95 protein-coding genes, 9 tRNA genes, 1 rRNA gene and 1 other RNA gene are annotated in these 106,887 nt (G+C 47.6%); 82 read left to right on the top strand and 24 right to left on the bottom strand.

The window, feature by feature from the left end:
* From AC58UX_RS25375 to AC58UX_RS25335, 9 genes are all read left to right on the top strand, one after another.
* Nucleotides 1-101: ribosomal RNA gene (locus AC58UX_RS25375) — 23S ribosomal RNA — on the top strand; the annotation flags it as partial.
* 78 nt (nucleotides 102-179) lie between these two features.
* Nucleotides 180-271 (top strand) — tRNA-Ser (locus AC58UX_RS25370).
* A 27-nt stretch (nucleotides 272-298) separates the two neighbouring features.
* Nucleotides 299-375 (top strand) — tRNA-Met (locus AC58UX_RS25365).
* A gap of 19 nt (nucleotides 376-394) precedes the next feature.
* Nucleotides 395-470 (top strand) — tRNA-Val (locus AC58UX_RS25360).
* 7 nt (nucleotides 471-477) lie between these two features.
* Nucleotides 478-553, top strand: a tRNA-Thr gene (locus tag AC58UX_RS25355).
* Nucleotides 554-581: 28 nt separating this feature from the next.
* Nucleotides 582-658 (top strand) — tRNA-Asp (locus AC58UX_RS25350).
* A gap of 43 nt (nucleotides 659-701) precedes the next feature.
* A tRNA-Phe gene (locus AC58UX_RS25345) sits at nucleotides 702-774 on the top strand.
* Nucleotides 775-818: 44 nt separating this feature from the next.
* Nucleotides 819-900, top strand: a tRNA-Tyr gene (locus AC58UX_RS25340).
* A gap of 10 nt (nucleotides 901-910) precedes the next feature.
* A tRNA-Lys gene (locus AC58UX_RS25335) sits at nucleotides 911-983 on the top strand.
* Between the two features lie 91 nt (nucleotides 984-1,074).
* Here the strand turns inward: AC58UX_RS25335 and AC58UX_RS25330 are convergent.
* From AC58UX_RS25330 to AC58UX_RS25320, 3 genes are read right to left on the bottom strand one after another with little or no spacing between them, the layout of a single operon-like run.
* A complete protein-coding gene (locus AC58UX_RS25330; protein ID WP_497257886.1) occupies nucleotides 1,075-1,374 on the bottom strand; it encodes an MTH1187 family thiamine-binding protein in 300 nt (99 codons plus the stop codon).
* 48 nt (nucleotides 1,375-1,422) lie between these two features.
* The gene (locus AC58UX_RS25325) at nucleotides 1,423-2,985 is read right to left on the bottom strand and encodes a GMC family oxidoreductase (protein ID WP_497257884.1); all 1,563 of its coding nucleotides are present in this window, start codon (nucleotides 2,983-2,985) and stop codon (nucleotides 1,423-1,425) included.
* Nucleotides 2,982-3,578, bottom strand: a complete 597-nt coding sequence (locus AC58UX_RS25320) for a gluconate 2-dehydrogenase subunit 3 family protein (RefSeq protein ID WP_497257882.1) — start codon at nucleotides 3,576-3,578, stop codon at nucleotides 2,982-2,984. Before AC58UX_RS25320 ends, AC58UX_RS25325 begins: the two co-directional genes overlap by 4 nt.
* Before the next feature lie 223 nt (nucleotides 3,579-3,801).
* On the opposite strand from AC58UX_RS25320, the gene AC58UX_RS25315 reads away from it, so the two are divergent.
* The 25 genes from AC58UX_RS25315 to AC58UX_RS25195 all read left to right on the top strand — a co-directional run bounded on the left by AC58UX_RS25315 (nucleotide 3,802) and on the right by AC58UX_RS25195 (nucleotide 28,874).
* The gene (locus tag AC58UX_RS25315; protein WP_497257880.1) at nucleotides 3,802-4,653 is read left to right on the top strand and encodes a C40 family peptidase; all 852 of its coding nucleotides are present in this window, start codon (nucleotides 3,802-3,804) and stop codon (nucleotides 4,651-4,653) included.
* Between the two features lie 133 nt (nucleotides 4,654-4,786).
* Entirely contained in the window at nucleotides 4,787-5,902 is a 1,116-nt protein-coding gene (locus AC58UX_RS25310) for a PucR family transcriptional regulator (protein WP_497257878.1), read from the top strand.
* Between the two features lie 113 nt (nucleotides 5,903-6,015).
* On the top strand, nucleotides 6,016-7,146 hold the full coding sequence (locus AC58UX_RS25305) for an ABC transporter ATP-binding protein (protein ID WP_497257876.1): 1,131 nt from the start codon (nucleotides 6,016-6,018) through the stop codon (nucleotides 7,144-7,146).
* A gap of 160 nt (nucleotides 7,147-7,306) precedes the next feature.
* Nucleotides 7,307-8,248, top strand: coding sequence for an HPr(Ser) kinase/phosphatase (hprK, locus tag AC58UX_RS25300; RefSeq protein WP_477593196.1), 942 nt, complete (start codon nucleotides 7,307-7,309; stop codon nucleotides 8,246-8,248).
* A gap of 43 nt (nucleotides 8,249-8,291) precedes the next feature.
* Nucleotides 8,292-9,266, top strand: a complete 975-nt coding sequence (lgt, locus tag AC58UX_RS25295; RefSeq protein ID WP_497257874.1) for a prolipoprotein diacylglyceryl transferase — start codon at nucleotides 8,292-8,294, stop codon at nucleotides 9,264-9,266.
* Complete coding sequence (gene ppaX / locus AC58UX_RS25290) at nucleotides 9,244-9,903, top strand: pyrophosphatase PpaX (protein ID WP_497257872.1); 660 nt, start codon at nucleotides 9,244-9,246, stop codon at nucleotides 9,901-9,903. Before lgt ends, ppaX begins: the two co-directional genes overlap by 23 nt.
* On the top strand, nucleotides 9,900-10,388 hold the full coding sequence (locus AC58UX_RS25285) for an acyltransferase (protein ID WP_497257870.1): 489 nt from the start codon (nucleotides 9,900-9,902) through the stop codon (nucleotides 10,386-10,388). The genes ppaX and AC58UX_RS25285 overlap by 4 nt, the downstream gene beginning before the upstream one ends.
* Before the next feature lie 162 nt (nucleotides 10,389-10,550).
* Nucleotides 10,551-11,528, top strand: a complete 978-nt coding sequence (locus AC58UX_RS25280; protein WP_497257869.1) for a peptidoglycan-binding domain-containing protein — start codon at nucleotides 10,551-10,553, stop codon at nucleotides 11,526-11,528.
* 254 nt (nucleotides 11,529-11,782) lie between these two features.
* Complete coding sequence (locus AC58UX_RS25275) at nucleotides 11,783-12,967, top strand: ATP phosphoribosyltransferase regulatory subunit (protein WP_497257867.1); 1,185 nt, start codon at nucleotides 11,783-11,785, stop codon at nucleotides 12,965-12,967.
* Between the two features lie 41 nt (nucleotides 12,968-13,008).
* A complete protein-coding gene (hisG, locus tag AC58UX_RS25270) occupies nucleotides 13,009-13,644 on the top strand; it encodes an ATP phosphoribosyltransferase (RefSeq protein WP_497257865.1) in 636 nt (211 codons plus the stop codon).
* A gap of 38 nt (nucleotides 13,645-13,682) precedes the next feature.
* Nucleotides 13,683-14,969, top strand: coding sequence for a histidinol dehydrogenase (gene hisD, locus AC58UX_RS25265; RefSeq protein WP_497257908.1), 1,287 nt, complete (start codon nucleotides 13,683-13,685; stop codon nucleotides 14,967-14,969).
* A complete protein-coding gene (gene hisB / locus AC58UX_RS25260) occupies nucleotides 14,970-15,578 on the top strand; it encodes an imidazoleglycerol-phosphate dehydratase HisB (RefSeq protein ID WP_236292860.1) in 609 nt (202 codons plus the stop codon).
* Nucleotides 15,579-15,580: 2 nt separating this feature from the next.
* Nucleotides 15,581-16,186 carry an imidazole glycerol phosphate synthase subunit HisH gene (gene hisH / locus AC58UX_RS25255; RefSeq protein ID WP_497257862.1) on the top strand — a complete coding sequence of 202 codons (606 nt, stop codon included), beginning with the start codon at nucleotides 15,581-15,583 and terminating at the stop codon, nucleotides 16,184-16,186.
* 30 nt (nucleotides 16,187-16,216) lie between these two features.
* Nucleotides 16,217-16,975, top strand: a complete 759-nt coding sequence (gene hisF / locus AC58UX_RS25250; protein ID WP_497257860.1) for an imidazole glycerol phosphate synthase subunit HisF — start codon at nucleotides 16,217-16,219, stop codon at nucleotides 16,973-16,975.
* The gene (gene hisIE / locus AC58UX_RS25245; RefSeq protein WP_497257858.1) at nucleotides 16,972-17,628 is read left to right on the top strand and encodes a bifunctional phosphoribosyl-AMP cyclohydrolase/phosphoribosyl-ATP diphosphatase HisIE; all 657 of its coding nucleotides are present in this window, start codon (nucleotides 16,972-16,974) and stop codon (nucleotides 17,626-17,628) included. The genes hisF and hisIE overlap by 4 nt, the downstream gene beginning before the upstream one ends.
* A 26-nt stretch (nucleotides 17,629-17,654) precedes the next feature.
* A complete protein-coding gene (gene hisJ / locus AC58UX_RS25240) occupies nucleotides 17,655-18,461 on the top strand; it encodes a histidinol-phosphatase HisJ (RefSeq protein WP_497257856.1) in 807 nt (268 codons plus the stop codon).
* Between the two features lie 74 nt (nucleotides 18,462-18,535).
* Nucleotides 18,536-19,486: a ribose-phosphate diphosphokinase gene (locus tag AC58UX_RS25235; protein WP_497257854.1), complete on the top strand. Its 951-nt coding sequence runs from the start codon at nucleotides 18,536-18,538 to the stop codon at nucleotides 19,484-19,486.
* Between the two features lie 112 nt (nucleotides 19,487-19,598).
* On the top strand, nucleotides 19,599-21,335 hold the full coding sequence (locus AC58UX_RS25230) for a tetratricopeptide repeat protein (RefSeq protein ID WP_497257852.1): 1,737 nt from the start codon (nucleotides 19,599-19,601) through the stop codon (nucleotides 21,333-21,335).
* Between the two features lie 98 nt (nucleotides 21,336-21,433).
* Nucleotides 21,434-22,381 (top strand): thioredoxin-disulfide reductase, encoded by a 948-nt coding sequence (gene trxB, locus AC58UX_RS25225; RefSeq protein WP_497257850.1) that lies wholly within the window; start codon nucleotides 21,434-21,436, stop codon nucleotides 22,379-22,381.
* A 226-nt stretch (nucleotides 22,382-22,607) separates the two neighbouring features.
* Nucleotides 22,608-23,555 (top strand): ROK family glucokinase, encoded by a 948-nt coding sequence (locus tag AC58UX_RS25220; protein ID WP_497257848.1) that lies wholly within the window; start codon nucleotides 22,608-22,610, stop codon nucleotides 23,553-23,555.
* An 87-nt stretch (nucleotides 23,556-23,642) separates the two neighbouring features.
* Nucleotides 23,643-24,530, top strand: a complete 888-nt coding sequence (rapZ, locus tag AC58UX_RS25215; protein ID WP_497257846.1) for an RNase adapter RapZ — start codon at nucleotides 23,643-23,645, stop codon at nucleotides 24,528-24,530.
* A 31-nt stretch (nucleotides 24,531-24,561) separates the two neighbouring features.
* Complete coding sequence (locus AC58UX_RS25210) at nucleotides 24,562-25,545, top strand: gluconeogenesis factor YvcK family protein (RefSeq protein WP_497257844.1); 984 nt, start codon at nucleotides 24,562-24,564, stop codon at nucleotides 25,543-25,545.
* A 5-nt stretch (nucleotides 25,546-25,550) separates the two neighbouring features.
* Nucleotides 25,551-26,483, top strand: coding sequence for a DNA-binding protein WhiA (gene whiA, locus AC58UX_RS25205; RefSeq protein WP_497257842.1), 933 nt, complete (start codon nucleotides 25,551-25,553; stop codon nucleotides 26,481-26,483).
* A 147-nt stretch (nucleotides 26,484-26,630) separates the two neighbouring features.
* Nucleotides 26,631-26,900 carry an HPr family phosphocarrier protein gene (locus tag AC58UX_RS25200; protein WP_028555561.1) on the top strand — a complete coding sequence of 90 codons (270 nt, stop codon included), beginning with the start codon at nucleotides 26,631-26,633 and terminating at the stop codon, nucleotides 26,898-26,900.
* Nucleotides 26,901-27,104: 204 nt separating this feature from the next.
* Nucleotides 27,105-28,874, top strand: a complete 1,770-nt coding sequence (locus AC58UX_RS25195; protein ID WP_497257840.1) for a stalk domain-containing protein — start codon at nucleotides 27,105-27,107, stop codon at nucleotides 28,872-28,874.
* 73 nt (nucleotides 28,875-28,947) lie between these two features.
* Here AC58UX_RS25195 and clpP read toward each other — a convergent pair whose 3' ends face one another.
* The gene (clpP, locus tag AC58UX_RS25190; RefSeq protein ID WP_497257838.1) at nucleotides 28,948-29,529 is read right to left on the bottom strand and encodes an ATP-dependent Clp endopeptidase proteolytic subunit ClpP; all 582 of its coding nucleotides are present in this window, start codon (nucleotides 29,527-29,529) and stop codon (nucleotides 28,948-28,950) included.
* 176 nt (nucleotides 29,530-29,705) lie between these two features.
* Nucleotides 29,706-29,777 (bottom strand) — tRNA-Arg (locus AC58UX_RS25185).
* 265 nt (nucleotides 29,778-30,042) lie between these two features.
* Here AC58UX_RS25185 and AC58UX_RS25180 point away from each other — a divergent pair.
* The 12 genes from AC58UX_RS25180 (at nucleotide 30,043) to ssrA (ending at nucleotide 43,266) form a co-directional block, all read left to right on the top strand.
* Nucleotides 30,043-31,065, top strand: coding sequence for a sugar-binding transcriptional regulator (locus AC58UX_RS25180; RefSeq protein WP_497257836.1), 1,023 nt, complete (start codon nucleotides 30,043-30,045; stop codon nucleotides 31,063-31,065).
* Nucleotides 31,066-31,153: 88 nt separating this feature from the next.
* Nucleotides 31,154-32,161 carry a type I glyceraldehyde-3-phosphate dehydrogenase gene (gene gap / locus AC58UX_RS25175; protein ID WP_310502418.1) on the top strand — a complete coding sequence of 336 codons (1,008 nt, stop codon included), beginning with the start codon at nucleotides 31,154-31,156 and terminating at the stop codon, nucleotides 32,159-32,161.
* Between the two features lie 108 nt (nucleotides 32,162-32,269).
* Nucleotides 32,270-33,451, top strand: a complete 1,182-nt coding sequence (locus tag AC58UX_RS25170) for a phosphoglycerate kinase (RefSeq protein WP_497257833.1) — start codon at nucleotides 32,270-32,272, stop codon at nucleotides 33,449-33,451.
* A gap of 33 nt (nucleotides 33,452-33,484) precedes the next feature.
* Nucleotides 33,485-34,237, top strand: a complete 753-nt coding sequence (tpiA, locus tag AC58UX_RS25165) for a triose-phosphate isomerase (RefSeq protein WP_497257831.1) — start codon at nucleotides 33,485-33,487, stop codon at nucleotides 34,235-34,237.
* 1 nt (nucleotide 34,238) lies between these two features.
* Nucleotides 34,239-35,777: a 2,3-bisphosphoglycerate-independent phosphoglycerate mutase gene (gene gpmI, locus AC58UX_RS25160; protein ID WP_497257829.1), complete on the top strand. Its 1,539-nt coding sequence runs from the start codon at nucleotides 34,239-34,241 to the stop codon at nucleotides 35,775-35,777.
* A gap of 37 nt (nucleotides 35,778-35,814) precedes the next feature.
* Complete coding sequence (gene eno, locus AC58UX_RS25155; RefSeq protein ID WP_056611239.1) at nucleotides 35,815-37,107, top strand: phosphopyruvate hydratase; 1,293 nt, start codon at nucleotides 35,815-35,817, stop codon at nucleotides 37,105-37,107.
* A gap of 88 nt (nucleotides 37,108-37,195) precedes the next feature.
* Nucleotides 37,196-37,906, top strand: a complete 711-nt coding sequence (locus AC58UX_RS25150; protein WP_497257827.1) for a M50 family metallopeptidase — start codon at nucleotides 37,196-37,198, stop codon at nucleotides 37,904-37,906.
* Between the two features lie 104 nt (nucleotides 37,907-38,010).
* Nucleotides 38,011-38,247 carry a preprotein translocase subunit SecG gene (gene secG / locus AC58UX_RS25145; protein ID WP_056611230.1) on the top strand — a complete coding sequence of 79 codons (237 nt, stop codon included), beginning with the start codon at nucleotides 38,011-38,013 and terminating at the stop codon, nucleotides 38,245-38,247.
* An 82-nt stretch (nucleotides 38,248-38,329) separates the two neighbouring features.
* Nucleotides 38,330-39,130 (top strand): alpha/beta hydrolase, encoded by an 801-nt coding sequence (locus AC58UX_RS25140; RefSeq protein ID WP_497257906.1) that lies wholly within the window; start codon nucleotides 38,330-38,332, stop codon nucleotides 39,128-39,130.
* Between the two features lie 27 nt (nucleotides 39,131-39,157).
* A complete protein-coding gene (gene rnr, locus AC58UX_RS25135) occupies nucleotides 39,158-42,151 on the top strand; it encodes a ribonuclease R (RefSeq protein WP_497257825.1) in 2,994 nt (997 codons plus the stop codon).
* Between the two features lie 97 nt (nucleotides 42,152-42,248).
* Entirely contained in the window at nucleotides 42,249-42,731 is a 483-nt protein-coding gene (gene smpB / locus AC58UX_RS25130; RefSeq protein WP_028555549.1) for an SsrA-binding protein SmpB, read from the top strand.
* A 170-nt stretch (nucleotides 42,732-42,901) separates the two neighbouring features.
* Nucleotides 42,902-43,266: a transfer-messenger RNA gene (ssrA, locus tag AC58UX_RS25125) on the top strand.
* Between the two features lie 243 nt (nucleotides 43,267-43,509).
* Here ssrA and AC58UX_RS25120 read toward each other — a convergent pair.
* The 7 genes from AC58UX_RS25120 to AC58UX_RS25090 all read right to left on the bottom strand — a co-directional run bounded on the left by AC58UX_RS25120 (nucleotide 43,510) and on the right by AC58UX_RS25090 (nucleotide 52,089).
* Entirely contained in the window at nucleotides 43,510-44,178 is a 669-nt protein-coding gene (locus AC58UX_RS25120; RefSeq protein WP_497257822.1) for an ion channel, read from the bottom strand.
* Between the two features lie 163 nt (nucleotides 44,179-44,341).
* The gene (locus AC58UX_RS25115; protein WP_497257820.1) at nucleotides 44,342-44,737 is read right to left on the bottom strand and encodes a VOC family protein; all 396 of its coding nucleotides are present in this window, start codon (nucleotides 44,735-44,737) and stop codon (nucleotides 44,342-44,344) included.
* 457 nt (nucleotides 44,738-45,194) lie between these two features.
* Nucleotides 45,195-46,097: a family 43 glycosylhydrolase gene (locus AC58UX_RS25110; RefSeq protein ID WP_497257818.1), complete on the bottom strand. Its 903-nt coding sequence runs from the start codon at nucleotides 46,095-46,097 to the stop codon at nucleotides 45,195-45,197.
* A 39-nt stretch (nucleotides 46,098-46,136) separates the two neighbouring features.
* A complete protein-coding gene (locus AC58UX_RS25105) occupies nucleotides 46,137-47,780 on the bottom strand; it encodes an extracellular solute-binding protein (RefSeq protein WP_497257816.1) in 1,644 nt (547 codons plus the stop codon).
* Between the two features lie 107 nt (nucleotides 47,781-47,887).
* Nucleotides 47,888-48,763, bottom strand: coding sequence for a carbohydrate ABC transporter permease (locus AC58UX_RS25100; protein ID WP_497257814.1), 876 nt, complete (start codon nucleotides 48,761-48,763; stop codon nucleotides 47,888-47,890).
* A gap of 12 nt (nucleotides 48,764-48,775) precedes the next feature.
* Nucleotides 48,776-49,678 (bottom strand): ABC transporter permease, encoded by a 903-nt coding sequence (locus AC58UX_RS25095; protein WP_497257812.1) that lies wholly within the window; start codon nucleotides 49,676-49,678, stop codon nucleotides 48,776-48,778.
* A 185-nt stretch (nucleotides 49,679-49,863) separates the two neighbouring features.
* Complete coding sequence (locus AC58UX_RS25090; protein ID WP_497257810.1) at nucleotides 49,864-52,089, bottom strand: helix-turn-helix domain-containing protein; 2,226 nt, start codon at nucleotides 52,087-52,089, stop codon at nucleotides 49,864-49,866.
* A gap of 128 nt (nucleotides 52,090-52,217) precedes the next feature.
* Between AC58UX_RS25090 and AC58UX_RS25085 the strand changes: the two genes are divergently transcribed.
* The 15 genes from AC58UX_RS25085 (at nucleotide 52,218) to AC58UX_RS25015 (ending at nucleotide 68,145) form a co-directional block, all read left to right on the top strand.
* Nucleotides 52,218-53,873 (top strand): hypothetical protein, encoded by a 1,656-nt coding sequence (locus AC58UX_RS25085; RefSeq protein ID WP_497257808.1) that lies wholly within the window; start codon nucleotides 52,218-52,220, stop codon nucleotides 53,871-53,873.
* Nucleotides 53,874-53,930: 57 nt separating this feature from the next.
* Nucleotides 53,931-54,743, top strand: coding sequence for a helix-turn-helix transcriptional regulator (locus AC58UX_RS25080; RefSeq protein ID WP_497257806.1), 813 nt, complete (start codon nucleotides 53,931-53,933; stop codon nucleotides 54,741-54,743).
* 127 nt (nucleotides 54,744-54,870) lie between these two features.
* Nucleotides 54,871-55,881 (top strand): ABC transporter substrate-binding protein, encoded by a 1,011-nt coding sequence (locus tag AC58UX_RS25075; protein ID WP_497257804.1) that lies wholly within the window; start codon nucleotides 54,871-54,873, stop codon nucleotides 55,879-55,881.
* Between the two features lie 221 nt (nucleotides 55,882-56,102).
* Nucleotides 56,103-57,059, top strand: a complete 957-nt coding sequence (locus AC58UX_RS25070) for an ATP-binding protein (RefSeq protein ID WP_497257802.1) — start codon at nucleotides 56,103-56,105, stop codon at nucleotides 57,057-57,059.
* Between the two features lie 28 nt (nucleotides 57,060-57,087).
* On the top strand, nucleotides 57,088-57,957 hold the full coding sequence (locus tag AC58UX_RS25065; RefSeq protein ID WP_497257800.1) for a tetratricopeptide repeat protein: 870 nt from the start codon (nucleotides 57,088-57,090) through the stop codon (nucleotides 57,955-57,957).
* Between the two features lie 104 nt (nucleotides 57,958-58,061).
* Nucleotides 58,062-58,637, top strand: coding sequence for a TerD family protein (locus AC58UX_RS25060; protein WP_497257798.1), 576 nt, complete (start codon nucleotides 58,062-58,064; stop codon nucleotides 58,635-58,637).
* 75 nt (nucleotides 58,638-58,712) lie between these two features.
* Nucleotides 58,713-59,942: a TerD family protein gene (locus AC58UX_RS25055; protein ID WP_497257796.1), complete on the top strand. Its 1,230-nt coding sequence runs from the start codon at nucleotides 58,713-58,715 to the stop codon at nucleotides 59,940-59,942.
* A gap of 58 nt (nucleotides 59,943-60,000) precedes the next feature.
* Nucleotides 60,001-60,546 carry a hypothetical protein gene (locus AC58UX_RS25050; RefSeq protein WP_497257794.1) on the top strand — a complete coding sequence of 182 codons (546 nt, stop codon included), beginning with the start codon at nucleotides 60,001-60,003 and terminating at the stop codon, nucleotides 60,544-60,546.
* A 403-nt stretch (nucleotides 60,547-60,949) separates the two neighbouring features.
* Nucleotides 60,950-63,886, top strand: coding sequence for a rhamnogalacturonan lyase (locus tag AC58UX_RS25045; protein WP_497257792.1), 2,937 nt, complete (start codon nucleotides 60,950-60,952; stop codon nucleotides 63,884-63,886).
* Between the two features lie 124 nt (nucleotides 63,887-64,010).
* Nucleotides 64,011-64,136, top strand: a complete 126-nt coding sequence (locus tag AC58UX_RS25040) for a hypothetical protein (protein ID WP_497257790.1) — start codon at nucleotides 64,011-64,013, stop codon at nucleotides 64,134-64,136.
* A gap of 180 nt (nucleotides 64,137-64,316) precedes the next feature.
* A complete protein-coding gene (locus tag AC58UX_RS25035; protein ID WP_497257788.1) occupies nucleotides 64,317-65,333 on the top strand; it encodes an ABC transporter substrate-binding protein in 1,017 nt (338 codons plus the stop codon).
* Nucleotides 65,334-65,349: 16 nt separating this feature from the next.
* On the top strand, nucleotides 65,350-66,339 hold the full coding sequence (locus AC58UX_RS25030) for a FecCD family ABC transporter permease (protein ID WP_497257786.1): 990 nt from the start codon (nucleotides 65,350-65,352) through the stop codon (nucleotides 66,337-66,339).
* Between the two features lies 1 nt (nucleotide 66,340).
* Nucleotides 66,341-67,120, top strand: coding sequence for an ABC transporter ATP-binding protein (locus AC58UX_RS25025; RefSeq protein WP_497257784.1), 780 nt, complete (start codon nucleotides 66,341-66,343; stop codon nucleotides 67,118-67,120).
* Nucleotides 67,121-67,152: 32 nt separating this feature from the next.
* The gene (locus tag AC58UX_RS25020) at nucleotides 67,153-67,668 is read left to right on the top strand and encodes a HugZ family pyridoxamine 5'-phosphate oxidase (RefSeq protein ID WP_497257782.1); all 516 of its coding nucleotides are present in this window, start codon (nucleotides 67,153-67,155) and stop codon (nucleotides 67,666-67,668) included.
* 45 nt (nucleotides 67,669-67,713) lie between these two features.
* Nucleotides 67,714-68,145 carry a DinB family protein gene (locus AC58UX_RS25015; protein ID WP_497257780.1) on the top strand — a complete coding sequence of 144 codons (432 nt, stop codon included), beginning with the start codon at nucleotides 67,714-67,716 and terminating at the stop codon, nucleotides 68,143-68,145.
* A 443-nt stretch (nucleotides 68,146-68,588) separates the two neighbouring features.
* Here the strand turns inward: AC58UX_RS25015 and AC58UX_RS25010 are convergent, their stop codons facing one another.
* The 3 genes from AC58UX_RS25010 to AC58UX_RS25000 form a co-directional block, all read right to left on the bottom strand.
* A complete protein-coding gene (locus AC58UX_RS25010; RefSeq protein WP_497257778.1) occupies nucleotides 68,589-69,752 on the bottom strand; it encodes a GGDEF domain-containing protein in 1,164 nt (387 codons plus the stop codon).
* A 184-nt stretch (nucleotides 69,753-69,936) separates the two neighbouring features.
* Nucleotides 69,937-70,647 carry a DsbA family oxidoreductase gene (locus AC58UX_RS25005; RefSeq protein WP_497257776.1) on the bottom strand — a complete coding sequence of 237 codons (711 nt, stop codon included), beginning with the start codon at nucleotides 70,645-70,647 and terminating at the stop codon, nucleotides 69,937-69,939.
* A 33-nt stretch (nucleotides 70,648-70,680) separates the two neighbouring features.
* Nucleotides 70,681-71,553, bottom strand: coding sequence for an SDR family oxidoreductase (locus AC58UX_RS25000; RefSeq protein ID WP_497257774.1), 873 nt, complete (start codon nucleotides 71,551-71,553; stop codon nucleotides 70,681-70,683).
* A gap of 143 nt (nucleotides 71,554-71,696) precedes the next feature.
* On the opposite strand from AC58UX_RS25000, the gene AC58UX_RS24995 reads away from it, so the two are divergent.
* Nucleotides 71,697-72,050: a winged helix-turn-helix transcriptional regulator gene (locus tag AC58UX_RS24995; RefSeq protein WP_497257772.1), complete on the top strand. Its 354-nt coding sequence runs from the start codon at nucleotides 71,697-71,699 to the stop codon at nucleotides 72,048-72,050.
* Nucleotides 72,051-72,104: 54 nt separating this feature from the next.
* Here AC58UX_RS24995 and AC58UX_RS24990 read toward each other — a convergent pair whose 3' ends face one another.
* Nucleotides 72,105-72,314 carry a hypothetical protein gene (locus AC58UX_RS24990; protein ID WP_497257770.1) on the bottom strand — a complete coding sequence of 70 codons (210 nt, stop codon included), beginning with the start codon at nucleotides 72,312-72,314 and terminating at the stop codon, nucleotides 72,105-72,107.
* 321 nt (nucleotides 72,315-72,635) lie between these two features.
* On the opposite strand from AC58UX_RS24990, the gene AC58UX_RS24985 reads away from it, so the two are divergent.
* The 6 genes from AC58UX_RS24985 to AC58UX_RS24960 all read left to right on the top strand — a co-directional run bounded on the left by AC58UX_RS24985 (nucleotide 72,636) and on the right by AC58UX_RS24960 (nucleotide 79,174).
* Nucleotides 72,636-74,552 carry a DUF2334 domain-containing protein gene (locus AC58UX_RS24985; protein ID WP_497257768.1) on the top strand — a complete coding sequence of 639 codons (1,917 nt, stop codon included), beginning with the start codon at nucleotides 72,636-72,638 and terminating at the stop codon, nucleotides 74,550-74,552.
* A gap of 483 nt (nucleotides 74,553-75,035) precedes the next feature.
* Complete coding sequence (locus tag AC58UX_RS24980; RefSeq protein WP_497257766.1) at nucleotides 75,036-75,722, top strand: response regulator transcription factor; 687 nt, start codon at nucleotides 75,036-75,038, stop codon at nucleotides 75,720-75,722.
* The gene (locus AC58UX_RS24975) at nucleotides 75,712-77,214 is read left to right on the top strand and encodes a HAMP domain-containing sensor histidine kinase (protein WP_497257764.1); all 1,503 of its coding nucleotides are present in this window, start codon (nucleotides 75,712-75,714) and stop codon (nucleotides 77,212-77,214) included. Before AC58UX_RS24980 ends, AC58UX_RS24975 begins: the two co-directional genes overlap by 11 nt.
* An 80-nt stretch (nucleotides 77,215-77,294) precedes the next feature.
* Nucleotides 77,295-77,498: a hypothetical protein gene (locus AC58UX_RS24970; RefSeq protein WP_497257762.1), complete on the top strand. Its 204-nt coding sequence runs from the start codon at nucleotides 77,295-77,297 to the stop codon at nucleotides 77,496-77,498.
* 211 nt (nucleotides 77,499-77,709) lie between these two features.
* Nucleotides 77,710-78,345 carry a hypothetical protein gene (locus AC58UX_RS24965; protein ID WP_497257760.1) on the top strand — a complete coding sequence of 212 codons (636 nt, stop codon included), beginning with the start codon at nucleotides 77,710-77,712 and terminating at the stop codon, nucleotides 78,343-78,345.
* 52 nt (nucleotides 78,346-78,397) lie between these two features.
* Nucleotides 78,398-79,174, top strand: a complete 777-nt coding sequence (locus AC58UX_RS24960; protein WP_497257758.1) for a thermonuclease family protein — start codon at nucleotides 78,398-78,400, stop codon at nucleotides 79,172-79,174.
* 48 nt (nucleotides 79,175-79,222) lie between these two features.
* Here AC58UX_RS24960 and AC58UX_RS24955 read toward each other — a convergent pair whose 3' ends face one another.
* The gene (locus AC58UX_RS24955; RefSeq protein ID WP_497257756.1) at nucleotides 79,223-80,494 is read right to left on the bottom strand and encodes an MDR family MFS transporter; all 1,272 of its coding nucleotides are present in this window, start codon (nucleotides 80,492-80,494) and stop codon (nucleotides 79,223-79,225) included.
* Between the two features lie 140 nt (nucleotides 80,495-80,634).
* On the bottom strand, nucleotides 80,635-81,453 hold the full coding sequence (locus AC58UX_RS24950) for a hypothetical protein (protein ID WP_497257754.1): 819 nt from the start codon (nucleotides 81,451-81,453) through the stop codon (nucleotides 80,635-80,637).
* A 141-nt stretch (nucleotides 81,454-81,594) separates the two neighbouring features.
* On the opposite strand from AC58UX_RS24950, the gene AC58UX_RS24945 reads away from it, so the two are divergent.
* The 8 genes from AC58UX_RS24945 to AC58UX_RS24910 all read left to right on the top strand — a co-directional run bounded on the left by AC58UX_RS24945 (nucleotide 81,595) and on the right by AC58UX_RS24910 (nucleotide 92,870).
* Nucleotides 81,595-82,269 (top strand): response regulator transcription factor, encoded by a 675-nt coding sequence (locus AC58UX_RS24945; protein WP_497257752.1) that lies wholly within the window; start codon nucleotides 81,595-81,597, stop codon nucleotides 82,267-82,269.
* Entirely contained in the window at nucleotides 82,259-83,626 is a 1,368-nt protein-coding gene (locus AC58UX_RS24940; RefSeq protein ID WP_497257750.1) for a sensor histidine kinase, read from the top strand. Before AC58UX_RS24945 ends, AC58UX_RS24940 begins: the two co-directional genes overlap by 11 nt.
* A gap of 366 nt (nucleotides 83,627-83,992) precedes the next feature.
* Entirely contained in the window at nucleotides 83,993-85,045 is a 1,053-nt protein-coding gene (locus AC58UX_RS24935; RefSeq protein WP_497257748.1) for an NAD(P)/FAD-dependent oxidoreductase, read from the top strand.
* A gap of 137 nt (nucleotides 85,046-85,182) precedes the next feature.
* Nucleotides 85,183-85,674: a CcdC protein domain-containing protein gene (locus tag AC58UX_RS24930; RefSeq protein ID WP_497257746.1), complete on the top strand. Its 492-nt coding sequence runs from the start codon at nucleotides 85,183-85,185 to the stop codon at nucleotides 85,672-85,674.
* Between the two features lie 189 nt (nucleotides 85,675-85,863).
* Nucleotides 85,864-88,509 carry an adenylate/guanylate cyclase domain-containing protein gene (locus AC58UX_RS24925; protein ID WP_497257744.1) on the top strand — a complete coding sequence of 882 codons (2,646 nt, stop codon included), beginning with the start codon at nucleotides 85,864-85,866 and terminating at the stop codon, nucleotides 88,507-88,509.
* A gap of 95 nt (nucleotides 88,510-88,604) precedes the next feature.
* Nucleotides 88,605-89,558: an ornithine cyclodeaminase family protein gene (locus AC58UX_RS24920; protein ID WP_497257742.1), complete on the top strand. Its 954-nt coding sequence runs from the start codon at nucleotides 88,605-88,607 to the stop codon at nucleotides 89,556-89,558.
* Between the two features lie 12 nt (nucleotides 89,559-89,570).
* Complete coding sequence (locus tag AC58UX_RS24915) at nucleotides 89,571-90,731, top strand: dipeptidase (RefSeq protein ID WP_497257740.1); 1,161 nt, start codon at nucleotides 89,571-89,573, stop codon at nucleotides 90,729-90,731.
* A gap of 12 nt (nucleotides 90,732-90,743) precedes the next feature.
* A complete protein-coding gene (locus AC58UX_RS24910; RefSeq protein WP_497257738.1) occupies nucleotides 90,744-92,870 on the top strand; it encodes a CocE/NonD family hydrolase in 2,127 nt (708 codons plus the stop codon).
* Nucleotides 92,871-93,126: 256 nt separating this feature from the next.
* Here AC58UX_RS24910 and AC58UX_RS24905 read toward each other — a convergent pair whose 3' ends face one another.
* The gene (locus AC58UX_RS24905; RefSeq protein ID WP_497257736.1) at nucleotides 93,127-93,759 is read right to left on the bottom strand and encodes a transmembrane-type terpene cyclase; all 633 of its coding nucleotides are present in this window, start codon (nucleotides 93,757-93,759) and stop codon (nucleotides 93,127-93,129) included.
* Between the two features lie 297 nt (nucleotides 93,760-94,056).
* Between AC58UX_RS24905 and AC58UX_RS24900 the strand changes: the two genes are divergently transcribed.
* From AC58UX_RS24900 to AC58UX_RS24880, 5 genes are all read left to right on the top strand, one after another.
* Nucleotides 94,057-95,745 (top strand): methyl-accepting chemotaxis protein, encoded by a 1,689-nt coding sequence (locus AC58UX_RS24900; protein WP_497257734.1) that lies wholly within the window; start codon nucleotides 94,057-94,059, stop codon nucleotides 95,743-95,745.
* Nucleotides 95,746-95,966: 221 nt separating this feature from the next.
* Nucleotides 95,967-96,731 carry a GTP pyrophosphokinase gene (locus AC58UX_RS24895; protein ID WP_497257732.1) on the top strand — a complete coding sequence of 255 codons (765 nt, stop codon included), beginning with the start codon at nucleotides 95,967-95,969 and terminating at the stop codon, nucleotides 96,729-96,731.
* 79 nt (nucleotides 96,732-96,810) lie between these two features.
* A complete protein-coding gene (locus AC58UX_RS24890) occupies nucleotides 96,811-97,035 on the top strand; it encodes a hypothetical protein (RefSeq protein WP_068661631.1) in 225 nt (74 codons plus the stop codon).
* 4 nt (nucleotides 97,036-97,039) lie between these two features.
* Nucleotides 97,040-97,474, top strand: coding sequence for a DUF6526 family protein (locus AC58UX_RS24885; RefSeq protein WP_497257729.1), 435 nt, complete (start codon nucleotides 97,040-97,042; stop codon nucleotides 97,472-97,474).
* Between the two features lie 155 nt (nucleotides 97,475-97,629).
* Complete coding sequence (locus AC58UX_RS24880; protein ID WP_497257727.1) at nucleotides 97,630-101,241, top strand: Npt1/Npt2 family nucleotide transporter; 3,612 nt, start codon at nucleotides 97,630-97,632, stop codon at nucleotides 101,239-101,241.
* Between the two features lie 303 nt (nucleotides 101,242-101,544).
* On the opposite strand, the gene AC58UX_RS24875 is transcribed toward AC58UX_RS24880, so the two are convergent.
* The 5 genes from AC58UX_RS24875 to AC58UX_RS24855 form a co-directional block, all read right to left on the bottom strand.
* Nucleotides 101,545-102,540 carry a FecCD family ABC transporter permease gene (locus AC58UX_RS24875; protein ID WP_497257725.1) on the bottom strand — a complete coding sequence of 332 codons (996 nt, stop codon included), beginning with the start codon at nucleotides 102,538-102,540 and terminating at the stop codon, nucleotides 101,545-101,547.
* Nucleotides 102,540-103,559, bottom strand: coding sequence for a FecCD family ABC transporter permease (locus AC58UX_RS24870; RefSeq protein ID WP_497257723.1), 1,020 nt, complete (start codon nucleotides 103,557-103,559; stop codon nucleotides 102,540-102,542). Before AC58UX_RS24870 ends, AC58UX_RS24875 begins: the two co-directional genes overlap by 1 nt.
* A 4-nt stretch (nucleotides 103,560-103,563) precedes the next feature.
* Complete coding sequence (locus AC58UX_RS24865; RefSeq protein WP_497257721.1) at nucleotides 103,564-104,538, bottom strand: ABC transporter substrate-binding protein; 975 nt, start codon at nucleotides 104,536-104,538, stop codon at nucleotides 103,564-103,566.
* A 102-nt stretch (nucleotides 104,539-104,640) separates the two neighbouring features.
* Nucleotides 104,641-105,444 (bottom strand): helix-turn-helix transcriptional regulator, encoded by an 804-nt coding sequence (locus AC58UX_RS24860; protein ID WP_497257719.1) that lies wholly within the window; start codon nucleotides 105,442-105,444, stop codon nucleotides 104,641-104,643.
* A 124-nt stretch (nucleotides 105,445-105,568) separates the two neighbouring features.
* The gene (locus tag AC58UX_RS24855; RefSeq protein ID WP_497257717.1) at nucleotides 105,569-105,862 is read right to left on the bottom strand and encodes a hypothetical protein; all 294 of its coding nucleotides are present in this window, start codon (nucleotides 105,860-105,862) and stop codon (nucleotides 105,569-105,571) included.
* Nucleotides 105,863-106,073: 211 nt separating this feature from the next.
* Between AC58UX_RS24855 and pdaA the strand changes: the two genes are divergently transcribed.
* On the top strand, nucleotides 106,074-106,850 hold the full coding sequence (gene pdaA / locus AC58UX_RS24850; RefSeq protein WP_497257715.1) for a delta-lactam-biosynthetic de-N-acetylase: 777 nt from the start codon (nucleotides 106,074-106,076) through the stop codon (nucleotides 106,848-106,850).
* Nucleotides 106,851-106,887 lie beyond the last annotated feature (37 nt).

Genomic DNA, 106,887 nt, shown 5'->3' with positions numbered 1-106,887 from the left:
GTATGTAAGACCCCTTGTAGACGACGAGGTTGATAGGTTCGAGGTGGAAGTGCGGTAACGTATGCAGCTGACGAATACTAATCGGTCGAGGGCTTAACCAAATTCCTAAGAGAAATACTTACGTTGAGTTTCGTATCTAGTTTTCAGGGAATACTATTCCTGAATCGTATATATATCTTGGAGAGATACCCAAGTGGCTATAAGGGGACCCTCTGCTAAGGGGTTAGACTGCGTAAGTGGTGCGAGGGTTCGAATCCCTCTCTCTCCGCCAGTTCCAAATATATATACACTTTTATGTGGCGGCGTAGCTCAGCTGGCTAGAGCGTACGGTTCATACCCGTAAGGTCGGGGGTTCGAGCCCCTCTGCCGCTACCATAAAACCAAAACACCAGATGGAGGCTTAGCTCAGCTGGGAGAGCATCTGCCTTACAAGCAGAGGGTCGGCGGTTCGATCCCGTCAGCCTCCACCATCTTTATGCCGTTGTAGCTCAACTGGTAGAGCAACTGACTTGTAATCAGTAGGTTGGGGGTTCAAGTCCTCTCGACGGCACCATTTTTATGGTTTAACCTTTTTGTAGCATGGAGCTGTGGTGTAGTGGCCTAACATGCCTGCCTGTCACGCAGGAGACCGCGGGTTCGAATCCCGTCAGCTCCGCCATTTCTTTAACAATTAATGTTGGACATGCTATAAATAATCATTTGGCTTTGTAGCTCAGTCGGTAGAGCAGAGGACTGAAAATCCTCGTGTCGGCGGTTCGATTCCGTCCAAAGCCATTGAGATGGTTGTATTGCTTTGGCAGTACGGGTATCTCGTATCTGGAGGCTTAGTGAAGTGGCTAAACACGGCAGACTGTAAATCTGCTCTCTTCGAGTTCGGTGGTTCGAATCCATCAGCCTCCATTTTCCCTACGAGTCATTAGCTCAGTTGGTAGAGCACCTGACTTTTAATCAGGGTGTCGTAGGTTCGAATCCTACATGACTCACTTTTATAAGCAAACGTACAAGACCGAGAGGTCTTTTTTTGTTTCTATATATAAAGAAAAAGCATCCTACAACAGGATGCTTTTTTGCTGTTCAGAGTTTGTCTGCGACAGACTGCATTTTTTGTTCCATGGAGGCGGGCTTGTCGCGGCGATCATCGATCTTAATGGACGTGGATACGCGCGCAGCGCCATTCAAGAAGGGAACCTCGTGGACACCACGGATGACCTCGAATAAACGATCTAGGGGACCTTCCAGGATGGTACCCATGGGTGTCATTTGAAAACGGATGTCGGCATGACGTTCCAATTCTTTATGGAGATCAGCGACATAGCTGCTCAGGCTCGTTGTTGCTGTTCCGATAGGGATAATTGTGAATTCTGCAATAGCCATTTGGTTCACGGGCTCCTTCCATTCATATGCTTCTGTTAAGAATATCAATCAGGAGCTTGCAAGGTCAATAATGTAATCGGCTGTACGCGCGGCTAGCGCCATTATGGTAAGCGTGGGATTACTTCCGCTGGAGGTGACAAATAGGCTGGCATCACAGATGAACAGGTTCGGTATATCATGACTCTGACCGTAAGAATTAACTACGGATGTCGTGGGGTTATTCCCCATTCGGCATCCACCCATCAGATGTTGTGTATCGGGAACGACATAAGCAATCTTGCCACCGGCAGCGCGAAGAATGAGCTTCATATTTTCAACGGCATGATCAAGGAGTTTCAGATCGTTATCCCCATAATTGAAGGTCAATGAAGCCAATGGCATGCCATACTGATCTTTTTCCTCCGAAAGTGCAACGTGATTATGCCAAGCCGGCAGGACCTCTCCTACCATTTTAAGACGACCATAGAAATTGTACTCCTGCATAGCATGTCTAAAGGACGAACCCCATAAAGGAGCCTCTGTGGCCTTACTGATCCCTTCGGCCATCTCAATCGGCCTGGAGCCGTGAGCGTGCAAGGTATAGCCGCGGACAAAGCCTCTGCGTGGATCTGTTTCATAGAAATCCTGGGTAGTAGCCAGTACAGGCGTTCCTTTATACAATCGGACTTCCTCTTCGAACTTGGCGTAAACGTCGTTGCTGCTATGCGTCATAATCGATCTGCCTACCCAACCGCTGGAATTGGCTAAGCCATCAGGAAATTGCGGTGTGGCGGAATGAAGCAGCAGGCGAGTCGTTTCAACAACATGGGCACATATAATGACGGTTTTAGCTCGTTGACGATAAGTAATGCCATCATGGACAAATAGAACCCCGCAGGCGTGTCCATATTCATTTACTTCGATTTGAGTGACTCTGCACGCTGGGAGTATCTCTGCGCCTGCTTGAACCGCTTTAGGAACATGTACGATTAAGGTGCTGAATTTCGCGTTAGTCATGCATCCCTGAAGGCAGAAACCGCGGTTCGTACAAGCTGAGCGCCCTTCTAACGGGGAAGAAAGGATCGCTAAAGGTGTCGTAGCAGATTGAATACCAAGCGACTTACAGCCTTTGTGAAATAACTGCGCATTGGGACTGAGGGCATCAAGGGCTGGGAAGGGATATGGACCTTGAAAGTTTCCCCAAGGGAAATGCTTCGGGCCAGATACGGAGATTTCTTTTTCGATTCTCGTGTAGTAGGGCTCCAAGTCTTTGTAATGAATGGGCCAATCTTCGCCAACGCCATCTATGGCCTTTGTTTTGAAATCAGATTCATGAAAACGTAGAAAAACACCTGTAAAGTTCTGGGTGCCACCACCAACCCCCATGCCGGATTGATGCTTACCAGTAACGAAGGGCTGGACAGCGTCAACAAGGCGTGTATCCTGCCAAGCTAAGCTTTTCATACTTAGTTCATCACTTGCAAAATCCTTCTCAGGATCACGCCAAGGCCCTGCATCCAAGACGACCACGCCGAGCCCAGCTTCGCTAAGCTCTTTGGCTAGAACCCCTCCTGCGGCACCTGCGCCTACGATGACAATGTCCACCGTTTCATTTTCATAGCGCCACTTCATGATTGTTTCGCAGCCTCCCAGGATTCCAATTGGCCAGGGCTGTTAAGCGTATATCCGCGAGGATAGGCAGGTCCTCCGAAACCAATTTCGGACCAAACCAAGGGATGTGCGTAGTAAGCTTCTACACTTAGCTGAAGCAGCTTTTGAAATAAGACTTTTGGAGGTATGCCATCCCAGCTCTTCGTTGTTGGATAGCTGTTGTCACCGATTTGGAGCATAATGTTCCGTTGGTTCGTTTCATCTAATTGAAAGAAAGGCTGACTGTTCGCGAGCCATCCCGTTTCATCAATCGCCTTTAGACCCTGACGTATAAGCACGCGAATTGGAGGTATGCCTACCTTGCGGTGGCCCTCACCTTTATTGTCCGATAATACTTGATCAATATGGTTAATGACATATTGAATGATTTCTCCGCGATGATCGTCCATAAGCAGCGAACACCACGCCCGAAGGGTTTCGGCCTCAACGAATGTTAAATAACCGTAAGCATGCTCACGAACGAGTCGAGCGTTCACAATGGATCTGGTGTGTGTATCCCACGCTTGGCTTTCTTCCATGACATCATAGGTTGGATAATGATTATGATCTTTCATGCTTATCACCTCTACTACAATTATTTCCAAATCCTCAAAGAATATGAGGCTGGAAACGAAACTCTCAGAGGAATGAAACAATTGGCATCATTGCCAATGTCATGGTTGATAGGAAATATTTTAGGAATGAAAGTCTTTTCATTACCATGGTAATCTTGTACTAGCAACTGCGAAGTTTTCCATTTTACCCAATACACCTAGAACCCACTCAGGAGGAAATACCATGATAAAGAGTCTTGTACACCGTACCCTAGGAATTACTGCTGCGATCACAATCGCATTATCAGCTACAACGGCTGTTTCTGCCTATGCTGCAAATGATGATATGGATGCCGTTTCTTTGGCTAAAAAAATGGTTGGCGTAGATTACTCCAAAAGTGATGAAACACCATCTGCAGGGTTTGATTCATCAGGACTAATTTATTACGTTTATGAAACGTTAAATTATAACGTACCTAGAACGCTAGCAGGTCAATTCGCTATGAAAGCGACGAAAATCACGAAAATAGATAAAGCTGAGCCAGGTGACGTCTTGTTCTTTGGCAGTGGTTCGAAGCCAACGTTTGCTGGGATCTATGTGGGCCAAGGGAAAATGGTCATGGCATCCCAGAGCAAAGACGAAGTCGTCACTCGCAATGTAAGTGACCTTAAGAGCAGCTTTATCGGCGGAAGAAGCATTCTTTCCTCTAAGGATCGCTTGAAAGCTGAGTTAATCCTAACGGCTCAAAAATATCTTGGAACGCCATATGTGTTCGGTGCAAAGTACGGTCAAACGAAGACAATGGATTGCTCTTCTTTTACGAAAACAGTGTTTAATGCATACGGCATTACGTTGCCGCGTGTTTCCCGTGATCAAGCTAAGGAAGGCGTTTTTGTTAGCAAAAGCAATTTGCAAACGGGCGATTTGGTGTTCTTTACAACGCCTGATTCCGGTAAAAAGATTGGACATGTCGGTATTTATGTTGGCAATGGCATGATGATTCATACGTATGGTGAAGGCGGCGTCAAATTCACTTCGATTAATAAAGAATGGTGGGCGGATCACTACGTAACAGCTCGCCGCGTAATCAAATAGTACTTATTCATGTGGACCCTCTTGTCATTTATGACAGGAGGGTTTCTTATACGATTCACAGGAGTGGGCCTATATATGGTACAATAGAGAGATAGATATAGAAGATGCTATAGGTAATAAGGAGTGAAGGCAGATGATTTGGGAGCATGTTAAGGAGCGATTGGAAGCGGTTTTACAGTCGCCAGTACAGATAAGCCTGATACCTGAGTCCGATTGGCACCAGCTTGTGGAGGATCAGAGAGAGCGTCAGGAAGGATTCAGTCGAAGTGTTAATCGAGGCCAAGAGGTTCTTTTCTTTGTTTCTCAAGAGCATAGAGAGGTTCGTGTCCTGCAAGTTGATGGGAGTAAGCTGTCTGCATCAGAACGCAAGCTAGTTGAACTCACGATTGAATCCAAACAAACGTTGGAAAAAAAGCAATTCGGTTCCTATCTGTCGGAAGATGAAAGGAAGTCGAACCAGTTAAGAGAATGGCTGCTGCTTCAAATGGAACGCGGTACGAGCCATGCTGAGTTGCCGGATGCGCTTGCTTCGCAATCATCGCTGTATTCCACTAAAATTCCTTTATTGTTGTATGGCGACTATCCGCAGAACCAACGGGTTTCTTACACAGAGCTCAAGAAGCTGTTGGAATCGTTTTTTGAAGCGGAAATTATTCTTATTCCTTTGCTAGAGAAGGAGTGGCTGATTTTAGCCCCTGAAGTTCTTATTACCAGCGGCAGCGAAGAGCGAGATGGAGACGAGGAAGAGAGTGTTGAGCAGACACTAGATGCCTTAGGCTCAGGTTTGTATGAAATGCTGGCGAATGAATGGGTTGGCGAATGCCATTTAGCCATTGATTACCCTATGAAGCCTGCGAAGTCTATGTTAGCCACTGTGCTCAAGCTACGCGAGACGATCATGTTGGGCCGATCCTTCCACGTAGGCAGCTTTATTCATCTGCGTTGGGAACTGCGTCTTGAGAAGCTGCTGCATCTCATTGAGGAAGAAGAGAAGACGGAATTTCTCGAGCAGGTGCTCCGCGGCACAGATCATGTTTTGGATAGTGAGACAGTAACGACGCTGGAGCATTTCTTTACATTAGACTGTAATGTCAGTGAAACAGCGAAGAAGCTATATATTCATCGGAACACGCTGCTTTATCGGTTGGATAAGTTCAAGAACGAGACGGGACTGGATGTTAGAACGTTTAATCATGCAGTTTTGGTACGTCTGGCCTTGCTATTGTACAAAGTAACGAAAAGAAAGTGATTTTTTTGTAGGGATTGTGCATAGTCAGTCCGTCGATCGTAGGGTAAGATGTGTATATAGAAATGTTGATGAGAAAAAGCATTTGAATGATAATTTGTAGGGGGAATGAAATCATGGCAGGCGTACGTTTAAATCATATCGTTAAAAGATATTCTGGTGCAGAAGAATCAACAGTTAAAGATTTCCATCTTGAAGTTGCTGACAAAGAGTTCGTAGTACTTGTTGGTGCATCCGGTTGCGGAAAATCCACAACTCTTCGTATGATCGCAGGTTTAGAGGAAATCACTGAAGGTGAACTTTACATCGGAGACCGCCTTGTAAATGACGTAGCTCCAAAAGATCGCGATATCGCGATGGTATTCCAATCCTACGCTCTTTATCCGCATATGACTGTTTATCAAAACATGGCATTCGGATTGAAACTTCGTAAATTTAAAAAAGCTGATATCGATGCTCGCGTTCGCGAAGCAGCGAAAATTCTAGATATCGTTCACTTGCTTGATCGTAAGCCAAAAGCACTTTCTGGTGGTCAACGTCAACGTGTTGCCTTGGGTCGTGCGATTGTTCGTGAGCCACAAGTATTCTTAATGGATGAGCCGCTTTCCAACTTGGATGCGAAACTTCGTGTACAAATGCGTGCGGAAATCACAAAACTTACAAAACGTCTTGGTGTTACGACAATCTACGTAACGCATGACCAAATCGAAGCTATGACAATGGGCGATCGTATCGTTGTTATGGACAAAGGTATCATTCAACAAGCTGCTACACCAGAAGAAATCTACAACTTCCCAGTTAATATGTTCGTTGCAGGCTTCATTGGATCCCCATCCATGAACTTCATGTCCGGAACATTGGCTTCCGAAGGTGGCGGTGTATTCTTCAAAGCAGGTTCAGTAAATGTTGAAGTACCAGCTGGTAAAGCACAAGTTCTTAAAGACAAAGGCTTCGTTGGTAAAGAAGTGATTCTGGGAGTTCGTCCAGAAGATATTCACGAAGAGCCAGTATTCTTGGAAGCTTCCCCGAACACAGTATTCAACGTTAACGTTGAATTGACTGAGAACTTGGGTCACGAAATGTACTTGTACTTGAACGGTATCGGCGCTAACACAGTAATCGCTCGTGTTGACGGTCGTTCCGGAATCAAAGAAGGTACAAACGTTAAATTAGCACTAGACATGAACAAAGTTCATTTCTTCGATAAAGAAACAACACTTTCCATTTTGGTTAATCCAAACCTATAGGATTGTACTGAAAGGCCAGCCGTTATCGGCTGGTCTTTTTGTATATGAACACAGTAGTTGATTTCAATTAGGTATTCTATTACGATGAAACTATTGGAAGCCCGTGTTTTACACGACAGATCATCATGGTACATAAGCAAAATTCGAAGGAGTTAAGATAATGGCCAAAAAAGTAAAGGTTTCCGAAATGATGGAACAGCTACATATGGAAGTGTTAGCAGGAGAAGGCGGGTTGAAGCGTCCGATTACAACGGGGGATTTGTATCGTCCTGGGCTTGAGATGGCTGGATATTTCAATTACCATCCCAAAGAGCGTATTCAGATGTTGGGGAAAACAGAAATTACGTTTATCGAAATGCTGACGACCGGCGTCCGGAGAAATCGCGTAGAACAACTATGCGCGCCAGAGGAAACACCTTGCATTATTGTAACTCGTGGGCTGGAAGTCCCTGTTGAATTGCTTGAAGAGGCGACAAAGCGTGACTTGCCGGTTCTGAGAACGCAGCTTTCGACGACGATTTTTGCAAGCCGCTTAACAGGCTTTCTCGAAAATAAGCTTGCTCCTAGCACAACCATCCATGGTGTCCTTGTCGATGTGTACGGGGTCGGTATGTTGATTACGGGAAGCAGCGGGATCGGGAAAAGTGAAACGGCGCTGGAGCTTGTGAAAAGAGGACACCGTCTAATCGCAGATGATGCCGTTGAAATTAGGCAAAATGGAGATAAAGTACTCACAGGTAATGCTCCTGAGCTAATTCGCCATTTGCTTGAGATCCGCGGCGTAGGTATCATTAACGTGATGACGTTGTTCGGTGCGGGTGCAATCCGTAATGTGAAGAAGATTTCCGTTGTTGTTAAATTGGAAAATTGGCAGCAAGAGAAGCAGTATGATCGTCTAGGCTTGGATGAGGAATTAACGCGGATTATCGATACCGATTTGCCACTCGTTACGATTCCTGTACGACCAGGGCGAAACTTGGCAGTCATTGTCGAAGTTGCAGCGATGAATTATCGCTTAAAGCGTATGGGCTACAACGCGGCTCTTCAATTTACGAATAAATTGACGGAATCGTTGAATGAAGATTTTGAGGATTTTGATTAATAGTAGGATTTAGGATTAGCCCAGAAAATGAAGGAGTGGAACTATGTTAGAAAGTGTTGCATTTTCCTTAGGACCGATTCATGTCCGATGGTATGGCATTATTTTAGGAACAGCTGCATTGATCGGTTTAATGTTGGCGATTAGAGAAGGAAAGCGATTCAAAATCGTCCCAGACTTCTTCATGGATTTATTGTTAATTGGTGTGCCATCTGCCATTATTGGTGCGAGAATTTACTACGTTGCCTTCCAGTGGGCTGATTATAAAGATAATTTATGGGAAATATTCATGATATGGCACGGTGGGATTGCGATATATGGCGCACTGATCGGTGCGATTATCGGTACTTCCTTCTATATTCGGGCTAAAGGATACAACTTTTTCCGAATTGCGGATATTCTTGCACCGGGTTTGATTGTCGGACAAGCGATCGGTCGTTGGGGCAATTTTATGAATCAGGAAGCTCACGGGGGGCCGGTAGAGGAGTCGTTTTTGAGAGACAGCCTGCACTTGCCGAATTTTATCGTGAATCAAATGAACATTGAAGGCACGTTCTACCATCCAGCTTTTCTATATGAATCGATCTGGAGTTTTGTTGGGCTGCTACTATTATTCTGGCTTCGTCGTAGACCGTTCTTAAGAGCGGGCGAGCTATTCCTAAGTTATTTCATCTGGTATTCGATCGGTCGTTTCTTCATTGAGGGGATTCGGACAGACAGCTTGGACATCACGGGGCCGGCTTGGTTAGCTTCTTTGATGAATGCGCTATGGTCACCTATGAAAATCGTGTTTGAACCAGGCGTGCTGACGTATGGAGGAAATATTCGTTTCTCCCAACTGCTTGCGTTGCTGATTGTCATTGGGGCTGTGGTTATGATCATCTTTAGAAGGAAAAAAGGTTACGCTAACGCGCGGTACGCGGATCCCATTGTATCCACGCTAGCGATCGAGAAAAACAAAGTTGTCAAAGAGGATGAGACAGATAAAGGAGTTAACTATGATTCAAACGGTACTATTTGATTTGGATGGGACGATTGTAGATACGAATGAGCTGATTGTGCAATCGTTCCTGCATAGCTTGGAAGGCGAAACGTCGGAGCCTGTTACTCGGGAGCTCATTATTCCCAATATGGGGCGTCCTTTAGTGGAGCAAATGGAGTTTTTTACTGGGCGGAAAGAAGTTGAAGCGCTCATTACGAAGTACCGCACGTTCAACTTAGCTAAACATGATGAGCTTGTGAGAGAATTCCCGAACGTACGTACGGTAATGGAGAAGCTGCATAAGCATGGCATTAAGATCGGCATTGTTACGAGTAAAATCAGACAGACGACCTTGATGGGTCTCAAATTATGCGGTTTGGATGCTTATGTAAGTGTAATTGTGACGGTTGATGATGTTAAAGAAGCTAAACCGAGTCCTGAGGGGATCATCGCGGCGCTGAAAGAGCTAGGCAGTTCGGCTGAAGAAGCAATGATGGTTGGTGATAGCCATTATGATATTGAAGCTGCCCATAATGCAGGTGTAACCTCTGTAGGTGTTGCTTGGTCCTGGAAAGGGCGCTCCTATTTGGAGCAATACAAACCAGACCATATTGTGAACGATATGTTTGACCTGCTGCCGCTAGTTGGGATCTCGTCGGATGTGAAGGCTGATTGAGACAAACGGAGAAGTACCCTGTAGAGGGTCCGAACGCCTTGTGGCAAATCTACCAGACGGTGAGTAAGTGGAAGGCGATGCGGAATTTCGTTTGGATTCAAATCACGAGATATTCGCCGTCTTTGCGCTTGAAAAACTGGATTTATCGTCGTGCTCTTGGCATGACGGTTGGAGAGCACTCTGCTTTTGCCTTGATGGTGATGGTGGATGTGTTTTTTCCAGAGAGGATTTATATTGGCAGCAATACGATTATCGGCTATAACACGACAATATTAGCGCATGAGTACTTAACGAAAGAATATCGACTTGGTGATGTCCGTATTGGATCGCATGTCATGGTCGGGGCTAATTCAACAATTCTGCCAGGTGTGACGATTGGGGATTACGCGATTATTGGCGCAGGCTCCGTTGTTCATAAGGATGTGGCGCCGCACAGCTTTGTGGCAGGCAATCCTTTGCAGGTTATTCGTTCAGGAAGTGCCTAGTAGGATAAAAGAAAAAGATGGATTCAACGTCAATGTGATGTTGGGTCCATCTTTTTTGTTGTGTAGATAAAACAGAATCTAAAGAAAACGACTAATAAAAATGGCAATTAGGGAATAGTAAAAACGCAGTAAAATCATAGGTAAAGGGAAGGTGTCGGTTAAGTGCAGCAATGGAATCGTAGTAAAATCGCAGATGTGAAAAAAGGTAACTTTGGAAGGTCTATAGGAAAGCGAGCAGGAGCGATTGTACTAGCGCTCATGCTGCTGTTAGCTTTGCCAACAACAAGTTTGGCTGTTGGTAAACCAGCTCAAGGACCGGATGTGTATGTAATCCAAGGTATGCTGAAATCCCTAGGCAGCTACTCGGGTGAGATTAACGGTTACTACGATGACGCGACTGTTCAAGGTGTGAAGTATTTTCAGAAAAAACATGGGCTGCCGGTAACCGGCGCCGTAGATAAGAGTACGCTAGAATCGATTACGTATGGGTATTTAAAGCTTAAGGGTGTTGGCCAAGGCCGCGGCGGCGGAAAAGGTGGAGGCAGAGGTAAAGGGTCAGGCGGAGGCCAAGGCGGTGGCATCATCGGTGGCGGTGAAGGCCAAGGCGGTGGCACTGGCGGAGGCCAAGGTCAAGGTGGCGGCGGTGGCACTGGCGGAGGCCAAGGTCAAGGTGGCGGCCAAGGCGGCGGTGGCACAGGTGGAGGTCAAGGCCAAGGTGGCGGTAAAGGCATTGGCGGAGGCAAAGGCCAAGGCCAAGAAGGTGGTCAAGGACAGGGTCAAGGACCAAGTGGCGGTCAAACTCCAGCACCAAACGGTGGAGTTAAACCAGCGCCTAACGGTGGTCCAACGCCAGGACCAAACGGTGGAGCAACACCAGCGCCAAACGGCAATGGTAACGGACTAAATGGACAAAAACCAGGGCCGAATGGAAATGGGAATGGTTATAACGGTAATGGTAACGGAAATGGATTTAACGGAAACGGAAATGGCAAAGGAAATGGCAACGGGAATGGAATAAATGGTAATGGCGGCAACGGCAACGGTCTAAATGGAAATGGAAACGGTAATGGTAATGGTTTGAATGGTAGTCAAGCCCCGAATGGCGGCAAAACACCAAATGGACAAGTAGAGGAAGATTAGTATATCCAAAGAGGCATGCTGCCGTGACAGCATGTCTCTTTTTCTTCACAAATACAGTTGACGTCGTATGGGTGAATATGCCATTCTTAAAGCGCCGAACAGGGCGAAGATGGATTGACGGTCAATAGGATACGTGTTAAAATAGCCGTACATTCTTTATTTTGGTAGTATGGTAGCACGTTAACGTACTAAAGTAACTCGAACGCTATATATGAAAACAATAGATTTTACTCCTATTTTATTGAGGTGAGACGGTGTCGAAGCCAAAAGTATTTGAAAAGCCGTTAGGCGCGAAAGACTATTTGCCTGATGCGGTGACGAAACTCAGAAATATAGAATTCCGTGTATTGGCCTGTATGGGACGCTGGGGTTACAACCAGATAATTACACCTACACTTGAATATTACGATACAGTTGGGGTTGCTAGCTCAACAGAAGATAAGAAACTGTTTAAGCTCTTAGATCGCAAGGGGAAAACACTCGTCCTACGTTCTGAACTGACAGCACCGATTGCGCGTGTGGCTTCTTCCCTTTTAAAGGAACAGGCGTTTCCGCTCCGTTTATCTTATCACTCGAATGTTTTCCGTTCGATTGAAGAGGAAGCGGGCAGAGATTCAGAGTTTTATCAGACAGGTGTCGAACTGATCGGGGACGCTTCATCTGAGGCTGATGCTGAAGTTGTGGCGCTAGCGATTGCCTCGCTTCAGGCTGCTGGCGTTGAAAAGTTTAAGATCGCGCTTGGTCATGTTGGATTCCTGAACGGACTATTCCAAGAAACATTGGATGGACGCACAGATGCTCAGCTTTCCTTGAAAGAGCATTTGCTCAGCCGTGATTACGTCGGGTACCGCGAAGCCATTAAGGCATTATCCTTGTCGCCTGACGTTGAGCGTGAGCTTAACGGTGTGCTAAGACTTCGTGGCGGCGACGAAATCTGCGAGCAAGCTCGTATGGTGTCCCAGCATCCAATCGCACAGGACGCGATTCGTCATCTATGCGAAGTGTGGGATGTTCTGAAAGCCTATGGGGTTAGTGAGCATGTAGTAATTGACTTAACGATGATTGGAGATTTCTCCTACTATACAGGTATGACGTTCGAAGGTTACGCCGCTGAGTTGGGCTTCCCGGTATGTAGCGGAGGCCGCTACGATAATTTATTGAGTCAATTTGGGCGTCCTGCGCCAGCAACAGGGTTTGCACTTAAAACGAATCGCATCCTTGAAGTAACAGGCAAGGAGCAGGTGAATCAACCGAAACGTGTGCTCATTGCCTACGACGCGGAGCATCGCGAGGAAGCGCTCCAACTGGCGAAGGAAATACGGAGCAAAGATGAAATGAATGAGGCGCGTGTGGTTATTACACAGCTTGTAACGAATGATCAGGCCACTGCTCAATCTGCAACGGGATATGATCAAGTAATTAAGTTGATTACGGAATAACCTCTCAGCGAGATGAGGGAAGTTTGGAGGAGGTTGGAACGGTGGATGACATTCTTAAAGTAGCGATGCCGAAAGGCCGTATCTATAAACAAGCAGCGAAAATGTTTACGCAAGCAGGATTGCCCATTCCTGAGGATTTGGAAGAAGGCCGTCGTTTAATTATCCCAGTACCAGGGGCAAAAATGGAGTTCATTTTGGCCAAACCGGTCGATGTGCCTACTTATGTAGAGTACGGCGTTGCGGATATCGGGGTTGTGGGTAAAGATGTTCTGATGGAAGAAAATCGGAACGTTTACGAATTACTTGATCTAGGGATTGCACGGTGCCGCATGTCGGTTATCGGGTTGCCGGACTGGAAACAGGTTATTAACCCGCGTGTAGCGACGAAATATCCGAATGTGGCTTCTCAGTATTTCCGTGAGAAAGGACAGCAGGTAGAAGTGATCAAGTTAAACGGCTCTATCGAGCTGGCTCCCTTGATCGGGCTAGCTGACCGCATTGTTGATATGGTCGAGACGGGTCAAACCTTGAAGGAAAATGGCCTAGTGGAGCAAGAAGAGATTTTTCAAATTACGAGCCGCTTAATTGCGAATCGTGTGAGTTATCGGATGAAGAACGATTCCATCCAACGATTGTGTGATATGCTGCAGGCGGTATTGCCGACAGCTAAGCTATAGAGCGAAGTAAGTAGAACAACGATGAGAGGAAGATGAAGATGCGGATTATGCCAGCATCCGAATTTCAATTAAACCGCGAGGTCGAATACGGCTCACCCGAGCAAAATGAGTCCGTCCGCCGCATCATCGATGAGGTGCGGCAGGACGGCGACACCGCGCTGCGCCGCCTAGCGCAGCAGTTCGACGGCGTCGACGTCGCTGAGCTTCGCGTCAGCGACGAAGAGATCCAAGCGGCGTACGCGCAAGTCGACGCCGCATTCCTGGCGGCGCTGCGTCAAGCCGCCGCGAACATTCGTGCGTTTCATGAGAAGCAGAAACGCAACTCCTGGATGGACCTGCAGCCGGACGGCAGTCTGCTGGGCCAAATCATCCGACCGCTGAAGCGGGTCGGATTGTACGTACCCGGAGGGAAAGCGGCTTACCCGTCTTCCGTGCTTATGAATGCCATCCCCGCGATCGTCGCAGGGGTGCCAGAGATCGCGATGGTGACGCCACCGTCCACCGCGGGCGAAGAAGGCATCAACCCGCATATTCTCGTGGCAGCAGCCGAAGCGGGTGTGAAAGAGATCTACCGCGTAGGCGGAGCGCAGGCTGTGGCCGCGCTGGCCTACGGCACAGAATCGATCGCGCCGGTCGATAAAATCGTCGGCCCCGGCAACATCTACGTTGCGCTGGCGAAGCGCTTCGTGTTTGGCGTCGTCGATATCGACATGATCGCCGGACCGACGGACATTGTCGTGCTCGCCGACGAGCACGCCGATCCTGAATACGTCGCGGCCGATCTGCTGGCGCAGGCCGAGCATGATGAGATGTCACCATCGATTCTGGTGACACCTTCCCGCGAGCTAGCCGAAGAGGTTCGGCTAGAGCTATGGCGGCAGCTGGATGTGCTGCCGAAGAAAGCCATTGCCGCCGTCTCGACAGCGACGAAAGGCGCGATTCTGCTTGTCGACTCACTCGACGAAGGCGTGGACGTCATCAATCGCTTGGCGCCGGAGCACTGTGAGCTGCTGGTACAGGATCCATTCACGTGGCTGCCGCGTATTGAAAATGCCGGTGCCATTTTCCTAGGCGCCTACAGCACAGAACCCGTCGGCGATTATTTCGCCGGACCGAACCACGTGCTGCCGACGAATGGCACAGCCCGATTCTCATCGCCACTGAATGTGGACGATTTCCTCAAAAAATCAAGCGTCATTCACTATAGCAAGGAAGCCTTACTCGCGAACGGAGACATGATTATGACTTTGGCCCGGAATGAAGGGTTGGAAGGTCATGCGCGTGCCGTAGAGATCAGACTTAAAAAAGAAGGGAAGTTGACCTAGATGGCGGAACAGGATCAAGTAAGAACTCGCTCAGCGAGTGTAGCCCGTAGAACGAATGAAACGGACATCAAGCTCTCCTTTGAAGTGGATGGCACAGGAGTTTCGGAACTCCAAACAGATGTTCCCTTCCTAAACCATATGCTAGATTTATTCACCAAGCATGGTCATTTCAATTTGAAAGTGGATGCCAAAGGCGATATCGAAATCGATGATCATCACACAGTGGAAGACATCGGGATTTGTCTAGGTCAAACACTGCGTGAAGCACTCGGCGACAAAAGAGGCATCAAACGCTACGCGAGCGTATTCGTTCCGATGGACGAAGCATTGGCACAAGTTGTGATTGATATCAGCAACCGTCCGCATTTTGAATACCGTGCTGAATACCCGACAGCAAATGTTGGCAGCTTTGAAACACAGCTGGTAAAAGAGTTCCTTTGGAAATTTGCGCTAGAAGCTCGTATTACTTTGCATGTTATTGTGCATTACGGTGAAAACACGCATCACATGATCGAAGGTGTGTTTAAAGCGTTGGGACGTGCGCTGGATGAAGCAACATCGATTGATCCTCGTGTCCAGGGGGTTCCTTCGACGAAGGGAGTGCTGTAGGCATGATCGCCATTATTGATTATGGAATGGGTAATTTACATAGCGTGAGCAAAGCGGTAGAAAGGCTCGGCTATGAAGCGGTTGTCACTGGAGATCCAGCGCAAATTCTGGCAGCAGAAGGTGCGATTCTTCCTGGTGTCGGCGCATTCGGCGATGCGATGGAGCATTTGCGTGAATCAGGTCTGGATGCGGTTGTGAAGCAGTTTGCAGCGTCTGGCAAGCCCATGATCGGCATTTGCTTAGGCATGCAGCTGTTGTTCACGAGCAGTGAAGAGCACGGTCAGCATGAAGGGCTAGGGCTATTGCCTGGGTCTGTCGTGCGTTTCCGCGGAGATTACAAGGTCCCGCATATGGGATGGAACCGTCTGAGCTATAAGCAGAGTGAGAGCCCTATTTTCAAAGGAATAGAAGAAGGGCATGTGTACTTCGTGCACTCCTACCATGCGAAACCGGAGCGGGAGAGCGATCTGTTGGCGGTAACGGACTACTATCAACCAGTAACGGCGATTGTAGGTCGTGACAACGTCTACGGCATGCAGTTCCACCCAGAGAAAAGCGGAGATATCGGAATGAAGCTGTTGGGCAATTTTTTAACCTTGTGTAAATAAAGTGGAAATAGTCTCAAGGAGGTGCTGAGCATGTTAGCCAAAAGAATTATCCCTTGTCTCGACGTCAAGGATGGCCGAGTGGTGAAAGGCGTAAATTTCGTGAATTTACGTGATGCCGGTGATCCCGTAGAGCTTGCGGCGATTTATGATAAGGAAGGTGCGGACGAGCTCGTGTTTCTCGATATTTCGGCTTCGGTTGAAGGGCGCGCGACGATGGTCGAGGTTGTCCGTCAAACGGCTGGCGAGATAACGATTCCGTTCACGGTAGGCGGCGGGATTTCGAGTGTCGAGGATATGAAACGCCTCCTTCGCGCAGGTGCGGACAAAATTGGCATTAACACAGCAGCTGTGCTTAATCCTCAGCTCGTATCGGATGGTGCGCGAAAGTTTGGCTCCCAGTGTATCGTGGTGGCCATTGACGCGAAGTTCAATCCCGAGTGGGGCGAGTGGGAAGTATATACGCATGGTGGACGCAAACCGACGGGCATTAAGACGTTGGAATGGGCGAAACGTGTGGAAGAGCTGGGTGCAGGAGAAATCTTGCTGACGAGCATGGATGCGGACGGAACCAAGGATGGCTTTGACTTGAAGCTGACACGTGCGGTATCCGAGCTGCTGACGATTCCTGTAATTGCTTCTGGCGGAGCGGGAAAAGCTGAGCATTTCCACGATGTATTCACAGAAGGCAAAGCTGATGCAGGGCTGGCGGCTACGATTTTTCACTATAAAGAACTAACGATAGACGGGGTCAAAGCGGACCTGAAAGGTAAAGGGGTTGAAATTCGATGACATTTTCAGTGGATCAAATTAAATATGATGCGCAGGGTCTTGTGCCTGCCATCGTGCAAGATGCGGTAAGTAAAGAAGTTTTGATGCTGGCTTACATGAACAGCGAGTCTTTGCAGCGTACGATTCAAACGGGAGACACTTGGTTCTGGAGTCGTTCACGCAATGAGCTTTGGAATAAAGGGGCAACTTCCGGTCACACGCAAAAAGTAAAAGCACTTCGCTACGACTGCGATGCGGACACGCTGCTTGTTCTTGTTGAGCAAGTGGGACCTGCTTGCCATAACGGAACTTACACATGCTTCACGGCGAATATTGCGGTGGAAGGTTCTGCAGAAGAAGCTGCACCAGCTGTTGCTGGCGGCGATCGTTTCGCTATTTTAGCTGAACTTGAAGCGGTCATTGCTTCCCGTGACGCGGAGCGTCCTGAGGGTGCGTATACGACTTACCTTTTCGAAAAAGGGGTCGATAAAATCCTTAAAAAAGTCGGCGAAGAAACGGCTGAAGTCATTATTGCAGCTAAAAATAAAGACAACGACGAGCTTCGCTATGAAGCGAGCGATCTTATTTTTCACTTAATGGTGCTTTTACGTAATAATAAATTGCCATTGGATGATATTATGAAAGAGCTGGCTAATCGGCACGTTAAGAAATAATACAAACGACCTGGAGTGAAATCACGATGTTGATTGATTATCATACACATCATGTGCGCTGCGGTCATGCCTCTGGGGAACTGGAGGAATACGTCAAACGCGGCATCGAGATCGGGCTTACCCAGTTGGGGCTTTCTGATCATATGCCGCTTTTGCATGTCGACCCGCAGACGTATTGGCCGGAAATGGCGATGCCGATGGAGGAGCTTCCTCGGTATGTAGAAGAGTGTCTCTATCTCAAGGAAAAATATAAGGATCAGATTGATATCCGTGTGGGTCTGGAAGGCGATTATATTGAAGGCTATGAGTCGGAGATTGCGGCCATCATCAACGCTTACCCGTGGGATTATGTCATTGGTTCGGTGCATTTCTTAGGCGAGTGGGATATTTCTGATTTTAGGCAGCTGGCAGGTTGGGAAGGTAAGGATATTTTTGCTGTTTATACCCAATACTACGAGGCAGTGAAGAAAGCTGTCCGTACTGGACTGTATGACTATATCGGTCATATCGATATGATCAAACGATTTGGTTACGTGCCTAATCGCGATACGTGGGAATTGGAAAAAGCGGCATTGGATACCGTAAAAGAGTATGGGGTAGCGATTGAGTTGAATGCATCAGGCCTGCGTCATCCATGTAAAGAGATGTTTCCGAGCCGCCGTATGCTGGAATATTGCCATAAGGTGGGAATCCCAGTGACGCTTGGATCGGACGCGCATCTCCCGGAGCGGTTGTCTCAGTATTTGGATGAGGCTAGGGAGCTATTAAAAACGATTGGATTTAACGAAATAGCCACATTTTCTGCTCGAAAACGACATCTTGTGACTTTTTAAATTCGACACATATCATGTATAATGAGTAGGACTGTATATTCTATTTAATGAACCTTCGGAGGTAACCATTAACCATGCATAGCGACAATGTTAAAATTTTTTCCGGATCTTCGAATCCGAAGCTTGCGGAAAGTATTTGTAAAGAGCTCGGCCAGCCGCTAGGACAAATCAAATTATCGCGTTTCAAAAGCGGAGAAATTTATTGCCTTTACGAAGAAACGATTCGTAACTGCGACGTGTTTCTGGTACAAACCTTCTCCCATCCGATTAATGAGCATATGATGGAGCTTCTGGTCATGATGGATGCGGCGAAAAGAGCATCTGCAAAAACGATCAACCTTGTCATCCCTTACTATGGTTACTCTCGTCAAGAACGCAAAGCAGCTCCGCGTGAGCCGATTTCAGCTAAATTAGTCGCGGACTTGTTCGGTGCAGCAGGCGCAACTCGTGTTGTTACGATTGACCTTCATGCTCCGGCGATACAAGGCTTTTTCAATATCCCGGTGGATCACTTGACAGCGCTTGATCTGATCAGTGATAACATCAAAAGAAAGAATTTGCCAAATCCAGTTATCGTTTCTCCAGATGCGGGACGCGCAACAACGGCAGAGAAAATGGCTAACATTCTCGACGCGCCATTCGCTATGATGATTAAGAAGCGCCCTGAGCACAACGAATCCGTGATTACACACGTGATTGGTGATGTTGCGGGTCGTACACCGATTATTATCGAGGATCTAATTGATACGGGTACTACGATCGTTAACGTTGTGGAAAGCCTTAAAGAGCGCGGCGCGCATGATGTTTACATCTGTGCTACGCATCCTGTCTTCTCTGGACCAGCGCTGCAACGCTTGGATCACCCAAGTATTAAAGAGGTTATTATTACGGATTCCATCGCCATTCCAGAAGGGCACTCTGACAAGTTTAATGTGCTTTCCGTAGCACCTTTGTTGTCCGATGCGATCCGCATTATTATCGATGGCGGTTCCCTATCCTCCCTGTTCAAATACGGCGGCGTATAGGCCTAATTGCTTATTTTTGTAAGTCCAAATCTTACCTTTGGATAATGTTTTTGGCTTCTTAGCGATCTATGGTATAATTTGAGTGTAATCAAATTGCCGGAGGTGTCTTGCTATGGAAAAGAAAAAGCGCATATCCGAAGCGCCAAAACCAAAAGTTATTTCAATAAACATGGATGCCGCATTCTTTTTCGAGAGAGCGGTTCAATCTTTGGATCGGTTTCATTATGATAAGGCATTGAAATATTTCCGGCGGGCTGCAGAGTATGAGCAGGATAATCCTGTGAATCACTGCAACCTCGCGGGTGTTCTCTCCGAAGTGGGCAATTATGACGAGTCGAACCAAATTTTGCAGCATATCCTTGAAACCATTGATCCTGAGATGACAGAATGTCACTTTTATATGGCAAACAACTATGCCAACATGGAAAACTTTGAGCAGGCAGAACAAGCGTTGGTTCGGTATTTGGAGAATGACCCGACAGGGCAGTTCATGGACGAATCCGAAGAAATGATGGAAATGCTGAGCTACGAGCTTGATCGTCCCGCCCCTCTCACTAGCATCAAGAGTCGAGAAGGGCTGTTCGAGCATGATAAAGCCCGTGCGTTGCTGGAGGAAGGTAAATTTGCAGAGGCCGTAAGGCAGTTGGAGAAGCTGGTACAGAACCAGCCTGATTTCACAGCCGCTCGGAACAATCTTGCACTCGCTTATTATTATATGGGTCAATTCGAGAAGGCCATGGAAACGATACGAGAAGTACTCGTTATTGACCCAGGCAATCTGCATGCACTCTGTAATATGGCGATTTTCCATCAGCATTTTGGCAACAAGAAGGAACTTGCGGAGCTTACGATGCTGCTAGGCAAGACGTTTCCGTTCCAGCAGGAGCATGTGTTCAAGCTGGCAACGACGATGGGTATTCTTGCTCAGCATGAGAAAGCGTACCACTTGTTTAAGCGTCTGCTGAAGGCGGGTGACGGTGGCACAGATCCTTGTTTGTATCATTATGCGGCTGTCGCAGCTTGTCATATCGGTCGTTTTGCTGAAGCCTACCGTTGGTGGAAGCAAGTGCAGAAGCTAGACCCTGGTGCTGAAATTTCCAAGTTCTATTTAGAGCAGCTGCGGATTAGAGAGAAGTCTGTGCTTCCGCTGTCTTGGAGCTATCACTATCATTTGCCGTTTGAGGAGCAGTTCCGCGCGCTGGAGAAATCGTCGCAAGGAATTCCGGATCAACTGAAGAAAGACCCCCTTGTGCGGTCATCCTTCTTCTGGGCGTTACGTCATGGCGATGTGGAGACAAAGCTGCAAGTCATTCAAGCCTTCGGCTTGATTGCAGACAACGAAGTGAGAGACGCCCTTCAGGATTTCATTCTGGATCACAAAGAGGATGACTACTTGAAGAAGGTTGCTATCTTCGTGCTGCGAAGTATGGGTATTCGCGAGTCCCTTCCTGCCTATCTTGAGAATAAGGACATCATGGTAGAGGCTTCTCCGTACTCGCCGCATCTTCCCGTTTGGGATGCGAGCTGGCAGCGGGTGATGGAAACAGCGCTATCGCATATGCACAAGCGTTACGATATGGTTCAACAGTACGACTTGGAAATTTTGTGGGTTGAGTTTCTGACGAAGGTGTACCCGAACGTGCCTAAGATTCATAAATCAGCGGGCTGGGCAGCAGCGTTGGAATATTTAATTGCCAAAATGCATCGCCGTACAATTTCCTATCAGGAAGTCGCTACACGCTATGGCGTGACGGTTTCCACGGTTAGCCGGCATGTGAAGCACATTGACGACACGTGTGGATTGCGTGAGAAAATGGATGCGATTTTCGATAAGTTTACGAGTCTTTGATAGCCCGAGCTTGCTGCCTTATGCAAGTCTCGGCTTTCATACATATAGAACTATTTAAAGAGAGCTTTCCTCAGGAAAGCACCTAGGAGGGAAATCAATTGTATAAATCAGTTGTAGTAGGAACAGGGCCATCCGGTCTAACAGCAGCTATTTACTTGGCGCGTGCGAACCTAAGCCCGCTTGTTATTGAAGGACCAGAGCCAGGCGGTCAATTGACGACAACAACCGAAGTAGAGAACTTTCCAGGATTTCCCGAGGGGATTATGGGGCCTGAATTAATGGAAAACATGCGCAAGCAAGCAGAACGCTTTGGCGCTGAATTCAAAACAGGTTGGGTTAATTCTGTTGAATTGACGAATCGCCCGTTTAAATTGCAAGTAGAAGGTCTAGGCGAAATCGAAACAGAAACTCTGATCATCTCCACAGGTGCATCTGCTAGATTGCTTGGAATCACGAATGAAAAAGAAAACATCGGACGCGGTGTCAGCACATGCGCAACGTGTGATGGCTTCTTCTTCCGCGGCAAAAAGATTATCGTCGTTGGCGGAGGTGACTCTGCTATGGAAGAGGCTAACTTCCTTACTCGCTTCGCGTCGGAAGTACGTTTGGTTCATCGCCGTGATGAGCTTCGCGCCTCCAAGATTATGCAAGATCGCGCTCGTGGAAACGAGAAGGTGAAGTGGTCCCTGAATAACACGCCATTAGAGGTTGTAGCGGGTGATAAAGGCGTTACTGGCCTTAAAGTGAAAAATAACCAAACAGGTGAAGATGAAATCCTTGAAACAGACGGCATCTTCGTTGCTATCGGTCATACGCCGAATACGAAGTTCCTCGGTGGACAAATCGACACGGATGAGCATGGCTACATCATCGTGAAACCTGGTACAACAGAAACGAACATCCCGGGCGTTTTCGCTTGTGGTGACGTGCAAGATACGAAGTATCGTCAAGCGATTACGGCTGCTGGAAGCGGATGTGCTGCGGCGTTGGAAGCAGAGAAGTTCCTTGAAGGCAACAGTGTTCACGACTGGAGTATTTCGTTGTAATCGTAATGGCATTCAGTTAACGTGGAGGGCTACGCTTTCCACGTTTTCTCTTTTATGCAGGGTGAGGATGAATCTTGACCTCCCGGCAGTGTTGTCTTATAGTTGGAACAGGAGCATAAGAAAACCCCACAAAGTGACGAGTGCCTTCGAAGCATATTCCTATTACTTTGCGGGGACCCCAGAATTTTTTTGAAAATTTTATAATTATTCATGAGGTGACCTTGTAATGTCCAATCAAATTTATATCGGTGTAGATCTAGGTGGCACGAATATTAAAGTAGGTATTTGTGACGAGCAAGGTAAGCTGCTCAAGACATTAGAAGGCCCAACCTCACCTGAACTTGGTGCGGAGTCAGTTCTAGAGCGTATTGCGAGATATGTGCGTCAAATTGTCGAAGAATCGGATTATACGTGGGAGCAAGTGGCTGGGATTGGCGCTGGCTTAGCTGGATTTATGGATATTCCAGAAGGTTTTGTTAAATTTTCTCCTAATCTGCAATGGCATAACGTTCCTGCGAAGAAGACGCTTGAAGCACTTCTAGGTAAACAAGTTAAAATTGATAACGATGCGAACGTAGCTGCACTAGGTGAAGCTTGGTCAGGTGCTGGAGCGGGCATTCCAAACGTTGTGTGTTATACACTTGGCACAGGCGTTGGCGGCGGTATCATCATTAACGGTAAAATTTATCAAGGTTCTGCGGGTATGGCTGGCGAGCTTGGACATATGTCCATCGTGCCTGATATTGAAGCAATTCAGTGCGGTTGTGGTCAAATGGGATGCCTTGAAACTGTATCCTCTGCGACAGGTATCGTGCGTATGGCGAAGGATGCGGTTGAACGCGGTGAGCGTACGTCTCTAGCTCTACATGAGAAAATTGAAGCTAAGCATGTGTTTGATGATGCTAAGAGTGGCGATGAAGTCGCTTTGCGGATCGTGAATCGTGCTGCTTATTATATCGGTCGTTCGATGGCAGCATTGGCTGTTGTTATCAACCCTAAGCGCTTCATTATCGGCGGGGGTGTCTCGAAGGCCGGAGAAATTCTATTCCAGCCTATTCGTGAGACGTTCATCAAGTACACACCTGAAGCGGCTGCAGAAGGTGTTGAGATTGTTGCGGCTACACTGGGCAATGATGCAGGTGTTGTAGGAGCGGCAGGATTGAATTTGCGATAGAAGGCTGGGCCGGATTCGCAGATGAATAGTTGAGATCCCATGATCCCATCTGCATCTCCGAAAGCACCACAAAGGAAGGTGTTAGTCATGGAAGAAAACCACCCTTTAGCGAAACTGGTCATTATTACAGGGATGTCGGGTGCAGGCAAAACAATCGCAGTTCAAAGCATGGAGGATTTAGGCTTCTTCTGCGTTGATAACTTACCTCCCGTCCTGATCCCGAAGTTTGCCGAGTTAATCGTGCAATCGATGGGCAAAATCGGTAAAGTCGCCTTGGTGATTGATTTGCGTGGACGTGAATTTTTCACTGCGCTCCAAGAATCTTTGCGGTATATCCAAGAAAATTACACGCTTAGCTATGAAATTCTATTCCTGGACGCGACGGATGGAACGCTCGTTCAGCGCTACAAGGAGAGCCGCCGTCGCCATCCATTGGCACCAGACGGTTTGCCGCTTGAAGGAATAGGCCTAGAACGCAAGCTGCTTGAAGAGCTCAAGGGTCTGGCTACGCAAGTGATTGATACCAGCAGCTTGAAGCCGGTGCAACTGAAAGAAAGAATCATATCCCGGTTCACCAATCTAGAAGCGAATCGCATATCTATAAATGTTATCTCTTTCGGGTTTAAGTATGGTGTCCCTATTGATGCCGATCTAATCTTCGATGTACGATTCTTGCCGAATCCTCATTATGTTGAGCAGCTGCGTCCGCAAACAGGTCAAGATCCAGATGTGTATGACTACGTCATGAAGTGGACGGAGACACAAGAGTTTCTGACGAAGCTGCTGGATATGCTGAATTTCTTAATGCCTCAGTATAAAAAGGAAGGCAAGAGCCAAGTCGTGGTTGGTATCGGTTGTACAGGAGGCAAACATAGATCGGTTGCGATTACGGAATATCTAGGTAAGGCCATGGGTAACAGTGAGACCGAGACCGTGCGTCTAAGTCATCGAGATGCCGAGCGGGACCGCGTATAGGCGGCTATGCCACTAAGAGGGTGAAAGAAGTATGGAGCGAGGACAATTACAACGTAAGCCCAGAATAGTCGTTATTGGCGGTGGCACGGGTCTCTCGGTCATGCTGAGAGGACTGAAAGAAAAGCCGGTTGATATTACAGCTATCGTTACTGTTGCTGATGATGGAGGGAGTTCCGGCATCTTGCGAAGTGAGCTGCAGATGCCGCCTCCGGGAGATATTCGAAACGTATTAACATCGTTAGCTGATGTTGAGCCCTTACTGTCCTTGATGCTTCAGTATCGATTTCAAAACGGTACAGGTTTAGCAGGGCACAGTCTGGGAAATCTAATATTAGCGGCACTGACAGATATTACAGGTGATTTTGTTACCGCCGTACAAGAAATGAATCGCGTATTCGCTGTTCGCGGGAGAGTGCTCCCGGCTTCGAATCAAGCCATTGTGTTAAAAGCCATCATGGAGGACGGGACTTTAGTTGTTGGAGAGTCCAAAATACCGAAGGCTGATGGACGGATCAAGCAAGTGTTCATAGAACCAACAAATGTGACACCACTTGCCGAAGCGGTTCAAGCGATACGCGAGGCAGATGCCATCTTGTGCGGTCCGGGCAGTTTATATACAAGTTTACTGCCGAATCTGCTTGTTCCAGGGATTGCTGAGGAGATTGTCGCTTCGCAAGCTGTGAAAATGTTCATCTGTAATGTCATGACACAGCCAGGTGAAACCGATGATTATTCAGTCAGTGATCATCTGGATGCCATTTACGATCACTTGGGTCAGCATTTGTTTGATTATGTGATCGTCAATAATGGTGAAATTCCACCGCAGGTGCAAGCCAAATATGCGGAAAAAGGTTCAAAAGCGGTTCATTTAGATTTGGATGAAGTGACGAAAAGAGGATATCGGGTTATCGCAGATCGACTTGTTTTATTCCGTACCTATCTTCGTCATGATGCAGAGAAATTGAGTGACCATATCTATCAGCTCGTCGAAAGCTGGCTGTTAAGGAAGAAGTGAGTCCCTTGTCCTTTGCGGCAACAACCAAAAAAGAATTAACTTTAATCAATGATTCGGAATCATGCTGTGAAAAAGCGGAGCTATCTGCTCTCATTCGTATGAATGGCGCTGTTCAGTTAACGAATCAGCGTGTCGTGTTGGATGTATCCACGGAGAACGCGGCAATTGCACGGCGCATTTACTCGCTGATCAAGAAGACGTATAATACTCACACGGAGCTTCTTGTGCGTAAGAAGATGCGTCTCAAGAAGAATAATGTGTACATTGTTAGGGTGCCCGGTCAAGTACAAGAGTTGCTCAGTGATTTGAAAATTGTCTCTGAGGGTTTCATTTTTACAACGGGAATTAACAAGGACATTATTCGCGGCAGCTGCTGCAAGCGAGCTTATCTTCGGGGGGCCTTCATGGCAGGCGGCTCGGTCAATAATCCGGAGGGATCTTCCTACCATTTGGAAATCGCTTCAATTTATGAAGAGCACTGTAAAGCGTTAACGCAGCTTGCGAACAAGTTTGACTTGAACGCCCGATTCATTGAACGCAAGAAAGGGTTCGTGCTGTACATCAAAGAAGGCGAGAAAATTATCGAGTTTCTTAATATCATTGGGGCTCATCAGGCGCTGCTGCGCTTCGAGGATGTCCGCATTATGAAGGATATGAGGAATTCCGTTAATCGGATCGTGAACTGTGAAACGGCGAACTTGAACAAAACGATCGGCGCCGCCGTCAGACAAATCGAAAATATTCGATTGCTGCAGCGAGAGATTGGTCTCGATAGCTTACCTGAGAAGTTGAGAGAGGTTGCGGAGATTCGATTGGCGCATCCCGACTTGAACTTGAAGGAAGTTGGCGACATGCTTTCGGGCAGTGTCAGCAAGTCAGGTGTTAATCATCGCCTGCGGAAAATAGACGAATTAGCCGAAAAACACCGAAATTCGTAGATAATTTAGTGCTGTACAACGTGTGTATAAGTTTTTCGCATTTTTTCTAGTGTACTTGAAGGAAAAATGCTATAATATTAAAACATAAGGTAAACGCTGTTATTAATAGTAATCCATATAAGCTCCACACTAGGGGGAATTAGTTCCATGTCCAGACGTCCAGTCGTTGTGAAGTTGAGAACAGGACTTCATGCCAGACCTGCGGCATTGTTTGTTCAAGAGGCGAATAAGTTTTCATCCGAGATCTTTGTTGAGAAAGATGAGAAGAAAGTGAATGCGAAGAGCATCATGGGAATTATGAGTCTTGCGATCAGCACAGGGACCGAAGTCTTCATAAGTGCAGAAGGTTCGGATGCAGAGCAGGCTGTAAACGCTTTAGTCACATTAGTCAGTAAGGAAGAATTGGAAAACCAATAATTCTTTAAAAGCCACCTTTCGAGGGGGCTTTTTTGCAGTTTAGAGGGAAAATCACCATTTAACCAAAAGTGTCAAATTTGTTAACTATTAGTGGAATTAGCAACCTTTTTCGCTTGGCTACGTCTAATAAGCGTGGTCATGATGGATAAGGCTATTTGTATTTCAGCATGGCGTGCCTATCCAAAGCTTGAAGAAGGAGCCGAAATGAAAATGAACGTAATGAAGAAAGAACTGATTGCCCTACTGGCGGTACTCGTATTTGTAGTCAGTACGATCACTGCACCAGCTGCGCATGCGGTATCAACAAGCTCGTCCTTTATTTTACTTTATATCGATAAGTCAGAAGCATTCGTGAACCAGGAGCAAATTCATCTGGAGTCCCCTTCCACCATTATTGATGGAAGCACTTTCGTTCCTGCCAAGTTTTTAGGTGATACATTAGGTTTTCAAGTAGAGTGGAATGATTTGTCCCGAACGATTCAAATGGCGCCTCCAGGCTACAACATTGTGCTGGATTCCGATCATAAGACGGTGACAACGAACGGCGTGGATGTACCCTTTAATTCAGTCGCTGCGATTGTGAATGGCAAGCTGCTCGTGAAGCTGACATGGTTAGCGGATTACATGGGGGCAAAGTATACATACAACAGTGAATTGAGACGTGTAGAGATCGTGCATTTTAAAGCGCCTGAAGGCATCTACATCGATCAAGACAGCAATTCTCGTCCAGTTGCTAAGTTTGCAACAGCGAAGCCTACCTACAGGCTTGGTGAGCCTGTGAAATATTTGGATTTGAGCTATGATCCAGATGCGGAAGGCATTGCCTCTTACGATTGGGTAGGGAAGCAAGAAGCATTCTTCAAGGCAGGTTCTTATCCGGTTACGTTAACTGTTAAGGATCGTCACGGCCATGTGAGTAAATTGTTCAAAAGCTTTGTGAATGTCGTCAATGAACCGTATTTATCTGAGGTCGAGTACCCGATTTATATGAAGCTAGTTGGCGGATTTATTAAAACAAATTGGTCGATCATTTGGTCACATTTTAACGAATTGCCGATGCTTCCGAAAGAAGTTAAAGAAGTGGAAGGGCGCAAGCTGCTTGTGAGTGACAGCCCGGAAGAATTCACATCAAGCGGGATTCTATATCAAGACAATATTAACGGTAAAGCACGTTTGTACGCGGACCATATCAATGGCACGCAAAAGAAGATGACGATGGCGATTTTCGCAACGAATAATACGAATAAACCGATCACGATCAAAACAACGAATAAAGGCGAGGTCTATCCTTCTGTTTATGCGAATTTGATCGGCAGTGAAGCGTCGGTTGATTTCTTGCTTAACAATGTGTACACAGATGAGATGACGGTTCTGCCAGGGGCGAGCTACGTGTATGCGAAGCTGCCTGATTTCTACCCAGGTCAAGGTGTCAATTTGTTCTATGATGTTGAAACGGATGGCGAGCTTCAAATGTCCTTTATTGCTACAGATAAAATGCTAACGCCAACAACGGTAAAGGAATTGCCTTTACTCTCCTTTAACGGACATGTCCGCGGCTCATTCCCTGTCTCTGAGATTCAGTGGAAAATTGATGCAACGAGCTTCACGAAAGCATCTGTTTTAACGATTGGTGATAATAAGACAGATCCATTCGTCAAAGGCTACGACGTGATGCGTAAGTTGGATGTTGTGAATGGCGGGAACTATGGTGTGGTTTATAAAATTCATGCAGATAAGCCGCGTAAAATGGCTGTGATGATCATGGCTAGAGGCGGCGTGTTCAAGGGGCCGTTTAAAATCAATGGTGAAATCATGCCTGTACCGTATTCCGGTGTAATTACAGCATTTGATGGTTATCAAGTGCTAGCACGCACGACAGGGACCGAAGATGCGTTGGATATCGAGTTCACGCCTCCAGCAGGCTCAGCGTTCCCGATTGATTTAATTTTCTATCCGTTGGAAGATTTGAAATAGGCAACAAAAAAACCAGCCGATCTTCAAGCTCGAGTGAGCAAGAGGATTGGGCTGGTTTTTTCATTGTATAAAATTAGACGCGCTCGATGACTTTATCGATGAGTCCGTATTCGGCTGCTTCTTTAGCACTCATGAAGTTATCACGGTCTGTATCCTTCTCAATGCGCTCGAACGATTGTCCAGTGCGCTCTGCAAGGATGGTGTTCAGGTTGTCCCTCATTTTCAAAATGCGCTTCGCGCGAATTTCGATGTCGGAGGCTTGACCCTCTGCGCCGCCAAGCGGTTGGTGAATCATGACTTCGCTGTTCGGAAGCGCGTAACGCTTGCCTTTAGCACCAGCTGTGAGCAAGAAAGCACCCATGGATGCTGCCATACCAACACAGATCGTGGATACGTCTGGTTTGATGAACTGCATCGTGTCGTAGATCGCCATACCGGCTGTAATGGAGCCGCCTGGGCTGTTAATGTAAAGCGAGATATCTTTATCAGGATCTTGAGCGGCTAAGAAGAGCAACTGAGCAATGATGGAATTCGCCACAACATCGTTGACACCCGTGCCTAAGAATATAATGCGGTCCTTCAGCAAGCGAGAGTAGATGTCATACCCTCTTTCACCGCGCGCGTCCTGTTCGACGACCATAGGAATAAAACTCATGAGAATGACCTCCTTGGGGTTGGGTTACCTACTACCTAAGTTACATACTATTTACAGTATCTACAAGTATGATAACGAAAAAACCTCCGAAGGTCAAGAAAGGTCAAACTAAACGCAAAAAAAATCAGCTTCGGAGCTGACTTGGGGTTACTGCTCTATGAACTTGTTGTTCTGGACGCGCCCGAAAGGAATCGAACCTTTATCTCAGGCTTCGGAGGCCTACGTCATATCCATTGGACCACGGGCGCATAGTATAGAAAAAGTGAAGCAAGGGTTATTATAAGACAGCTATCCAGAAAAAGCAAGATGGTAAGCCCTTACAGACCCAATTGGAGAAAAATGTTTGAACAAACGTTGAATGTTGCGAAGGAATTGGTTATAATAAGAACTGTAAGTGCGAGAACAAAATTATGACTTGTGTAAGGAACTTTTTTTTCACCCGGGTGGGACGCAAAATGTATACCCGGGACATAAAACGTCCTACAATGGATCAGGAGCGGTAGAAGTCGTCCAATGAGAGAGATTCTAGACATTCAGAAACAGCTCATGCCTGATCTTATGGACATCATGAAGAAGCGCTACTCGATTCTGCAGCACATCTTAGTATCCGGTGTTGTCGGACGAAGGACGCTCGCGTCCTCACTCGACATGACAGAGCGCGTACTCCGTGGTGAAGTCGATTTCCTGAAGGAGCTTGGGCTTCTGGAATTTGACGCAAGCGGTATGAAGATCAGCGAGTCTGGTCGTCAGCTGCTGGAGGATATGCAGCCCATTATTAAGATGGCGTTTGGTCTGACAGACTTGGAAGACAGCATTGCGAAGGCTTTTCGCCTTACGAATGTGATTATTGTCCCAGGAGATTCCGACACCTCGGTATTTACGAAGAAGGAGCTTGGACGCGCTGGTGCGGCCGCCTTACGTAAATATGTAGCCAAGGATGATATCATCGCGGTAACGGGTGGTTCAACCATGGCGCAAATTGCTAATAACCTGGCGATATCTTCTTCCATGAAAGGCAGCTGGTTCGTCCCTGCACGCGGTGGACTTGGGGAAAGTGTGGATATGCAAGCGAACACGATTGCTTCCATTATGGCCAAGAAGACGGGCGGGAAATACCGATTGCTGCATGTGCCAGATCATCTTGGCGAAGAAGCGTATCAATCGCTGATCCAAGATCCGCAGATTCAGGAAGTTGTGAACGCAGTGCGCAGCTGTCGCATTGTTGTCCATGGTATCGGAGATGCTATGGTCATGGCACGCAGACGTAAAGTAGATAGCGAGACTACGAGCAGTCTGAAAGCCGATGGGGCGCTTGCTGAGGCGCTTGGTTATTATTTTGACCGCCAAGGAAATGTGGTTCATAAGATGCCGACCGTTGGATTACGGCTGGAAGATTTGCACCGGGTTGAAGTGGTCATTGGTGTCGCTGGCGGGAAGAGCAAAGGTGAAGCTATTGCTTCTGTGCTCAGACATGGGCAGGAAGATGTGCTTGTAACGGATGAAGCAGCCGCTTTGGAAATTATGAAGCATGTATAACGAAGAAGTTAGACATCATAACGTTTGCCCTTATCGGCTGCGTTTTGAAATATAAAAAATATGCAAGTAATCTTAGGAGGAACTGACTATGACAACAAAAGTAGGTATTAACGGTTTTGGTCGTATTGGTCGTAACGTATTCCGCGCAGCATTGAACAACCCAGATGTACAAATCGTGGCAGTAAACGATTTGACAGATGTTAAAACTTTGGCTCACTTGCTTAAATATGACACTACTCACGGTAAACTAGACGCTACAGTTGAAGCTGGTGAAGGCGAATTGATCGTTAACGGTCGTTCCATCAAGGTTTTTGCTGAGCGTAACCCTGGGGATCTGCCATGGGGCTCTGTAGGCGCTGAAATCGTAATCGAATCCACTGGTATTTTCACAGCAAAAGAAAAAGCAGCTCTTCACTTGAATGGCGGAGCTAAGAAAGTTATCATTTCCGCTCCAGCTACTGACGAAGATATCACAATCGTACTTGGTGTTAACGAAGACAAATACGATCCAGCTGCACACACAATCATTTCCAACGCTTCTTGTACTACTAACTGTCTAGCTCCTTTCGCAAAAGTGATCAACGATCAATTCGGAATCGTTAAAGGTATGATGACAACTGTTCACTCTTACACGAATGACCAATCCGTTCTTGACGTTCCTCATAAAGACCTTCGTCGCGCTCGTGCAGCTGCTGAGAACATCATTCCTTCTAGCACTGGTGCAGCAAAAGCAATCGGTCTAGTTCTTCCTGAGCTTAAAGGCAAATTGAACGGTATGGCTATGCGTGTTCCTACACCTAACGTATCCGTAACTGATTTGGTTGTTGAGCTTAAAGTTAACGTAACTGTTGACGAAGTAAACGCAGCTTTGAAAGCAGCTTCCGAAGGCCCTATGAAAGGCATTCTGAACTACACAGAAGATGCACTTGTATCCAGCGACTTCAATGGCGACCCAGCTTCCTCCACAATCGACGCTTTGTCCACAATGGTAGTTGGCGACAACATGTTGAAAGTTGTTTCCTGGTACGATAACGAGTGGGGCTACTCCAACCGCGTTGTTGACTTGGTAGCTTTCATCGCGAAAAAAGGTCTGTAATTTCATAATTAACACATAAAAACCACATGAAGGGGAGAAGCGATTCTCCTCTTTATGTGCGATTTACACATAGAAAATGCTAGAACCGACTTTTAGGAGGCTTTTACGATGAATAAGAAAAGTGTTCGCGATGTTGAAGTAGCTGGTAAAAGAGTATTTGTTCGCGTTGATTTCAACGTGCCTGTAGAAAACGGTCAAATCACCGACGATACACGGATCAGAGAAACACTTCCTACGATTAAATTCTTAGTAGAGCAAGGCGCTAAAGTTATTCTTGCAGCGCATTTTGGTCGTCCAAACGGACAAGTGGTGGAAGAGCTTCGTCTAACACCAGTTGCTGCGAAATTGGCTGAGCTTCTTGGTCAAAACGTAATCAAAGCGGATCAATCCGTTGGTGAAATCGTGAAAGCACAAGTGGATGCGCTTGAAAATGGCGACGTTCTTTTACTTGAAAACGTTCGTTTCAACGAAGGTGAAGAGAAAAATGATCCTGAGTTGTCCAAAGCTTTCGCGGATCTAGCTGATCTGTTCGTAAATGATGCTTTCGGTGCTGCTCACCGTGCACATGCTTCAACTTCAGGCATCGCAGCTTATATCCCAGCGGTTTCTGGTCTTTTGATGGAGAAAGAGCTTGATGTTCTAGGTAAAGCGCTGAACAACCCTGAGCGTCCTTTCACAGCTATCGTTGGCGGATCCAAAGTAAAAGACAAAATTGCTGTTATTGAAAACCTCCTGAACATTGCAGACAACGTCTTGATTGGCGGCGGTCTGTCCTATACATTCTTGAAAGCACAAGGCTATGAAATCGGTAAATCACTTTTGGATAACTCGAAACTTGATCTAGCACTTAGCTTTATTGCAAAAGCAAAAGAAAAAGGCGTGAACTTCCTGCTTCCAGTAGATATCGTTGTTACGGATAAGTTCAGCGCAGATGCGAACACGCAAATCGTTGACATCGACAGCATTCCTGCGGATTGGGAAGGCATTGACATCGGACCGAAAACGCGTGCACTGTACGCAGACGTTATCGCGAAATCCAAGCTGGTTGTTTGGAACGGACCGATGGGCGTATTCGAAATCGAGCCTTTCTCCCACGGTACACGTGCAGTAGCGCAAGCTTGTGCAACAACTGAGGGTTACACAGTTATCGGTGGTGGCGATTCCGCTGCAGCAACAGAGAAATTCCACTTGGCTGAGCAAATGAACCACATGTCCACAGGCGGCGGCGCTTCCTTGGAGTTCATGGAAGGTAAAGCATTGCCAGGCGTTGTAGCACTAAACGATAAATAAGACATTATTTTTCTATAAAAAGGAGTCCTAACAATGAGCAGAACACCGATTATCGCGGGTAACTGGAAAATGTTCAAAACCGTTTCCGAAGCGATCAGCTTCGTGAATGAAGTAAAAGGCAGCACAGTGGCAGGCGTGGAGAGCGTAATTTGCTCCCCATTCACGAACCTTCCTGCACTAGTTGAAGCTACTAAAGGTACTGACGTTCATGTTGGCGCACAAAACCTTCACTTTGAAGATAATGGCGCGTTCACAGGTGAAATCAGCGGCGTGATGCTGAAAGACCTTGGCGTTGAGTATGTGATCATCGGTCACTCCGAGCGTAGAGCTTACTTCGCTGAGTCCGACGAAATCGTGAACAAGAAAGTCGTTGCGGCGTTTAAACACGGCTTGAAACCAATTCTTTGCGTAGGCGAGAAGTTGGAAGAGCGTGAAGCGGGTCAAACGAAAGACGTTTGTAAAGTACAAACAGAAGCAGCTTTCGCTGGTCTTAGCGCAGAGCAAGCAGCACAAGTCGTTATCGCGTACGAGCCAATCTGGGCGATCGGCACAGGTAAATCTTCAACAGCTGAAGATGCACAAGACGTGATCGGTTACATCCGTACATTGGTGAGCGGACTTTACGGCGCAGCTGTTGCTGACGTAGTTCGCATCCAATACGGCGGCAGCGTGAAGCCGAACAACATTGCTGAGTACATGGCACAGCCTGACATCGACGGCGCACTTGTAGGTGGAGCGAGCTTGGAGTCCGCTTCCTACATTCAACTCGTCCAGGGGGCGAAGTAACATGTTCAGACCGAAACCGGTAGCACTCATCATTCTGGATGGCTTCGGACTCCGCTCGGAAGAGCAGGGGAATGCGGTTGCTCATGCGAATAAACCGAACTACGACCGTTACTGGTCGACGTTCCCGCACACAACCCTCACTGCTTGCGGTGAGGCTGTAGGTTTGCCAGAAGGTCAGATGGGGAATTCTGAAGTAGGACACCTGAACATCGGCGCAGGACGTACTGTGTATCAGGATCTGACGCGGATTTCAAAATCGATTCGTGATGGCGAATTCTTCGATAATGAAACGATTGTTGGCGCACTTCGTCATGCCAAAGATAACGGCAAGAAGCTTCACCTATATGGTTTGCTTTCTGACGGCGGCGTACACAGTCACATTCAGCATTTGTTTGCGCTGCTCGACTTGGCGAAAAAAGAAGAGTTCAGCGAAGTATACATCCACGCATTCTTGGATGGCCGCGACGTAGCTCCTGATTCTGCTAAGGGGTATATGGAAAGCCTGCTGAACAAAATCAAAGAAGTCGGCGTAGGTAAAATCGCGACTGTACAAGGTCGTTATTATGCGATGGATCGCGACAAACGCTGGGAGCGTACGGAGAAATCCTACCGCGCGATGGTGTACGGCGATGGTCCAACGTATACGGATCCGATGCAAGCGATCGTAGAATCCTACGAGAAATCCGTGTATGACGAATTCGTTATGCCAACGGTTATCGTTGGTGATGACGGTCAGCCGGTAGGACTAGTAGAATCAGGCGATGCTGTGATCTTCTTTAACTTCCGCCCTGACCGTGCGATTCAGCTGTCCCAAGTCTTCACGAATGAAGACTTCCGTGGCTTCGATCGTGGTCCTAAAGTAGCTAAGAACCTCTACTACGTGTGTCTGACGCTGTTCAGTGAATCCGTAGACGGTTTCGTAGCGTACAAACCGAAAGATCTCGACAACACGCTTGGCGAGGTGTTGGCTCAGAACGGTTTGACGCAGCTACGCGCTGCTGAGACGGAGAAGTATCCGCACGTAACGTTCTTCTTCAGCGGTGGTCGTGATGCTGAATTACCAGGCGAAACTCGCTTGCTAATTCCTTCACCGAAGGTTGCGACTTATGATTTGCAGCCTGAGATGAGCGCGTACGAATTAGCGGATGCAGTGGTTAAAGAAGTAGAAGCAGAGCGTCATGATGTCATCATCTTGAACTTTGCCAACCCTGATATGGTAGGTCACTCAGGTTTGCTGGAGCCAACGGTAAAAGCGATTGAAGCGACAGACGAGTGTCTTGGTAAAGTGGTAGAAGCGATTCTAGCTAAGGGCGGCGTAGTTTGCATCACAGCGGATCACGGAAACGCAGATGTGGTAACGAATGCAGACGGTTCGCGCAACACAGCACATACAACGAATCCGGTGCCTTTTATTGTGACGGACAAATCTGTTACACTAAGAGACGGCGGTATTCTGGCAGATATTGCTCCAACGATGCTAGACTTCTTAGAAGTAAAGCAGCCGGAGCAAATGACCGGGGCAACAATTTTAAACAAGTAAGAACTAAATTCATATTATTAAAGGAGTGTTTTTCACAATGACAATTATTTCTGATGTTTACGCACGTGAAGTATTGGATTCCCGCGGTAACCCAACTGTAGAAGTAGAAGTATACCTTGAGTCCGGCGCTTTCGGCCGTGCTATCGTTCCTTCAGGCGCTTCCACAGGCGCATACGAGGCTGTTGAGCTTCGTGATGGTGACAAAGGTCGTTACCTTGGTAAAGGCGTTCTGAAAGCTGTTGAGAACGTAAATGAAATCATCGCTCCTGAAATCATCGGTCTAGACGCACTTGATCAAGTTGGCATCGACAACAAAATGATCGAGCTTGACGGTACACCTAACAAAGCTAAACTAGGTGCTAACGCAATTCTAGCTGTTTCCATGGCTGTTGCTCGCGCAGCTGCTGACGCTTTGGATGTGCCATTGTACGTTTACCTTGGCGGATTCAATGCTAAAACTCTTCCAGTTCCAATGATGAACATCATCAACGGTGGGGCACATGCCGACAACAACGTTGACGTTCAAGAGTTCATGGTTCTTCCTGTAGGCGCTCCAACATTCAAAGAAGCTCTTCGCATCGGCGCTGAGATTTTCCATAGCTTGAAATCCGTATTGAAAGAAAAAGGTCTTAACACAGCAGTTGGCGACGAAGGAGGATTTGCTCCTAACTTCAAATCCAACGAAGAAGCAATCACAACAATCCTTACAGCTATCGAAAACGCTGGTTACAAACCAGGTGTTGACGTATTCTTGGGTATGGACGTTGCTTCCACTGAGTTCTTCAAAGACGGTAAATACCACCTTGAAGGCGAAGGCAAATCCTTCACATCCGCTGAGTGGGTTGACTTCTTGGCTGCATGGGTTGATAAATACCCAATCATCACTGTTGAAGATGGTTGCTCCGAAGACGATTGGGAAGGTTGGAAATTGCTTACTGAGAAATTGGGTAACAAAATTCAACTCGTTGGTGACGATCTGTTCGTTACGAACACTGAGCGTCTATCCAGAGGGATCGAAGAAAACATCGGTAACTCCATCTTGGTTAAAGTTAACCAAATCGGTACACTTACTGAGACTTTTGATGCGATCGAAATGGCAAAACGCGCTGGTTACACAGCAGTTATTTCCCACCGTTCCGGTGAGAGCGAAGACAGCACAATCGCTGATATCGCGGTTGCTACGAACGCTGGTCAAATCAAAACAGGTGCTCCGTCCCGTACGGACCGTGTAGCGAAATACAACCAACTTCTTCGTATCGAAGACGAGTTGTTCACTGTAGCTCAATACGCTGGTAAAAAAGCATTCTACAACTTGAGAAACTTCAAATAAGTTGTTTCGTATACTAATTAAATAAGACCATAACGAGCAGGTGATGATGTCACCTGCTCGTTTATGTAATCAGGGGGGCGTCGATTGTATGAGCAACTGGGTGAAAACTATTTTATTTCTAATAGGTTCGGCGGTGCTCATGCACTGGCTCCCTTCTTCCTTTTTCCGGAACCTAGACACGATGGTGCATGAGTTCGGGCACGCGGTCGCAACCTTGGCGCTGTCGGGTAAAGTTATGTATATTGAGCTATATAGGGATCATAGTGGCGTTACGTTATCTACGATGACGAAGTCATGGGCGCTCATCCCCGTATCCTTGGCAGGCTACATGACGGCTTCACTATTCGCTTGGTTTTTATTCTCGGCTTACGCCAGAGGAAAGCAACGGCTTGGCCTGCAGGTGACGGCTGCGGTGTCTATTCTGTCCTTGGTGCTGTTCGTACGTAATGGGTTTGGGGTTATGTTCTTGGCGGGTTTTATTGTTCTGACGGTTGTCGTGCTGGCGCTAACGCCGAAATGGCTGCGTGACTTCTACTACCTGCTGCTTGCCTTCTTATGTCTGGAGGAGTCAGTGTTCGGTCCAGCCTCTTTGATCGTATATGCGATGCAAAACAGCCAGAAAGCTGGTGACGCGAGCAACTTGGCGCTCCATACAGGGATACCAGCCATCGTATGGGCCATCGGCTTTACTCTATTCGCACTATGGTGTGCGAAGGGAGCTGTGAGTGCCTTTCTGGGCCGTAGTAAGCGAGCGAAACGAACGAGTCGACCTACGGCCATGTCTTCCTACCGCGAGTAGGTGTGGATGCTATGCCTAGCCTTTTTGTTGTATTCGTGGACGAACTATGTTAAAATACTCATGCTAGTTGTATAAGGCAAAGAATAGGCAATTGGGGTGCTAATATGTTAATCTTTATGAAAATTTTGTTAATCATAGCTTCGGTTGGATTAATCGCGATTGTCCTTTTACAAAAAGGGAAAAGCGCAGGCTTGTCCGGTGCCATTTCCGGTGGCGCAGAACACTTATTTGGTAAACAAAAAGCTCGTGGTTTGGAACTATTTTTGTCGCGCGCAACAATGGGCCTTGCTGCTGCATTCTTTATTCTTTCCATTGTCGTAGCCTACGTAGTGAAGAGCTAACACACATAAAACGATAACAGCAGGGGAACTATACTCCTGCTGTTTTTTCATTTTCGCAAAAGTGTTGGTGAAAGGATGAGTCATCATTATCGAAGAACGGATTTATAAGTCGACAGAGCCCTTCTACTGGAATGGTCATGGCGAGAAACAAGGAACGGGCATTTTGATGATTCATGGCTTCACAGGATCTCCTTCGGAATTCAGAAGAATTGGCTACGTTTTGCGAGACGAGGGATACACGATTCAAGCGGTCAGATTGCCAGGGCATGGCACTTCGCCTGAGGATATGAGACGCACTGGATGGACGGATTGGTATGGGCATGTGCTGGAGAGTTACGACGAGCTTGCCGCTCGTTGTAAGCGAGTTGTGATCATGGGACATTCCATGGGCGGTTTGCTCGCTTTGAAGTTAGGGGGAGAACGCGCTGCGGCGGGTATCATCTCACTGGCAACACCTTTTTTCTTTACGACAAGGAAATTGGCGCTAGCAGGGGTTATGCAGTACGTAATGCCTTACATAGAAAAGAAACCCAAGAAAATCTCCACATTGTTAGACGAGTCATGTGCATATACCAAAACGCCGATTCGCTGTGTTGTCAGCTTAAGAAAGCTAGTTAAGGAAGTAAAGAAATTACTACCGCGGGTAGATGCCCCGATCTGGATCGGGCAAGGAAATAAGGATGGCGTCGTCCATCCTAGCAGCGCAGCGTTTATACAGAATCGTGTCGGATCACAGGTATCGGAATTGCATTTTTATAAGGAATCCTCCCATGGTTTATTGCTGGATCAAGAGCGGGAGCAGATCTATGCGGATATTTCTGCGTTTATCCTTTCGCTGCAAGTGGCATACTATGGAGTAAGGGACATGAGAACGGCGGACTAGAACAACAACAAGAAGGTGAATGAATACATGATAAAAGAAAATGAAATTATTAGTTTAATGCAAGAAGAGGCTTATAAGCCTATGTCCTATAAAGAGCTTGAGAAGCATTTCGGGGTTGGCAGCGCGAATGAGTTTAAAGATTTTATTAAAATGCTCAATGCATTAGAAGAACGTGGTCTTATCGTAAGGAGCCCCAATGATCGTTATGGCGTCCCGGAACGGATGAATTTGGTGCGCGGTAAGCTGCAGGCTCATGCGAAGGGCTTTGCATTCTTAATACCTGATGACCGTGAGCATCCGGACGTGTACATCAATGCCCACGACCTGAATACCGCGATGAACGGCGATATTGTTTTTGTGAAAATCACCGCGCGCAGCCAAGGCGGCGGCCGTCTGGAAGGCGAAGTTGTGCGTGTGATTACGCGGGCGAACTCGCAGATCGTAGGTGTTTTTCAAAGTCAGGAAACGTATGCGTTCGTTATTGCGGATGATAAACGGATGACGAGAGATATTTTTATCCCGCAGCATGCTTTTATGGGAGCCGTCTCAGGTCAGAAAGTCGTTGTGAAGATCGTGAACTATCCGGAAGGACGTTCCGCGGCTGAGGGTGAAGTTATTGAGATTCTGGGTCATAAGGATGATCCGGGTGTAGATATTTTGGCTATTATTCGCCAGCATCAATTGCCTGAGGCTTTCCAAGCGGACGTATTGGCGGAAGCAGACGCGGCACCAGATTCGATTACAGAAGAAGAAATTATCGGGCAAGGCCGCCGTGATCTTCGTGGCAAAACCATTGTGACGATCGATGGTGAGGATGCGAAGGATTTGGATGATGCAGTCAATGTGGAGCTGTTGGAAAATGGTAACCTTCGCTTAGGCGTGCATATTGCTGATGTGAGCTACTATGTGCGGGAAGGTACGGCGCTTGATATTGAGGCTTACAATCGCGGATGCTCCGTCTATTTGACGGATCGAGTGATTCCGATGCTGCCGCACCGTTTATCGAACGGAATATGCTCCTTGAACCCGCGTGTTGACCGCTTGACGATGTCTTGTGAGATGGAATTTGACCAAGATTTGAAGGTTGTTAATCATGAGATTTTTACGAGTGTGATTCGTACGAGCGAGCGCATGACTTACACGAATGTACGTAAGCTGCTAACTGGCGAGGCTGAGCCTGAGATCGTCCAAAAGTATGCGTATTTGATGGATGATTTCAAACGTATGGAAGAACTCGCAGCTAGACTGCGTTCGAGACGGATGAAGCGTGGAGCGATTGATTTTGACTTTGAAGAGTCTAAAATTCTGGTAGATGAGAACGGTAAGCCTACGGATATAGTCAAAAGAGAGCGCTCTGTCGCAGAGATGATGATCGAAGAATTCATGCTAGCCGCGAATGAGACCGTTGCTGAGCATTTTACTTGGCTAAAAGTTCCTTTCCTGTATCGTGTGCATGAAGACCCGGATTCTGAGAAGTTGATGAACTTTATGGAGTTTGTTACGACGTTCGGGTATGCAATGCGAGGAGGCAAGGGCGGAGCTATTCATGCGAGTTCCTTGCAAGCCCTTCTTGAGGATATCAAAGGATCACCGGAAGAGAACGTGATTAGTAAAGTGATGCTGCGCTCGATGAAGCAGGCTAAGTATGATGCGCAGAGCTTAGGACATTTTGGGTTGGCGGCGGAGTTTTATTCCCATTTTACGTCTCCGATTCGTCGTTATCCGGATTTAGTTATTCACCGTGTGATTCGCGAGGTTCTAGAAGGCGGCGGTGCTTTATCCGATAAGCGTCATGATTATTTGGCATCTCGGATGACTGATATTGCGCAGCAATCTTCTGAGCGGGAGCGCATTGCGGTTGACGCCGAACGTGATACGGAAGCTTTGAAGAAAGCACAGTACATGCTGGATAAAGTCGGAGTAGAGTTCGAGGGAATCATTTCGAGCGTGACTGGTTTTGGTATGTTTATTGAGCTGGACAATACGGTTGAAGGCTTAATTCGTTTGAGTGATTTGACGGATGATTACTACAATCATCACGAGAAACAACATGCGCTGATTGGTGAACGCACATCCAAAATTTATCGACTCGGTGACAGTATCAAAGTGCGGGTCGCTCGCGTGAATATGGATGATCATACGATTGATTTTGAACTGTTGGATATGAAGCCCCGTAAAGAGGGTGGATATAACCGCGGCGGTGGTGGCGGAGGCAAGTTCAGTGGTGCAGGCGGGTTTAAAGGCTTCCGTGGTAAACCTGGTGCTGGAGGAAAAGATAAAGGCGGATCCGATAGAGGCAGAGGTAAATCCGACGGAAGACCCGAGAAGGGCAAAGGCGGTTATAAAGGTAAGGGCGGCTTTGCGAAGACGCAGCCTGTTGTTGGGCAGGGCGAGGGAACGCAAGGAGTTAAAGATAAAGGGAAAAAAGGTAGTCGTGCCGATCATGCTGCTGCTCGTCGGATTGAGATGGCGGCTCGCCGGAAGGCTGAGGCTGGCGGCGGAGTCGAAGGAACGGCAGGAACAGAGCAAAATGCAGGTGGTAGAAGATCCAGAGGTAGAGGGCAAGATGGGGCTAATGCTGGAGGCGTCGAGGGAACAGCAGGAGCAGAGCAAGGCCGCAGAAGATCTAGGGGCCAAGGAAGCGCTGAGGGCTTTACTGGCGGAGATGGCAAAGCGGAGAACATTTCAGGCATTGGAACCGGAGGGTTCCAGGGCGCGGGTCAAGGTCAAGGGAAATCGCGCCGCGGTAAGGGTGGCAGTAAGCCTTGGAGCGACAAGCGCGGCAAAGGCGGCAGCTTGAGCCAGCGGCTGCAAGCTGTCGGTGCAGGGCGAACCGAAAGCGGGGTTAACCGCGGCGGCGACCGTGGGATTTCGCTGGGTAGCGGAGCTCCAGCGGGTGGTGGCGGTGGCGCTGCTCCGGAGCGCAGCGGCATTGATTGGGCGAGCGGCGTGAACGCGCTCGCCAAGGGTGGTCGTCGCCGGAGCGACGACGGCGATGGCAGCAAGAAGCGGAGGAGATAGACGCCGGTTCTTGCTTTTCGGGCTTGATCTTGCTACAATAGGTTGCACATTGTAGCAAGATTTACCTGCATTTTCGCGTGCGGGAGGAGGATCTCACGTGGCAACTAAGAAAGCTGATGGCAAATTGCTCGCCCAGAATAAAAAGGCTTCACACGATTATTTCATTGAGGATACGTATGAATGCGGTCTTGTCCTGACCGGCACGGAGATCAAATCCTTACGGGCAGGTAAAGCCAATATTGGAGACAGCTTTTCGACGATTCGGAATGGCGAAGCTTTTGTACACAATATGCATATTAGCCCTTTTGAACAAGGGAACCGCAGTAATCCCGAAGATCCAACTCGGACACGGAAGCTGCTGTTGAAGAAAGTGCAAATTGCCAAGATATTAGGTCAAGCGAAGCAAGAAGGGTATACCGTTGTTCCATTAAAGGTGTACATCCGGAATGGTTATGCGAAGCTATTGATTGGTATTGGTAAAGGGAAGAAGCAATACGACAAGCGCGAATCTGCTGCGAAGAAAGACGCACAACGCGATATTCAACGCGCATTGCGTGAGAAGCAGAAGATTGCAAGGTAGTTTGATTGTATTGGAAGGTAACACCTTGTCTTCCATGAACCTAGTGTTCCTATTTCTCGTACTTATGGTATACTAATAACTGTAACGAAGAGATTTCAAGTGCAAGTGTAACTTGGCTCTACAGCTTGTCCTTTAACCTTCACCGTCTCTGGCGGTTACGAAGGCAATCCGGGGGTGTTCTTGGATTCGACGGGGATAGTTTGAGCGCGGGTTGCGGGTAGTGGGGCCGCGTCCACTATAAAACGCTAAAGCCTATTAAATGGCAAAACACAAAACAACTACGCATTAGCAGCTTAATAACCTGTTAGCGTGCTTCTACTCAGCATCGCCCATGTGACTGGGATAGGGGCTCAACTATAGTGGGATACGGCGTTTCGGTCTCCGCCTGGGGTCGACGTAAGAAGATAATCAGGCTGACCCGAAGGGAATCCGGTTACGGGGAGTTCCTAGGGTGACATCAAAACTGTGACTACACCCGTAGATGCCTGTGTGGCAATATTTTCGGACAGGGGTTCGACTCCCCTCACCTCCATACAAAAAAAAGGGACACCCTGAGGGGTGTCTTTTTTTTTTTTGGTCGGTGAGTCTAGGGAGTTGAATCCCTTGAGGGTTCGCCCGCGCGGACTGGAGCGTGAGCGGCATTGAAATGTACCGCTAGGGTTGTCGTCGGTGAGTGGGCTTCGGAGTAATTAAAATGAACATTTCAATACTCCCCTCACCTCCATACAGAGAAAAAAGCACCCGCTGAGGGTGCTTTTTTCATCTACATCACAAAACATTATTCACTCAAACTTTTTTCAATTGCTCTTTCATTTTTATCAAGTGTAGCAGGTTTGGGAAGTAATCCTACGAATCTAGCAAGTGAAATCAATGTCATTAATAATCCAACTAAGGATTGAGCTATAATAATTCCCATGGCTTTATTATTATCAATGTTAAAATTGGGGGGACCGAATGTAGTCATTGTTACAAAACTCATATAAAAAGCTTGAACTAAGCTGCCCTTTCGTTCAGCAACATCAAACCACTGAATGAGAACTAAATAGGAAAAAGTAAACCAGAAAATGATTTCAATAAAATTGTGCAGTAAACAAATAACAGTTCTTCTATAGCTACGAACGTTAGGTCTAACCTGGTAACCATCGACTAAAATAACTTTTGTCTGATAGACGAAGATTTCAAACACTCTCAAAATCCCATAGTACAGTAGTATGTCTTTTAAAAGTTCACTATTACTGTAACGCGAGACGATCACTGCCACTAGTAAAAGTAGAGTGTGTCCCATAACCCAAATGTCTACAAACATAAATTTCTTGTGTTCTGTCCATTTTAATCGACTAATTACATATCTCATTAGTAGATCGAATAAGGAGATTCGAGATAGTGCTAGTAGAATTACTTCCCAAACTTTAACAATGAGCATGAAGTCCTTTTCTTGTGTGGTCACGCTGCTTTCTCCCCTCGTGATTATCTTCTTATTAGAGATTACAATGAATTGGGGATAATTTCTAATACTTTTAATACTTTACTCATCTCCAACTATGAAAAAAGCCATCCAATCATTTATGATTAAGGACGGCTTTTATGTACATATGTAAAAAAAGAATCTACTATTTCGCATTTACATCTGGCTGATGAACGCCAAAAATGTTCCCTTCGGTGTCTGTGTAATACCCCTGCCACGCCATGCCAGGCAGTGCATGCTTCGGCAATGCGATTGTGCCACCGAGATTAAGAATTTTAGCTTCAGTAGCATCGTAGTCTCCGACGCCCATTGTACATGCGAAGCCATTCACGGCTTGGCCTGGTTGTGGGGAAGCGCCACGACGTTTCACTAAAGCTCCATTAATACCAAGTTGATCGGCATCGCCCGTCACAGCGCCAAAATAAGGCATGCCCGCATAAGAACTCCAATCCTCAAATGTCCATCCAAATACCTCTCCATAAAACTTCTTAGCACGCTCCATGTCATCGACATGAATTTCGAAATGAATTAATCTTCCCATATTTTCCTCCTATAAATTGGCTTTGCTACTTCTTTCTTCTATCATCGTCTCTTTTCCTTCTTGGGATACGCTGCGATATGCAAAAAAGAAAGAGAAGCAATAAAAGTTTAAAATGAAATGAAAAAGGAGTTAAAGCGGTTTGTCAGCGCTTAACTCCTTTATTTTTTTGCTATTGGCTTCTCCTTCTTCTTTAAAACAGCCCTCACTGACCAGATCAAGACCATTAGTCCGACTTTGCCGAACTAATCTCCGTGTCACCGAGGTTAAAACGTGATTAGTCTGACTTTGCCGAATTAATTCACCTAAACTGGGCCGCACGAGTGGAAAACGGGCAAATAGTTAGGCAAAATCTAACTATCGGTCCTCCTCCCAGGAGAAAACCCGGGTTTAGTTCAGCAGAATCGAACTAACGCTGAAGGGAGCCCCGCGACCTTTTCGGGAGTGCCCCGTCCTCAACTCATTTAACCCTTGGAACAAACCCATCCCAAACAACTTCCACATTAGACAAATACCACGTCTTACCATGATCATTATTCCCTTGATAAAACAGATAAGTCCTGTCATCCTCATCCGTGAACAGGAAGGGATGTCCCGATTCGCTGGAGTTCCAGCTGCCCTCAGCGCCGTTCGGCAGGAACGGCTCATTGAACAGCCGCTCCCAGCGGATGCCGTCATCGCTTATGGCACAGCCGATCTGCTGAGGCCAATTGTTGTAGGCGCCGGCATAGAACATGATCAGTTTGCCGTCCCGCTTGCACATGGCGGCTGCTTCGATGCATTCGCCCTCCCATGGCAGCTCGGGCTTCAGGATCGTATCGTCGCAGGCTTGGGTCCAAGCCTCGCGGCTGAAGTCCGAATCCAGCGGAGCGGTGGCAACGCCTTGTATTTGAATCAGGCCCAGCGGATCACGTGTTGCAAAGTAGAGGAACAGTTTGTCATCATGAATAACGACGTCGGCGTCAATCGCCCGGCCATTGTTCCACGCCCCCGTTGGTGCAAAGATAGGGTTGGTTTCATTTCTAGTGAAGTGAATCCCGTCATCGGAAATCGCGTGGCAGATGGCATCCTTCGGGAAGTTGCCATAGGTTTGGTAGAACAAATGAATCCTGCCGTCAAGAACGATCGCACCAGGGGCACACAGACCGTTAGCCTCGCAGCTTTGTTCAGGCGTAATCTCCCCAACGCGCTCCCATTTCTCCAAGTCAGAGCTGGTAGCGATACCGATGGCCAAGCCATCCTGCTCCCGGCCGTCGCCATAAGCGGAGATGGAGTAATACATCCAATATTGTCCGTTAAATTTAACGACCGCGGGATCCTTCGAGAAAGCTCTTCCTCGAGAGGTGTCTGCAAAATACATCATGGGGTTGCACTCTCTTTCTTCTTGGTTTTCTCAGATGGTTTAATTCTTCACGAACTTCATCATATCCGCTGCAAGGAAAGCTTTATCCTTTTGTTCGGCATACCATTTGCTGTAGAAGTCTTCGAGCTGCTTGCCGCCTTGCTCTTCCCACATTTTCTTAGCGTCCTTCATCGCTTGCTCAACGGTATAACTGGAGCCCGAAACGATAGACTTATTGTAGATATCGCCAACTTTGGCCGTATTCGTTAAAGCGGTTTGCAGATCGCCTGGTAAGGAAGGGAAATGCTCAGGATGTGTAACTGGAGCGTACTTGACATCAGATGCCAGATTCGCTTCATTGTTTTGAACAATGATATCGATAAACTCCTTTTCAACGGGTATATCTGGATTTAATTGAGCTTGCACCTTAGCGCAATCGCCCATCTCGATTTGCTGCAGCAGAAGCTGGAAGTCAACGTTCCAGGCCAGCTCGGTTTTGTACTTCTCTGGATCCTTCTGCACTGGGCAACCGTTTTTGCCGAGGGTGTAGTGAACGTTCTCGAAGCCGTAGCGGAACGCCTTGGCGGATTCGTCCGAAGCCATGAAGTCTACATATTTCATAGCGGCTACAGGATCTTTAGCCGAAGCGTTGATCACCGTAGTCATTTGCACCGGGTTATTGAGGCCAGCAGCGAAGCGTCCGTACTTGCTTTGCGGCATCTTGATGGCGGTTACTTCTGCGGTAGGAACATTTTTCTTAAGCGGCTCGTAGTACGTTTTGGAATTGATGACATCCACCGTTCTGCCGACGAATATACCGGTTTTGCCGCTAACCCAGTCTTGAATCGATTTCTGACCATTCTTATCGGCTAAGAAATCTTTATCCGTCAAACCGCTGTCATAAATGAGCTTCTTAAAAGTAAGGGCGGCTTCAGCACGTTCCCAATCCTTAATCATTTTGCCGTTATCGATAACCCAGCCGACGTTTTGGAACATGGTGTCGACGACAGCGCCGGTTTCAGAGCTTAAGGCGATACCGTAGGTATCTTTTTTACCGTTGCCGTCCGGATCCTGCTCGGCAAAGGCTTTAGCTACCTGGAACAGCTCCTCGGTCGTCTGAGGAACCTTGAGGTTCAGTTTCTTCAGCCAATCCGTGCGGATGAATAAAGCTTGGAAGCCGGCAAGCCTTGAAACGCGACCGAATTCATACATTTTTCCATCGGGCTTTGTTGCCACTTTTTTCAGTTCCGGATATTTCTGCAGCATTTTCTTATAGACGGTGCTGTTCTTCTCGATTAAATCATCAATCGGTATAATTTGCTTGCTGGCATATAGTTGATTGCGGAAGGGAGCATCAAATTCGTGAATGACATCAGGTGCTGAGCCAGAGGCAAACAAGACGTTCAGCTTCTGTACGGATTCACCACGTGGAATCGGAACGAACTTGACATCAACCGGTCCTTTTTCGTTGACGTATTGGGTCCAGTTATTTTTCTCTACATTCCCGACCTGTTGAGGGACAGTTCCCCGGTCATAAAAGGAAACTGAAATTGAACCTCGTTTGGTGGGGGAAGCCTTCGCTGAATTTTCCTCACCTGAGCTGGTGCTTGCTTGCTCTTTGGAACAAGCTGCTAATAGGCCGGCTAAGGCTGCAACAACTGTGAGACTGAGTACAGCAGTCTTTTTCTTATTGACGTTACCCATAGATTCAAACCTCCTGAATGAATTATAAATTCGATAATGTCCCCTGAATTCCTGTTATTTTACCCCAGCCGCCCGTCACCCCCTCAACGTAATACACAATCTGTAGATCAGCCTTTAATGGCCCCCAGCATAATGCCTTTGACAAAATGCTTCTGAACAAACGGATAGACGATAAGCATAGGCAACACCATGGTAATAATCCCTGAGGCCTTGATCGCTTCCGGTGTCAACATAATTTGGTCGGATGAACTACTCTGATTCAGCTCCGCCAGCAGTGACTGGCTCTGAACCATCTGTTGGACGAGTACGGCCATGTTGTATTTACTGGTGTCATTGATGTAGATCAGCACGTTAAAGAACGCGTTCCAGTAACCTACTCCATAAAACAAACTGAGTGCGGCAAGGACCGGAACGGAAAGCGGAAGCACGACCTGTGCCAAATACCGCCATTCCCCACAGCCGTCCATCTGAGCAGCTTCATCCAGCTCTGCCGGAATATTCTTGAAGAAGGTCATCATAACCAGCATGTTATATGCGCTGACCAAGCCTGTGAACCAGACCGCTCCGTAGGTATTGATAAGTCCTAAAGACTTTACAACTAGATAGGTTGGAATTAAGCCGCCGCCGAACATCATGGTGAACACAATAAACAAGGTGAAGAAGCGGGCACCGATAAAATAATCTCGGGATAACGGATAAGCGGCTGCAATGGTAAACACCATACTAAGCAGCACACCCGTCAAGGTGAGCACTATACTATTTTGAAAAGCTCCTCCCATATTCGTACCGGTGAATAGAGCCTTGAAGGAATCGACTGACCATCCTACCGGCCATAACGAAACTACGCCCGAGGCGACTGCTTGCGAATCGCTGAGTGACAGCGAAATCAGATGAATCAACGGCAGCAGGCAGCTGAGTCCCGCAATGGTCAGAATTGTGTAATTGAAGCCGTAAAATAACTTTTCACCCCATGTATCTCTCATGCAAGTAACCTCCTACCATAAGCCTTTATCAAATTTCCGAGCGATTCCGTTGGCACTTAATATGAGCAGCAGTCCGACTATGGACTCGAACATGCCTAAGGCGGCCGATAAGCTGAACTGTGCCCCCATCAGACCCACCTTATACATGTAGGTGCTAATGACTTCCGCGATTTGGGTTACCGTCGAGTTCTGCAGCATATAAACTTGATCGAAACCGACTTCCATCACACGGCCCATGGATAAAATGAACAAGATGACAATGGTTGAGCTGATGCCCGGAATGGTGACGTGGACGATCTGCTTCCACTTGCCGGCGCCGTCCAGCTTGGCTGCTTCATACAAGGATGGATCAATGCTGGTCAGAGCGGCCAAATAGATGATGGCGCTAAAACCGGCCTCCTTCCAGATGCCTGAACTTACGAAGATGGCCATCCAAGTGCTCTCTACATATAGGAATGGAAAAGGCTCCCCTGTTATGCTCTGTAGAACATGATTGATAATGCCTGATTCCTGTGAAAATACAGTTAAGACAATGCCCCCGACAATAACCCAGGAGAAGAAATGGGGTAAATAAACCAACGTTTGCACGGCTTTTTTAAACCACATCCGCCTAGCCTCATTAAGCAGCAGCGCTAGGATAATCGGGAACGGAAAGCCAACGAATACATTAAGCAGGCTAAGCACGATCGTATTCTTAATAATAGAAAGCGTTTGCGGATTATGAAAAATTGTCTTGAAATGTTTCAAGCCTACCCAAGGGCTATTCATGATGCCATCCATGAAATTGTAATCCTTAAAGGCAATAATCAATCCGAACATAGGAGCATACTTGAAGATTAGAAAGAAAGCTAAAACAGGAAGAAACATCGTGTATAAAGGAATATTGCGCTTCCATCGTTTCTTCGTTAAGATCATCGGGCTCACCTCAACCTTGCATCAATTTGTGTATGGTTGAACTATAGTACGGCTCAGCAGAAGCGGCAATTTACATGTTTCCCGACATAAACGGGAAGTACACAAACAGCAAAAAGCCCGCTCTCGGTCCGAGAGCAGGCAATCATGAATCGCAATAAACTATTTTCGCATATAAACAATTTGGTTCAGGCTTGGCCGTACGTTTTACGAAACTCGCCCGGTGTTTGGCCTACGATTCTTTTGAAGGTGCGGATAAACGATATAGCGTTGGTATACCCGACTTGATCTGCAATCTCTTGAATGGAGAAGGCGGAGTTAAGCAGCAGCAGCTTCGCCTGCTCGATTCGAATGGACGTTAGATAGTCCACGAATTTCTCCCCGAACGTCTCTTTAAACAGCTTGCTCACGTAGCGAGGACTCAGCCCAAATTCATCGCTCAGATGCTGGAGGGACAAATCAGGATTAGCTTGATTCACGGTAATATATTCTTTGATCTTCACGATCAGCGAGTAGTTCGATTGATCATCGCGCCAGCTCGAGATGCCTGTGTTCAATTGCTCGAACAGCTCGGTCAACGGCGCTTCAATGCCCGCAACGGTATCCATTTGTTCAATACATTCATTCATGGCAGTGATAATGTTGTCCAATTGAAGAACCGATGAGGCATCTTCCAGCTTCTGCAGCTCCTTCTGAACATGAAAGACAAGGTAGCTCAGGATGTTCTGAACCTCTTCTTTCGAGATCAGGTTTTCTTTTAATCTGGCGAAAATTTCGTTTAAGTGACTTTGCCAATCCTGCCCCAATTTAAATTGCTGGGTCAGTGATTTGGTCATCTGCATCAACGGGTAAATATCCTCGCGAGGCGCTGCTTGAATTTCCCAATGTCCTATGATGCGGTTGGACCCAAGAGAGGATTTATAATTAAGCGCTTCGTGCGCCATCTCGAAGGATGCGGTTAATTCAGAAGGATCGTCTACCTCAGAACCCATCCCGACAGTGACGGTAAACTGCAGGTTTTCCTCCACCCACACTCTTAAGGCATCATAAATGTCGAACAAGAAGTCCTTGGCTTGAAGCCGTTGATCCTTCATAAGACAAATGGAGCACAGCTGGTTGGCATCGCGCCATTCGCTCCACACGTAAACTGGTGCCCCGGAGGACATCTCTCCTATGACGTTATTAAGCACATACTTGAACAACTGCTGGTCGCGGTGGGAGTAAGTTTTCATATAATCCGCATATTTATCCAGCTCTACAATGACGACAGTTAGGCTGATGTAATCGTGGGGCAGCTCTAGCTGTTCCATCTCGCTCTTCCAGTATTCTTCGGAGATAGACCGCTCACCGTCCACCAACTCACGGAAAAACAGCTTACGCCGGTAAATTAAGTCCTCTTTGTGCTGTTTCGCATAGTCGTTCGATTGCTCAATTAGCTTGTCTAATGCCGACATAATAAAATTAAATTCTTTGGGCCCTTTTTTAGGTGCTGTTTTCTTATTAAGCTGCAGCGAGTAGGAGTCGATCTTATCGATAATCGTTTGAACCGGCTTATAATTCCGATGGGTTACAAAGGTGAGCCAACAAATGCCTATCACAATCGCAAGCAAGCCGATGATGGTCCACGTATCCGAGAACACCGATAGGAATTGCATAGAAACGGAATCCTTAAGACCTGTGACCGTTACCCAGCCTGTATAAGCGGACCTTTCTTTATGAACGGAGTCTGCTGACAGGAAGGAGGGATTTTGCTCGGAAAATGGTCGGCTGTCCGCATCCAGCAGCTGCACATTACTCATTTTGGCATCGATGGCTTCTTCAATCATATTGTAAATATTGCTTGTCCGAACATTAGCCACAATAATGCCTTGATCCTTGAGACTGAGTGGAACCTGCTGTGCAATCGTGACTACACTGGTCGCATTCATATCTTGAAATTCCTTGTAAGCCCTAGGGGCGCTCCAACGATAGGGAGAAGGACGGTTTTGCACATTTTCAATAAAAGGGCGGTCGAGAAATTGGCTTTTCTTAAAAACGGTATTCTTGGTAATAACCTCATCCGTCATCTTATTGTAGACGTAGACATCGTTTAAGTAAGGAAACATATTGGACATATCGCTTAGTTTTTTGGAGATTTGATAGGCTAGGAAGGGTTCGATTTCTTGTTTGGCATCGTAAAACATTTTGATCTTCTCATCGGTAAGCAGCTCATTCAGGATCACATATTCGGTCAGCTGCAGAGAGGAATCGATATTCCGGCTTATATGCTGGGCGAGCAATTCATTCGTGCGTTTGATCTGATTTTGTGAGGCATGATTGATTTTTACGTAGAAAATGACGATGAGGAGAGAGATAATCACGAAAAATATCGGCGTATAGGAAAGCAAAATGCGGTAAAATAGCGAGTTTTTCAAGTGGCTACCTCCAGACGGGTGTGAGTTCTACATCTGTAATATCACATTAGTTTGAGGTTGACAAGGAATAGATTCTTCTCCAAAGGAATATTAGTTTATTGAACTTAATGAGTATGTGGGGGGTTCATATGGATCAGAATACACCGAATGAAAGAAGCTCGAGGTTGCTTCAATTGTTTTCCTCCTTGCATAAACATCATCGTTTGCTTTTGATATATGGGCTCATTCAGCTAGTAGTATGCATGATCCTTTCCGCTTTTCTTGGAGAAGTTGGGGGACGTATTTCTCTTTCCATATTGAGTGAGAATGATGAAATTAGCCACTCACCACTCATTATTTTATTAATTACGTATCTGTTTATTAGCTCAATTATCTATATCTTAGCGGGAGTAATGTGCAGTAAGATCTGGCACTGGCTGTTATGGCGTGGAAAAAAAACGAAGCCGCAATACCCTGAATATAAGCATATTTGGATTGTTTCTCTTTGCGTACTTTCTGTAGGTTTCTTGGTGACAGTACTTGTAATACGCGCTCTAGGCTTAGGTAATTTTCCGGGGTTATATTTCCTTAGTAATCAGTTAATTGTTGTAACTTTCTTTTTGATAGTACCTCTATTATTACTATCTGGATTGGACCTCGCAGAACTATCCGAGACGATCTCCAGCAAGCTCAGTGCAACTATTACCAAAATAGGTGATCGATGGGCTGTTATTGTTCTCTTGGCGGTTTCTCTAATGAAAGTAGGATATTACGTTTGGAGGAGCGGGAATGGTAAACTCATTCTGGATAGCAGTTGGATTGCATTGGTTCTGTTCCTTATAGTTCTGATTGGTTGTGTGAAGTTCATCCCCAGACATTTACTTGATTTTTCGCCTCAATTTAAGCATTGGCTCCTCCTCGCTGGCCTTATACTGCTTGTTCCTACTTTTGCAATCATGACGATTGGAATTACTGGAAAATCTATAGATGGAAAAATACTGGGGGAAATTCTCGGTGGTTCCATAGGCCCGATTTGGCTTATTTCGGCTGTCATCCTAGCACTTGTTTTCAAAGCGTATAAATTTGCATATTTCGCAGCACTATCTGGAAGCTGGGTACTACTAAGCCTAGGTTTTAAATCCTTAAGTTCACTGGTGTTGGGACATCAGGGGCAGGGCATTGATCTATGGGAGTTGGACGCTGGAATGGCGGTCCTCTTTGTCGTATGGAGTAGTTATCTATTAATTAAAAGAAAAACCTCCAGATTTATATCCCTTGCGCTTACAGTGACTTTCTTTCTGAATTGTGGATATGTGCTGGATCTATTCATGAACCACAAGATTGCCGTGGCGGATCTTTATTTGTTCCTGCAAGCGATGATATACCTGTTTGTTCGTCAGCTCATTTTTAAGAAGAAGCATGCTTGGCCGAGTTATCTTCTATTACTTGTGGTAGCTGGTATTCTGGTTCAGAGTGTCTGGCATTTGAATATTCCCGATAATATAGCGAATCTGGTTGAAAATTTAGTAATTGCCATTGCTCTTATATGGGATCTGTTGTCATTTGAAAAGCGAGCGGGTGGAGCAGGCGCGGGACGGCTTTTTCTCTATTGGGGTTATGTGACGTGGTTGGTTGCCCAACAGATCTATGTCGCCCAAGCCGGTAAAGCAAGCGACTCGCTAGCACTTGAACCATTGATTATTTTTGGCTTTGTGATTTTTGGCATGCCGCGAGTCTTTCAGTTATTTATATTGGAAATGAATCGTTTATCTCACAAGGCAAAAGAGGCCCCAATCGAACATTGAGCACCCCCCACTTCTAGTTTACAATAAGGAAAAAGTCTTCATCACAGGGGGTTCTGTATGGATCATCAGTACGATGCGTTAGCCGCCTTTTTCCTACAGGTGCCTATAGATATATATGGTGTATACCAATCCATTGTTCGGGAAGGGATGCATCAAGGACATAAATCGCAGCCTACGACCAAAAGCGCGATACTCATCGCGCTCAAGGGCGAAGCTGATTTTATTTATGACGGCATCAGCTATACGATGAGCCCGGGGAAAGCGATGATCGGCGGGTATAATCGTCATTTTGAGATGCTCGTACATACGGCCGAGTTTGAGTATTTTCTCGTTCATTATTTGCCGGTAGCCCCTGATCAGGAGCAGTCGCTGCTTGTAAGAGAGGTTCACCTGCTTCATATCGAGCTGGATGCGACGCTGCTGCAAGTCATGAAGCAATTAAGGCGATATGCCACGGAGCTGGGCCATATTGAGCTGCTAGAGAAGAAAACGTTATTCTACCAGCTGGTGAATAAGACGTTGACGTACGAACGCTATTTGCAAAATAGTGAAAGTCATTCGATGATGGAGCAGACGATCGAGTACATCCGGCAGCATTATATGGAGCCAATCACGTTGGAGAGCTTAGCGGAGCAGCATCAAATGAAGGCGAAATATTTTTCGCATATCTTTCAGAAATATACCGGGACAGGCCCTATCCATTATCTGATTCAATACCGGATGAAGGTGGCTTATGAGCTGTTGATGACGAGCCCTTTTTCGGTACGAGACATCGCGGGAAGTGTGGGTTATTCGGACGCCTATTACTTTAGCAGGTTGTTCAAAAAGCACTATGGCATGTCGCCGACTTCACTCAAGATGAGTGAATGAAGAATAAATCCATCCTGTCATCGGGAAATTATCTATTTGCAGCAAGTTAATCACGGTGGTAAGATTATCTTCGATAATGATAATCGTTATCAGTTAAATATCGGGATTAACGAGAGGAAGATTTATGATGAAAAAACGTGTTATGCCACTGATGAGAACAGGGATTATGCTGGTGGCTATCCTTTTACTAATTAGCGCCTGCTCCAGTGCGGGGAAATCGACTAGTGGGAGCGCTAGTCCGGCCGCGACGACTGCACCAAGCGCATCGCCAGCGGGGGCAAGCTTTCCAAGAACGGTAGCCAGTGCTAGCGGGCAAGTAACAATTGCTAAAAAGCCGGAAAAAGTAGCCCTCATCCATTGGGGATTAACCGAGGACCTGTTGAGTTTTAACATTCCATCGATTGCTATTGCGCTTCCTTTTACCGAAAAGCAATCACAATTAGGCAGTGAATTGTACAAGCCGTATACGAGCAAATTTAAAGAAGTTAAGTTTGTTGGTGAGAATACGGAAGTTAATTTGGAAAAATTACTGCAATACGGACCTGATCTCATCATCGCTGGTACGGAAACTAACAAGAAAGTAATTGATCAATTGTCGATGATTGCGACGACGGTTGTTCTCGATGAAACGAAGATTGATGTTTGGAATGACTGGCCGGGCGTTATGACCAAATTCGGTGAAATGCTGGGTCAAGAGGATGTTGCGAAGCAAGCGATCGACAAGTTCTCAGCGACGTTCAATCAAGCCAAAGATCAGCTGAAAAGCGTAGAAGGAAACGTTGTCTATGCACAGGTTAGGGAAAAAAATATATGGCTGCAGGGCACCCAATACGCTGGTCATTACTACGAGCCGCTGGGCCTGAAGGCGCCGGAGCAAGCGAAGGGCGAGGGCGCAGAGCTTAGCCTGGAAGGCTTAACGAAGATTAATCCAGATCATATTTTCCTAGGATACTTTAATTACACCGATAAGTCTCTGCCAGCTCTAGCGGACGAATGGGAGAAATCCGACGTGTGGAAATCGCTCAAAGCTGTGAAGCAAAATCATGTGTACAAGATTGACGGTTCGATTGCCTTTGGATACGGTCCGATCAGTAGAGCGTACGGCGTCGATGCCATTGTAAAAGCGCTCAAAAAGTAGTCGCGGCACCGCTGCGCACCATCATAACGAGAAAAAGTACCCTCCTTGGGTGCTTTTTTCTTATTCCTTTTTGCCCACCCCAAAATAAGTGCTCATTTATTCAATTCTAGTAGCAAGGGTAAGTTTAGTAGCCCGCTAGGAAGCAAGTTTTCGGCAATCAGAGAGTAACAAATCTAATAAAATATGGTAAACTAGTTTCACGAAGTAAGGGGGAGAATGGTATGTCCGATCATGATGAGTTTACTGAAAAAAGGCGTAATAAGTTGAAGCTGATTCATTTTAGCAAAGACGATAAAGCTTTGATTGAGTCAGATAAACCGAAGGAAACATTTGCCGATGTCGGTGGATTGGACGATGTGAAGAAGAAAATCCGAATCAATTTTATTCTTCCATTGCAAAAACCTGAACTGTTCGCTGCTTACGGTAAGGAGGCAGGGGGGAGTCTTCTATTGTTCGGGCCTCCAGGTTGTGGAAAGACATTTTTGGCACGTGCAATAGCAGGGGAAATTAATGCCAATTTTATGCATATAGAACTGCAAGCAATTCTCTCGATGTATGTAGGGCAAAGTGAGCATAACTTGCACGATTTTTTTGAAAAAGCGCGGGAAAATAAGCCTTGTGTCATTTTTATAGATGAGCTTGATGCGATGGGAGGGAGCCGTCATCAGATGCGGCAGCATCATGACAGAATGCTTGTCAATCAATTGCTGCTTGAATTGGACGGACTACAGGCCAAGAATGACAACGTATTTGTTATCGGAGCAACCAATACACCTTGGTATCTAGATTCTGCGTTGCGTCGGCCGGGCCGTTTCAATCATTTAGTATTCGTACCGCCGCCAGAAGAAGCAGAACGTGAGACAATACTGGGCTTGAAGCTTTCTGGAAAGCCGATGGATGGCCTAAATTTATCGAAACTTGCTGCGGAGACGAAGTTATTTTCGGGGGCGGATCTAGAGCAAGTGGTGAAGGACGCTGTTGAATCCGCGATGGAGCGTACGTTGGAATCGGGCGAGATCGAGCCAATTACACAGGAAGATATGCGAAGGGCGGCAAAAGCCAGGAAGGCAACCACACTGGACTGGTTCTCTACCGCTAAAAATTATGCTACGTTCAGCGATGTTAACCGTGATTATCAAATCGTAATGGATTATATCAAAAAGCATGGGATAAAGTAGGAAGATCGGGAGTAGGAGGCCTTTGGCAATGGAAAGGTTGTCTAATCAAGCGACTTTTGCAGCAGTACATCAGCTCATGCAATGGAAGCGTTATAAGGAAGCTTTAAAAGAAGCTGAACAATTATTGCGTGAGACACCAGAAAATCCAGACAGCAGCGCGCTGATAGCCCATATTTATTTTCATATGGAAGAATACGAGAAGGCGTTGTATTGGACGAAGGAAACACTAACCCTTGACCCAGAACATGAATTAGCTTGGTATGTGCGTGTTGGTGTTTATTATGAAACCGGAAAAGAAAATGAGTTCAATGAAAGCGTACAGGAAGCCTTAAGGATTGATCTTTACGAACCTCAGTATTATTTCATGAAAGCGAATAGGTTGAATAAGAAGGGGAAGTATGCGGAGTCTCAGATGCAGCTTATGCATGCGTTGGAGATTAGGCCTGATTCTCCACTTTATTTAGCGACACTTAGTTATACAGAAGCGCTGCTTGGCAATTATGAAGAGTCAAGGCGGCTGGATCGCCAAGCTATTCAGTATGACGCCGAGAGTCCATACGTGCTTATCTATTTAGCATGGGCGGCTGGGGAACGCGGGGATTATGATCTAAAAGAGACCTATATGCGTAGCGCGGTTCGATTAGATCCTGAGAATAAACAAATTCAAGATGAATATCTGGCTGCACTTCAGCAGAGTCATAAAGTGTTGCGTCTATTTTTATGGCCGGCACAAATCTTGCGGAAGCTGAAGCCCTGGCAAATATTAGTTTCGTGGGTTGTCGTTTGGTTATTATTTAAGTCGCTTATTTTACTTTTTATTGCACTTTATGTCATCACGCATTGGGTGACAAAAGGCATAGTCCACGTGCGTGTTTTCGGATGGAGACGTCGTAGTTGAGTAGTGAGATTAGCATCATTGCAGATAAGGTAGGCAACCCTATATACTGGTTTTAGAGGCCGACGATTCAATGTTCATTATATGATCTGAAAGGTGAGATGACCATGTCGATTGATTTATCCAAAGGTCAACGCATTGACCTAACCAAAACAAATCCAGGTCTAACGAAAATCATTGTAGGACTTGGCTGGGATACCAATAGATATAATGGCGGTGGAGATTTCGATCTCGATGCTTCTGCGTTTCTTCTTCATGAAGATGGCAAAGCAAAGTCAGCTGCTGATTTTGTGTTCTATAATAACCTCAAAGCTTATGATGGCGCTGTCGTTCATACAGGTGACAATCGTACGGGCGAAGGCGATGGTGATGACGAGAAGATTCTGATCGATTTCTCTAAAGTTCCTGCCGCGATCACTCGAATTGGCATTACGGTTACCATACATGAGGGACAGCAACGTTCCCAAAATTTTGGACAAGTTAGCCATGCATTCGTAAGGGTCGTGAATGAAGCTAATAAGAATGAGATTCTTCGCTACGATTTGGGGGAAGATTTTTCAATAGAAACAGCTGTTGTCTTCTGTGAATTTTATCGTCATGGCAGCGACTGGAAGTTCCAAGCGGTTGGCAGTGGGTTCGCAGGCGGTTTGGCCGCACTAGTTACGAATTATGGCTTAAGCTAGAAATTAGCTTGTGTAGGGTGGTTGCCTTCTCGGGGCCACCCTTGCATCTTTTAATATAGAAGGGGGAAGTCGAGTATGAGCGTCGTTGCTGTTGTCAAAGGTCAGAAAGTTGATGTAACGAAAGCGCATTCAGGACTTTCTAGTCTAGTTGCGTATATCGGTTGGCAGGCTCCAAATGAGATTGAGCTGGATTCTTCGGCCTTTTTGCTTGGGCAGAGCGGCAAGGTTAGCGGTGATGACGATCTCATATTTTACGGCAACCCGAAAAATAGCTTTATTACTTATACAGAGAAGCAGCCTAATGAAAGACAACTGCAAATCGAGCTGAAGCAAGTGTTGCCTGCAGTTGACAAGATTGCTTTTACGCTAACGATTTATGAGAGTGAAGCAAGGCGTCAAAATTTTAGCAGGGTCAGCCATGTATATATTCGTTTTATTAATCAAGCAACCGGGCAAGAAATCATTCGTTATGACTTAGGAAACAGCTTCTCCGTAGAATCGGCAATCGTGATCGGAGAATTATATAGATATAACGGTGAATGGAAGTTTGGTGCGATCGGTGCTGGCTACGCGGGAGGACTTCATGCGCTCTGTGCGAGTTATGGGGTTGTGGTGAAAGAGGAGCCGCAGCCCGTACAAGCTCAACCCGTGCCAGTTGCACCACCTGCTCCGAAGCAGGAAAAGGTACAACCGGTCATTAATCTTTCCAAAATTGAATTAACGAAAAAAGGCGATAAGATCAACCTCGAGAAGAAAACAGGCGGTCTAGGGGAAATCTTAATCAACCTGAATTGGAATCAGCAAACAGAGGTAAAAGGTAGGTTTTGGAATAATGGTCCTACGGGGACCGATCTGGATTTAGCTTGCCTATTTGAACTTAAGGATGGCAGGAAGGGTTTGATTCAGGCGCTGGGCGGGACGTTCGGGTCCTTAACACGGGAACCTTATATTGCGCTCGATGGCGATGATCGTACAGGCGCGATTAAAACAGGCGAGAACATTCGGATTAATGGCAGCAAGGTTTCGGAGTTTAAACGGATACTTATTTTCACGTTCATATATGAAGGTGTTTCCAGATGGTCTGAGGCCGATGGCGTAGTCACGCTTAAGCAAAATGGCGGTCCAGACATCATTGTTAGACTGGATGAGCACGACAACTCGCTCCCGATGTGTGCAATTGCTCTGATTCAAAATGTGAAAGATGAAACGTTCAGCATCGAGAGAATTGTTCGGCATTTTCAGGGACATCTCGAGTTGGACAAAGCGTATAACTGGGGTTTACAATGGGTCAAAGCAAGCAAGTAAGTAAAATGAATCGTCGGAGCTCCACGAGGTTATTGTTATCGTTTCAGGAGGTTAGCCTATGTTAGAATTCTCTTTTGAAATATGTTCGGACTCCAATATTAACATTGAGTATGTGTATGGCAGCGAACTGTTCAAGCTAAATCTATTTCTGAAAAATGGGTACTGGACGATCCACCCGTTTGACGGCATTCTCCTCCATAATCGTGAGCTTTGCAGACTCGTCATTATTGATCTATTTAAAAATAAATATTTTCAAATTATGTTGGCTAAAGAAAATATAGCTTTCTCTAGTATAAGAACGTCTATTGATTTAGAACAATCGACTGAGCCAGAGATGTCTAATCCTGCAGAGCGCAGGGGAGGTCATTGGCAAGATCCCGTCCATGAAACCGAAGAATTCATTGGCAATCATTCAATTGAAGAAATTATACAAATCGAGCATGATGTGCTTGAGCAGAGAGTGACTTTTTACGGAGATTTATTGAAAAAAATGTTCATGGATAACTACGGTCCTGGCGACTATGAATTTGATAAAGTGCAAGCGCTGGTACGTGTTTTCATGGAAGCACAAGGAAAGATGATCGAGCTAACGAAAACGAAATAATCTACGGAAGAAATGGACCTTTCTCGCCTAAAATGGGCTGGGGAGGTCTATTTTTTGTGCTAGAATGGCCTTTTTGCATAGCGAAGCAAGAAAAGAGAAGTTTAGTCAAAAATGTCATATCTCTGGAAAATAGCTTTCAACTAGGGCGTTTAAGGAATAAAAAAATGTCCAATAGACGGGTAGTCAGTCAGGTCCTACAGTTAGTACACGGGCCAATTTTACAACTAGAATGAGCTGCAAAGGTCATTGTCATGGATGTTGTTTTAATGGGAGGGGATGGTTGGAGCGGTTCTACTGGATGGCAGAACGTGATTCTTGGGATATGCAAAACCTTGCAAGATAAGGAATTACCGAGAGTATGCAAGATCCTCGTATAGCTCAAACAGAAGGAGTGAAAATAACAATGCGCACTAGCAAACCATGGAGAAAAGTCGTTTCGTTACTTCTTGCAAGCGCTCTCTTAATACCAAACGGGTTGATGGCGTCTGCAGCTGAGGGGAGTAATGGGGCTGAACTCGACAGCGTTTATTATAGTGATTTTGGGGATACCGCTGCGCTTGATCCTGCATTCTGGGGATTTACGACTGCGAATGCTACCGTATCCATTAATACATATGGAGTGGCCGGGAATAACACCCCGATGCTGCAATTCACGCAGACGAACCAGAGCGGGGGACGTGTGGCGACGAAAAATTTTGGCACATCGGTGAAAGGCAGCCAGATTCTCGTTGAGTTCGATTGGTATCCTGGTAAGGTAAATGATAAAGCAGCCAGCAATCCTAGCGAGAACGGCGGCGAGTTCAGGATCCTTGATAGCACGGGCAACACGGTGTTTACGGTAAATAACACGAATAATGCGCCTTTGCAATATTTTGCAGGAAAGCAGCCTGCGGCTAGCACGGGAGTTATGAATCCCCAAGCGTGGTATACGGTAGGGGTTAATCTTGATGTGGAAAATGAGGTCGTCAAATTCAAGCTTACCGATAAAGCAGCAGGAACCAGCCAAGAATTTACGTCATCATTGAATGGGGTAGCTTTTGACGGTTCAGTCGCTTCGGTGAAATTGGTGGGGATGCGGACATCGGGTAATAATATTGCCTGGACGACGTACCTCGATAATTTCGGTGTGTATCATAAACCGATTCCCGATAATCGAATTACGAAAGTGGACAGATTGCGCTATCATACCGTGTATGTAAAGCAAACAACAGCGGCCATCGCATCCATCAGTTTACCACAAACCGTAAGTGTGACGACGGCAACGAATAGTAAGGTAGATGTGCCTGTAAGTTCGTGGGTGAACGTAGGTAAGCCTTGGAATCCGCAGGAACCTGGTGTATACGAGTTCAGGGGAGAGCTTGCAGTGCCTGCAAGTTTGGAGAATGGCTTTGGCCGATATGCGACCCAATATGTCTACAACCGTCTTACTCCGCCAAATAAGGACAGGCAGACAGAGTGGTTGGATAGAGGCGTTATTGCTTTAAAATCGGGCGAGGGCATATTTGTGAGCTGGCGCTTGCTTGCTGACGAATATGAGCGAGATGTGACATTCAATGTGTACCGCAATGGGCTCAAGCTGAATACGACGCCATTGTCAGTTACCAACTATGTGGATACGGCTGGCGTTCCTGGAGACACCTATGAAGTGGAGACACTTGTGAAAGGGAAGACGGATGGGAACGATGAGACGACAGCAGCAGCTAACGATTATCTTTCCATTCCAATGCAAAAGCCCGAAGGAGGAACAACGGCCTCTGGCAGCTACACGTATAATGTCAATGACGCTGGCGTCGGGGATTTGGACGGTGACGGCGAGTACGAGGTTGTTGTAAAATGGTACCCATCCAACGCTATCGATAGTTCACAGAATGCGATGACAGGGCCGACAATTTTTGATGCTTATAAAATGGATGGCACACTTCTGTGGCGGATGAATATGGGGCTTAACCTCACCTCTGGTGCCCATTATCATCAATTTATCATTGCCGATTATGATGGAGATGGCAAAAGCGAATTCCTTATCAAAACCGCAGACGCAACAACGGTCTATGGGGTAACCGATGGGAAATTCGATAGCAGCAAAGTGATTAGCGTCATTGGAAATGCGGCGGATAATGGCAAATGGGTGAATGAGGCCGGTCATATCTTCGGTGGGCCTGAGTACATTTCCGTTTTCAAGGGTGAAACTGGCAAGGAGATCGACACGATTGATTATGCATTCCCTCTGGGGGATGTAGCTTCATGGGGAGATACGTGGCACAATCGTTCGGACCGTTTCCTTGCAGGATTAGCCTACTTGGACGGCAAGAAGCCAAGCGCCATATACGGTAGAGGCTATTATGAACGGACCACGTATGTAGCGTATAGTTTGGTTAAAGGCAAGCTCAAGGAGGAGTGGACCTTTGACTCCGCACAGGAGGGCCGAGGTGCAGGCTTAGGCTTCCACAATCTAGCCACGGCAGATGTGGATAATGACGGTTTTGACGAAATCATCGCAGGCTCATTGACCCTTGATCAAGATGGCACCATTCTGTATGAGATGGATGGAGAAATGCAGCGCGAACAAGGTTCGCACGGCGACGCGCTTCATGTAGGGGCGTTTGACCCTGCTCGGGAAGGTCTTCAAGTCATGGCGGTACATGAGGTTCCGTCCGTTGCATCTGTCGAGCTTCATGATGCGGCAACTGGGGAAACACTTATGTCCTACAATGGTTACGTAGATACTGGACGCGGATTGGCGGCTAATATTACGGCAAGCCCTGGGTTTGAGTTCTGGGGAACTGGAGGGACAACGCCGGCTTCGGGCGGAGGTATTTACAACGTACAAGGTAAGGTTGAAGCCGATAGCTTCAGAACCGCAGGCGTGTCCGTGAACTTTGCCCTTCACTGGGATGGCGATTTACTAAGTGAATTGCTGGACAATACATCAATATCGAAGTTTAATCCAACTACGAAGAAAGCGGAGCCTTTGAAAAGCTTCGCAGACGTTGTCAGCAACAACGGAACAAAGGCGACTCCGACCTTACAGGCTGACATCTTAGGAGACTGGCGTGAAGAAGTACTTTTGCCAACAACCGATAGCTCGGAGTTGAGAATCTTCAGTACGACGATTCCTACGGAGTACCGGATTTATACGCTTATGCATGACCCGGTATACAGAAACGGGATTGCCTGGCAAAACACGGCGTATAATCAGCCGCCGCATTTAAGCTTTTACCTGGGCGAGGACATCAGAGAGACAGTTCTTGCAGGCGGGTTGAAGGTGCCAAATATCGATTACACCGACAAGCACCATGATAAGAAACCGAAGAAGCCTAAGAAAGATAAGGATCATAAATGATTTTAAATGACGTTGAAACCCGCTCTCGGAGCGGGTTTTTCATGTTCTAAAGGAGCTAAAGCTTTGATGAAAAACACGCTTACAGAGGCGGAAAAGACCAATCCCCGGCCGTTTCCGCCCTGAAATGATGAAATTCATTACTACAGAGGGAGATGAGCTTGAACTAGGTGCTGTAGTGATGAAAAACACGCTTACAGAGGCGGAATCGCCTCCAGGACGCCGCTACTTGGCAAACATTTATCACGTATAGAAGGGATGATTTTTTCCGTGGAGAGATGTCGATTTACGATTTACGACTCAATTAAGAATCTTTCTCATTGAAAGAAGAAAGATAATGTGTTACCATTTGACTGATAATGATTATCATTTTTATTGATAATGATTATTATAATCAATTATAAATTATACATACATCAGGGGGTTATTCATTTTGAACAGGTTTGTTGCATTTTTACTTTTAACAGGTTTATTAGTCATGACAGCATGTTCGTCACAAACGAAAGAAGCTTCAACTACGAGCACAAGCACCGCAAGCCCAGCTGCAACAACTTCCGCTAGTCCAGCTGCAACAGCTGCTGCTGATGCAGACAAAGTATATAGTTTGACGAACGATGGCGTTGATCCAGCAGCGCTTACGCAAGCGATAAGCCAATTTCCAGCGAAAGTGCCAACGCGCATTGTGACAACATCCGTACCATTAGCAGAAATGCTTAACCTGCTTGGCATTACGCCTGTAGGTGTACCGACCTCTACGAATCCGCTGCCAGCAGCTTTTGATGGCGTTAAACGTATTGGCTCACCAATGCAACCGGACCTTGAAGTCGTCACTAGCTTGGAATCAGACCTGTTGCTAGGTGCGGAATCTCTTAAAAGCACACTGGACAAAAACTTGTCCGGAATCAAGCTCGACAAAGCCTACTTGCGCACAGATTCATTTGAAGATTTGAAGCTAAGCTTTAAGGCGTTAGGCACTTATTTTAAGAAAACAGATGAAATGAATAAAGTACTGCAAAAAATCCTAGATCAAGAAAATAATTTGATTAAGCAATCCAAAGGCAAGAAAGCACCGAAGGTTATGCTTGTGATTGGAACAGCAGATTCTTTCATGGTGATGAGTGAGAAGTCTTACTTAGGAAGTCTTGCGAAGAAAGTAAATGCGGATAACATTGCGACTTCAGCTTTGAAAGTGACTGCAACGTATTCGGCTATTAATATGGAGCAAGTTGTTGCTATTGATCCGGACATTGTTCTTGTTCTTGCCTCTGGCGATCATGGTGCAACGGTAGATAAGTTCAAGAAAGAAGTAGAAAAGAACACCACTTGGAAGAACCTTTCTGCTTATAAGAATGACAAGATTCAAATTTTGGATTACAGCATCTTTGGTGTAACGTCCATTACGAATGTAGACAAAGCATTGACGACAATATCCAGCTATTTCTACAAATAACCTGAGGAGCTACACCGTGATTAGCAAAACTCGAAGCCAGTCGATTGTTATCTTAACGTTCATACTTGTAGCGATTGTCGCCATCATCGCGATTGGTCTAGGCAGTGTATCGATCTCCATACCTGAAATTATTAAGACGCTTATGGGCTCCCCGTCCAAAGCCATGAATGCTACGATCATCTGGGACATTCGATTGCCTCGAGTTCTGCTGGCATTGATTATTGGCGCTAATATTGCCATCTCAGGTGCTCTCTTGCAGGCTGTCATGGGCAATCCGCTTGCTGACCCTGGCTTAACAGGCGTGACCAGCGGTGCCGCAGCTTGTGTGCTTGTGATTATGCTTGCAGCGCCTACCTACACGCAATTTATTCCTATTGCTGCTTTCGTTGGCGGCGTCATTGCGGCAGGGATTGTGTACTCGCTCGCATGGAGACGAAGCGGTATTACGCCGATCACCATTATTCTTTCCGGCGTTGCGGTGAATGCGTTGTGCGGAGGCGTCATCGGATATTTGACGATCATGTACAGTGATCGACTACCTGCAGCGGTGCAGTGGCTCAACGGCAGTCTCGCTGCAAAAGGCAATAACGCATTAATGATGATTTATCCGTATGCGATTGTTGGTTGGATTTTATCTATATTCGCCATCCGTAAAGCTAATATAATTCGTCTTGGCGACCAAGTCGCGTCGAATTTGGGTGAGAATACGAACCGCATTCGTATTGCATTATCCCTTTTGGCTGTTTTCTTGTCAGCTGTTTCTGTTGCGGCTATTGGGATGATCGGGTTTGTAGGACTCGTTATTCCGCATATGGCTAGACTGATGGTTGGCTCGGACTACAAATTTCAACTGCCCATGAGTATGGGACTTGGAGCGCTTGTCTTGTTGCTTGCCGATACAGGCGGACGCACCTTGTTTGCTCCGCTGGATATCCCTGCAGGCATTCTCATGGCTGTGATTGGTGCACCTTATTTTCTATACTTGATGAGAAGGAGAGCGTTCTAATATGTTGACAGTCGATGGGATTTCGATTCGTTATGAACAGAAGAGCGTCATTGATAACTTTTCCTTCTCTGTTAAGCAAGGTGAGGTATTGTCGATTATCGGACCGAATGGTTCGGGCAAATCCACACTGCTCAAGGCCGTTTCTCGGCTGATTCCTTATCACTCGGGAACGGTCATGCTCGATGGCGTGAACTTGAAGACCTTGAGTTCCAAACAGGCTGCACGCAAAATGTGTATCCTTAGCCAGAAAAATCAGGCGCCAAGCGATATGATCGTGGTTGATCTTGTCTCGTACGGCAGGTACCCGCACAAAAAATGGTTCGAGAAGTTAGATAGTGAGGACATGGGAATCGTCGAGTGGGCGCTCGAGAAAACGAAGCTGCTGCCCTATAAAGACCGAACGGTATCTTCTTTGTCCGGCGGTGAATCGCAGCGTGCTTGGATTGCGATGGCGCTGGCACAGCGTCCGCAAATTTTGCTATTAGACGAACCGACCACGTATCTGGACATTTCCCACCAACATGAAGTGCTTGAACTGGTTCGAGAGCTCAATCAGTCGATGGGAATGACCGTTGTTATGGTTTTACATGATCTTAATCAAGCTTCCTGTTATAGTGATAGTATCGTTGTTGTGCAAAACGGTGAAAAAGCGATGAGCGGCACACCGCGTCAAGTGATGACGACAGACATGATCAGGCAAGTGTACCGCATGGATGCGGAAGTCAATTACGCGCCTACGGAGCAGAAGCCACGTATTCATCTATTAAGTACTGTGAAGTAGCCATAGCCAACCTTACATTTGGAGGAATCATCATGCAGAGAAAACCCGTCGATGTTGAGAAGAATAAGGAAAATTACTTACAGTTTATTGCTAAGCGCAAGAACTTGATCTTGAGCTTAATTGACGAAGAAGGCAAACCATTTATCAGCTATGCACCTTACGTGAAAAAGGATGGCAAGCTATACATTTATATTAGTCAGATCGCTGATCATTATCGCTATATGGAAAACAATGAGTTTGTCGATGTATTGTTAATTGCCGATGAATCCGAAACGAATAACAAATTTGCCACAGAGCGCGTGCGTTGGAGCTGTACTTCTACGAACATCGGTAACGATGGTCACGGCGATATTTTTGAGTTATTTAACGCCGATCATGGTGCTAAAATGGTAGATTTGCTGCGCGGACTAGATTTCTCTTTGTTTGAGATGACGCCACTACAAGGTCGTTATGTCGTTGGCTTTGGTATGGCATTTGATCTGGATGTTGAAGCGAATAAATTCACCCATGTTGTTGTGGATAAGAAGAAAGACGCAGTCAATAAATAACGAACTGCCCACAGACTATACGACTAGCAAAGGAGATCAGTTCGTATGACTTTTTCGACAGTACTGCCGATCTGGGAAGCGATTCAAACGCGGTTTCACAAGACGGTAAAGGCGTTGCCTGAGCAGGATTTGAGCCTGCAGGTTGGGACTTCCACGATTGGCGCTTTGCTGTATCATAACGCGGAAGTTGAGTTTATGTTTGCGGAATGGTTCTTCGGGAAAAGCATACCTGAGAATCGTAAATCGGACGCAGATAAGCCGTCTTTCACGAATTTGCAAGAATTGGTTGATCTGCTGACAGAATCGAATGCACACCTTATTGAAGCGATGAGGGAGCTGCCAGAGGATGCGTGGCAACAGAGTGTGGAGTCCCGCATTGGGGCGTCTACGCCGCTTGAAGCCATCGGAAGATTGATGTATCACACGGGTATTCATGCTGGCCAAATCTCCCTCACGCAGAAAAACGCGAGTAAATAAGCCGGTACATAGAAGCGCAAATAGACCTCACTTGAGCTCAATGAGCCAAGGAGGTCTATTTGCTATCCCGCTTTTGTTACCAGCAAAAGCTCAACACGACCGTAATATCTTTCTCCGACAGATCGATATGTCCGTGTTCATTCCGGTTCAGGGTGTATCCATTGTCCTCGATCCCTTTACATATACGAAATAGTCGATGTTCGTCCATTTGGATTAACTTTGCAAATCGTGCGAGATACATGGGTTTATCATGGAGAGAAATCATCTTACCTACCTACTCTCTGTCAGGGTTAATTTGTGCTTAGCAATAAATTAACAAGAATCGGTTGAAAAGTATCAGGAAAATTGTCGTCCCATTTAGGAAAAATTAAAGTGTTTGATAGTTTGTCACAAACAACAAAGGCCGCCGCTTAATAGCGACAGCCTTGTTGTAACACCAAATTCTACTTAGGAGCAACGTGTCTGTCCAGAGCCCCCCGAAACACACTGTTTCGACCGTTTCTTTTGGCGCGATAGAGCGCTTTGTCACACGTCGAGTACAGCTCTTCGAGATGAGTTTCTTCATCAGGAATGATCGTAAGAACGCCTAAACTGATCGTATAGGGGAGCGTTAATCCGGGTACGAGTGATCGCTCCGCTGCTTGTCGAATGCGTTCAGAGCAGCGTGAGGATTCCGCTTCATCCATGTCAGGAAGGATAATGGCAAATTCGTCCCCGCCATACCTAGCGAATAGATCATCATCGCCCAACTGTGCCTTCAGCCTTGTCGTGAGATCAACGAGCACCCGATCTCCGACGTCGTGACCGAATGAATCATTAATAGCTTTGAAATTATCAATGTCAAAAAGCATCAGTGTAATCGGTTTCTTTTTCTTCGCGTAGGCGGCAATGAATTGATTAGTACGTGTTATGAACGTCCTGCGGTTCAGTGTACCTGTCAAATCGTCATAATTGGCGAGTCGAAGCAGCGCCTGATCGGTTTGTTCTTTCATCAATAGAATGAATCCCGTATTTCCTGCAATCATGACGAAGTATTGGGCCAGCAGCATCATGGTCTGATTGCCGTCGACTTGAAAGTAGCTTATTAATGAATTCAAGAATAGGGCACTGACAGTCCTGAAAAGCATAACGGCAAAAATGAGCATATAAAAATAGCCAATGACACGGGTCAACGTAGAGGAGGTTCGTTGTTGAATGAGTCTGAAAGCTGGATGTAGAATTCCCACAGCCACACCGATGGAAACAATGGCAATTCTGTATTTCTCTTCGTTGAAAAAAAGAAGAATGACATGATATCCGGCAATATTGAGTAGGGTTAAACCGATATACAAACTAATCTTCCGCCTGGTTAGGGCATTCTGAATTTGTAATAAGGAAAGGATTTCAAAGGTATACCCGATAAAAAGTAAGGAGTTCACAAGGGATATGGTAAGTGTATCCGAGTTGCCGCCACGTAAAATCAATATAAGCCACGCTGCAGCTTGCGCACATTTTGCAATGAAGAAATATCGGATTGTACTTTCATTTTTATGTTGACGCCAATAGGCAATAATAAACACAGCGGTAAATAGATGCCCGATGACAAGTGTCAGCAGTATGGTTTTCATATCTAAGAGTAGACCCATTTTGAACCTCTGTGGACGGTTTGGAATTTTGGTTATTTTGAAGAAACTTGGCGAATACAACTATTTTACCATAAAATTGAAACAGTATGTTTCAATGTTTTACACATAAAGAAAGAAGCACCCTCGCGGGTGCTTCTTTTGCTGTAGGCGCTAACGCCGCCGATGCTTAGGGTTTGTTTGGCACATCACACGTGCCGTCCAAGCAAGCCTCATCGCTGGCAGATGCAGCAGCCTGTGGCGGTTGCTCGGCATCCCATAGCTGCTGCATGGCGTTCAAATAAACGCCACTTGGCTGGGCCCCGGACAAGGCATGCTTGCCACCTATGACATAATACGGAACGCCGCGGATACCGAGGCGGCTGCCTTTCTCTTCTTCGGCGCGAACCTCTTGAGCGAACTGATCGCTAGCAAGCACGGACAAAGCTTCTTCGCGATCTAGCCCTACGGCTTCTGCGATGTCTGCTAGAATGCTGTGGTCGCTAACATTCTTGGCCTCACTGAAATATGCGCGGAACAGAAGCTCGGATATCGCTGCGCCTTTATTCTGTTTCTCGGCAAATAGTCGTAGTCGATGAGCATCGAACGTGTTCGTCAGCACGAGGCCGTCGAAGTCAAAGTTGATCCCTTCACTAACAGCCTGCTGGCGCATTTTCTCATTCATGGCGATCGCTTCCTGACGGCTCATGCCGTATCTGGAAGAGAGCATGTCGTAGACGTCGTGCGGGACGCTTTTGGGCGCATGACGGTCTAGCTCGAAGCTGCGATAGATCACTTCAACGTGATCGCGGTGTGCAAAGTCCGCTAGCGCTTGCTCAAAGCGGCGTTTGCCAATGTAACAGAACGGACAAGCGAAGTCCGACCATATTTCGACTTGCATAAGGTTCACCTCTTCGTTGGGAGTAAAAGACGATTATTTATTGAATAATAGCGCAATACTTTCATGAATGGAAGTCGGTTTCTTGCCAATGAGTTTCTCCAAGTCATTGGACGTGCGTCCTTCGGTTCCGGCAGCCATTTTGCTGTCGATGGCCACTAAGAACTGAACAAGTCCTTCGTGAAGCCCAGCTTGAAGCATGCCCTCATAGGAGACAGAGTCGGAGACGGATTGGTAAGCTACTTTTTTACCGGATATTTGAGATAGGCTGTCTGCCAGTTCTTCATAACCCCAAGATTGGGACGAAGCAAGCTCGTAAACTTGGTTCTCATGTCCATCTTCAGCAAGAACCGTTGCAGTAGCCAAAGCTAAATCATCGCGTGTCGCTGTATTAATTTTTCCTGTTCCTGCCGAGTTTATGATAAGGCCTTTATCAATAGTAGCTTGCAAGCCTGAGTGAATGTATAGCTCCTGATACCACGTATTCCGCAGGATCGTTGTTGGAATTTCTGACGTCTTCAACGCAAATTCGGTCGCTAGATGCACATTAGCTAGAGGGGCAAAAGCATCTACATCCGCAAAAGCAAAGCTTGTGTACACGATATGCCCGACACGGGCTTTTTTGGCGGCTTCAATCGCACTAACATGTTTGCGAACACGGCTGATCGGCTCATCTTGAGGGGAAGAAATCAGCAGGAGCTTGGAGGCGCCTGCAAAAGCTTGTTCCATCGAAGCGGGATCATCGAAATTCCCGTATCGCACTTCAATACCTAACGCGGCCAATTCAGCGGCCTTCTCGATGTTTCGAACACTAACGGCAATCTCGCTTGCAGGAACTTTGGTCAGTAAATGCTGAACCACCAATTTGCCGAGCTCACCAGTTGCTGCTGTAACTACAATTTTAGACATGATCAATGTCCTCCTATTTATAAAAAGATGTTGGATAATTGCTTATAGTCATATATTATGATAGTAGCTAAAAATATGTAAGTAGTCATTATTTTATAACATAGTCACAAAAATAGAACCATGTAGAAAGAGAGGGATTGCTCATGTCCCGAACAACATTTCAGGGAGAAATTCCAGAAGAACAAATCGAAGTCTGCCCTGTCACGGCAACTCAAAATGTCATAGCAGGCAAATGGAAAATCATCATTCTTTGGCATTTAAGGGAAACAAGAAGATTTGGCGAGCTTCAACGACTAGTACCTGGCGTATCGAAAGGCATATTAACCGCTCAACTACGAGAGTTAGAGAAGGACCAGATGGTCCATCGCAAAGTGTATCAAGAAGTCCCGCCTAAAGTGGAATACTCGCTAACGGATGCAGGCAGGAGCTTTATACCGATCCTTGAAAGTATGGGAGATTGGGGGAAGAAGTACGGGTTGATTAAGGGGAATGGTTAGGAGGAAAAAACAAAAGCACCCTTGCGGGTGCTTTTTCAATATAAGTAAGTTGTTTTAAGGATTCGCGATAATCTTTCCATTTTGCCATTCAAATTCATACTCGAATTGTTCCGTGGAGTCATAGAAGGCTGGTGAGTAAGGACGCACGATGTGATTGTCTGTACCTTTCTCCGAAACCTTCTCTGGGTGATTTTCTTTTGCAGCAACACCTAGAACCGATAGGGACAATATACAGAAAAATACGAAACCGATTTTTGCTGTCATGGTCGGATGCCTCCGTCACAATAAGATATCTTCATGATACGCTGCGTATGTCAATGCAGTATTATCTGGAAGTAAAGAGATTATATACTTGTATTCTTACCCAACTCCTACAAAATGAAACAAGCAAGGGGAACTAGTCTTAAAAATCGACCAGGCCAATATATGGAAGCGATTTCATTCAAGCTGTGCCTAGTGATTTTCCTTTTTAACCTAAGTTCAAACTCTTATAGTAAGAAGTCATAGATTCATATATAATTTAGGAGAAAATGTCGAAAGAAAACATATAATCTGCGTTTTACATAAATGGGGGAGCAGTCTAGCGTGAAACGTAAATTGTGGCAGCAAATCGGAATAGGCATCGTTGGTGGCGTTATCGCAACTATTGCGTTGACCGCATATATCCCTACGAATACAGAGTCGAATCTATCTCCAAATCGGGAGAAACGTCATGCAATGATCCGTCTGGAAGATGTCGGGCTTGGCGGTGATTACAATACGCTAGAGGGTCTTGGGAAATTACGAGCCGTTATGGAGTACGTGGAGTCTGAGCATGTGCCTTTTCATGTCGCTGTGATTCCAAGAAGGATGAGTCTGCAGGCGGACGGTGTTTGGAAGGAAAAAGGAATTGACGATCCGAATCCGGACGAAATTGTAAGCGCATTTATTACGCTTCTCCAGCAGGCTGAGCAGCATGGCGGTGTATTGGGTATGCATGGATATCGTCATCAGTATGGAGAGACGTATCGTACGGATGGTGAGCATAATTCAGGAACAGGTTCTGAATTTAATATTAAAGGCGCTCCAGAAACGCAGGAAATCTCCTATGCGGCGGAGCGGATCAAAGAGAGCTTAGCGGCTTTTGCTAGGGCTGATTTGCATCCTGCCTTTTGGGAGTCTCCGCACTACAAAGATACGCGTGAGCAACAGGGCGTGTTCCGCTCTTTCGTCGGTCTTATGTATCAACCAGATCTCTATGCCAAAAATGCCAGCAACGATATCAATAACTATGATACGGTCAATACATTCGGCCAAGACAGTTTAGGTTCTGTCTATATTCCTGCGCCATATCGCTACATCAGCGATGCGAATTCAGTGGATCAGATGTTGCAAAAGGCTAAATCGGATGATCAGCTAGCTTCCTTTTATTTTCATCCTTTCTTGGAGTTTGCGCACCTCGAGCCTGTCGTTGATAAGGATGGCAAACCAGAAGAGAGAGACGGTATTCCTGTCTATCAATATAAAGATGAGGACACGGATTCCTATCTCCATAAGTTGATTACGGGCTTCAAGAAATTAGACTATCGCTGGATGTCCTTGCACGATGTCGTCCCATTCACCCCTGCGCACCGTATTACGCTGCCTCCGGGAACGAAGCTGCCTAATGTGATGTTAGGCGACGTCACAGGTCGAGGTCATGCGGATGTGGTTCTGCGACAAATGCATCGCGTTGTTGTGATTCCGGGGGATTATGCTGCGCCGAGGAATAGACAGCAGGAAGCTTCGCAGGTTTGGTTACGAGAAGCGTTTACTGCGGAAGAGAGCCTTCTGCTCGTCGATGCGAACGGCGATGGTAAGCAAGATCTACTCGCCTATAACGCAGAAACGGGAAATGTACGCGTAGCATTAGCGGATAAGAAGCAGTTTTTGCCGGTGAAGTCCATCGGCTCGTTACCTGTAGGCCTGAGTTCCGTGCGAACGTTGCGTACTACCGCAGGCACCGGCTTAATGGCTAGAGGAGAGAAAGGTCTGGTGCTAGCCCACTTACGCAATCAGCAGTTGGACTATACAGAATTGGATTTATCGCTCCCGCTGGATACCGAGTTTTTTACAGCCAAATTCAAGGATCCAGCAGCGGATGATATCCTTTGTGTCTCCCGCAAGGAGAAGCAAGTAGCCGTTTTGAATCACCAAGGGGACGGTATGTTTGGGAAGCTGGAAGCGACAAAGGGTGTTTCCTTTGGAGATAACGACCAGCTGCTAGTAGGCGATACCAATGGTGATGGGCGAAGCGATCTAATTGCCTATACCGCGGAGACTGGCATTTGGCGGGTATTCCAGAACGAAGGCGAGAATCGCTTCCAGCCGCTGGATAATGAATTTGGTCCTTGGGCGCAAGGCCTAGGCAGGCGCGGTGTTGTCGCTGACTTCGATGGCAATCAGAAAGATGACATTGGCTCTTATGATGAAGCGGCGCATGTGCTGGATCTGGCGCTGTCTTATCGCGGGGGGCGGCCGTGAAGAGAAGAAGTGAAATGGAAATAGCACCCTGTGGGGTGCTTTTTTTGATGAGGGGATCTGAACGGAAGGCACATGGATGCGACTATTTCGCGTTGGCGGCGTAACACAAGCAAGCTAGCGTGAAAAAGGATCGAGTTACTCGAATATTTCGAGTAACTCAAGTGGGGCAGAGTGAAAAAGGACTGAGTTACTCGAATATTTCGAGTAACTCAAGTGGGACAGAGTGAAAAAGGACCGAGTTGCTCGAATATTTCGAGTAACTCAAGTGGGGCAGAGTGAAAAAGGACCGAGTTGCTCGAATATTTCGAGTAACTCAGCGAGGCAGCGTGAAATATCCCCACCCCCCTGACATCTCCCCGACATCTTCCCCCTGTACACTGAGCACAAGAGATACGACACGAATCGCCAGAATACGAGGAATACGCCTAATCTGTGTGGAATAAGTGGTGCAACTGGACTGTTGGCCGATGAGGAGAGAATATGTTGAAAAAAGTGTTAGTCATTGAAGACGAGATAGCGATTGCCCGCGTTATAGCAGCTTATTTGCAAAAGGAGCATTACGAAGTCGTCACAGTCCATGATGGGGCGGAGGCCGTCGACGTATTCGATAGGGTGCAGCCGCATCTCGTGCTGCTGGATATTCATTTGCCAGGGATGGATGGCTGGGAGATTCTGAGCTATATCCGCGAAAAAAGCGTATGCCCGGTGATCATGCTGACAGCGTTGTCCGAAACGGAGCATAAGCTCACAGGCTTGAATTTAGGCGCGGACGATTATATCACCAAGCCTTTTGTGGCAGCGGAGGTGGTTGCGCGTGTGAATGCGGTGTTGCGGCGTTTTTCGAATGTGCTGGAAAGAAAAAACGTGCGCTACTACGGCTCACTGAAGATCGACTTTCAGTCGCATGAAGTGTACTTGAACGGGGCGAAGGTGCTGCTGACACCGAGGGATTTGTCTGTGCTCATGCTGCTGGCCGAGAACCCGAATCAAGTGTTTACACGTGAGCATCTGCTCGATACCGTATGGGGCATCGATTATGACGGAAGCGACAGAGCCGTAGATCTGGTAGTCAAAAGAGTGCGAAAAGCGCTCGAGAACTGGTCGGTAAACGAAGGCGAGATTAGAACGATGCATCGATTGGGGTACCAATTTTATGTCAATGACAAGTAAAAAACGACTATCGCTGCTGCAGATGTGGTCGCGCACCTATTTTATCTCATTACTCGTGGGGATTATCGTGGTCGGACTGCTGGCTGTTCAGTGGGTGGAGTACACGACGAAACAACATCGGATCGAGACGATACAGCATATTACGGAACGTATGGCGGAACAGGTCGTCAGCGACAAGGGCGAAATCATTGACACAAACGATATCGCAGCCCTGCTCAGGAATCATCAGAAGGATTTGGAGTTCAAAAACCCGATCAAATTACATATCAAATCAGCCGATCAGCGCATTGTGTTTCCGCCTCCGCAAGAAGGCGGTCCGCCAGGTGGTCCACCACCCGATGGCGATCCACGAAGGGGACCTCCTCCCCAAGCAGGGGATGGACCGCCTAGTCGATTGGGGCCGCCGGAAGAAATGCTAGACGGTCTACTGCCGGCAAGCTCCAGCTATAAGACGAAAAAAGATGAAGCTGGCATGGATATTTATATGTTTTCCGCGCCGATCACCTACAATGATACGATTGTGGGTGCGATCTATATGAGCATTCACTCGGAAGAGGTCACAGAGGTAAAGGTCGACTACGGCACGCTCTATATGCTCTTAACTGGTGGTGCTTTGCTTGGCTGGTTCGTTATTTATATGTTAACTCGCCGTCTTGTTAAACCGATTAAGGAAGTCGCAGATGCAGCAGAGCAATTGATGCAAGGTAACTATGATGTGACGTTTAAAAGCAACAGCAAAGAGCAGGAGGTTGCGCAATTAATCGCAACGTTTCAAGAGATGTCGAGCCGATTGAAGCAGCTGGAATCGCTGCGCACCTTGCTGCTAGCTGGCGTCACGCATGAGTTGAAGACGCCTGTCGCGTCGATTAGCGGGCTCCTGCAGGCGATTCAGGATAAAGTCGTCGACGGAGCAGAAAGCGAGGAGTTCATTCAGCTTTCCTTGAAAGAAGCGCAGCGGATGCATCACATGGTGGAAGATCTGCTTGATTTTAACGGCTTCGCTACAGGGGCACTGCGAATCATTAACGGGCAGATTGAGCTGAACGCGTTCATTCGGGAAGTTGTGTATCAATGGCGAACGGCGCAGGAGGAGCATCAGAAGCTGGACATACAGGTGCAGAGCGTGAGGAAGCATATACAAGTGGAGGGGGATGCCGGGAGAATCCAGCAAATCCTCATTAATTTGTTGAACAACAGCTTGCACGCAGGCGCTAGTCGAGGTGTGTTACGGCTTTCTCTTTACGATTACAGCGACACACAAGTTGGCATTGATGTGAGCGATGAGGGAAAGGGCATTCCGCAGGAGGAGCAGCCGTATATTTTTGAGCGTTTTTACCGGGGAAGTGTAAAGAAGCATAAAGTGCGGGGTCTCGGCTTAGGCCTACCTTATAGCTTGATGTTGGCTCAAGCACAGAAAGGTCAGTTATTCTTACGTGAGAGCAGCGAACGGGGCTCAACTTTCACTTTGACGTTAGTAAAAGTAACATCCTGACATCTGTCTGACACATCTCCAACGTATTCTATTCTCAACAGCAATAACCAATGACGAGAATAGATGAGGAGAGATGTGTTGTGATTACGATGGCAAGCCGACAAAAAGTGAAGACGAGAAGACAAGTCGAGGAAATATGGATGGCAAAACGACGTTTAGAAGCGCTGAACAATATACAGAATTTTGATTATATGTACATCGAATCAGATAGAATGCATGTTCTGGATGCCTTACGAGATAGCATTCGCCACCAAATCTATGTGAAATATGATGTTATTCTTTAAGTAATATAGAAAAAGCACCCAAGGGGGGTGCTTTTTTCGCGTGATCTTGCTTTTGCTCGGCTTACGCCTCATGGGCCGCATATAAGCAGGGTAAATAGGTCGATGATCGCTATGTATGTCCCCATACCATTTCTAGTTGCTACTCATAGAATAGCGTAGAAGAGTCCTGTCTATTCAGGCTCATCATTCAACTAGAATGGATGTGGGGAACGTGGAGGATAAAAAGAAAGTAAAAAAAAACAAAATTGAAGTGACCGTGAAACCAGTCATTCATGTCAATGTGGACAATAGTTCAAAAAAAAAGAAAACATGCTGTTCTTGCAGCGGTACGGTCAACAGTTACGTGGAATCTGAAGAATTGACTTTACGTATTCAAATTTGCCCGAATTGCCGGATGAATGGGAGCTTGATCTATTTTACCGTTGAGGACGGTGCCTTTACGTCTAGCAGTGTTAGTCTTCCGAAATGTTATACCTCGCTGGAGGGTGACACGGTGTTAGAAGTAAGTGGTTCAGGTTATTTTAATTTCCTAGGGATCACCTTCCAAGGGCCTTATGCACTTGCTTTAATAGAAAGAGCAGGTGCAACTGATGACGCGGTGCTGTTTTCCTTTGTTGGCCTTGATATTCTGAATAGTGCCAATTCGTTGCTAGGCTCCATTAACGTAAATGTACCGGAGGGGGACCTCACCATTACCCAGTGCAGCAAGGATTGCTCATGTGGGTCTCCGCCGCCTGTTGTGCAGCCTACTTCAAGTGTGCTTGCAGCTGCGGGCAAAGCGAAGGGACGGAATCGGTTGGTTTTTATAAAGCCTGACGGCCAAGTGATTGTACGTGGGGATTCATAGTCTGCTATACTCACATAGACAGATAATAACCGTCATCACGCGGAGGACAATTATGTTAAACACTCTCTTTCATATAAAAGCAAAAAGACAGATCGTGGCTGCTGGAATCAGCCTGCTGCTGCTGCTGGCGACGGCTTGTAATTCTGCCGAGGTGGAGAATAGCCGCGCCGCATCCAACGTGCAGGAGGGCAAGCGCATCCCTGCTAAGGTAGTTCGCGTTGTCGACGGCGATACGATGAAAGTCTCCTACACCGAAGGCGGCAAAGCCAAAGAAGAAACAATCCGTCTACTCCTAGTGGACACGCCGGAAAGCGTAGACCCTGAGAAGCCGGTTCAGCCTTTTGCCTTGGACGCGTCCAACTATGCCAAAACGATGCTAACAGGTAAAGACGTCCAGCTGGAATTGGATGTATCGGAGCGGGACAAATACGGCAGATTATTATGCTACTTATACATTGGAGATAAAATGTTTAACGAGCTGCTGCTCGAAAACGGCTACGCACGCGTGGCATATATTTACCCGCCTAATGTGAAATATGTCGATCAATTTCGAGCGATTCAGAAGAAAGCCCAGCAAAAAGGGGTGAACATCTGGAGCGTAGAAAATTATGCGCAAGAGGATGGGTATCATGAAGGTGTGGTGAAGGGGGACGCTGCGGCATCACCAAAGTTATCCACAACGGCTACACCGAAGGGTACATCGAAACCATCCGTCACTTACAACTCCTGCAAGGAGGCGAATGCGGCTGGCGCCTATAGCATTAAAAAAGGCGAGCCTGGCTACAGCGCGAAGCTGGATGGGGATCATGATGGCATTGCTTGTGAATAGTGATAGTTGAAAAAAAGCACCCTCGCGGGTGCTTTTTTTCAACGGTGCCTATTGCGCCGCAGTTTGCTTATCATATGCATTAAACATCATGTTGTAGATGGCAGCGGAGAGGACGGCAAGTGCCGCCAATAAGATGAACGTCCACGTAAAGCCGATCCAGCTGCTAATCGGGATAGACAGCGGAGCTATCGTACGTCCGAGCGTGTATCGTAAGCTGGAAGCAGCGAAATATTGACCGCGGATATGGTCTGGCGCCAATCGGGAGACGAAGGCTTGCTGCGGCCCTGCCGACATAAGCTCGGCCAGCGTGAAGACTGCTATCGCGATGGTTAATCCCCAGAAGGTCGACATCTGGCAGAACATCACCATGCCCAGCGCGTAGAAAAGGGCGCCGCCGATGAACACATACCTGTCGCGGTAAGCCAGCATCCATTTGGTCACGATGACGGTAAAGAGAGCTACGAATAGGCCGTTTTCGGAGACGATCATGCCAAACAGCTGCTTGCCGGTGACCTGAAGATTCCAGTCATTGTAGGAGAAGATGGTCGTAAGCGGCATCGTTTCTTCCAAAAATACGGGGAAAAGCAAATCCAGCTGCATGAAGGTCTGAGAAAGCAGCACGCCTGCGATAACGAACAACAGGAAGACGCGGTCCGTTGCAATGATGGTGTAGTCGCGAAGCTGCGCAGTAATCGCATGGTACCAACGCGTACCCGCCTGTGAGCGATGACGTTCAGCTAGCTGTTTGGGCAGCGTTTCGTGTAGGCGCCGTGACATCATCAGCGCAAGGAATACGCAAATCACAGAAGCCGCGGCCAGCACGAGATACGGATTGTCCTCATAGAGGAGCGAGCCCAGTAACGGTCCGACCACGACAGCCATATTCGCAGCTGTATAGAAAATGGCAAAGACACTGGAGCGATGCTCGTCGTCCACGACATCCGCAACCATCGCTTGACTGGCAGGCCAGTACAAGGAGCCGCAAAAGCTAGCAAAGCTGAAGCCGATGAAGCTGAGCACAGGCATGGCAAGCCATGGCGAAGCGGCGATTGCGAAGATGCCGTAGCCAAGCGCTTGTCCCAAAGCGGCGAGCACCATCATCCGTTTCCGACCGAAGCGATCCGCGCAATAGCCGCCTAATAAATTGCCGCAAACCGAAAGCGCCTGCGACAAAACCAGAAGAATCCCCGTCCATCCCTTGCCGAACGAATTGGCGAAATAAATCGATAAGAAAGGAAAGAATGCCCAAAAAATAACGTTAAAAGCGGTTTCTCCACCGAGGCGGATTTTTAAATTAATATCCCAATCTCTAATCTTCATTGTTTAATTTACCTCTGGTTAATTTAAGTATCCCCCTATCATACTACCAATCTTCATTTGGAAACAAGGTAATGAGGTGTTGGGAATTTTTAATGCAAAAGGAGCAAGCCGCAGAATAACTGTGACTTGCTCCTTCTTTCTTACTCGAGGGTAATCGAGGTAATGCTTCCGTTCGTTTTAAAATCTTGCGTATAGCTCACCACAGCTTTGGCTTTCAATGTGCCAGTAGGTCCTGTGATCGTCACTGTAGGCGTAGAGGAATAGCCAGCTCCTGGGTTATTAATCGTCACACCTGTCACCACACCATCGGTCACGATGGCTGTTGCAGTTGCGGATGTTTTTTGCCAAGTTGCAGTTTTATTGCCATTGTAGCGGTAGAAATTAGACACTTCATCCAAGCGTTCGTTGGTGATGCCATATGGTCCCAGCACCTTCATTAAAGCGGCTTTGTTTCGTTGCGCTAGTTCTTGGCTCGGTGAGCTGTCTAACCCGGAAGGTGTCACCCCGCTAAAGGCTTCTCTGAACACCTCCGTAGGCACGCCGAGAGCCGCAGCGATGAGCACGACAGGTCGGCCCTTGTCCCTAGGATCTGTGTCGAGTCCACCCGAAATCACAACCGAGTAAGTAGATGGATTCGTAATTGCGCTGCCTGCTTCACCCACTGAGGAAGCTGCTCCCCCAGAAGGTGGCGTTGCTGCTGCTTGATCAGGACAATCAATGCCGTCATGGTTGGAAGGAGCGGCTTGTCCGCCATTTGCGCGAGGACCGCCTGGCTTACCGGCTTCGCCCTGTCTCGGTTTCGGCTTGCCGGGTTTATTTTGACCTGGTGCTGTGGTTGTGGTTTGCTCGGTTTCTGGTGCTGCAAATGCTTTGCTGCTGATGCTTAAAGCGATAACGCCGCTTCCTGCTAGTACGATGGATAATGCGCTTGCTAGGATCATTTTAGATGTTGTTTTCATGGGGATCTGCCCTTCGTTTTCTTAGATTTGGTGTTCCTTGAGACTTATCTTAGCCCCACTTGGTGAAATTACGGTGAAAGCCTGAAGGTGATAGATTATACTTACTAGTAATAGTGTGAATGAGAGAAGGGTGGCGCTTACGTGAAGCTACTACTAGCGGAAGATGACGTGAAATTAGGCGAGCTAACAGCGTATATGTTGAAAAAAAAGACCGGCTGCAGCGTCGATTGGGTCCAAACGGGGAACGATGCCTACGACTATGCCGTAGCCTCTAGCTACGACGTCATCTTGCTGGATTGGATGATGCCCGATGGGGATGGACGTGAAACCTGTGCGAGGCTGCGCCAGGCGGGGTACCGAGGAGCCATTCTCATGCTGACGGCCAAAGACGCCTTACAGGATCGTGTCGAAGGGCTCGATGCGGGAGTGGACGATTATTTGGTGAAGCCTTTTGAAATGGACGAGCTGCTGGCACGTTTGCGGGCATTGATGCGCAGAAGCTTTGTTCCTTTGCAGGATGACGTTGTGCGTATGGGAGGACTGGAGCTGCAAAGGACCAATCAAATCGTTCGGCAAGGCGGCCAAGAAATACAATTGTCGCCACGCGAGTTTCAGATTTTGGACCTGTTGCTGCAGAACAAGGGAATGACGCTAACACGCGAGGTTATTTTAGATAAAATATGGGGCTTAGATGAGGACGTCAATTTAAAATCAATCGATGCGATCATTAAGTTAATTCGTAAGAAGCTGGAGTCTTCCGATGCGCGGGAGCTCATTCAGAGCGTGAGAGGTGTCGGGTATAAAATTGAAGCGTGACACGTCTAAAGGGAACCTATTTGACCAGACTCGCAATAAGCTTACCCTGCAATATAGCGGCGTGCTGATGCTCTTTCTCGGGTTATTTGTCGTGATTGTGTATGCCTTGCTGTATGTGTTCATCTGGAACGATCAGCGCTCCCATTTAACAGAGCTGACGAATAGTGAGCTTCAGGTTTTGCAAAAATGGGTGGATGGCGACACCAATCCGAAACGCCTTCCGCCGAAGTCGGTGGAAGAGGCCTTTTCAATTAGTGTGGATCAATCGTTCTATTACCTTATTTCCGATACGGGCAATGTGCAATTAGGTGACGAGACGCAGCCGGAATTGCGCGAGCAGATGATGGCTCTGATCGCCAAGGGGCAATTCAAAGGGGAACGTGTCGAGCAAACGACCTTACAGACGTTCGACCAACCCTCTGCAGATGTCCAAGGCCGGCCGCAGGTTGGGAAAGATGCTCGTTTCTTGGTGACCAATCGAGAGCTCAAGAAGAAGGGGCAATTGCTTGGCACTTTGTATGTAGGGAAAGAGGTCACCTTTCAGCATCAGCTTTTTCGCTTATTGCTGATCCTGATGCTAGGGATGGCGCTGCTCTTCTTTGTGCTCGCGCTGTGGTTCAGCCACCGGATGTCGCGTCGAGCGATCATTCCGATTGCCAAAGCGTATGAACGACAACGCGAGTTCGTTGCAGATGCTTCGCATGAGCTGCGCACTCCGCTGAGTGTGATGCTTACCTCAATCGAGGCGCTGCAGCTCGAAGCGGAGAGTGACGGGAACCCCTTCACGAATAACGTGCTGCGGGGGATGAGAGATGAGGTGAACGCCATCACGAGGCTAACCAGCGAGCTGCTGCAATTGGCGCGTTCGGATGCTGACGAGTTCGTGTTGGAGCGTTCTGTATTTTTGGTGAAAGATGCAGCCGAAAGTGTTGTGGCGAAGCTGCTGCCTGCAGCGCAGGCCAAGGGTATGGCGCTGCAGCTGCAAGTTGCTGAGGATTTGACGGTGGAGTGGGATCGAGGCAAATTGACACAGTTGTTGGTGATCCTCCTCGATAATGCGATCAAATATACGCTGGATGGTGGAGATGTACACGTCACGCTCGCCGACAAGCTGGAAAAAGGCGTCCGTTATCTCACACTGGACGTGAGGGATAACGGTATGGGAATCGCGCAGGAGGCACTTCCGCGTATATTTGACCGGTTCTACCGGCAGGACAAGGCAAGAACACGTCAGGTAGGCGGCCATGGGCTCGGACTCGCCATCGCAAAAAACCTCGTGGACGCAGCACAAGGGAGCATTTACGCGGAGAGCCAGCTGGGTGTGGGCAGCACGTTTCGTGTGCGGATCCCTGTGTAGTGCAAAGATGCAATAAGGCACTTATTTTCGCAGGAAACAGCGAAACAGAGGGAAATAAGTGCGAAAGTACAACCTTTTGGACTGAAAAGGTACGCTGAAGAGGCGTGCTGGCGGAAACAGTTGCCTATTTGCACTTATTTTTGATCGAGCGACGCAGATGCTAGAAAAGATTGCCTTTTTGCACTTTTGCAGCCTTCACAGCTGGACTCAAGAGAGGACCCCCGCCATATTCATGGTTGGAGGTCCTTTTTTATTGGGCGATCGTGCGCGTTCAGCATTTTTTCAGTTGATTAAAACGTCAAAACGCAGTATCATTCATTAATAATGATTCTCAATATCAATGAGTAAGTTAGGAGTGAATTCTGCATGGAACAGAATGAAGTGTTTGATGTAACGGTTATTGGCGGGGGACCAGCAGGGCTGTACTCGGCTTTCTATAGTGGATTACGTGAAATGAAGACCAAAATTATTGAATTCCAACCGCATTTAGGCGGCAAAATACATGTATATCCCGAAAAAATGATCTGGGACGTAGGCGGCGTCACGCCGACTCCCGGAGCGAAGCTGATCAATCAGCTTGTCCAGCAGGGGCTTACGTTCAGCCCAGAGGTTGTGTTGAATGAGAAGGTGGAAGCTATCGCTAAAAACGAAGATGATATCTTCGTGCTGCGCACGACTTCCGGCCAACTGCACTACTCCAAAACAGTGATCGTCGCTGTCGGCTCCGGCATTCTTAACCCGAAAAAGCTGGAGATCGAAGGCGCAGAGCGCTACGAAGTTTCGAATTTGAACTATACGGTGAAGTCGATCGAACGCTTCAAGAACAAAACCGTTGTCATCTCCGGTGGCGGTAACTCTGCCGTGGACTGGGCCAACGAATTGGAGCCATTTGCGAAGCAAGTCATCCTAAGCTATCGCAAAGAGCAGCTGACAGGGCACGAGGCCCAAGTGAAGCAGCTTCAAAACAGCTCCGTAGCGTGCTACTTGAACACGTCGATTACGAAGCTTTTTGCTTCGGGTGAGGATGCCTCCATCGAGCGTGTTGAGCTAACGAACCATGAAACGGGCGAAGTAAGCGCATATCATGTGGATGAAGTCATTATCAACCATGGGTATGATCGCGACACCACCTTGCTGGAGAACAGTGAAATTGAAATCGAACGAGCTGAGAATTACTATATCGCGGGGAATGCCAACAGTGAATCTTCGGTGCCAGGGCTATATGCGGCCGGTGATATTCTTCATCATCCAGGCAAAGTACATCTGATCGCTGGAGCGTTCCAAGACGCGGCGAATGCCGTGAATAAGGCGAAAATGTACATCCAGCCTACAGCAGAGAAGTTCGGGATGGTCTCTTCGCATAATCAAGCGTTTAAGACTCGCAACAAAGAGCTTGTGAAGCAAATGTTTCAATCCTAGTCTGGATAAGCTACATACAACGACTACAACAGGCACCCCGCGGGGTGCTTTTTATTTTCCATCTCAAGACGGAGGTAAAATGTTGTGAAGGACCGTATAATTTTTGTACTACTCGTCATCGAAAGGGGCACTTTGGTATGAACGCTGAAACACTCATCGGTTATGGAATCGGTGCTGTTGTTATTATTTTAGTTATTTGGTTACGAACGCGAGGAAGAGCTAAGCCAATTCGGAATAAAGGAAGAGGCATGCTCATTCCGGTCTTTGCACTTCTCATCGTATTCGGGCTTAGCATCAACTCGCTGACTCATATCCCAGATCAACCTTTTCATATTCCGGCTCTCTGGGAGCTGCTCTGTGCTGGTGTGCTCGGCGTAGCGCTTGGAAGTATTATGCTATACCATACAGGGTATGAAAAACGAGAAGACGGATTGGTGTATGCGAAGCCTAACCCGAATTTCAAATATGTAATCGTGGCCGTCATTGCGGTCCGTTTGATTTTGTCCCAGTATTTTAAAGGCTTGGATCCTTCGGAATTTGCTGTATTAACGATGGTTATGGCGTATTTGTACATTTGCGTGTGGCGGGTTGGCAGCTTTCTCAAGTATCGTAAGGTTAGTGCGAGCTAAAAATTTAGTTAATGGGTGCCTAATGGCGCCCTTTTTCTATTCCCCAGAGCAAGTGTCGAAAATAGGATATTCAATGTCGAAACAGGGGCGATTCTGATATAATCTAGTGATAATAAATAGTCAGATTTAGTTAGACGACATAGAGAAATAAGCAGTGTACAGAGGGAAGCTGGGAGAGTGCGAAGGGATATGTCTTCTTTACCAAGCGGGATTGTTACTTTACTCTTTACGGATATTGAGGGAAGCACGAAAATGTGGGAAGCGCAGCCTGTAGAGATGCATGAAGCTTTACGTCAGCATGATGACATATTATCAAGTATCATTACAGCGCATGGTGGTATCGTCGTGAAGCATAGAGGCGAGGGGGACAGCTTTTTTGTTATCTTCACGGTGGCCTCTGAAGCGATTCTTGCCGCAGCAGCTGTGCAAGCGAAGCTGGCGGAGACCGTATGGCCGATTTCGCAGCCCATTTGCGTACGAATGGCTCTGCATTCAGGTGAGGCTGAGCTGCGTGATGGTGATTATTACGGCATAACCGTCAATCGTTGCGCTCGATTACGTTCAATTGCGCATGGCGGTCAGGTTGTTGTATCCGCAGCTACGGCTGAATTAGCGAGCGGGCGTTTGCCGGCGGAGTTCCAATTAATCGATTTGGGTGCGCACCGTTTGAAGGATATTGCCACGCCAGAGCAGGTATTCCAACTGTCACACCCGAGTTTAAAAAGTGAATTCCCGCCCCTGCGATCCTTGCAAGCACCGATGAATCAATTGCCCGTGCAAGCGACTCCGTTCATAGGACGCGAAACTGAATTGAGCGAACTTCACGAGCGTCTGCCACACACGCGCTTGCTATCGCTGTTAGGACCAGGTGGTGCAGGAAAAACACGGTTAGCCCTGCAATTGGCGAATGAATCTATGGCGTCGTATCCCGATGGCGTATGGTTGGTCGAATTAGCTCCTCTTCAAGAGGCAGGTTTGGTTTACCAAACGGTAGCTGCCATTTTCGGGATTAAGGAACGAAACCAGCAATCTTTGAAGGAAGCGTTATGCGAGTATCTTCAGTCAAAACAGCTGCTAATCGTGTTGGATAACTGTGAGCACCTCATCGATGCAAGTGCGCAGCTGGCTGCGATGCTGCTCCAAACATGCCCGCATATTCATATGATCGTGACGAGCAGGGAGCCATTAAATATTACAGGGGAAACGCTATGGCGCATTCCTTCTTTATCTGTACCCGGTCCTGAAGAACATCCATCCGTGGAGCACATTCTTCATTATGAAGCCGTTCGGCTTTTCGTTGAGCGTGCTCGAGCGGTACAGGCAAGCTTTTTGCCAACGACTCAGAATGCCGCTGCGATTGTGGACATCTGTCAAAGGGTGGATGGGATCCCGCTTGCGTTAGAGTTAGCAGCAGCTAGGGTGAAGTCCCTGACCGTGGAACAAATTGCCCAGCGCTTGGGGGAAAGCTTCCGCTTATTGAGCGGAGGAGATCGGACAAGACTCCCGCGCCAACAAACGCTGCGAGCCCTCATGGATTGGAGCTATCAGTTATTAAATGATGCTGAACAACTGCTTCTGCGCAGGTTGTCTGCCTTCGCAGGAAGCTTTCCGTTAGCAGCGGCAGAGTCGATATGTTGCGGAGATGGCATTGAAGATTATGAGGTCATCGATGTGATTGGCCAGCTTGTAGATAAGTCTCTCGTGGTGGCGGAAGCGCATGAGCAGGAGACAAGATATCGGCTGCTAAGCACGATTCGGCAGTATGGGCAGGAAAAGCTAGTCGAAGCAGGTGAGCAGGACGCACTTATGGGGTTACTTTGCCAGTATTATTTGGCGTATCTGGAACAAAGTGCTGCAGGTTTGCATTCTCCGCATATGCAAGGATCGACGATCAAGGAATGGGCGCGTGAGATGGTTCATTTACGCGTAGCTATGGATTGGAGTCAGCAGGCTGCAGCGTTAACGAATCCGACTATGCTGGAGACAGCTGGGCGTTTGATCTCGGCATCAGCAAGCTTCTGGTCGATGCTTGGTTTATCCCGTGAGGGTCATGACAGGCTGCAAATCTGGTTGGAGAATCCGGCTTCAGTGGATTTTCCTCATACGAGAGTGCATGCACTCTTAGTTGCTGTGAATATGTCCTACCACCTGGATCAGCAGCGGGCATTTCAATACATCCAGGAGGCTCTAGGAATAGCGAATAAGCTCGGTGATCCGTCGCTGAGGGCGAAGGCGCTGTACTATATAGCTCTGGGCTGTAATGTGATGGGACACTATGAGCAGGCTGTGGCGCTTTTTGATGAAGCGTATGTGATACTTAAAGAATTAAACGCTAGCTGGGATATGTCATCCTTGTTAAGGTTCAAAGCCATTACGCTGATGAACCAGTCGGATTACTCCGGTGCACGAAGCATTATCGAACAAGGCTTACAGCTGAGCCGGGAACTAGGAAATTCACATGAGGAAGCAGCGTTATTTCGCATATTAGGCACGATGGCGTTGACGGAAAATCAAGTGAATGAGGCTAAGCGCTATTATCGGGAGAGCATGCAAATCACCAGCGGCTTAGGGGATAAACTGTGTACCTTGAGTGGACTGGGCGGTGTTTCTCTCGTAGCGCATGCGAATCATGAAAATAAGCTTGCTGCTTGGCTTGGCGGAGCTTATGAGGAGCTTTCCGCCACGATTGGCGGTGGGGTGAATGATGTGATGAACCCCATTGCGGGGCAAACCTGGGCTAGACTGAAAGCCGAACATCCCGATGATTGGCAAAATGGGCGGGGGGCCTCTTATGAAGAAGCCATCCAGCGGGCGAGGGATTTGGTTGCAGGCTAATCCCTTTCCTCGCCTCGTGCCTGCCTACTTTGCTATAATGTAAAAAACTACATAGAAGCAGGTGATTTCCTATACTAGTCATCAAGTCAACTGAAGTGTTGGATCTGCTTGCCATGCCAGCCTGTATCGAAATTATGGAGGCTGTGCTCGCTGATTTGACGAATGGACAAGCCGTTCAAGCATTAAGATCCGTTGTTCCGCTGCATGGCGGCAACGTGATGGGGCTGATGCCCACTTACTTGAAGCGGGATGAGAAAGTTGGCGCCAAAGTGATTACGGTATTTCCCGGAAATCATGGCCAAGGCTTCCCTTCGCATCAAGGCTTTGTTTCACTGTTCAATTCGACCAACGGTCAATTGGAAGCAATTGTCGATGGCACCAAAATCACCGCCATCCGAACGGCGGCGGTCAGTGCAGTAGCAACGAAGCTGCTCGCGAAGCCCGATGCCGCAACACTTGCGGTAATCGGCACCGGCGAGCAGGCTCGTACGCATATCGAGGCGATGCTGCTCGTGCGCCCGATCACGAAGATCAAGGTATGGGGGCCGAATCCGGCCCATGCCGAAAGATTGAGAGCTGAGACAGCAAGGCGGTATCCGGCTGTCCTCGTCTTTAGTGCATCCTCCGCACAGGAGGCCGTGGCGGATGCGGATATTATCTGCACAGTGACGGCGTCGACGACGCCGATCGTGCAGGGCGCGTGGATCAAGGCAGGCGCGCATGTAAACGCCGTCGGAGCCTGCCGAGCGAAAGATCGCGAGCTCGATACTGAGCTGGTGCGCCGAGCCGAGCTGTTCGTGGACCGCACAGAGTCCGCTGTGAACGAAGCGGGTGATTACCTGATCCCTCTGCAGGAGGGAGCGATTGGGGAGGGCCACATTTTAGCTGAAATTGGTGAGCTGTTGGTAGGCTTGAAAGAGGGAAGACGCTCTGACGACGCCATCACGCTGTTCAAATCATTAGGACTGGCCTGCGAGGATCTCGCAGCAGCGCATTACATCTATAAAGAAGCGATTCGCACGCACAAAGGAACCCACATTGACTTCTAGGAGTGAGCATCGATGAATTCGACAGAAGGACTATATCCATTCAATCTTACACCAGAGCAAGAGGAACGCGCACGCGAGCTGCATGAGAGCTCGATTATTATTGATCTTTTGTTCCAGGGACCGCTGTCCCCTAAGGCGATTCCAGAGGATATTTCCGAGAGCATTCGGGAGGCGTGTGAGCCTTTTAAAGAGGATTCATGGACATACAGCGCCATGCCGAGCAAAATCATTCACGACATGGCGGCTCGCGGAGAGATCTCCGAGTTTAAGGATGAGTGGTACCGTTCGGGTATCACGGCAGGTAATCGTCAGTTGGATGTATCCAGTGTGGACAAGATTCTCATCAGCATGGGGGATATACAGCGTCAATTTGATGCGAACGATTGGCTTGTGAAAGCTGTGACAGCTGAGCAGATTCGCGCAGCGAAGGCAAATGGCTTGAAGGCGGGGATCGTAACGGCACAGGAGACCGATGGTCTTGGCAAAAATCTCGAGCTGCTCGAGGCGATGTACAATTTTGGACTGAGAGTGCTGCAGCTGACGTATAACAATCAGAATTATATTGCTTCCGGCTGTATGGAGGAGGCGAACGGCGGCGTGAGCAAGTTCGGTACGCGTTTCATAGCTAAAATGAATGAGCTAGGCATCATCGTCGATACGAGCCATTGTGGGAAACAAACGACGCTGGATGCGTGTCGGCTTTCCACAGCGCCAGTGATTGCTTCGCACACGGGTGTTGAGACGATTTATAACCATAAGCGTTGTAAAAGCGATGAGGAGTTTAAGGCAATCGCTGCGACTGGCGGCGTCATTGGCGTGTTTGCGATGCCGTGGTTTGTCCACGGGGACCCGAATGATACGACGATTGAGCATGTGCTCGATCATATGGATTATCTCGTTCGACTGGTCGGCGTCGACCATGTCGGAATTGGCACGGACTGGCCGATGAGCGATGTGGCCTGGTCCTTGGTCTATTTTAAAGAGCATATTGCGCCTCGCATTGGGTTTGCTAAAGGGGATGGACCCTCGACGGAAACGGTGAAGGGGCTTGAAAAATATAGCTATTTTATTAATTTTACCCGTGGTTTGGTGGCAAGAGGTTACTCCGATGAGGATGTTCGTAAAATGATGGGTGGAAACTGGCTGCGCGTATTTGAAGCGGTGTGCGGATAGGAGATGGCGGAGATGACGAGAGAGCGATGGACGAGTAGCTATAAGCTGTATGCGGCTGGCGTGTATGAGGGGACGATTCGCTTTACGGAGAGTGCGATTATGCATGCCAAGGTGGATTCACGTCGGCGGACGCAGATGCAGGAAAATGTGCTTTCAGAGCAAGCGGGCTTTATCATTCCTTTGCACAAAATTAAGAGTAATCAGTCCCACTATGCAGGTGCGGAGTGGCAGGGTGAAGCGGTCGTGCTGGGGAATGGCGAGCGCTATGAGAAGCATATCCAGTACACGGGTGAAGTGGCGGGTAAAATGGTGACGTCGCAAGTCTGGGCTCTACGTAAGGAGACCGCGCTCGATATCGTGACTGTTGATGGCTGCGTGGTGGCATTCGTGGCACCGAACCGCTATGGCATGGAAGTGCTGGCCGTCGATGGATATGAGGCTGTGACACCGCTGGTGGAGTATGCGGATGCGCTTCTTTCAGAGGCGCGGTATGGGGTGAATGACCTCGGAACGGACTTGATCCCGATGCGCGATGGCGTTCGCTTGGCGACGGATGTGTACTTGCCAGAAGGCGTGGCGCCAGGAACGAAGCTGCCAACGATTCTGATCCGCACGTGCTATGACCGCAATATGCGGAAGACGTTTTTCATGCGGTGGGCGAACAAAGGCTATGCCGTCGTCAATCAGGACGTTCGCGGGCGCGCGGATTCCGAAGGGGAGCTTGTGCCGTTCTTCTATGAGCGTGATGATAGCTCGGATACGATCGATTGGATCGTTGCGCAGGACTGGTCCGACGGCAATGTTGGGATGTGGGGCGCGTCGTACTTGGGCTATGTAGTGACCGCTGCTTCGACTAGCGGGCACCCGAACTTGAAGGCCGTCGTGAACGAAGTGAACGTCGGTTCGCCGTTCGTAGATACGGTGCGAAAGGGCGGCACGGTGTGTTCGTGGCCTTTGCTGTGCTGGACGTTGGCGCAGTCGGTGGGGACGCGGACGGATTTTGATATTTTCGGGGGGCGGACGGTTAGCCCCGAGAAAGCTGTCGATGCGAGGCCGATTCGCGAGATTCCGCAGCAGATGATCGGTCGGGCATCAGGCCCGTGGGATCTCTGGAGCGAGCATCCGGACTATGATGATTTTTGGCGAAATTGCACGTATAGCGAGCGCGGAGAGCATGTGAGGGTGCCGATGTTCGTCATCTCGGGCTGGTACGATGGCGATAGCGCGGGCGTTTCGGAGACGTGGCGGATGCTTACCAAGCACGATGTGCCGAACCGCAAAATCTGGCTCGGCCCATGGGAACACGGCCCGAATCGTGCACGTGATCTGCTAGACACCAGCTTCGGCAACGATGCCGTTGTGTATAACTACGATGTGAACGTGCTGCGCTGGTTTGATCGGTTTTTGAAGGGCATCGCCAATGGCATCGAGCAGGAGCCTCGGGCGAGTTATTATGTGGTCGGAACGAACGAGTGGCGCGTGTCCGATGATTGGACGCCGAGCGAGGCGACGGCGACGAAGTGGTTTTTGGGCAGCGGCGGGCATGCCAACTCGAGCCTTGGGGACGGCGTGCTGACGCTCGGAAGCGGCGCGCACGGGGCTGGCGAGTTGGACACGTTCGTGTACAACCCGGAGGAGCCCGTGGCGGACAGCGGCGAGCGCGAGCCGGAGAACATGCGGCGGCATGAGCTGCGCAGCGACATCCTCGTGTACACGAGCGAGGTGTTGGCGGAGGCCGTGACCGTGGCGGGCGAGCTGTCTTGTGAGCTGTACGCGTCGAGCAGCGGCGTCGACACGGATTGGGTTGTGACCTTGAGCGATGTGGATCCGAAGGGCAACTCGATCAAGCTGTCGAACTACATCGTGCGTGCGAAGTATCGCAACGGCTTGGATGCACCGGAGCTGCTGACGCCAGGGCAGGTGGAGAAGTACACGATATTTATTCAAAATATCGCACATACCTTCCCGGTCGGGCACCGACTGCGCTTCACGGTGACTTCGTCCAGCAAAATGATCGCGTTCCCGAACACGAATACCGGCCTGAATCCGTATGAGGATCCGCAGCCGATCGTGGTAACGCAGAAGCTGTATCACTCGGAGGCTTATCCGAGCCATGTGAAGCTGCCGATTTTGCGTTAGAGATAGCAAAGACACCCGGTGGGGTGTCTTTTTTTCTGTGGGCAGCGGGTCTAGGGCTGGAGTTAGTCGATGAAACCGACTAACTCGGCCGAGTAGGGGCCCTTGTGGCTGGAGTTAGTCGACGAAACCGACTAACTCGGTCGAGTAGAGGCTCTTGTGGCTGGAATTAGTCGACGAAACCGACTAACTCGGTCGAGTAGAGGCCATTGGGTCTGGAATTAGTCGACACAACCGACTAACTCCCTACCTCAGCCCCCTACACCACCTCACCCCGCCCCGCCAACACCCCCGCCCGATGCACAATCACAATATACACAAGATCCGCAATCGTCACTAACACGCACATGATCGTTAGCAGAAAAGAGTCCGGATACAGCGAGTAGCAGAGCACAGAGGCGCACAATGTGCCGATCATTTTGTAGTAGGCGATGTAGATAGACTGGCCTTTGAGGCCCTGTTTAAAAGGCAGCGGGATAAACAAGATCGACATCATCAAATTGATGCCAAAAGCCGTATATTTGCCCTCTACGTCATGGAACTCAACAACCATTCCCACATGAAGCAGCAGGGAAATGACAAGCAAGGAGAAGATCGCAGGCAGGAGTAAACGTGGCGGATATTGACGGTCTGCAAAGTAGACAGCTTGGAACAGGATGATACAATCCAGCAGGAACCAGACAAGCGAAATGATCATCTGCAGCGCGTGAAAAGGCATCACGAATGCGAACAGAAACTCCCACGTGATATTGGCGCAAATCGCTGGTAGCGGCATGCCGCAGGCGCGGTCTTTGAAGCCTTGGATAATGATGAGGATATAGGTAATTGTCCAAAAAATAGCTAGTCCATATTGCAGGAAGAGCTCCATTTGGTTGGATAATAGATGCTGCATCGCCATAGTAGGAAGGCACATCCTTTCGAGGGTGTCTCTTTCCATTTCTATGTACAACCATTGGAAAAAAGAAGGGGGTTGTCTAATTTGCCCCACGGATATGACACCTTTGTGTCCATTCGTGAAATCTATTAAGAAAATTAACACGTGGTTAATAATTTTCATTACATTCTCCTCATACTTTTCCGATAAGGTAAACTGGGGTCGCAAGTCGCACTCATAAAATGAACGTTTCGGAGGATAAATATGAAGTTGGCAGGGAATGTAGTCGAATGGTTTAGAGGCATAAGGTTGAAAATGAACTTGAGACAAAAGCTAATCGGTTCTTTCACGATTGTGCTGTTGTTTATGGCGATTTTAGGTCTTACTGATATGGTAAGAATGAAAAATATGAAGCAGGATATCACAGTCATTGCGCAGCACTGGATGATGGGAACGCAGCTGATTCAGGAGTTTAGTTATTTGACGGAGCATTTTGCGAAGGATCTATCAGGTATTCATAGCCCGAAGGATGCTGCAATGAAGCTGGAGTTAACGCGCGACATTGAAGCTACGATCTTTAAAGGCGACAAAACACTTGAAAGCTACAAAAGCACCCAAGTCGATAATGAAGATGCAGAAAATTTTAACAGGATTCTGGAGCGTTGGGGCAAGCTAAAAAGCGATTATCTCATCTACACGAAAGCACCAGATAAGCAAGAACAGGACAGATTATATGAGGAGCTAACTCAGAGCTATAATAGTGTGCAAACGATCTCTCGCATGATGGTTACCTTCAACCAGCAAGGTGCGAATGAGAGTGTGGCGGATAACGCGAGCTTGTATCGCAGCAGTATTGTCAGTGCGATTATTTTGCTGATCGGCGCGGTGCTGTTATCGATAGCGATTAGCTGGCTTATGATTCGCAACATTACAAGACCTGTGATCGCGGCCTCCAAGGTGTTGGATCGCATGGCGGAAGGAGATTTAACCGTCTCTGAGCTTCGCTTCAGCAACCGAGATGAGATCGGCGTGCTTGTCGGGGCGGTGAATGGCATGATGGGCCAGATGCGTACGGTTATGACCCGTATGCAGGAATCCTCCAATGCGGTGGCTTCCTCTTCCGAGCAGCTATTTGCCAGCTCCGAGCAAAATAGCGAAGCCTCCCAGCATGTCGCGGTGGACATCCAAACGATTGCCGCCGAGGCGGAAACGCAAAGATTAAACGCGCAGGAGTGTGCCCGTGCGATGGACGAGATCGCAGTTGGCGTGCAGCGCATTGCCGAGACGACGTCAGACGTATCGTACCTGTCAGTCAACGCATCCGAGCAAGCTCGCAACGGGAAAGCCGACGTTCACCACGTTACGATGAGCATGCAGGCCTTAAGCAGCGCGGTTACGCAGGCGAATCAAACGATTCATCAGCTGGCGGAGCACTCCCAGCACATCGGCAAAGTCTCGCAAATGATCGGCGAGATCGCGACGCAGACGAACCTGCTGGCCTTGAATGCGGCGATTGAAGCAGCGCGTGCTGGTGAAGCTGGTAAAGGCTTCGCGGTGGTCGCGGAAGAAGTTCGGAAGCTGGCAACGCAAACAGGAGAGTCGGTTGGCGCGATCAGAGGCGTGATCACCAACATTCAGCAGGATACGCAAGAGGCGGTCAAAGCGATGGATGCCGGGCTTGCTGAGGTGCACAAAGGACTGCAGTCCGTTGATCGCACGGAACAAAGCTTCCAAGCGATTGTGCGTTCTGCCGACGAGGTCGCTTCCAAAATTCAGGAAACAGCAGCGGCTGCACAACAAATGGCAGCAAGCTCGCAGCAAGTCGCCGCGACGGTGACCAACATGGAGCACGTTGCGAAGATGACATCCGAGCTCTCGCAAAATGTGGCCGGAGCCACCGAAGAACAGCTAGCTTCCTCACAGGAGGTCACCTCATCTTCTCAGATGCTGGCCAGCATCGCGCAAGACTTACAAGATGTGATTAACACGTATAAAATGCACTAATTCATATTACGGACACGAAAGACACCCTAGCGGTGTCTTTTCCATTCAAATATAGAATTTATATGTTTCACATCATAATTTGGCTATATTTCTTGATAAACGCTCCCGTCCAAGAAGGACGGCTTAGCCGTTTATTGTGGCAGCATTTGCTTCGGGTGATCTCGATGATTTAAACTAGCATGTAATGGGAAAGTAACCATGACCAAAGGATGGAATTGTGGATGAATATGATCACGAATCAGTTTTCGATGAATGATTTGAAAAAGTTTAAACACGAAATTACACGCTTCATGATGACGTATAAGTTTGCGCTGGATGAAATGGAAACAAGGATCGAAATCCTCGTTCAAGAATTCGAGATGCTGCATGAATATAACCCGATTGAACATACGAAGTCTCGTTTGAAATCGCCGGAAAGTATTTTTCAAAAGCTGATGCGCAAAGGGGGAGAGCTCTCTTTCGAAGGCATTAAAGGCAGCGTGAAGGACATTGCCGGGCTGCGGATTACGTGCTCATTCGTCTCCGATATTTATGTCATTGCGAATATGCTGAGAAAGCAGAATGATCTTAATATTTTGAGTGAAAAAGACTACATCAAAAACCCGAAGCCGAATGGGTATCAAAGCTTACATTTACTTATTGAAGTGCCTGTACATATGTCGGATCGCGAAGAGCGCGTCTGTATGGAAGTTCAAATTCGTACGATTGCGATGGACTGTTGGGCGAGTTTGGAGCATAAGATATTTTATAAATTTAGTGAAGGTAACCAAGCTGTCCCTGCTCGTCTCTTAGAGGAATTGAGACAAGCTGCAGCCTCCGCGGCGGCACTAGATTCACAGATGGAACGGCTGCATGCGGAAATCGGCTTGATCAAGGAAGAACAGGCGGATATAGCCGAGGGTGCATTGAATCAGATTATGATAAGTAATCAACAATTCCCACTGCCGAAAGCACTGCTGGCGCTAATGAGTGAAGGGGAGTCTTAGGTGGTAGATGAAGGTAATTCGGTGATGCAGGTGATTTCGTGCTACAATAGAAGGATCGGATTGAGAAGGGTGCGAAAATATGCAATCATTTGAAGACTGGAATCAAAAAGTGAAGACGACCTTCAACGCGACTAGCAATGAAGCAGTACTCACGGTTATGGAAGCTGGTAAAATTTTAGGTCTATCGAAAGATCAGATGAAGCAATATGTGGACAAGAACAATTTGACGAAAGTGCCGATTATGCGAAGTGTGCACCGTTATCTGTTATTAGAGAGTGAGATTACTGAGATTGTGGGGAAATAAGTAGATGAAGGTTCAAAATTATGTCAATCATCGACGTATGCATCCGTTGTTCCATTACATTTTCTCATTGCTAGCCCTTGGGTTAGTGGTTCTATCTATCATGCAGCTCGTAAGTGCATTAAAGGCTGACGATCAAGTACTGCCTGCGATCATGTTTGTACTTATTGCTGTGATTGTGGTTGTGATCTTCGTGCTGATCCGCTCCTACCCGATTAAAGCGCAGGACAGAGCGATTCGCGCAGAAGAGAACCTTCGGCACTTTGTGCTGACGCAGAAGCTGTTAGACAAGAAGCTGACGATGAGTCAAATTACGGCGTTGCGTTTTGCATCAGATGAAGAGTTTCCTGCACTATGCAAGAAGGCGGCAGCGGAGCGTATGGCCCCGGATGCGATTAAGAAAGCGATTCGCAGCTGGAGAGGCGACAATTTTAGAATTTAATAGCATGTCTACTAGAGGAAGACACATCTGCGGATGATGTCTTTTTTTGTGCTTCTAAACGTTCAACACGGAGAAAAAATAGTTATTTTTTCCTAGGACTTCTGGTACAATTTTAAGGAAGGAAACGATGGTTTGATTTGAAAATGAGGTGTCATGTGAGCAGTATCAGTAAGAGGTATCAATCTTTTTTAGATAAATTTTCAGAGGACAAGAAGGAGTACAGGAAAGTATTTTTGTTATTTGCTTATTTGTTCTTCGTGGTGTCAGCTTCAACGATTGGGCGAACGGCGGCGGATACCCTTTTCTTAAGTCGATTCGACAACTCCTATTTGTCCTTGATGTACTTGCCGCAGGCGCTCGTTATGATTACGGCAGGCATTGTGTTTGGCCGATTCTCACCAAAAGTACGCTTAGAAACGCTGCTCAAGCTGATGATTCCACTAATCTCGACCGTCGTACTGATCTCTAGATTCGGTGTTGGTCTGGAGCTACGCTGGGTTTTTCCTGTCATTTATATCGTCTACGATGTGTTCAACTTTCTAATGATCGTATGCTTCTGGCAATTTGCTACCTCGGTCATGGACCAGCGAAAAGCGAAGCAGATGATAGGTCTCGTTGGCAGCGGGGGCATTATGGGCGGGATTTTAAGCGGTTTTGGGCTAAAAGTACTTGTTCCGCTCGTTGGCACGGCGAATTTGATCTATGTGTATGCCGGTCTGCAGTTACTCGGGCTTGTCACCGTGTTTGCTATATTGGGCATGACCAGAGAAAATAGCGAATCGAAGCCGGCACCAGTACGCAAAGCACCATCTAAGTCTTCATCAGCACAGCCAAAAGGCGGCCTATTCGCGAACGTTCCCCATCTCAAATATGTGGCCATATTGGCGGCTGCACTCGTTGTTTCGCTGACTTTAATCGACTATCAATTCAAAGTCATTTTACGCGGCACCTTGCAAAATGAAGCGCTAGCCGGCTTCATGGGAAGCTTCTACGGCTTTTCTGGATTGATTGCCCTCTGTGTGCAATTGTTCGTTTCAGGGCGAGTGATTACGCGTTTTGGCGTGATGACGGCGCTGTTGATTTTTCCGATTGTTCTCTTTGCCGGGAGCCTTGGCATTCTCTTGCTGCCGATCCTTGCTATGGCGGTAGTTGTAAAAGGAAGCGATAAAGTCGTCGGAGACACCATTTACTCCTCGGTCAGCCAATTAGTGATGTTTCCGGTTCCTCCGGAATGGCGGAATAAAGCGAAGAGCTTCTTGGACGGGATCGTTCGTAACGGTGCCAAAGGGCTTGCAGCCATTTGTCTCCTCCTTGTTACACGTTTCGTAGCCCCAGAACAGCTAAGTTACATCGTGCTGGTTTTACTTGTTGTAGGGATTGTTGCGGGCATCAAGGTGAAAAAAGCGTACTTGGCGACGCTCATGTCCAATCTCAAAACAGGCGGCGACGACCTTCAGCAGGTCGAGCTTAACCTCATGGATGCCGTGACGCGGCAAATTTTGATTGATGCGCTGAATGGCTCGGACAAGCAGCAAGCCCTGTATGCATTTGGCCTTTTGAAGGAAACGACTTCATTTGACTTAACTCCGCATCTGGACGCTCTGTTGCGTCATCCTATACCTGAAATACGGCTAGAAGCGTTGGCGTACGTGGAGGTGAAGGTGCCGGAAGGGTTCGAACCCATTCTGCAGGATCTAATTGCAGCTGAGCATGTACAAATTAGAGCGAAAGCGATTATTGCCCTAGCGGCCTATGCCAAAGAAGAGTATGTTGATGAGATTACCAAATATTTGGAAGATAAGGCGGTTGAAGTTCAAGCAGCAGCCATTGCAGGGCTAGTCAAATATTACAGCATTGAGGGCATGTTCCGGGCCGTTGGGAAGCTCAAAGAGATGATGGAGAGCGGACACGAAGAGGAACGGGTCGCCATGGCTGCGCTATTTGGACAAATCCGTGTGAAAAACTTCTACAAGCCGCTCATTTCTCTTTTGCAGGATAACAGCCCACAGGTTCGAATTCGCGCCTTAGAGTCCGCGGCGATCCTTCATGTGCCACCGTTGCTTGTACCGATTATTGGTATGCTTACAGATAGCACAACCCGGCGCTACGCCATCGACGCGCTCGCAGCGTATGACGAGGATGATGTGCTGCCACAGCTGGCGCCTTATTTGGAACAGCAGGAAGTCAGTTTGTATGTGCCGGCGGTGTTAGAGCGGATTTCTACACAACGAGCCATGGATATGCTGTTCGATAGTTATGCGAAAGCCCCCTATGCTTTACGTGATCGTATTTTAGAGTCGTTGCAACGCATGAGCAAGCAATGGCCTCAGCTCGATAGCCGGAAAGTGGAGGCGTACATTTTTCAAGAGTTGCAGCTCTATGCGCAGTTCGCTGAGCATGGTTCCATCGTTGTTGGCGGAAGCGACTATGCCGAAATAGAGAAGACCATTGGCGAAATTCGTACAGCCATCACACGACGTGTATTTTTGTTGCTAGCGCTGTTGCATGATGGGCGAACAATGCGAGCTGTATATCTAGACTGGTTAGAGGGAGACTCACGTCAGCAGGCGAATGCAGAAGAGGTTATCGATCAGACGCTTCAAGGGACTTTGCGTACGGAAATGACGAAATTCATGGCAGGATCGCGAAAATTGACGAAGGCATCTGCCGGCAAGGCAGAGCTGAATCTGCACTTGAGCTGGTTGTCGGAGCAAGGGGACGAATGGCTGACGCAAACGATTCAGTACCACATGTTGTACGAGACAGATACGCCAGAGAATGTAGAACTTGCGGATCTGATGCATCGGGTGCAGCTGCTTCGCCGTGTTTCGTTGTTCCAGGGCCTCACGAGCAGGGACTTATCTGTTATTGCCAAACGACTACATAAAATGGCCGTTGAACGAGGAAATACCATCATTAAAGAAGGCGATCCAGGCGATTCCCTTATGCTAGTAGATGAGGGCCGAGCAAGCGTATCTCGCAATAAACAGCTGCTCGGAGAGCTGAATATCGGCGATTGCTTCGGAGAAATGGCGATACTGACGAACAGCGCGCGTACAGCCACGATAAAAGCAGAAGACAATATGGTGTTGTGGCGACTGGATTCGTCGGTGTTCTACGATATGATGTTTGATCAGACGAGCATCGCGGTAGAAATGATGAAGCTGCTTTCGCGGCGATTGCGCTCCGAATTGGAGCGGGGGCAGGGGAAAGTGCAGGCTTCGGTGGTGGAGCAAGGGCAAGCAGGACAAGCAGAAAAGATGCAGGAAGCAGCTAAGTTGGAGCTTGTGCATGCACAGGCAGAAGCTGCCGCAACGGCGGTGGACGAGCTTGCTGGCATGAAGGAGCTGACGAGGGATGAAGTGATTTTACGTCGGATCCTCGTGCTGCAAAAAATCGACCTCTTTGCCCATCTGGGCCCGAACGACTTCATGTGGTTGGCTCAAATGGTCGAGGAAGTGGCCTATGAGCCTGGCGAAGCGATCTGCCGCGCCGGTGACTTCGGAGATACGATGTATGGGATCATCGAGGGCAGCATTCGCGTCCACCGTGGCAGCGATGAATTCGCGCTGCTTGGTGAAGGGGCCTTCTTCGGCGAGATGGCCATCATCGACAGCGGCCCGCGCTCGGCGGATTGCACCGCCAAGGAGCCGACGGTTTTGCTCCAGCTGCACCGTGATCTCGTGCTGAGCTTCTGCTTCCAGAACATCGACGTGCTGCGCAGTATGATGCGAGTTATCGCGGATCGCCTGCGGGGGATGATCTAGCGTGGGACTCCCAACCCAACCCACCGATCAGCCCCTGTATTTAGCAACTTACTGGATTTACTCCATCTAATTCGGCTCTATTTCACCTTTTCGATGGATTAGATGTATTTCCTACAGCTAATTATCGTGTAATAGCTCGATTATTCAAAATCCCAGCAAATTAGATGTGGGTTTTCTAGTTATTCCCAAAAATCCATCGGATTCGCGAAAATTAACTGTAGTTTTTACAGCTAATGCCTATGGCAAACAAACCCAAAAAACCTGTTTACCAGACATGACTTGTCTGGTAAACAGGGCTTTTTGTTACCGCCGGCGCCGCTCCCGGCGCAGCAAATAAATAAAATACGGCGTGCCGATGACCGCCGTCATGATCCCCACGGGGACCTCCCGTGGGAGAATGATGACGCGGCCGACTAAGTCGCCGAGCAGCATGAGATCCGCGCCGATCAAAGCGGCGAGCGGGATCAACCACTGGTGCCGGCCGCCGACGAGGCTCCGCGCAATATGGGGCGCGATCAGGCCGATGAAGCCGATCGCCCCGACAGCCGACACGGAGATGCCGGCTAAGCTAACCGCGAGCAGCAGCAGCCAGAAGCGCTGCCGCCCGATCCGTACGCCGAGCGCAACGGTCATCTCTTCGCCAAGCTGAAACACGTTCAGCTTGGCGAAGTTCGCCCACACGAGGGGCAGCAGCACGGCAATCCATGGCAGCAGGCTGTACACGTTGCTCCAGCTGCGGTTCCACAGACTGCCAGATAGCCAAAGCAGGGCAGCATTGATGTCGCTGGGATGGCGAACAATCAAGTACTGGATGCCAGCCTGAAAAATCGTCCCAATTGCAATGCCCACAAGGGCAAGATGGGAGGGACGTAAGGTCAAACGGCGGCTTAGTAAGAGAAGCAGAAGGAAAGCGGCGAAGGCGCCGACGAACGCAGCTATCGGTAAGTAATAGCTCGGCAGCTTAGGGAACAAAAAGATGACCCCAGCGGCCATAAAGCCAGCCCCTTTAGTAATCCCGATAACATCGGGGCTTGCTAAAGGATTTCGAATGACACTTTGGAGAATAACGCCGCCAACGGCGAGTCCAAAGCCTGCAAGAATAGCCACCAATATACGAGGCAATCGCAGTTGGTGCACGATAAAGTACGAAGGATGCTTCGCATCCGTCAGTGCCGCCCATACATCGCGATACGGAATACGAACCGCGCCGACATGCGCATAGATGATGGCTAAGACAATCATCACAATGAAGGCTACGATCAACGAAATAACGGGGATCCGCCATGCTTTTAGCGTCATCATCGTGCCCTCCGTTGCTTCAGCGCGAGGTAAATAAAAAACGGAGCGCCGATCAATGAAGTTACGATCCCCACAGGAGATTCGAACGGAAAAGCGATAAAACGGCTAAGAAAATCAGCATACAGCAGCAGATTCCCGCCAAGTAAAGCCGTTAATGGTCCAAGTACGACTAGGTTAGTGCCCACTAAGGCACGTGCAATATGCGGAACGATTAAACAAATGAAGCCAATGGGGCCGCATAAGGCTACCGCGGAACCAGCGAGCACAATCACAAGCAGTACACTTATGCCGCGGACAAACGTGATACGCTGACCAAGCCCAGTCGCAATATCATCATCGACCAGCAGCAGTTTGAACGAAGGCAGCATAAATCCGAACAACAGCATCCCGCCTATAAAAAACGGAAGTATCACACGCACTTCGGTCCACGCGGCTTGGCTCAGGGAGCCTACCAGCCAAAAAATCATGCTGTCAGTCGCATGTTGATTCAGAATAATGACCCCTTCCGTCAACGAGGACATGAGGAAGTGGATCGTGATTCCGGCGAGCGCGATATAGACGTATTGTTTGCTGCCTGTTCCAGCGAGCGACCACACCAGCAGAGCACCTAGGGCAGCGCCGGCAAAGGCAAAAGCAATCAACCCCATGTTGCCGAAATGCGGAAGGAACACAAGTCCAACCACAACGGCCAACGAAGCTCCCGCGTTGATGCCGAAAATGTGAGGGGAAGCCAGCGGGTTTTTAGTCGTGAGCTGAGTTAGCATCCCAGCGAGCCCAAGCTGTACCCCGACGATACAAGCCATGATGGCGCGCGGTAAGCGCAGCGTTTGGATATATAAATGAGCCTTATCGCTGCCTTGATAGGTCACAGCTTCGTACAACGTGTGCCATGACACGGGGGATTGGCCCCATTTTAAGCTAGAAATAATCCCAATTAGCATTGCTATTAGACTCGCAGAAAATAGGAAGAGCAGAGGCCATTTACGGCTCTGCTTCTCAAGGGTTATGGGTTGGTTCATCGAGCTATTGCCCCAAATTCTTCACGATATCGTCGAGGATTTTCTCCGACCCGATCATACCACGGGATAAAGACCAGTCGCGTCTCTCAACAGTGAATACTTTTTTGTTAGCGACAGCATCAATTTTCTGCCATAGCGGGTTCTTCTCCCACTCCTGTACAATCGTAACTTTCTCTGTCGGCATCACGAATAGGACTTTCGGATTCGCCTCAACCAACTGTTCCAAGGTAATCTGTGGATAAGCTGTTGCATTTTTAACAGGATCATTGTAGCCAAGCATTGAAAGGAAGGAACCGCTGTATGCGTGATCTGAGTGTGCGAAGAAGCCTTTTGGATTCACAACCGCAGGGAGAACGCTTAGGTTCGATGCGGCTAGCTTCTTTTTCATCGCTTCAACTTTCGTTTGGTGCTCAGCAAGGCGCTTCTTGCCTTCTTCCACTTTACCGACAGCTTGTGCGATAATGCCTACGTTTTTCAGCATTTGATTGTAATCGGCTTGAAAGTCGTCCAAAACAAGGACAGGTGCAATCCCTTTGAGCTGTGGAATCGCCGCTTTATGTTTATTAATATCAACGATAATCAAATCTGGTTTAAGAGAAGAAATAAGTTCGATGTTTGGCTCGTAGCGTGATCCTACGGATGTGTAAGTTTTCAACAAAGCTTTAACGGAGTCCATCAAAAGGTCTGGGGAACTATCGTCCGCAACACCGATCGGCTGTACGCCAAGAGAAACAAGGATGTCTGTGAAGCCGAATTCCATGGCTACGATACGTTCAGGCTTTTTAGGCAATTCGACCGTGCCTACGGCATCTTGAACAGAAATTTTTCCGTCTGCTTTGGCAGCAGGGGCAGGGCTAGCAGCAGCTGTTGTTGTCGTTGCAGCTGATTCGGTATTCGTCGTTTTGCCACAGGCGGCGAGGCTTAGTGCAAAAACGCTGATCAGTGCGATTAGGCTAATACGTGTAAATAAGGATTTCATTTCAGTGACCTCCGTGAAAATGATTATTATTCTCAATGAGTATGATACCGAATAATGGATGCATAGAACATGTCCAATATGCAGATTGGACATGTCTTATTTTTAGATTTTGCCAAGGTTGGAAACGAATTCGGAGGGCGTATAACCTGTTCTTTTCTTGAAAACTTTGCTGAAATGGAAGTAATCAATGAAACCTACGCGGCTTGCGATCTCTTTGGCCAACAGATCGGTCTGTTGAAACATGATCTTTGCTTTCTCAATACGCAGCGCGTATAAGTAGCTCATCAGCGTCGTCCCGGTCATCTTTTTAAATAAAACCGTAAAATACCCCACACTCATGCCGGCACGTCTGGCTAGCATTGGAAGGGTGAGCTCAAGCATATAATGCTCCTTAATATAAGAGATCGTGCCTTCAATCGATTCTGTGGCTGACTTCTTCTCCTGAGTCAAGTCGGATTCATGCAGGTAGATAAATAGAATGCGCTCCAGCATCATTCTCATCCGCATTCTATGTGTCGCATCCTCGCGAGCAGTCAGAGGGTCAAGGCTCTGTGTTCGCCGGATGATTTCATCGAGCATATAATGGATCTTAATCTCGCTTAATGTCGTGAGATGCCCCTGCAAGGTCCAAGAATGATCCTCAGGCATCATGGTATAGGTGATGATGACATAATCGACGATTTTGGTCTTCGGTACTTGAATGCTGTAATCGCCCTGATCGGGATGACAGGCATAAGCTTGCGAGCAAATGATAGGGTCATAGCCGGAGAAGTGTAGGGTCAGATGCCCTTGGCGAACAATCACCAGCTGGTATTTTCCTAGTGAGCTTGTTACAGCTAACGCAGAAGAACCCGTCTGAATATGGTCAATGAGTGGGACAAGCGGGAGCATTTGATGAAAATTCACAGGGCATGAAGTCCTTTCTCAGCCAGCCAGACTAATGGTTGTTCTTATAGTGACATAGTGACACAAAAGCGGGATGACAACAAGCTTTTCTGCATAAAAAAGCACCCCTAACGGGGTGCCGCGGTTACATGGCGTATACGCTTTTGCTAATGATTTCGGGCAATTCCGCGCGCTGGGCCAGGTATTGTTCTGGTGTAATGCTGCCGTTGCGCAGGCGCACCTGAAGCTGCTCGGTTAATTCTGCTAGCTGGAGTTCAATCACTTTCTGAACATCCACTTGATTCGCTCTGGCAATATCGGCTAGCGAAAACCCGTTATATTGGGCTTGATAAATGTCATCCTCTGACGAGAGCTTCAGAACATGCAGTAAATCTTCTTTGATTGGCTTCGTATCACGTCTATGAATCGAAATCTCCACCCCTACAGATCATGTACTCTATTGTATTCAGTTGAATGCCAAGTGGAATGGGAGGATATCATACAATTTGAATGAAATGAGTAAAATGTCCAGCTTCCACGGTACGGTTTGCACATAATCTCCTGCCGTGGTGTGGCATATTAGTAACAGTCCAAGTTGGCTGGTACCCACAACTACTTAACCTACAAGGTAAGGAGTGAATGACATCCACATGAAAATCTTGCGAATTGTAATGCTTGCCATGGCCTTATTTGTGGGACTAATGACGACGATGGTTTCTGCTGCCGATGGCTCTTTTCATTTTGGGTTCAAAAAAAGCGTCAATGGTCAGCCCCCCTCCATCGATCAAGAGGGATTTAAGGGGCTGTTGAAGCAGCATGGGGCTGTTTTTACAGGTGATCAGTCGCAAAAGGAATTGTATTTAACTTTCGATAACGGGTATGAACAAGGTTACACAGGTCGCATTCTGGATGTGCTGAAAGAGAAGCAGGTGCCGGCGATATTTTTCGTGACGGGCCACTATATTCGGACGGAACCGGAGCTGTTGAAGCGTATGGCCTCCGAGGGGCATTTGATCGGCAACCATTCGTGGAGCCATCCCGATATGAGCCAAATTTCAGCGGAACGTATCCAAAAAGAGCTGAACCAAGTGAAAGAAGGGGTCACCGCGGTTACAGGGCAAAAGGACATGCGATATTTGCGCACGCCGCGGGGCATATTCAATGATCGCTCGTTAGCTGTCAGCCATGACCTTAACTATACGAATGTATTCTGGTCCGTTGCGTACCGCGACTGGGAACCTAAGCAGCAGAAGGGCTGGGAGTATGCGTATAAAAATGTCATGGCCCAGCTGCATCCGGGAGCTGTCATCCTGTTGCATTCTGTATCCAGCGATAATACGGAAGCGCTTGGTAAGATTATTGATGCGGCCCGGGCGCAGGGCTACCAATTTAAGAGCTTGGACGAAATGAAACAGCGCACACCGTAACATACTACAACATGAGGAAACCCCCTTGGCTGATTAA

It is taken from the genome of Paenibacillus sp. J22P90, from assembly GCF_059692195.1.
Note: the sequence above shows the minus strand (reverse complement) of the source record. Positions and strands in the feature narration are given on the sequence as shown.

What these genes read in the sequence shown, in the direction of transcription:
- AC58UX_RS25330 (WP_497257886.1), bottom strand. Translation starts at nt 1,374, where the DNA reads ATGGCTATTGCAGAATTCACAATTATCCCTATCGGAACAGCAACAACG.
- AC58UX_RS25325 (WP_497257884.1), bottom strand. Translation starts at nt 2,985, where the DNA reads ATGAAGTGGCGCTATGAAAATGAAACGGTGGACATTGTCATCGTAGGC.
- AC58UX_RS25320 (WP_497257882.1), bottom strand. Translation starts at nt 3,578, where the DNA reads ATGAAAGATCATAATCATTATCCAACCTATGATGTCATGGAAGAAAGC.
- AC58UX_RS25315 (WP_497257880.1), top strand. Translation starts at nt 3,802, where the DNA reads ATGATAAAGAGTCTTGTACACCGTACCCTAGGAATTACTGCTGCGATC.
- AC58UX_RS25310 (WP_497257878.1), top strand. Translation starts at nt 4,787, where the DNA reads ATGATTTGGGAGCATGTTAAGGAGCGATTGGAAGCGGTTTTACAGTCG.
- AC58UX_RS25305 (WP_497257876.1), top strand. Translation starts at nt 6,016, where the DNA reads ATGGCAGGCGTACGTTTAAATCATATCGTTAAAAGATATTCTGGTGCA.
- hprK (WP_477593196.1), top strand. Translation starts at nt 7,307, where the DNA reads ATGGCCAAAAAAGTAAAGGTTTCCGAAATGATGGAACAGCTACATATG.
- lgt (WP_497257874.1), top strand. Translation starts at nt 8,292, where the DNA reads ATGTTAGAAAGTGTTGCATTTTCCTTAGGACCGATTCATGTCCGATGG.
- ppaX (WP_497257872.1), top strand. Translation starts at nt 9,244, where the DNA reads ATGATTCAAACGGTACTATTTGATTTGGATGGGACGATTGTAGATACG.
- hisD (WP_497257908.1), top strand. Translation starts at nt 13,683, where the DNA reads ATGCGGATTATGCCAGCATCCGAATTTCAATTAAACCGCGAGGTCGAA.
- hisB (WP_236292860.1), top strand. Translation starts at nt 14,970, where the DNA reads ATGGCGGAACAGGATCAAGTAAGAACTCGCTCAGCGAGTGTAGCCCGT.
- hisH (WP_497257862.1), top strand. Translation starts at nt 15,581, where the DNA reads ATGATCGCCATTATTGATTATGGAATGGGTAATTTACATAGCGTGAGC.
- hisF (WP_497257860.1), top strand. Translation starts at nt 16,217, where the DNA reads ATGTTAGCCAAAAGAATTATCCCTTGTCTCGACGTCAAGGATGGCCGA.
- hisIE (WP_497257858.1), top strand. Translation starts at nt 16,972, where the DNA reads ATGACATTTTCAGTGGATCAAATTAAATATGATGCGCAGGGTCTTGTG.
- hisJ (WP_497257856.1), top strand. Translation starts at nt 17,655, where the DNA reads ATGTTGATTGATTATCATACACATCATGTGCGCTGCGGTCATGCCTCT.
- AC58UX_RS25235 (WP_497257854.1), top strand. Translation starts at nt 18,536, where the DNA reads ATGCATAGCGACAATGTTAAAATTTTTTCCGGATCTTCGAATCCGAAG.
- AC58UX_RS25230 (WP_497257852.1), top strand. Translation starts at nt 19,599, where the DNA reads ATGGAAAAGAAAAAGCGCATATCCGAAGCGCCAAAACCAAAAGTTATT.
- AC58UX_RS25220 (WP_497257848.1), top strand. Translation starts at nt 22,608, where the DNA reads ATGTCCAATCAAATTTATATCGGTGTAGATCTAGGTGGCACGAATATT.
- rapZ (WP_497257846.1), top strand. Translation starts at nt 23,643, where the DNA reads ATGGAAGAAAACCACCCTTTAGCGAAACTGGTCATTATTACAGGGATG.
- AC58UX_RS25210 (WP_497257844.1), top strand. Translation starts at nt 24,562, where the DNA reads ATGGAGCGAGGACAATTACAACGTAAGCCCAGAATAGTCGTTATTGGC.
- AC58UX_RS25200 (WP_028555561.1), top strand. Translation starts at nt 26,631, where the DNA reads ATGTCCAGACGTCCAGTCGTTGTGAAGTTGAGAACAGGACTTCATGCC.
- AC58UX_RS25195 (WP_497257840.1), top strand. Translation starts at nt 27,105, where the DNA reads ATGAAAATGAACGTAATGAAGAAAGAACTGATTGCCCTACTGGCGGTA.
- clpP (WP_497257838.1), bottom strand. Translation starts at nt 29,529, where the DNA reads ATGAGTTTTATTCCTATGGTCGTCGAACAGGACGCGCGCGGTGAAAGA.
- AC58UX_RS25180 (WP_497257836.1), top strand. Translation starts at nt 30,043, where the DNA reads ATGAGAGAGATTCTAGACATTCAGAAACAGCTCATGCCTGATCTTATG.
- gap (WP_310502418.1), top strand. Translation starts at nt 31,154, where the DNA reads ATGACAACAAAAGTAGGTATTAACGGTTTTGGTCGTATTGGTCGTAAC.
- AC58UX_RS25170 (WP_497257833.1), top strand. Translation starts at nt 32,270, where the DNA reads ATGAATAAGAAAAGTGTTCGCGATGTTGAAGTAGCTGGTAAAAGAGTA.
- tpiA (WP_497257831.1), top strand. Translation starts at nt 33,485, where the DNA reads ATGAGCAGAACACCGATTATCGCGGGTAACTGGAAAATGTTCAAAACC.
- gpmI (WP_497257829.1), top strand. Translation starts at nt 34,239, where the DNA reads ATGTTCAGACCGAAACCGGTAGCACTCATCATTCTGGATGGCTTCGGA.
- eno (WP_056611239.1), top strand. Translation starts at nt 35,815, where the DNA reads ATGACAATTATTTCTGATGTTTACGCACGTGAAGTATTGGATTCCCGC.
- AC58UX_RS25150 (WP_497257827.1), top strand. Translation starts at nt 37,196, where the DNA reads ATGAGCAACTGGGTGAAAACTATTTTATTTCTAATAGGTTCGGCGGTG.
- secG (WP_056611230.1), top strand. Translation starts at nt 38,011, where the DNA reads ATGTTAATCTTTATGAAAATTTTGTTAATCATAGCTTCGGTTGGATTA.
- rnr (WP_497257825.1), top strand. Translation starts at nt 39,158, where the DNA reads ATGATAAAAGAAAATGAAATTATTAGTTTAATGCAAGAAGAGGCTTAT.
- AC58UX_RS25115 (WP_497257820.1), bottom strand. Translation starts at nt 44,737, where the DNA reads ATGGGAAGATTAATTCATTTCGAAATTCATGTCGATGACATGGAGCGT.
- AC58UX_RS25110 (WP_497257818.1), bottom strand. Translation starts at nt 46,097, where the DNA reads ATGATGTATTTTGCAGACACCTCTCGAGGAAGAGCTTTCTCGAAGGAT.
- AC58UX_RS25105 (WP_497257816.1), bottom strand. Translation starts at nt 47,780, where the DNA reads ATGGGTAACGTCAATAAGAAAAAGACTGCTGTACTCAGTCTCACAGTT.
- AC58UX_RS25100 (WP_497257814.1), bottom strand. Translation starts at nt 48,763, where the DNA reads ATGAGAGATACATGGGGTGAAAAGTTATTTTACGGCTTCAATTACACA.
- AC58UX_RS25095 (WP_497257812.1), bottom strand. Translation starts at nt 49,678, where the DNA reads ATGATCTTAACGAAGAAACGATGGAAGCGCAATATTCCTTTATACACG.
- AC58UX_RS25085 (WP_497257808.1), top strand. Translation starts at nt 52,218, where the DNA reads ATGGATCAGAATACACCGAATGAAAGAAGCTCGAGGTTGCTTCAATTG.
- AC58UX_RS25080 (WP_497257806.1), top strand. Translation starts at nt 53,931, where the DNA reads ATGGATCATCAGTACGATGCGTTAGCCGCCTTTTTCCTACAGGTGCCT.
- AC58UX_RS25075 (WP_497257804.1), top strand. Translation starts at nt 54,871, where the DNA reads ATGAAAAAACGTGTTATGCCACTGATGAGAACAGGGATTATGCTGGTG.
- AC58UX_RS25070 (WP_497257802.1), top strand. Translation starts at nt 56,103, where the DNA reads ATGTCCGATCATGATGAGTTTACTGAAAAAAGGCGTAATAAGTTGAAG.
- AC58UX_RS25065 (WP_497257800.1), top strand. Translation starts at nt 57,088, where the DNA reads ATGGAAAGGTTGTCTAATCAAGCGACTTTTGCAGCAGTACATCAGCTC.
- AC58UX_RS25060 (WP_497257798.1), top strand. Translation starts at nt 58,062, where the DNA reads ATGTCGATTGATTTATCCAAAGGTCAACGCATTGACCTAACCAAAACA.
- AC58UX_RS25055 (WP_497257796.1), top strand. Translation starts at nt 58,713, where the DNA reads ATGAGCGTCGTTGCTGTTGTCAAAGGTCAGAAAGTTGATGTAACGAAA.
- AC58UX_RS25050 (WP_497257794.1), top strand. Translation starts at nt 60,001, where the DNA reads ATGTTAGAATTCTCTTTTGAAATATGTTCGGACTCCAATATTAACATT.
- AC58UX_RS25045 (WP_497257792.1), top strand. Translation starts at nt 60,950, where the DNA reads ATGCGCACTAGCAAACCATGGAGAAAAGTCGTTTCGTTACTTCTTGCA.
- AC58UX_RS25040 (WP_497257790.1), top strand. Translation starts at nt 64,011, where the DNA reads ATGATGAAATTCATTACTACAGAGGGAGATGAGCTTGAACTAGGTGCT.
- AC58UX_RS25025 (WP_497257784.1), top strand. Translation starts at nt 66,341, where the DNA reads ATGTTGACAGTCGATGGGATTTCGATTCGTTATGAACAGAAGAGCGTC.
- AC58UX_RS25020 (WP_497257782.1), top strand. Translation starts at nt 67,153, where the DNA reads ATGCAGAGAAAACCCGTCGATGTTGAGAAGAATAAGGAAAATTACTTA.
- AC58UX_RS25015 (WP_497257780.1), top strand. Translation starts at nt 67,714, where the DNA reads ATGACTTTTTCGACAGTACTGCCGATCTGGGAAGCGATTCAAACGCGG.
- AC58UX_RS25010 (WP_497257778.1), bottom strand. Translation starts at nt 69,752, where the DNA reads ATGAAAACCATACTGCTGACACTTGTCATCGGGCATCTATTTACCGCT.
- AC58UX_RS25005 (WP_497257776.1), bottom strand. Translation starts at nt 70,647, where the DNA reads ATGCAAGTCGAAATATGGTCGGACTTCGCTTGTCCGTTCTGTTACATT.
- AC58UX_RS25000 (WP_497257774.1), bottom strand. Translation starts at nt 71,553, where the DNA reads ATGTCTAAAATTGTAGTTACAGCAGCAACTGGTGAGCTCGGCAAATTG.
- AC58UX_RS24995 (WP_497257772.1), top strand. Translation starts at nt 71,697, where the DNA reads ATGTCCCGAACAACATTTCAGGGAGAAATTCCAGAAGAACAAATCGAA.
- AC58UX_RS24990 (WP_497257770.1), bottom strand. Translation starts at nt 72,314, where the DNA reads ATGACAGCAAAAATCGGTTTCGTATTTTTCTGTATATTGTCCCTATCG.
- AC58UX_RS24975 (WP_497257764.1), top strand. Translation starts at nt 75,712, where the DNA reads ATGACAAGTAAAAAACGACTATCGCTGCTGCAGATGTGGTCGCGCACC.
- AC58UX_RS24960 (WP_497257758.1), top strand. Translation starts at nt 78,398, where the DNA reads ATGTTAAACACTCTCTTTCATATAAAAGCAAAAAGACAGATCGTGGCT.
- AC58UX_RS24955 (WP_497257756.1), bottom strand. Translation starts at nt 80,494, where the DNA reads ATGAAGATTAGAGATTGGGATATTAATTTAAAAATCCGCCTCGGTGGA.
- AC58UX_RS24950 (WP_497257754.1), bottom strand. Translation starts at nt 81,453, where the DNA reads ATGAAAACAACATCTAAAATGATCCTAGCAAGCGCATTATCCATCGTA.
- AC58UX_RS24935 (WP_497257748.1), top strand. Translation starts at nt 83,993, where the DNA reads ATGGAACAGAATGAAGTGTTTGATGTAACGGTTATTGGCGGGGGACCA.
- AC58UX_RS24930 (WP_497257746.1), top strand. Translation starts at nt 85,183, where the DNA reads ATGAACGCTGAAACACTCATCGGTTATGGAATCGGTGCTGTTGTTATT.
- AC58UX_RS24925 (WP_497257744.1), top strand. Translation starts at nt 85,864, where the DNA reads ATGTCTTCTTTACCAAGCGGGATTGTTACTTTACTCTTTACGGATATT.
- AC58UX_RS24915 (WP_497257740.1), top strand. Translation starts at nt 89,571, where the DNA reads ATGAATTCGACAGAAGGACTATATCCATTCAATCTTACACCAGAGCAA.
- AC58UX_RS24910 (WP_497257738.1), top strand. Translation starts at nt 90,744, where the DNA reads ATGACGAGAGAGCGATGGACGAGTAGCTATAAGCTGTATGCGGCTGGC.
- AC58UX_RS24905 (WP_497257736.1), bottom strand. Translation starts at nt 93,759, where the DNA reads ATGCAGCATCTATTATCCAACCAAATGGAGCTCTTCCTGCAATATGGA.
- AC58UX_RS24900 (WP_497257734.1), top strand. Translation starts at nt 94,057, where the DNA reads ATGAACTTGAGACAAAAGCTAATCGGTTCTTTCACGATTGTGCTGTTG.
- AC58UX_RS24895 (WP_497257732.1), top strand. Translation starts at nt 95,967, where the DNA reads ATGAATATGATCACGAATCAGTTTTCGATGAATGATTTGAAAAAGTTT.
- AC58UX_RS24890 (WP_068661631.1), top strand. Translation starts at nt 96,811, where the DNA reads ATGCAATCATTTGAAGACTGGAATCAAAAAGTGAAGACGACCTTCAAC.
- AC58UX_RS24885 (WP_497257729.1), top strand. Translation starts at nt 97,040, where the DNA reads ATGAAGGTTCAAAATTATGTCAATCATCGACGTATGCATCCGTTGTTC.
- AC58UX_RS24875 (WP_497257725.1), bottom strand. Translation starts at nt 102,540, where the DNA reads ATGACGCTAAAAGCATGGCGGATCCCCGTTATTTCGTTGATCGTAGCC.
- AC58UX_RS24870 (WP_497257723.1), bottom strand. Translation starts at nt 103,559, where the DNA reads ATGAACCAACCCATAACCCTTGAGAAGCAGAGCCGTAAATGGCCTCTG.
- AC58UX_RS24865 (WP_497257721.1), bottom strand. Translation starts at nt 104,538, where the DNA reads ATGAAATCCTTATTTACACGTATTAGCCTAATCGCACTGATCAGCGTT.
- pdaA (WP_497257715.1), top strand. Translation starts at nt 106,074, where the DNA reads ATGAAAATCTTGCGAATTGTAATGCTTGCCATGGCCTTATTTGTGGGA.